Source organism: Mesorhizobium sp. B4-1-1, from assembly GCF_006439375.1.
Taxonomy (GTDB): domain Bacteria; phylum Pseudomonadota; class Alphaproteobacteria; order Rhizobiales; family Rhizobiaceae; genus Mesorhizobium.
Map to the genome: position 1 here is coordinate 112,760 of NZ_VFTH01000003.1, position 112,726 is coordinate 225,485.

110 protein-coding genes (2 of these 110 cut by a window edge) are annotated in these 112,726 nt (G+C 64.5%); 53 read left to right on the forward strand and 57 right to left on the reverse strand.

All coding sequences use genetic code 11. The features are described from left to right. On the reverse strand, window positions 1-1,286 hold the 5' portion of the coding sequence (locus FJW10_RS05300) for an acyl-CoA dehydrogenase family protein (protein WP_140898925.1). Its footprint begins 484 nt before the window's first position; only the first 1,286 of its 1,770 coding nucleotides appear in the window; it begins with the start codon at window positions 1,284-1,286; its stop codon lies off the left edge, out of view. Window positions 1,287-1,710: 424 nt separating this feature from the next. On the opposite strand from FJW10_RS05300, the gene FJW10_RS05305 reads away from it, so the two are divergent. Further along, window positions 1,711-1,947 carry a hypothetical protein gene (locus FJW10_RS05305; RefSeq protein WP_140898927.1) on the forward strand — a complete coding sequence of 79 codons (237 nt, stop codon included), beginning with the start codon at window positions 1,711-1,713 and terminating at the stop codon, window positions 1,945-1,947. An 8-nt stretch (window positions 1,948-1,955) separates the two neighbouring features. Here FJW10_RS05305 and FJW10_RS05310 read toward each other — a convergent pair whose 3' ends face one another. From FJW10_RS05310 to FJW10_RS05335, 6 genes are all read right to left on the reverse strand, one after another. Further along, window positions 1,956-3,563: an FGGY-family carbohydrate kinase gene (locus FJW10_RS05310; protein ID WP_140898928.1), complete on the reverse strand. Its 1,608-nt coding sequence runs from the start codon at window positions 3,561-3,563 to the stop codon at window positions 1,956-1,958. Window positions 3,564-3,687: 124 nt separating this feature from the next. Next, a complete protein-coding gene (locus FJW10_RS05315) occupies window positions 3,688-4,416 on the reverse strand; it encodes an SDR family oxidoreductase (protein WP_140898930.1) in 729 nt (242 codons plus the stop codon). Between the two features lie 24 nt (window positions 4,417-4,440). Then, window positions 4,441-5,697, reverse strand: a complete 1,257-nt coding sequence (locus tag FJW10_RS05320; RefSeq protein WP_140898932.1) for a sugar ABC transporter permease — start codon at window positions 5,695-5,697, stop codon at window positions 4,441-4,443. Further along, entirely contained in the window at window positions 5,694-6,530 is an 837-nt protein-coding gene (locus FJW10_RS05325) for an ATP-binding cassette domain-containing protein (protein WP_140898934.1), read from the reverse strand. The genes FJW10_RS05320 and FJW10_RS05325 overlap by 4 nt, the downstream gene beginning before the upstream one ends. Window positions 6,531-6,596: 66 nt before the next feature. Then, complete coding sequence (locus FJW10_RS05330) at window positions 6,597-7,679, reverse strand: sugar ABC transporter substrate-binding protein (protein WP_140898936.1); 1,083 nt, start codon at window positions 7,677-7,679, stop codon at window positions 6,597-6,599. Window positions 7,680-8,003: 324 nt separating this feature from the next. Then, the gene (locus FJW10_RS05335; protein WP_140705267.1) at window positions 8,004-8,888 is read right to left on the reverse strand and encodes an AraC family transcriptional regulator; all 885 of its coding nucleotides are present in this window, start codon (window positions 8,886-8,888) and stop codon (window positions 8,004-8,006) included. A gap of 312 nt (window positions 8,889-9,200) precedes the next feature. On the opposite strand from FJW10_RS05335, the gene FJW10_RS05340 reads away from it, so the two are divergent. Further along, complete coding sequence (locus FJW10_RS05340; protein ID WP_140898938.1) at window positions 9,201-10,361, forward strand: glycoside hydrolase family 25 protein; 1,161 nt, start codon at window positions 9,201-9,203, stop codon at window positions 10,359-10,361. 6 nt (window positions 10,362-10,367) lie between these two features. On the opposite strand, the gene FJW10_RS05345 is transcribed toward FJW10_RS05340, so the two are convergent. Beyond that, window positions 10,368-11,210: an AraC family transcriptional regulator gene (locus tag FJW10_RS05345; protein ID WP_140899319.1), complete on the reverse strand. Its 843-nt coding sequence runs from the start codon at window positions 11,208-11,210 to the stop codon at window positions 10,368-10,370. A gap of 247 nt (window positions 11,211-11,457) precedes the next feature. Between FJW10_RS05345 and FJW10_RS05350 the strand changes: the two genes are divergently transcribed. From FJW10_RS05350 to FJW10_RS05375, 6 genes are all read left to right on the forward strand, one after another. Beyond that, entirely contained in the window at window positions 11,458-12,924 is a 1,467-nt protein-coding gene (locus tag FJW10_RS05350; RefSeq protein ID WP_140898940.1) for an alpha-glucosidase/alpha-galactosidase, read from the forward strand. 106 nt (window positions 12,925-13,030) lie between these two features. Then, window positions 13,031-15,109, forward strand: coding sequence for an ABC transporter substrate-binding protein (locus tag FJW10_RS05355; RefSeq protein ID WP_140898942.1), 2,079 nt, complete (start codon window positions 13,031-13,033; stop codon window positions 15,107-15,109). A 111-nt stretch (window positions 15,110-15,220) separates the two neighbouring features. Continuing rightward, a complete protein-coding gene (locus tag FJW10_RS05360) occupies window positions 15,221-16,228 on the forward strand; it encodes an ABC transporter permease (RefSeq protein WP_140898944.1) in 1,008 nt (335 codons plus the stop codon). Beyond that, window positions 16,229-17,383: an ABC transporter permease gene (locus FJW10_RS05365; protein WP_140835318.1), complete on the forward strand. Its 1,155-nt coding sequence runs from the start codon at window positions 16,229-16,231 to the stop codon at window positions 17,381-17,383. It abuts the gene before it with no gap. 9 nt (window positions 17,384-17,392) lie between these two features. Beyond that, window positions 17,393-19,063, forward strand: a complete 1,671-nt coding sequence (locus tag FJW10_RS05370) for an ABC transporter ATP-binding protein (RefSeq protein WP_140898946.1) — start codon at window positions 17,393-17,395, stop codon at window positions 19,061-19,063. A gap of 21 nt (window positions 19,064-19,084) precedes the next feature. Continuing rightward, window positions 19,085-20,452 (forward strand): alpha-glucosidase/alpha-galactosidase, encoded by a 1,368-nt coding sequence (locus FJW10_RS05375; protein ID WP_140898948.1) that lies wholly within the window; start codon window positions 19,085-19,087, stop codon window positions 20,450-20,452. 63 nt (window positions 20,453-20,515) lie between these two features. Here the strand turns inward: FJW10_RS05375 and FJW10_RS05380 are convergent, their stop codons facing one another. From FJW10_RS05380 to FJW10_RS05390, 3 genes are all read right to left on the reverse strand, one after another. Continuing rightward, window positions 20,516-20,827, reverse strand: coding sequence for a hypothetical protein (locus FJW10_RS05380; protein ID WP_140898949.1), 312 nt, complete (start codon window positions 20,825-20,827; stop codon window positions 20,516-20,518). Window positions 20,828-20,889: 62 nt separating this feature from the next. Beyond that, entirely contained in the window at window positions 20,890-22,167 is a 1,278-nt protein-coding gene (gene purD, locus FJW10_RS05385; RefSeq protein WP_140898951.1) for a phosphoribosylamine--glycine ligase, read from the reverse strand. Between the two features lie 183 nt (window positions 22,168-22,350). After that, complete coding sequence (locus FJW10_RS05390; RefSeq protein ID WP_140898952.1) at window positions 22,351-23,145, reverse strand: phytanoyl-CoA dioxygenase family protein; 795 nt, start codon at window positions 23,143-23,145, stop codon at window positions 22,351-22,353. A gap of 142 nt (window positions 23,146-23,287) precedes the next feature. Here FJW10_RS05390 and FJW10_RS05395 point away from each other — a divergent pair, with 142 nt between their 5' ends. Beyond that, on the forward strand, window positions 23,288-24,199 hold the full coding sequence (locus tag FJW10_RS05395) for a LysR family transcriptional regulator (protein WP_140898954.1): 912 nt from the start codon (window positions 23,288-23,290) through the stop codon (window positions 24,197-24,199). A gap of 81 nt (window positions 24,200-24,280) precedes the next feature. Continuing rightward, the gene (ubiA, locus tag FJW10_RS05400; protein WP_140835425.1) at window positions 24,281-25,264 is read left to right on the forward strand and encodes a 4-hydroxybenzoate octaprenyltransferase; all 984 of its coding nucleotides are present in this window, start codon (window positions 24,281-24,283) and stop codon (window positions 25,262-25,264) included. A gap of 201 nt (window positions 25,265-25,465) precedes the next feature. Here the strand turns inward: ubiA and FJW10_RS05405 are convergent, their stop codons facing one another. The 3 genes from FJW10_RS05405 to FJW10_RS05415 all read right to left on the reverse strand — a co-directional run bounded on the left by FJW10_RS05405 (window position 25,466) and on the right by FJW10_RS05415 (window position 28,633). Next, window positions 25,466-26,032 carry a DUF6101 family protein gene (locus FJW10_RS05405; protein ID WP_140898956.1) on the reverse strand — a complete coding sequence of 189 codons (567 nt, stop codon included), beginning with the start codon at window positions 26,030-26,032 and terminating at the stop codon, window positions 25,466-25,468. 185 nt (window positions 26,033-26,217) lie between these two features. Beyond that, a complete protein-coding gene (locus tag FJW10_RS05410; protein ID WP_140898958.1) occupies window positions 26,218-27,651 on the reverse strand; it encodes an FAD-binding oxidoreductase in 1,434 nt (477 codons plus the stop codon). Window positions 27,652-27,670: 19 nt separating this feature from the next. Continuing rightward, on the reverse strand, window positions 27,671-28,633 hold the full coding sequence (locus tag FJW10_RS05415; RefSeq protein ID WP_181177421.1) for an L-threonylcarbamoyladenylate synthase: 963 nt from the start codon (window positions 28,631-28,633) through the stop codon (window positions 27,671-27,673). Window positions 28,634-28,807: 174 nt separating this feature from the next. On the opposite strand from FJW10_RS05415, the gene FJW10_RS05420 reads away from it, so the two are divergent. Continuing rightward, on the forward strand, window positions 28,808-29,311 hold the full coding sequence (locus tag FJW10_RS05420; RefSeq protein WP_140898962.1) for a hypothetical protein: 504 nt from the start codon (window positions 28,808-28,810) through the stop codon (window positions 29,309-29,311). Window positions 29,312-29,494: 183 nt separating this feature from the next. Next, complete coding sequence (locus FJW10_RS05425; RefSeq protein ID WP_140898964.1) at window positions 29,495-29,884, forward strand: hypothetical protein; 390 nt, start codon at window positions 29,495-29,497, stop codon at window positions 29,882-29,884. Window positions 29,885-29,998: 114 nt separating this feature from the next. On the opposite strand, the gene FJW10_RS30345 is transcribed toward FJW10_RS05425, so the two are convergent. Both FJW10_RS30345 and glyS read right to left on the reverse strand, forming a co-directional pair. Further along, the gene (locus FJW10_RS30345) at window positions 29,999-30,349 is read right to left on the reverse strand and encodes an ATPase (protein ID WP_140835307.1); all 351 of its coding nucleotides are present in this window, start codon (window positions 30,347-30,349) and stop codon (window positions 29,999-30,001) included. Between the two features lie 265 nt (window positions 30,350-30,614). Continuing rightward, complete coding sequence (gene glyS, locus FJW10_RS05435) at window positions 30,615-32,768, reverse strand: glycine--tRNA ligase subunit beta (protein ID WP_140898966.1); 2,154 nt, start codon at window positions 32,766-32,768, stop codon at window positions 30,615-30,617. 255 nt (window positions 32,769-33,023) lie between these two features. Here glyS and FJW10_RS05440 point away from each other — a divergent pair, with 255 nt between their 5' ends. Beyond that, a complete protein-coding gene (locus FJW10_RS05440; protein WP_140645047.1) occupies window positions 33,024-33,206 on the forward strand; it encodes a hypothetical protein in 183 nt (60 codons plus the stop codon). Here FJW10_RS05440 and FJW10_RS05445 read toward each other — a convergent pair. The 7 genes from FJW10_RS05445 to FJW10_RS05475 form a co-directional block, all read right to left on the reverse strand. Beyond that, the gene (locus tag FJW10_RS05445) at window positions 33,203-34,126 is read right to left on the reverse strand and encodes a glycine--tRNA ligase subunit alpha (protein WP_181177438.1); all 924 of its coding nucleotides are present in this window, start codon (window positions 34,124-34,126) and stop codon (window positions 33,203-33,205) included. The genes FJW10_RS05440 and FJW10_RS05445 overlap by 4 nt on opposite strands. A gap of 419 nt (window positions 34,127-34,545) precedes the next feature. Next, entirely contained in the window at window positions 34,546-36,321 is a 1,776-nt protein-coding gene (locus tag FJW10_RS05450) for a tetratricopeptide repeat protein (protein WP_140835304.1), read from the reverse strand. Between the two features lie 10 nt (window positions 36,322-36,331). Beyond that, on the reverse strand, window positions 36,332-36,586 hold the full coding sequence (locus FJW10_RS05455) for a hypothetical protein (protein ID WP_140898970.1): 255 nt from the start codon (window positions 36,584-36,586) through the stop codon (window positions 36,332-36,334). 42 nt (window positions 36,587-36,628) lie between these two features. Further along, a complete protein-coding gene (locus tag FJW10_RS05460; protein ID WP_140898971.1) occupies window positions 36,629-37,045 on the reverse strand; it encodes a DUF1284 domain-containing protein in 417 nt (138 codons plus the stop codon). Next, entirely contained in the window at window positions 37,042-37,650 is a 609-nt protein-coding gene (locus tag FJW10_RS05465) for a biotin transporter BioY (RefSeq protein WP_140898973.1), read from the reverse strand. Before FJW10_RS05465 ends, FJW10_RS05460 begins: the two co-directional genes overlap by 4 nt. A gap of 191 nt (window positions 37,651-37,841) precedes the next feature. Beyond that, the gene (locus FJW10_RS05470) at window positions 37,842-38,507 is read right to left on the reverse strand and encodes a GntR family transcriptional regulator (RefSeq protein ID WP_140835300.1); all 666 of its coding nucleotides are present in this window, start codon (window positions 38,505-38,507) and stop codon (window positions 37,842-37,844) included. A 107-nt stretch (window positions 38,508-38,614) separates the two neighbouring features. Beyond that, complete coding sequence (locus tag FJW10_RS05475) at window positions 38,615-39,628, reverse strand: polyprenyl synthetase family protein (RefSeq protein WP_140835299.1); 1,014 nt, start codon at window positions 39,626-39,628, stop codon at window positions 38,615-38,617. A 178-nt stretch (window positions 39,629-39,806) separates the two neighbouring features. Between FJW10_RS05475 and FJW10_RS05480 the strand changes: the two genes are divergently transcribed. From FJW10_RS05480 to FJW10_RS05510, 7 genes are all read left to right on the forward strand, one after another. Continuing rightward, complete coding sequence (locus FJW10_RS05480; RefSeq protein WP_027164594.1) at window positions 39,807-40,031, forward strand: DUF2007 domain-containing protein; 225 nt, start codon at window positions 39,807-39,809, stop codon at window positions 40,029-40,031. Next, a complete protein-coding gene (locus FJW10_RS05485; protein WP_181177422.1) occupies window positions 40,031-40,828 on the forward strand; it encodes a methyltransferase in 798 nt (265 codons plus the stop codon). The genes FJW10_RS05480 and FJW10_RS05485 overlap by 1 nt, the downstream gene beginning before the upstream one ends. Window positions 40,829-41,068: 240 nt before the next feature. After that, on the forward strand, window positions 41,069-41,926 hold the full coding sequence (locus FJW10_RS05490; protein WP_140898977.1) for a S49 family peptidase: 858 nt from the start codon (window positions 41,069-41,071) through the stop codon (window positions 41,924-41,926). 84 nt (window positions 41,927-42,010) lie between these two features. Beyond that, window positions 42,011-42,196, forward strand: a complete 186-nt coding sequence (locus FJW10_RS05495; RefSeq protein ID WP_027164591.1) for a membrane protein — start codon at window positions 42,011-42,013, stop codon at window positions 42,194-42,196. 25 nt (window positions 42,197-42,221) lie between these two features. Next, entirely contained in the window at window positions 42,222-43,115 is an 894-nt protein-coding gene (locus FJW10_RS05500) for a 4-(cytidine 5'-diphospho)-2-C-methyl-D-erythritol kinase (RefSeq protein WP_140898978.1), read from the forward strand. After that, entirely contained in the window at window positions 43,102-43,659 is a 558-nt protein-coding gene (moaB, locus tag FJW10_RS05505; RefSeq protein WP_140898980.1) for a molybdenum cofactor biosynthesis protein B, read from the forward strand. The genes FJW10_RS05500 and moaB overlap by 14 nt, the downstream gene beginning before the upstream one ends. A gap of 124 nt (window positions 43,660-43,783) precedes the next feature. Next, a complete protein-coding gene (locus FJW10_RS05510; RefSeq protein WP_140898982.1) occupies window positions 43,784-44,209 on the forward strand; it encodes an aldehyde-activating protein in 426 nt (141 codons plus the stop codon). Window positions 44,210-44,264: 55 nt separating this feature from the next. On the opposite strand, the gene FJW10_RS05515 is transcribed toward FJW10_RS05510, so the two are convergent. Then, window positions 44,265-44,768 (reverse strand): glycosyltransferase, encoded by a 504-nt coding sequence (locus tag FJW10_RS05515; RefSeq protein ID WP_140898984.1) that lies wholly within the window; start codon window positions 44,766-44,768, stop codon window positions 44,265-44,267. Between the two features lie 149 nt (window positions 44,769-44,917). Here FJW10_RS05515 and FJW10_RS05520 point away from each other — a divergent pair, with 149 nt between their 5' ends. Together FJW10_RS05520 and FJW10_RS05525 are read left to right on the forward strand one after the other, a co-directional pair. Next, the gene (locus tag FJW10_RS05520) at window positions 44,918-46,072 is read left to right on the forward strand and encodes a PA0069 family radical SAM protein (protein ID WP_140835293.1); all 1,155 of its coding nucleotides are present in this window, start codon (window positions 44,918-44,920) and stop codon (window positions 46,070-46,072) included. A gap of 194 nt (window positions 46,073-46,266) precedes the next feature. Continuing rightward, window positions 46,267-46,962 (forward strand): ribonuclease HII, encoded by a 696-nt coding sequence (locus FJW10_RS05525; protein WP_140898986.1) that lies wholly within the window; start codon window positions 46,267-46,269, stop codon window positions 46,960-46,962. Window positions 46,963-47,404: 442 nt separating this feature from the next. Here the strand turns inward: FJW10_RS05525 and FJW10_RS05530 are convergent, their stop codons facing one another. From FJW10_RS05530 to FJW10_RS05555, 6 genes are all read right to left on the reverse strand, one after another. Further along, complete coding sequence (locus FJW10_RS05530) at window positions 47,405-47,896, reverse strand: F0F1 ATP synthase subunit B (RefSeq protein WP_140898988.1); 492 nt, start codon at window positions 47,894-47,896, stop codon at window positions 47,405-47,407. Window positions 47,897-47,907: 11 nt separating this feature from the next. After that, window positions 47,908-48,489, reverse strand: a complete 582-nt coding sequence (locus tag FJW10_RS05535; RefSeq protein ID WP_140898990.1) for a F0F1 ATP synthase subunit B — start codon at window positions 48,487-48,489, stop codon at window positions 47,908-47,910. A gap of 61 nt (window positions 48,490-48,550) precedes the next feature. Beyond that, entirely contained in the window at window positions 48,551-48,775 is a 225-nt protein-coding gene (locus FJW10_RS05540) for a F0F1 ATP synthase subunit C (protein WP_027164582.1), read from the reverse strand. A gap of 75 nt (window positions 48,776-48,850) precedes the next feature. Further along, window positions 48,851-49,612, reverse strand: a complete 762-nt coding sequence (locus tag FJW10_RS05545; protein ID WP_140898992.1) for a F0F1 ATP synthase subunit A — start codon at window positions 49,610-49,612, stop codon at window positions 48,851-48,853. A gap of 66 nt (window positions 49,613-49,678) precedes the next feature. Next, complete coding sequence (locus FJW10_RS05550) at window positions 49,679-50,071, reverse strand: AtpZ/AtpI family protein (protein WP_140835288.1); 393 nt, start codon at window positions 50,069-50,071, stop codon at window positions 49,679-49,681. A 267-nt stretch (window positions 50,072-50,338) separates the two neighbouring features. Further along, window positions 50,339-51,520 (reverse strand): cell wall hydrolase, encoded by a 1,182-nt coding sequence (locus FJW10_RS05555; protein ID WP_140898994.1) that lies wholly within the window; start codon window positions 51,518-51,520, stop codon window positions 50,339-50,341. A gap of 89 nt (window positions 51,521-51,609) precedes the next feature. Here FJW10_RS05555 and FJW10_RS30715 point away from each other — a divergent pair, with 89 nt between their 5' ends. Together FJW10_RS30715 and FJW10_RS30940 are read left to right on the forward strand one after the other, a co-directional pair. Further along, a complete protein-coding gene (locus FJW10_RS30715) occupies window positions 51,610-51,777 on the forward strand; it encodes a hypothetical protein (RefSeq protein ID WP_246674118.1) in 168 nt (55 codons plus the stop codon). 95 nt (window positions 51,778-51,872) lie between these two features. Further along, window positions 51,873-51,998, forward strand: a complete 126-nt coding sequence (locus FJW10_RS30940) for a hypothetical protein (RefSeq protein WP_281405112.1) — start codon at window positions 51,873-51,875, stop codon at window positions 51,996-51,998. Window positions 51,999-52,150: 152 nt separating this feature from the next. Here the strand turns inward: FJW10_RS30940 and der are convergent, their stop codons facing one another. Continuing rightward, the gene (der, locus tag FJW10_RS05565) at window positions 52,151-53,581 is read right to left on the reverse strand and encodes a ribosome biogenesis GTPase Der (protein WP_140898996.1); all 1,431 of its coding nucleotides are present in this window, start codon (window positions 53,579-53,581) and stop codon (window positions 52,151-52,153) included. Window positions 53,582-53,587: 6 nt separating this feature from the next. Beyond that, window positions 53,588-54,253, reverse strand: a complete 666-nt coding sequence (locus FJW10_RS05570; protein ID WP_140898998.1) for a tetratricopeptide repeat protein — start codon at window positions 54,251-54,253, stop codon at window positions 53,588-53,590. A 202-nt stretch (window positions 54,254-54,455) separates the two neighbouring features. Here FJW10_RS05570 and FJW10_RS05575 point away from each other — a divergent pair, with 202 nt between their 5' ends. After that, window positions 54,456-55,466: a polysaccharide deacetylase family protein gene (locus tag FJW10_RS05575; RefSeq protein ID WP_140899000.1), complete on the forward strand. Its 1,011-nt coding sequence runs from the start codon at window positions 54,456-54,458 to the stop codon at window positions 55,464-55,466. 48 nt (window positions 55,467-55,514) lie between these two features. Here the strand turns inward: FJW10_RS05575 and sbmA are convergent, their stop codons facing one another. From sbmA to FJW10_RS05590, 3 genes are all read right to left on the reverse strand, one after another. Continuing rightward, window positions 55,515-56,774, reverse strand: coding sequence for a peptide antibiotic transporter SbmA (gene sbmA, locus FJW10_RS05580; RefSeq protein WP_140899002.1), 1,260 nt, complete (start codon window positions 56,772-56,774; stop codon window positions 55,515-55,517). A 123-nt stretch (window positions 56,775-56,897) separates the two neighbouring features. Next, the gene (locus FJW10_RS05585; protein WP_246674119.1) at window positions 56,898-58,055 is read right to left on the reverse strand and encodes a YbfB/YjiJ family MFS transporter; all 1,158 of its coding nucleotides are present in this window, start codon (window positions 58,053-58,055) and stop codon (window positions 56,898-56,900) included. Window positions 58,056-58,137: 82 nt separating this feature from the next. Continuing rightward, on the reverse strand, window positions 58,138-58,338 hold the full coding sequence (locus FJW10_RS05590) for a hypothetical protein (protein ID WP_140899004.1): 201 nt from the start codon (window positions 58,336-58,338) through the stop codon (window positions 58,138-58,140). 97 nt (window positions 58,339-58,435) lie between these two features. Here FJW10_RS05590 and FJW10_RS05595 point away from each other — a divergent pair, with 97 nt between their 5' ends. The 3 genes from FJW10_RS05595 (at window position 58,436) to FJW10_RS05605 (ending at window position 61,115) form a co-directional block, all read left to right on the forward strand. Next, window positions 58,436-59,350, forward strand: coding sequence for a LysR substrate-binding domain-containing protein (locus tag FJW10_RS05595; protein ID WP_140899006.1), 915 nt, complete (start codon window positions 58,436-58,438; stop codon window positions 59,348-59,350). A 126-nt stretch (window positions 59,351-59,476) separates the two neighbouring features. Then, entirely contained in the window at window positions 59,477-60,733 is a 1,257-nt protein-coding gene (locus FJW10_RS05600) for an aminopeptidase (RefSeq protein WP_140899008.1), read from the forward strand. A 25-nt stretch (window positions 60,734-60,758) separates the two neighbouring features. Beyond that, window positions 60,759-61,115 carry a DUF488 domain-containing protein gene (locus FJW10_RS05605; protein ID WP_140899010.1) on the forward strand — a complete coding sequence of 119 codons (357 nt, stop codon included), beginning with the start codon at window positions 60,759-60,761 and terminating at the stop codon, window positions 61,113-61,115. A gap of 25 nt (window positions 61,116-61,140) precedes the next feature. Here the strand turns inward: FJW10_RS05605 and FJW10_RS05610 are convergent, their stop codons facing one another. Continuing rightward, on the reverse strand, window positions 61,141-61,494 hold the full coding sequence (locus FJW10_RS05610; RefSeq protein WP_140899012.1) for an ArsC family reductase: 354 nt from the start codon (window positions 61,492-61,494) through the stop codon (window positions 61,141-61,143). 173 nt (window positions 61,495-61,667) lie between these two features. On the opposite strand from FJW10_RS05610, the gene FJW10_RS05615 reads away from it, so the two are divergent. Together FJW10_RS05615 and FJW10_RS05620 are read left to right on the forward strand one after the other, a co-directional pair. Further along, the gene (locus tag FJW10_RS05615; protein WP_140899014.1) at window positions 61,668-62,021 is read left to right on the forward strand and encodes a metalloregulator ArsR/SmtB family transcription factor; all 354 of its coding nucleotides are present in this window, start codon (window positions 61,668-61,670) and stop codon (window positions 62,019-62,021) included. After that, the gene (locus FJW10_RS05620; RefSeq protein WP_140899016.1) at window positions 62,018-62,497 is read left to right on the forward strand and encodes an SRPBCC family protein; all 480 of its coding nucleotides are present in this window, start codon (window positions 62,018-62,020) and stop codon (window positions 62,495-62,497) included. The genes FJW10_RS05615 and FJW10_RS05620 overlap by 4 nt, the downstream gene beginning before the upstream one ends. Before the next feature lie 95 nt (window positions 62,498-62,592). On the opposite strand, the gene FJW10_RS05625 is transcribed toward FJW10_RS05620, so the two are convergent. The 9 genes from FJW10_RS05625 to FJW10_RS05665 form a co-directional block, all read right to left on the reverse strand. Then, window positions 62,593-62,946 (reverse strand): nuclear transport factor 2 family protein, encoded by a 354-nt coding sequence (locus FJW10_RS05625; protein WP_140835276.1) that lies wholly within the window; start codon window positions 62,944-62,946, stop codon window positions 62,593-62,595. A 124-nt stretch (window positions 62,947-63,070) separates the two neighbouring features. Beyond that, the gene (locus FJW10_RS05630; RefSeq protein ID WP_140899018.1) at window positions 63,071-63,709 is read right to left on the reverse strand and encodes a 2'-5' RNA ligase family protein; all 639 of its coding nucleotides are present in this window, start codon (window positions 63,707-63,709) and stop codon (window positions 63,071-63,073) included. A 56-nt stretch (window positions 63,710-63,765) separates the two neighbouring features. Beyond that, window positions 63,766-64,752 carry a 2-dehydropantoate 2-reductase gene (locus tag FJW10_RS05635; protein ID WP_140899019.1) on the reverse strand — a complete coding sequence of 329 codons (987 nt, stop codon included), beginning with the start codon at window positions 64,750-64,752 and terminating at the stop codon, window positions 63,766-63,768. Next, the gene (locus FJW10_RS05640) at window positions 64,752-66,281 is read right to left on the reverse strand and encodes an acyl--CoA ligase (RefSeq protein WP_140899021.1); all 1,530 of its coding nucleotides are present in this window, start codon (window positions 66,279-66,281) and stop codon (window positions 64,752-64,754) included. The genes FJW10_RS05635 and FJW10_RS05640 overlap by 1 nt, the downstream gene beginning before the upstream one ends. A gap of 45 nt (window positions 66,282-66,326) precedes the next feature. Further along, window positions 66,327-67,913 (reverse strand): gamma-glutamyltransferase, encoded by a 1,587-nt coding sequence (gene ggt / locus FJW10_RS05645; RefSeq protein ID WP_140899023.1) that lies wholly within the window; start codon window positions 67,911-67,913, stop codon window positions 66,327-66,329. A gap of 21 nt (window positions 67,914-67,934) precedes the next feature. Next, window positions 67,935-68,735, reverse strand: a complete 801-nt coding sequence (locus FJW10_RS05650) for an ABC transporter permease (protein WP_140899025.1) — start codon at window positions 68,733-68,735, stop codon at window positions 67,935-67,937. Continuing rightward, window positions 68,732-69,655, reverse strand: a complete 924-nt coding sequence (locus FJW10_RS05655) for an ABC transporter permease (protein WP_140899027.1) — start codon at window positions 69,653-69,655, stop codon at window positions 68,732-68,734. Before FJW10_RS05655 ends, FJW10_RS05650 begins: the two co-directional genes overlap by 4 nt. After that, window positions 69,652-70,731: an ABC transporter ATP-binding protein gene (locus tag FJW10_RS05660; protein ID WP_140899029.1), complete on the reverse strand. Its 1,080-nt coding sequence runs from the start codon at window positions 70,729-70,731 to the stop codon at window positions 69,652-69,654. The genes FJW10_RS05655 and FJW10_RS05660 overlap by 4 nt, the downstream gene beginning before the upstream one ends. 80 nt (window positions 70,732-70,811) lie before the next feature. Next, on the reverse strand, window positions 70,812-71,864 hold the full coding sequence (locus FJW10_RS05665; protein ID WP_181177423.1) for an ABC transporter substrate-binding protein: 1,053 nt from the start codon (window positions 71,862-71,864) through the stop codon (window positions 70,812-70,814). A 234-nt stretch (window positions 71,865-72,098) separates the two neighbouring features. Between FJW10_RS05665 and FJW10_RS05670 the strand changes: the two genes are divergently transcribed. Next, on the forward strand, window positions 72,099-72,797 hold the full coding sequence (locus FJW10_RS05670; RefSeq protein WP_181177424.1) for a GntR family transcriptional regulator: 699 nt from the start codon (window positions 72,099-72,101) through the stop codon (window positions 72,795-72,797). A gap of 13 nt (window positions 72,798-72,810) precedes the next feature. Here FJW10_RS05670 and FJW10_RS05675 read toward each other — a convergent pair whose 3' ends face one another. The 6 genes from FJW10_RS05675 to FJW10_RS05705 all read right to left on the reverse strand — a co-directional run bounded on the left by FJW10_RS05675 (window position 72,811) and on the right by FJW10_RS05705 (window position 79,015). Next, on the reverse strand, window positions 72,811-73,881 hold the full coding sequence (locus tag FJW10_RS05675; RefSeq protein WP_246674120.1) for an ABC transporter ATP-binding protein: 1,071 nt from the start codon (window positions 73,879-73,881) through the stop codon (window positions 72,811-72,813). A 61-nt stretch (window positions 73,882-73,942) separates the two neighbouring features. After that, window positions 73,943-74,551: a cupin domain-containing protein gene (locus tag FJW10_RS05680; RefSeq protein ID WP_140899034.1), complete on the reverse strand. Its 609-nt coding sequence runs from the start codon at window positions 74,549-74,551 to the stop codon at window positions 73,943-73,945. Between the two features lie 283 nt (window positions 74,552-74,834). Beyond that, a complete protein-coding gene (locus tag FJW10_RS05690) occupies window positions 74,835-75,905 on the reverse strand; it encodes an ABC transporter substrate-binding protein (protein WP_140899036.1) in 1,071 nt (356 codons plus the stop codon). A 27-nt stretch (window positions 75,906-75,932) separates the two neighbouring features. Beyond that, window positions 75,933-76,751 (reverse strand): ABC transporter permease, encoded by an 819-nt coding sequence (locus FJW10_RS05695; RefSeq protein ID WP_140899038.1) that lies wholly within the window; start codon window positions 76,749-76,751, stop codon window positions 75,933-75,935. Beyond that, window positions 76,748-77,638 (reverse strand): ABC transporter permease, encoded by an 891-nt coding sequence (locus FJW10_RS05700; RefSeq protein WP_140835264.1) that lies wholly within the window; start codon window positions 77,636-77,638, stop codon window positions 76,748-76,750. The genes FJW10_RS05695 and FJW10_RS05700 overlap by 4 nt, the downstream gene beginning before the upstream one ends. 93 nt (window positions 77,639-77,731) lie before the next feature. After that, window positions 77,732-79,015 (reverse strand): FAD-dependent oxidoreductase, encoded by a 1,284-nt coding sequence (locus tag FJW10_RS05705; RefSeq protein WP_140899040.1) that lies wholly within the window; start codon window positions 79,013-79,015, stop codon window positions 77,732-77,734. Between the two features lie 194 nt (window positions 79,016-79,209). Here FJW10_RS05705 and FJW10_RS05710 point away from each other — a divergent pair, with 194 nt between their 5' ends. The 5 genes from FJW10_RS05710 (at window position 79,210) to FJW10_RS05730 (ending at window position 84,593) form a co-directional block, all read left to right on the forward strand. Then, window positions 79,210-80,367 (forward strand): fumarylacetoacetate hydrolase family protein, encoded by a 1,158-nt coding sequence (locus FJW10_RS05710; RefSeq protein WP_140899042.1) that lies wholly within the window; start codon window positions 79,210-79,212, stop codon window positions 80,365-80,367. Between the two features lie 273 nt (window positions 80,368-80,640). Then, the gene (locus FJW10_RS05715; protein ID WP_140899324.1) at window positions 80,641-81,573 is read left to right on the forward strand and encodes a substrate-binding domain-containing protein; all 933 of its coding nucleotides are present in this window, start codon (window positions 80,641-80,643) and stop codon (window positions 81,571-81,573) included. Between the two features lie 91 nt (window positions 81,574-81,664). Then, complete coding sequence (locus FJW10_RS05720; protein ID WP_140705151.1) at window positions 81,665-82,651, forward strand: ABC transporter permease; 987 nt, start codon at window positions 81,665-81,667, stop codon at window positions 82,649-82,651. A 3-nt stretch (window positions 82,652-82,654) separates the two neighbouring features. After that, window positions 82,655-83,449, forward strand: coding sequence for an ATP-binding cassette domain-containing protein (locus FJW10_RS05725; protein ID WP_140835261.1), 795 nt, complete (start codon window positions 82,655-82,657; stop codon window positions 83,447-83,449). A 121-nt stretch (window positions 83,450-83,570) separates the two neighbouring features. Then, on the forward strand, window positions 83,571-84,593 hold the full coding sequence (locus FJW10_RS05730; protein WP_140645099.1) for a LacI family DNA-binding transcriptional regulator: 1,023 nt from the start codon (window positions 83,571-83,573) through the stop codon (window positions 84,591-84,593). 409 nt (window positions 84,594-85,002) lie between these two features. On the opposite strand, the gene FJW10_RS05735 is transcribed toward FJW10_RS05730, so the two are convergent. Then, complete coding sequence (locus tag FJW10_RS05735; RefSeq protein ID WP_140899044.1) at window positions 85,003-85,584, reverse strand: TetR/AcrR family transcriptional regulator; 582 nt, start codon at window positions 85,582-85,584, stop codon at window positions 85,003-85,005. A gap of 251 nt (window positions 85,585-85,835) precedes the next feature. On the opposite strand from FJW10_RS05735, the gene FJW10_RS05740 reads away from it, so the two are divergent. The 4 genes from FJW10_RS05740 to FJW10_RS05755 all read left to right on the forward strand — a co-directional run bounded on the left by FJW10_RS05740 (window position 85,836) and on the right by FJW10_RS05755 (window position 90,984). Further along, window positions 85,836-86,075: a hypothetical protein gene (locus tag FJW10_RS05740; RefSeq protein ID WP_140835419.1), complete on the forward strand. Its 240-nt coding sequence runs from the start codon at window positions 85,836-85,838 to the stop codon at window positions 86,073-86,075. After that, window positions 86,069-89,266 (forward strand): multidrug efflux RND transporter permease subunit, encoded by a 3,198-nt coding sequence (locus FJW10_RS05745; protein ID WP_140899046.1) that lies wholly within the window; start codon window positions 86,069-86,071, stop codon window positions 89,264-89,266. The genes FJW10_RS05740 and FJW10_RS05745 overlap by 7 nt, the downstream gene beginning before the upstream one ends. Before the next feature lie 15 nt (window positions 89,267-89,281). Continuing rightward, window positions 89,282-90,430: an efflux RND transporter periplasmic adaptor subunit gene (locus tag FJW10_RS05750; protein ID WP_140899048.1), complete on the forward strand. Its 1,149-nt coding sequence runs from the start codon at window positions 89,282-89,284 to the stop codon at window positions 90,428-90,430. Window positions 90,431-90,615: 185 nt separating this feature from the next. After that, on the forward strand, window positions 90,616-90,984 hold the full coding sequence (locus FJW10_RS05755; protein ID WP_140899050.1) for a hypothetical protein: 369 nt from the start codon (window positions 90,616-90,618) through the stop codon (window positions 90,982-90,984). Between the two features lie 38 nt (window positions 90,985-91,022). Here FJW10_RS05755 and FJW10_RS05760 read toward each other — a convergent pair whose 3' ends face one another. After that, complete coding sequence (locus FJW10_RS05760) at window positions 91,023-91,925, reverse strand: LysR substrate-binding domain-containing protein (protein WP_140899052.1); 903 nt, start codon at window positions 91,923-91,925, stop codon at window positions 91,023-91,025. Between the two features lie 99 nt (window positions 91,926-92,024). On the opposite strand from FJW10_RS05760, the gene FJW10_RS05765 reads away from it, so the two are divergent. The 9 genes from FJW10_RS05765 to FJW10_RS05805 all read left to right on the forward strand — a co-directional run bounded on the left by FJW10_RS05765 (window position 92,025) and on the right by FJW10_RS05805 (window position 104,163). Further along, a complete protein-coding gene (locus tag FJW10_RS05765; protein WP_246674123.1) occupies window positions 92,025-92,816 on the forward strand; it encodes a 2OG-Fe(II) oxygenase in 792 nt (263 codons plus the stop codon). Window positions 92,817-92,913: 97 nt separating this feature from the next. Continuing rightward, window positions 92,914-93,603 carry a GntR family transcriptional regulator gene (locus FJW10_RS05770; protein WP_140899053.1) on the forward strand — a complete coding sequence of 230 codons (690 nt, stop codon included), beginning with the start codon at window positions 92,914-92,916 and terminating at the stop codon, window positions 93,601-93,603. Between the two features lie 26 nt (window positions 93,604-93,629). Next, the gene (locus tag FJW10_RS05775) at window positions 93,630-94,733 is read left to right on the forward strand and encodes a mandelate racemase/muconate lactonizing enzyme family protein (protein ID WP_140899055.1); all 1,104 of its coding nucleotides are present in this window, start codon (window positions 93,630-93,632) and stop codon (window positions 94,731-94,733) included. Window position 94,734: 1 nt separating this feature from the next. Continuing rightward, entirely contained in the window at window positions 94,735-95,919 is a 1,185-nt protein-coding gene (locus FJW10_RS05780) for a mandelate racemase/muconate lactonizing enzyme family protein (protein ID WP_140899057.1), read from the forward strand. 237 nt (window positions 95,920-96,156) lie between these two features. After that, window positions 96,157-97,818: an ABC transporter substrate-binding protein gene (locus FJW10_RS05785; protein ID WP_140899059.1), complete on the forward strand. Its 1,662-nt coding sequence runs from the start codon at window positions 96,157-96,159 to the stop codon at window positions 97,816-97,818. Between the two features lie 120 nt (window positions 97,819-97,938). After that, entirely contained in the window at window positions 97,939-100,293 is a 2,355-nt protein-coding gene (locus tag FJW10_RS05790; protein WP_140899061.1) for a molybdopterin guanine dinucleotide-containing S/N-oxide reductase, read from the forward strand. A gap of 12 nt (window positions 100,294-100,305) precedes the next feature. Next, window positions 100,306-101,259: an ABC transporter permease gene (locus FJW10_RS05795; RefSeq protein ID WP_140835249.1), complete on the forward strand. Its 954-nt coding sequence runs from the start codon at window positions 100,306-100,308 to the stop codon at window positions 101,257-101,259. After that, complete coding sequence (locus FJW10_RS05800) at window positions 101,256-102,137, forward strand: ABC transporter permease (RefSeq protein WP_140899063.1); 882 nt, start codon at window positions 101,256-101,258, stop codon at window positions 102,135-102,137. Before FJW10_RS05795 ends, FJW10_RS05800 begins: the two co-directional genes overlap by 4 nt. After that, entirely contained in the window at window positions 102,130-104,163 is a 2,034-nt protein-coding gene (locus FJW10_RS05805; RefSeq protein ID WP_140899065.1) for an ABC transporter ATP-binding protein, read from the forward strand. The genes FJW10_RS05800 and FJW10_RS05805 overlap by 8 nt, the downstream gene beginning before the upstream one ends. Here FJW10_RS05805 and FJW10_RS05810 read toward each other — a convergent pair whose 3' ends face one another. After that, complete coding sequence (locus tag FJW10_RS05810; RefSeq protein WP_140899066.1) at window positions 104,164-105,072, reverse strand: LysR family transcriptional regulator; 909 nt, start codon at window positions 105,070-105,072, stop codon at window positions 104,164-104,166. Between the two features lie 126 nt (window positions 105,073-105,198). Here FJW10_RS05810 and FJW10_RS05815 point away from each other — a divergent pair, with 126 nt between their 5' ends. The 3 genes from FJW10_RS05815 to FJW10_RS05825 all read left to right on the forward strand — a co-directional run bounded on the left by FJW10_RS05815 (window position 105,199) and on the right by FJW10_RS05825 (window position 108,432). Further along, window positions 105,199-106,857, forward strand: coding sequence for an ABC transporter substrate-binding protein (locus FJW10_RS05815; RefSeq protein WP_140899068.1), 1,659 nt, complete (start codon window positions 105,199-105,201; stop codon window positions 106,855-106,857). A gap of 2 nt (window positions 106,858-106,859) precedes the next feature. Beyond that, on the forward strand, window positions 106,860-107,750 hold the full coding sequence (locus FJW10_RS05820; RefSeq protein WP_140899326.1) for a DUF427 domain-containing protein: 891 nt from the start codon (window positions 106,860-106,862) through the stop codon (window positions 107,748-107,750). 160 nt (window positions 107,751-107,910) lie between these two features. Continuing rightward, window positions 107,911-108,432, forward strand: a complete 522-nt coding sequence (locus FJW10_RS05825; RefSeq protein WP_140899070.1) for a hypothetical protein — start codon at window positions 107,911-107,913, stop codon at window positions 108,430-108,432. A gap of 35 nt (window positions 108,433-108,467) precedes the next feature. Here the strand turns inward: FJW10_RS05825 and FJW10_RS05830 are convergent, their stop codons facing one another. Then, window positions 108,468-109,826 (reverse strand): NAD(P)/FAD-dependent oxidoreductase, encoded by a 1,359-nt coding sequence (locus FJW10_RS05830; protein WP_140899072.1) that lies wholly within the window; start codon window positions 109,824-109,826, stop codon window positions 108,468-108,470. 259 nt (window positions 109,827-110,085) lie between these two features. Here FJW10_RS05830 and FJW10_RS05835 point away from each other — a divergent pair, with 259 nt between their 5' ends. After that, window positions 110,086-110,808 carry an XRE family transcriptional regulator gene (locus FJW10_RS05835; protein WP_140835242.1) on the forward strand — a complete coding sequence of 241 codons (723 nt, stop codon included), beginning with the start codon at window positions 110,086-110,088 and terminating at the stop codon, window positions 110,806-110,808. Window positions 110,809-111,057: 249 nt separating this feature from the next. On the opposite strand, the gene FJW10_RS05840 is transcribed toward FJW10_RS05835, so the two are convergent. Together FJW10_RS05840 and FJW10_RS05845 are read right to left on the reverse strand one after the other, a co-directional pair. Continuing rightward, window positions 111,058-112,098 carry a DUF3445 domain-containing protein gene (locus tag FJW10_RS05840; protein WP_140645117.1) on the reverse strand — a complete coding sequence of 347 codons (1,041 nt, stop codon included), beginning with the start codon at window positions 112,096-112,098 and terminating at the stop codon, window positions 111,058-111,060. 9 nt (window positions 112,099-112,107) lie between these two features. Then, window positions 112,108-112,726: the 3' portion of a PDR/VanB family oxidoreductase gene (locus FJW10_RS05845; protein ID WP_140899074.1), read on the reverse strand. 347 nt of this gene lie beyond the right edge of the window; the window shows 619 of its 966 coding nt (coding positions 348-966); its start codon lies off the right edge, out of view; it ends in the stop codon at window positions 112,108-112,110.

Here is a 112,726-nt window from a genome sequence, read left to right on the forward strand (position 1 = left end):
GCGGCACCCGTCTCCTCGATGAAGCCCATGCCGCCATGCACCTGGACGCCAAGCGAGGCGACCTCGACGCCGACATCGGTCGAGAAGGCTTTGGCGAGCGGCGTCAGCAGGTTGGCGCGGTCGCGCCAATTGGCGGCGGCCTCGCCCTCGCCGAGGCGCGCGCGATCGAGCGCATGCGCGCAGGAATAGCTGATCGAGCGGGCGATCTGGGTCAGCGCCCGCATGGTGAGCAAACTGCGCTGCACATCGGGATGATGGACGATCGGCGCCATGCCGGAGCCGGAATAGTCCGAGGCCTTGCCCTGGCGGCGCTCATTGGCATAGGCGATCGCCTTCTGCGTCGCGGTCTCGGCCACCGCCACGCCCTGCATGCCGACGGCAAGGCGGGCGTTGTTCATCATGGTGAACATACAGGCCAGCCCCTTGTTCTCCTCGCCGATCAGCCAGCCGATGGCGCCGGGCTTGGCGCCCTGGAAACCGTCGCCATAGATCATGGTGCAGGTCGGCGAGGCATGGATGCCGAGCTTGTGCTCGAGGCCGGAACAGAAGACGTCGTTGCGGGCGCCGAGCGAACCATCGTCGTTGACGAAGAACTTCGGCACCAAAAACAGCGAGATGCCGCGCGTGCCCGCCGACGCGTCGGGCAGCCGCGCCAGCACCAGATGCACGATGTTGTCGGTGAAATCGTGCTCGCCATAGGTGATGAAGATCTTCTGGCCGAAGATGCGGTAGGTGCCGTCGCCGACGGGCTCGGCACGGCTGCGCAAGGCCGCGAGATCCGAGCCCGCCTGCGGCTCGGTCAGGTTCATCGTGCCCATCCACTCGCCGGAGACGAGTTTCGCGAGGTATTTGGTCTTGAGTTCCTCCGAGGCGTGCTTGTCCAGCGCCTCGACCGCGCCCATGGTGAGCGTCGGGCCGATGCCGAAGGCCATGGCGGCGGAATTCCACATTTCGAGCGCGGCGACGCCGAGCACCGTCGGCAGGCCCTGGCCGCCGAATCCTTCCGGCCCGGACAGCGCGTTCCAGCCGCCGTCGATCCAGCGCCGGTAGAGTTCCTTCCAGCCGGGCGGCGTGGTGACGGCAGCGTCCTTCAGCACCGCGCCATGCTCGTCGCCGATCTTATAGAGCGGAGCGACCTCCTCGCTGGCGAAGCGTCCCGCCTCGGCCAGGATCGCGTCGACCAAGTCCTCGCCGAGATCGCCGAAAATGCCGGCGTCGAGCGCCGGCTTCAGCCCCGCCACCTGCTTCAGCGTGAAGGCGATGTCGTCTACCGGCGCGCGATACATGTCTGATCCTCCTGCGTTCCGGCCAATCCTAGTGCATGGCCGAAGCGAAACCAGACGTCGATTTCGCGCCTTCTTTTTACGTAAACGTCAAACTTTGTCACGCGGATTTTGCAAGCGTAGGCTTCATCATCCACGGGCGGAGCGACGCGAAGCGTCGCGCAGACCCGAGGATCCATTCCGTGCCCTTGGCCATGGAGTGCAGCGGAGCAGAATTCTGGATCGTCGAAACGCCTCGACGTCACGGAATGGATCCTCGGGTCTGCGCGCGTCGCTTCGCTCCTTGCTCCGCCGCCATAGAATGACGAAATCGCGATAGTCATGGCCAATTTTTCAAGGCTGCAATTGCCGCTGAAAATTTCTACGACGAATTGCATCCGGCTGGTATGATCCGCCGATTGTAGAGCAAAGCGAACCGGAACACCTCATGCTTGCCAGACCCGACGCCTATCGCTGCATCGAATGCGGCTTGCCTTACCGGGCGCCCGGGTTCTCGTACTATCACGGCATGATCGAGGAAGGCCCCGCCTACTGGACCGATCGCGGCATATTGTGCTCTGCGCAATGCTCGCTCGCGCATCACAAGAAGCGCAAGGCGGAAGGCACGCTGCCGCAGGAGCCGGCGCCCGATCCGTTCGAAGTCCCGTCGCTGTTTAAGCGTTGATCGATCTCTCAGCGTATGCTGCGACCCACCGCCTGCAGCGCCAGAAAGGCCTCGTAGCGACGATCGTGCCACGTCCGCATGGCGTCGGTCACCGGCTTGAAAACATCACCAAGCCGGGACATGGCAGGCATGGCGGTCGAAAGGTCCCCATACCGGCCGGATGCCACCGCTCCCAGCATCGCTGCACCGAGCAGCACCGGCTCGGGCGACTGCGAGGCGGCGACCGGCAGGCCGGCGGCGTCGGCGAGCAGTTGGCGCACCAGCGGCGACTGGCCGGCGCCGCCGCTGATGACGATGGTGTCGACGGCAAGACCGGATGAGGCCATCGCCGCCACGATCTGACGCACGCCATAGCCGAGGCCGCAAAGCCCGGCGACATAAAGGCCGACGAGACTTTCGACGGAACGGTCGGTGCCGAGCCCGGCGATCAGGCCGCGCGCATCCGGATCCGCCAAGGGCGAACGATTGCCGAGGAATTCGGGTACGACATGGATGCTTCCCGCGAGCGTGGCGGCAGCCGACAGGTCGGACGAAGCCGCCGTAGCGGCCGCGGCCAGCCAATCGACCAGCGATTTGCCTTCAGCCGCGGCGCGCGCGGAAGCCTCCGCTGCGGCCGGATGGAAACGCACCAGCAGATCGATCGCCGCCCCGGCCGCCGACTGACCGCCCTCGCTCAGCCAGAACCCCGGCACCATGGCGGAATAATAGGGTCCCCATACGCCCGGCACAAAGGCCGGACCTTCGCTGCTTGCCATGGTGCAGGCCGAGGTGCCGAGCACATAGGCCACGCGCGAGGCAATGGTACCGGCATCGCCGGCAGCGCCCACCGTGCCGACGCCGCCGGCATGGGCATCGATCAGCCCGGCGGCCACGATCGTGCCCGCAACCAGTCCCAGTTCGGCCGCAGCCTTCTCCGTCAGCCCGGCGCCAAGCGCCGTGCCGGGATCGACCGCTTCGGTGCCGATGCGGGCAAAGCCCTCGTCGGCAAGCTCGCCGAGCCCGACGGCATGGAAATAGCTGTCGTCCCAGCGCCGCTCGTGGCCGAGATAGGTCCATTTGCAGGAAAGCGTGCAGACCGAACGGGCAAGGCTGCCCGTGGCGCGCCAGCTCAGGTAATCGGCAAGGTCGAAGAAATGGCTTGCCCCGGCGAACGTCGCGGGCAGGTTCTCCTTCAGCCACAAAAGCTTCGGCGTCTCCATCTCCGGCGAAATGACGCCGCCGACATAGTCGAGGACCGGATGCCGCAGGGCGTTGATGCGCCTGGTCTGGTCGAGGGCGCGATGGTCCATCCAGACGATGATGTTTCGATCGCTGTCTCCCGAACGGCCGACCGGCAAGGGCTTGCCATCGTCGCCGACCACCACCAGGGAACAGGTCGCGTCGAAGCCGATGCCGCCGATTTCCCGGGGATCGACGCCCGCCTTCCCGACCGCCTCGCGCACGCTGGCGCACACCGCCTGCCAGATGTCGCGGCTCGACTGCTCGGCGATCTCGCCGGGCTCGACGAAGAGCGCGATGTCGCGCTTGGCAGAAGCCAGCAGTTCGCCGCGCTCGTCGAAGACGCCGGCGCGCGCACTGCCGGTGCCGACATCGATGCCGAGAAAGTGGGAAGGCATTTGCGGACCTCAGAAATTAGGCAGTAGGCAGTAGGCAGTAGGCAGTAGGCAGTAGGCAGTAGAGATGGTCAGTGTTGGGTGGCCGGACGCAAGGGCCTCTTTCCCTATTCCTATTCCCTACTGCCTACAGATCATTGCTCTGCGGCAGGATCACCAGATCGCGAATGGTGATGTTTCTCGGGCGCGTGAGCATGAACAGGACAGCGTCCGCGACCTCGGTGGGTTGCATCAGCCCGCCGGCCGCCAGCTCGTCCTCGAGCTTCTGCTTCGGCCAGTCGCTGATCAGCGCCGTCACCACCGGTCCGGGCGCGACTGCGCCGACGCGGAGGCCGTGCTTGGCGACCTGCCGGCGCAGCGTGTGGACGAAGGCCTGGATGGCGTGCTTGGAGGCCGTGTAGACCGGCTCCCAGACGACTGGAACGAGGCCGGCAATGGAACTGGTGACGACGATGTCGCCGGTCTTGCGGCCGACCATGTGCGGCAGCACCGCGTGTACCGAGCGGAACACCGAGTTGATGTTGAGGTTCAGCATGCGGTCCCAGGCGTCTGGATCGCCGTTGAGGATCTCGCCGCCGACATAGGAGCCGGCATTGGCATGGAAGATGTCGAGCTGGCCGGTCTTTTCGAGGATGCCGGGCAGCATGGTCGCCACGCTGGCGGGGCTGGTGAGGTCGACCACCAGCGGGATCGCGTCGGCGCCGAGCTCGCCGACGACCTCCTTCAGCCTGTCCTGCGCGCGATCGACCAGCACGACGCGGGCGCCGGCGGCAAGCATCGCCCTGGCGCATTCGAGGCCGATGCCCGATGCCGCGCCGGTGACCGCGGCGACTTTTCCCGAAAGATCTTGAGCCATGTGTACCCTTCTCGTTTGAACTGTTCAGGCGCGGCCGTGCGAAGCACGGGAACGGCGCGCGAGGGAGTCGACGATCACGGCGATGGCCAGAACGGCACCGGTGATCATGTAGCGAAGCGACGAGGACAGATCGAGCAGCGTCAGCCCGCTGGCGATCGACTGGATGACGATGATGCCGAGCAGGGCGGAATAGGCGCTGCCGCGGCCGCCGAACAGGCTGGTTCCACCGATGACCGCGGCCGCGATGGCGTTCAGGTTGACGTCACCGGTGCCGGCCTGCTGGCTGGCTGAAGCGAGCCGGGCGGCCGCAAGCACGCCGCCCAGCGCGGCGAAGAGCGAGCACAGCGCAAAGGCGCTGAGGTAGATGGCGCGCACCTTGATGCCGGCGCGCCGCGCCGCCTCGCGGTTGCCGCCGACGGCGGTCATCGAACGCCCCCATTTGGTCCGTGTCAGCGCATAGTTCATCGCCGCGACGAGGCCGACGAACAGGCCGAACATCCAAGGGATGCCGCGCGACTGGTTGAGGTAGGCGACGATCAGCTCGAGGCCGACGGTTATGGCGCCGACGCGCAGGATGAGCCCGGCGGCGGACGGCGTCGACAGGTTAGCCGCGCGGCGGCGCGCGAAGGTGCGAAGCCCGCTGACCAGCAGCGCCAGGCCCGGGATCGCAGCCAGCAAGTGCGAGACCCATTTCGGCATCACCATCAGCTGGCCGAAATCCACCAAAGCGGAGCCATAGGGCAGGTTTATCGAGCCGGTGGAGCCGAGGATGTAGAGCTGCATGCCCAGCACCGCGAGCAGGCCGGCGAGCGTCGAAACGAAGCTCGGCATACCGAGCCGGTTGAACAGCAAAGCGTAGAGCGAGCCGATCAGGGCGCCGAAGGCCAGCGCTGCGAGGATCGCCAGCGCGACCGGCCAGCCCTGATTGACCCAGAGCGTGCCGACCATCGCCGAAGCAAAGCCGCTGATCGAGCCGACCGAGAGGTCGATCTCGCCGACCATCAGCACGCAGACGATGCCGAGCGCGATGACACCGACCGTCGAGCAGTCGAACAGGAGATTGACCAGATTGCTGCTGGAAACGAAGACCGGATTGAGACTGGTGAACACGGTCCAGATGACGACGAGGCCGACGATGACCGGCAGCGAGCCGAGATCGCCGCTGCGCACGCGGTCGAGGAAGGCGCGGACCGCTCCACTGAGGCCTGCCTCATGCTTCACGCGCGCATCGGCGCGGTCGAGCGCCATCGGCGCGGGAGCGCCTTGCTTGACGTCCGTCATGGGCGTTGCTCCCCGGCCTGTACGCTACCGGGTTGGTCGCGTTCCATGCGCAGGCGCTCGGCGCGCCGAGACACCGCGTTGTTGGACGCGCCGGTGATGGCGCTCACCAGGTCCTGGTTCGAGGCATCGGGCTCGAAGACGCCGTTGTTGCGCCCCAGCCTGAGCACCACGATACGGTCGGCGACGGCGCGGACATCTTCCATGTTGTGGCTGATCATCACGACGCCGAGGCCGCGCGCGCGGACGCGGTCGATAAGGTTGAGCACCTCCGCGGTCTGGGCAACGCCAAGTGCCGCGGTCGGCTCGTCGAGCAGGATGAGTTTCGGTTCGAGCAGCAGAGAGCGCGCGATGGCGACGGTCTGGCGCTGGCCGCCGGACAGCGAGGCCACCGCCTCGCGCACGCTCGGAATGCGCGCCGACAATTCGTTGAGCAGCGTCCAGGCGCGCATCTCCATCGCCACCTCGTCCAGCCGAAGCGGGCTGAGCTCGTTGCCCAGGAAAATGTTGGCGACGACGTCGAGGTTCTCGCAGAGTGCGAGGTCCTGGAACACCGTGGCGATGCCAAGCGTCAGCGCCGCGCGCGGATCGGGCAGCGTCACCGCCCTGCCGCGGAAATTGATCGTTCCCGAGCTCGGCTGATGCACGCCGGCAAGGATCTTGACCAGCGTCGACTTTCCGGCGCCGTTGTCGCCGACCAGCGCGACGACCTCGCCGGCATGGACGTCGAAGTCGATATCGGTCAGCGCCGAAACGGCGCCGAAATTCTTCGATATGCCGCGCAGGCTGAGCACCAGCTCGCCGACGGAAGCCGATCTTTCGGAATTCTCACTCATGCGCCGCCTTTCGTGATAGTCGTCCTCGGGCATCCGGCCGCCGACGGGCGGCCGGATGCCATATGATCAGTTGGTGATGCCGAGCTTCTTGCAGCCCTCGGCATAGCGGTCGACGCACAGCTCGGCGGCCGTGTTGATCTTCTTGTCGATGATCTCGGCCTTGAGGTTCTCCTGCGTCACCACCGCCGGCGTGAAGAGCTGCGAGGGCGTGTCGTAAAGCGTCATCTCGGCCTTCGGCGTCTCGCCCGACAACAGCTTGACGGCCACGTTGGCCGCGGCGGCCGCGACGATTTCGCTCGGCTTGGAGATGGTGTTGTACTGGTCGCCGGCGATGATCAGCTGCAAGGCCGCGATCGTCGCGTCGTTGCCGGTCACCGGCGGAACCGGATCGACGCCGGCCGCCTTGAAGGCGGCGATCGCGCCGCCGCCGGTGCCGTCATTGGCGGCAACGACGCCGAGGATCTTGGCGCCAAAGCGCGTGACCTGGCCGCTGGCCCACTGCTGGGCCTTCGGCGGCGCCCATTCCGGCGTGTCGAACTCGGCCAGGATCGGATAGCCGCTGTTGTCGAGGCCTTCGTGGATGCCCTTCTTGATCAGGCCCGCGGCGGCGTCGGTCGGCGAGCCGTTGATCTGCAGCAGGCCGCCGCCGGCCGGGTCGACCTTGAGCGCTTTCAGATGCTCGACGAGCGAATCCGCGATCGCCTTGCCGATGCCTTCATTGTTGAAGGACACATAGAAATCTGCCGGCGCAGTCGGGATCGGCCGGTCATAGGCGATGACCTTGACGCCCTGGCTCTGCGCAAGCTTGACCAGCGAGGCGGCGGCTGTCGAATCCACGGGATCGAGCACGATGGCCTTGGCGCCCTGCGAGATCACAGAATTGAACTGCTGCTGCTGGCGCGCCGCATCGGCATCGGCGTTCTGGTAGATCACCTTGCAGCCCGGGCAGAGCTTCTTCATCTCGGCGACGAAGCCGGGATAGTCGTGCTGCTCGTAGCGGGTCGATGCCTGGTCGGGCATCAGGAAGGCAATTGTGGCGTCGGTGACCGTGTCGGCGAATGCCGCCGTGGTGCCGAGCAGCGAGAGCGCGAACGCAGCCGCGATTGTCGATTTCAAGGCAAACGGCGATTTCCATGCATATCTGGTCATTCGAATGTCTCCGTTTTCAAGCAATGGTTTCATGAGGACCTGCGCGATGGCTGGCGCGTCAGGCCTTGACTGCATGTCGAACTGTTGGAAGGAGTATGACCGGCGGCGGCCAAGGATCGATCCGATCCCGGTAAGCCGCGCGAACATCCTCCTGAACGTGCTGGATTTCAGGATAAACGATCCCCAGCACAGGGTGACCTGCACCCCGCATCCTTCCTTCCCTGAATGTCTCTTTGTTTGACGCAATTCCGGACGGAGGCTACGGCAAGATCGCCGCGTTCAACCGCTTCGCAATTGCTCTAAGCTCCTCCCGCTTCCTCCCTGTTAGGCGGCAATCTCCGCGTTGATGTTCTCAGCCAGCAAGGCCCTGAAGCGCGAAGGCGACATGCCCTTCTGCGCCAGGAACTGGCGGTTGAAATTCGAGATGTTGTTGTAGCCGGCGGCGTAGCAGATTTCGGTGATCGACATCTGCGCCTCGCTCATCAGCAGCTGGCAGGCGAGGTTGATGCGCAGCCGGTTGACATACTGCACCAGCGCCATTCCGGTGTGCCGGCGGAAGCTGCGCGAGAAGGCGCTCGGGCTGCGCCCGGCAATCTCGGCCAGAGTGCCTTCGCTGAAGGGCTCGGTCAGGTGGCAGTTGATATAGGCGAGCGCCTGGTTGATGCCGGCCGACATGAAGCCGGACGGGTCGGGCAGATAGCCCGCGCTGGCCAGCGTGCGGACGTCGCCGGCGCGGTTCAAGATATCGAGCACGGCCATGAACAGCGACAGGCGGCGCACGCCCTGCGCCTCGGTAAGCTCCGCCAGCAAGGGCGCCGCGAGCTCAGCCGTCGCCGCCGAGAACAGCGCGCCGCGGCGGCTGGTTTCGAGGATGCCTGCGCAGGCGGCAAGTTCGGGCAATGCGGCGGAAGCCTCGGCGATGAATTCTTCCGAGAACTGGACGACGCGGCCGCGCAGCGGCACGGTTTCTCCCGGTGGCACGTCGCTGACCCAGTTGTGCGGCAGGTTGGGCCCGGTGAGCACCAGATTGCCCGGCTCGAACTCGCCGATGAAGTCGCCGACGAAATAGCGGCCGGTGGTGGCGACGACCAGATGCAGCTCGTATTCAGGATGGAAGTGCCAGCGCACGGTGCGGAAAGGATAGCCGTGGGCCCAGGCCTTGAACGACTCTCCCTGTCTGATCTGGACGACTTCCAGGTCCGGATTCATCTTCATTTTCCTCCCCGCGCGGGTCCGGTCTTGTGACCGGTTGCTGCGCTTCGTCAGGCAGACCCGTGTATTCCCACTGGCCGCCGTGATTGAAAGCTTAGGCGGCAATTGAAGCGCCTGCCACCACGGCTTGTCCACCCGACCGATACTTTTTTGACACTGTGGAGCGGACGTAAAACGCCTGGTGAGCACAGGGCGCGCAAGGTTGAAGCCGGGCCAGAACGTTTTGGCCATCATGCGGGCCGTGCCCCTGAAGCACTTCCTTAACCATAGCGGTTCAGGATCGTTGCCTGGTCAGTGGGGACACCCTGATTGAAAAAGCCGGCGCGCCCTCTTCGCCGCCTGGCGCTTCTCGCGGCGGCGGTTGCGCTGGGCACGGCGGCACAGGCCTCGGATTTCTCCGAGCCGTGGAAGAATGCCGACCGCCCGTTGGTGATCGACGCCTACGAATACAATTCGATCGACTGGCAGCAGCTCGTCACCGACAAGCGCGTTGCCGGCTTCATCAACAAGGCGTCCGACGGGCTGCCGCCGCCCTATTTCTGCCTCGGCGCCGAGGCCGACGTCAAACTCTGCAAGGCGCAATGGAAGCGCTACGCGGTGACACGTGAGTTGTTCCAGACGCGCAAGGTGGTGGCCAAGGCGCTCGGCCTGAAATGGGGCGCCTATCACCTCGCCCGCCCCGGCAACCCAGTCGAGCAGGCCAACAATTTCATCGATTTCGCGGAACCGGCTCCGGATGAACTGATGGCCCTCGACATCGAAGGCATCGACGCCACGCAATGGATGTCGATGGAGGACGCGGAGGAGTTCGTACGCCAGGTGCATCGCCGCCTCGGCCGCTTCCCGGTGCTCTATGTCAACGGCAAGACCGCCCAGTACATCGCCGAAAATCGCTACCAGTATAGGCTCTTGTCGCGGCTGCCGCTGTGGTACGCTCGCTACAAGCCGGACATCGACGTGCATTTCCCGATGGGCAACTGGCAAGGCTACGCACTGTGGCAATTCTCGGCGCAGGCCAATTGCGGCCGTTTCTCCTGCCCTTACCGGGTGCCCGGCACGCCCCACGACATCGACGTCAACGTCGCGCCGATGAGCGCCGACGAATTGCGCCGGCAGTGGGCCTTCGGCGGGCTGATCGACGTGCCGACCGATTACCTGGCTTCGATCCCGGTGCCGCTGTCGCGCCAGGCGGCGCTCGCCGGGAAAGTCACCATCACCTATGCCGATGTGGCGACGCCGCCGACCGTCGAGGAGATGGTCGCGGTGCTCGGCGCGCGCTGGGAGAAATTCCGCAACGGGTTCCGCATGCGGGTGGTGAAGACGGTGCCGACGCGGCTGGGTTTCGGCATCGCGCAATATGTCGCCTGGAAACGGTCCGGGCAGCGCACGCCCGAACAGATCGACGCAGCGTTTGCCGCGGCGGCCGACCCGGTGAGCACCGCCTCGACAACGCTTGAGGCCAAGCGCTGAAATGCTTCAGCGGTGGCTGCCCAGGCTGGCATACATGCCGGTGGTGCGGAACTGCGTCGGATTGATGCCGTAACAGCGGCGAAAGACCTTGGAGAAGTAGTTCGAGTCGTCGAAGCCGCACAGCACCGCGACTTCCTTGACCGGCAGGAAATCCGCCTTGGTCAGGAGTTTCGCCGCCCGCTGCAGTCGCTGCTGCAGGACGAATTCGGCCGGCGGCAGTCCTTCGCTCTCGGCGAAGCAGCGCGAGAAGTGGGCGCGGCTGAGGCCGCTGATTTCCACCAGCTCCGCCACCGGCAGCGGCTTGTCGAGATTGGCGTTGATGTGGTCGATGACGGGCTGCATGGCGCTCTGCTTTTCGGCGAAGGCGTGCGAGCCGAAGACGTCGTCATAGAGCGCCATCGCCGCCTCATAGGCGATCGCCGAGGCGGCGCCGGGCGAAGCCGCACCCTTGATCAGGCGCAGGCTGCAATCGGCAAGGTGATCGATGGTCGCCGGCTGCAGCCGGAATACCGGGCCCGAGACGCTGAGGATCGACTTGTGGATGCGCAGCGCCTCCTCGCCGTTCATCGAGATCCAGAAATATTCCCAGCGGTCGCCCTTCGCGAGCCAGTAGCGATGGTTGTGCGGCACCAGAACCAGCAGCGTGTCGTTCGCCTGCAGACGATAGTTGCGGCTCTCGTAACGCAATTGGCCGGTGCCGCTGATCGTATGCTGGAGGACCGTGAACGGGGTCTGGCCGCGCTTCCTGCCGTCCCAGTCGTAGGTCTCGTCCTCGCGCAGCTCATAGCCCGTGCTGGTGGGCATGGCATGCAGGCGCTGGCGGCCGCGCGGCAGCGAGATCGTGCGCATCAGCTTTCCGTTGGCGATCAGGTCCTGCAGCACAAAATTACCCTCGAAAGCATAATCCTTCTCTGGCCGCGCCGGCGAATAAGCGCATAATCCGGCCCTCAAGACGCGAAAGACCCGCGATCGAGGAGCGGGCGGGAGGAGAAAAGAGCCGGATTTCCGGCTTTGAGTGGCGGGCGCGCTGTTGCGTGCGGCCATATTCTCCCTTGCTGCTCCTTGCCTAGCATTCGATTGGATCGAGGTGAAGGTGATGAGTTTCAGAATCGCTATTATCGGCGCCGGCAGCGTCGGATTCACGAAGAAGCTGTTCACCGACATCCTGTGCGTGCCGGAATTCAAGGACATCGAATTCGCGCTGACCGATGTCAGCGAGCACAATCTGGCGATGATCAAGGCGATCCTCGACCGGATTGTCGAGGCGAACAGATTGCCGACCAGGGTGACGGCGACCACGAACCGCCGCGAGGCGCTGGAGGGCGCGCGCTACATCATCAGCTGCGTGCGCGTCGGTGGACTCGAAGCCTATGCCGACGACATTCGCATCCCGCTCAAATATGGCATCGACCAATGCGTCGGCGACACGATCTGCGCCGGCGGCATTCTCTACGGCCAGCGCAACATTCCGGTGATCCTCGACTTCTGCCGGGATATTCGCGAGGTCGCCGATACCAACGCCAAGTTCCTCAACTATGCCAACCCCATGGCGATGAACACATGGGCGGCGATCGAGTACGGCAAGGTCGATACGGTCGGGCTCTGCCACGGCGTCCAGCACGGCGCCGAGCAGATCGCCGAGGTGCTCGGCGCAAAATCGCCCAAGGAGCTCGACTATGTCTGTTCCGGCATCAACCACCAGACCTGGTTCATCGAGCTCAGGCTGAACGGCCGGCCGATCGGCAAGGACGAGCTGGTCGCCGCCTTCGAGGCGCATCCGGTCTATTCGAAGCAGGAAAAGCTGCGCATCGATGTGCTGAAGCGCTTCGGCGTCTACTCGACCGAAAGCAACGGCCATCTGTCGGAATATCTGCCCTGGTACCGCAAGCGCCCCGAGGAGATCACGCGCTGGATCGACATGTCCGACTGGATCCATGGCGAGACAGGCGGCTATCTGCGCTACTCGACGGAAACCCGCAACTGGTTCGAGACGGAATATCCGCAATTCCTCGAAGCGGCGTCGAAGCCGATCGATCCTGCCAAGCGCTCTAACGAACACGCCAGCCACATTCTGGAAGCGCTTGAAACCAATCGCGTCTATCGCGGCCATTTCAACGTCAAAAACGACGGCGTGATCACCAACCTGCCGCAGGACGCCATCATCGAGTCGCCCGGCTTCGTCGACCGTTTCGGCATCAACATGGCCGCCGGCATCACCTTGCCGGAAGCCTGCGCCGCCACCTGCATGGCTTCGATCAATGTCCAGCGCATGTCGGTGCGTGCCGCGATCGCCGGCGACATCGACCTTTTGAAACTCGCCGTGCTGCACGATCCGCTGGTTGGAGCCGTGTCGACGCCGGAAGAGGTCTGGCAGATGGTGGACGAGATGGTCGTCGCCCAGGCGCAGTGGCTGCCGCAATATGCGCATGCCGTTCCGGCGGCAAAGGAGCGGCTTTCGAAATCCAGGGTCAAGACCCGCGAATGGGCGGGCGCGGCGCGGCGGAGCGTGCGTTCAATCGAGGAATTGCGCGCCGAAAAGGCGGCGCTCAAACAGGCCGGCTGAAATTCCCGGCAAGCAGGCGGACGCGCAGGAGGCGCGTCCAGCGGATCAGCCGTCCAGAAAACAAGAGGCGGGCAGCAGCAGGCGTCAAAACAACTGGGAGGAGACGATGAGGACCTTACGCAGAATTGGCTTTGCCGCCGGACTGGCGATGAGCGTTGCCGTTCCGGCATACGCCTTCGCATCCGAGCCGACGATCCCGCCCGAGCCGGCGACGTTCCCGGCCGAGGGCAAGATCCACTATGTGGCGCGCGACTCCATCCTGGAGTTCAAGGCGCTGCCCGAATATCACGAGCCGGACTGGGTGACGGAGAGATACGTCAAGACCGGCAAGCTGCCGCCGGTCAAGGACCGGTTGCCCAAGGAGCCGCTGGTCTTCAAGACGGGCAACATGCCGGACGGCATCGGCGTCTATGGCGACACGATGCGCCATGTCATCGGCGGCCGGCCGGAAGGCTGGAACTACGGCGCAGGCCAGACGCAAGGTTGGGGCGGCATCGATATCGGCCTGTCCGAATGCCTGACGCGCACGGCGCCGCTGTTCCAGGTCGAAGCCAAGGACACCGAGCCGCTGCCCAACCTCGCCAAGAGCTGGGACTGGTCGAGCGACGGCCACAAGCTGACCATGCATCTGATTGAAGGCGCCAAATGGTCCGACGGCGCGCCCTTCAACGCCGACGACATCATGTTCTACTGGGACGACGAGGTCGTCGATCCGAACGTCTCGCCGCTGAACGGCGCCACGCCGGAAACCTTCGGGGTCGGCACGACGCTGAAGAAGATCGATGACTACACCGTCGAGTGGACGTTCAAAGACGCCTTCCCGCGGCAGTACCTCTACGCGATGGCCTATGGCACCTTCTGTCCCGGCCCTTCGCATATCCTCAAGCCGCAGCATCCGAAATATTCGAAGAACACCTACGACCAGTTCAAGAACGCCTTCCCGCCCGAATATATGAACATGCCGGTGATGGGCGCCTGGGCGCCGGTGGAGTACCGGCCTGACGACATCATCGTCATGCGCCGCAACCCCTATTATTGGAAGGTCGACGAGAAGGGCAACCAGCTGCCCTACCTCAACGAGCTGCAATACAAGCTCTCGACCTGGGCCGACCGCGACGTGCAGGCTGTTGCCGGCTCGGGCGACTTCTCCAATCTCGAGCAGCCGGAAAACTTCGTCGCCTCGCTGAAGCGCGCGGCCGACCCGAGCGCGCCGGCCAGGCTGGCCTTCGGTCCGCGCCTCATCGGCTACAATCTGCGCATGAATTTTTCCGCCAATGGCTGGGGCAATCCCGACGAGCGCAGTCAGGCGGTGCGTGAATTGAACCGCAACGAGGATTTCCGCAAGGCGGTGACCATGGCGCTCGACCGCAAGGCGCTGGGCAACTCGCTGGTCAAGGGTCCGTTCACCGCCATCTATCCGGGCGGCTTCTCGTCGGGCACCAGCTTCTATGACCGCAAGTCGACCGTCTACTATCCGTTCGACCTCGAGGGCGCAAAAGCCTTGCTGGCCAAGGCCGGCCTCAAGGACACCGACGGCGACGGCTTCGTGAACTTCCCGGCCGGCACCGCCGGCGGCAAGAATGCCGAGATCGTGATGCTGGTCAACAACGACTACACCACCGACAAGAGCCTTGCCGAAGGCGTGGTCGCGCAGATGGAGAAGCTCGGCCTGCGCGTCGTGCTCAACGGGCTCAACGGCACGCAGCGCGATGCCTCGCAATACTCGGGCCGCTTCGACTGGCTGATCCGACGCAACGACCAGGAACTCACCTCCGTGGTGCAGAACACCGAGCAGCTCGCGCCGGTCGGGCCGAAGACCAGCTGGAACCATCGCGCGCCGGAAAGCGGCGAGGTCGACCTGATGCCGTTCGAGAAGGACCTCGTCGACATCGTCAACAAGTTCGTCTCGACGCAGGACAACGACCAGCGCGCCAGCCTGATGCGGGATTTCCAGAAGATCTCGACCGAGCACGTCTACAATGTCGGCCTGACGGAATATCCTGGAGCGCTGATCGTCAACAAGCGCTTCTCAAACATCCCGCAGGGCACGCCGATCTTCATGTTCAACTGGGCCGAGGATTCGATCATCCGCGAACGCGTCTTCGTCGCGGCCGACAAACAGGCCAAGTATGAATTGTTCCCGCAGGAGCTTCCCGGCAAACCGGGTGACAAGGGTCCGATGTAAGGTTTACCTCCCAGACGAGAGACGTCCGGCCGCGTCGCGGCGCGGCCGGACAAACGAAACCTCCGAACGCGCCCCAGGCAGCGACCGGCCAAACAAGGAAGCGGACCGTCCATGCTGCGATTCCTGCTCATGCGCATAGCGTCGGCGCTTCCGGTCCTCGCAATCCTGAGCCTCGTCACCTTCGCCATCATCCAGGCGCCGCCCGGCGACTATGCCGATTACATCAAATCGCAGCTCATCAATCAGGGCGGTGCTTCCTACGCCGAAGCGGACGCACAGGCCCAGGCCTATCGGAAAGAACATGGCCTCGATAAGCCGCTGCCCGTCCAGTATCTCAACTGGATCGGCGGCATCGTCACGCGCGGCGATTTCGGCTACAGCCTCTATTACAACAAGCCGGTGGCCGACGTGGTGGGCGAGCGGCTGCCGCGCACACTGCTCTTGGCGCTGGTCTGCCACCTGCTCGCCTCGGTGCTCGGCATCAGCTTCGGCATATGGGCGGCGACGCGGCAGTATAGCTGGATCGACTCGACGCTTTCGGCGATCTCATTCCTCGGCATGACGGTGCCGCGCTTCCTGATGGCGCTGATCATCGTCTATCTGCTGGTCTTCCAATTCAACGTCTCCGAGATCGGCTCGTTCTTTTCGCCGCAATATGGCGGCGCGCCGTGGTCGTGGGCGAAGTTCGTCGACCTGGTCAAGCATGTCTGGCCGGTGGTGGCGATCGCGACCTTCGGCGGCCTCGCCTACAACATGCGGGTCATGCGCGGCAACCTGCTCGACACGCTCAACGCGCAATATGTCGAGACGGCCAAGGCCAAGGGCCTGACCGGCGGCGCCGTCGTCATGCGCCATGCCGTGCCCAACGCGCTGCATCCGCTGGTGATGTATCAGGGCGTGGTACTGCCCTATATGCTGACCGGCGAGATCGAGACGGCTATCATCTTCGCGCTGCCCACCGTCGGTCCGGCGATCGTCGGTTCCATGGCGGTCGGCGACGTCTATGTCACGGCCACCTTCATGATGGTGCTGTCGGCGACGCTGATCGTCGGCAATATCATCGCCGACATGCTGCTCGTCCTGCTCGACCCGCGCATCCGCCAGTTCGGGGAGCGCTAGATGCTGGCCCGCGATCCCTCACCTCCGCACCCATCCCTTACGCCCTTGCCGGCCGAAGGCGTAACCAAAGCCGAAGCCGCGCATGGCAATGAGAGCTACATCGCGCTCGTCTGGCGCCGGCTGAAGCGCTCCTGGACCGGCATGGCCGGGCTTTGGCTGGTCGTCCTGCTGCTGGTCATGGCGGTGTTCGCCGAATTCCTGGCGCCAATGGACCCCAAGGCGACCGACGTCGCCTTCGCTCCGCCGCAGGCCCTTGTTTTCCATGACAAGGACGGCAATTTCGTCGCGCGGCCGCGGGTCTATGCGCTGGCCGATTCGGCCGATCTCGATCCGGTCACCTTCCAGCCGATCGTCGGCCCCGACTACGACCATCCGCGGCTGCTCGGTTTCTTCGTTGAGGGCGCGCCCTACAAGCTCTTCGGGCTCATCCCGATGAACCGGCACTTCTTTTCCTCGATGGACGGCCAGCCGGTGCATTTCCTCGGCACCGACAAGTTCGGCCGCGACGTGCTGTCGCGCGCCATCCACGGCTCGCGCGTATCGCTGATGATCGCGCTGACGGTGGTCTTCATCATCACGGTCATCGGCACCAGCGTCGGCATGATCTCCGGCTATTTCGGCGGCCGGTTCGACGTCTGGATGCAGCGCTTCGTCGAGCTTGTGCTCGCCTTCCCGCAGCTGCCGCTCTATCTGGCCCTGACGACGCTGATCCCGGTCACGGCACCGACGAATGTCTTCCTCGCCTTCGTCATCATCGTCATGTCGGCGCTGGGCTGGGCGCAGATGTCGCGCGAGGTGCGCGGCAAGACGCTGGCGCTGGCGCGCATCGACTATGTGCGCGCCGCCATGGCGGTCGGCGCCACCGACCGGCGCATCATCATGCAGCACATCTTCCCCAATGTGATGAGCCATGTGATCGTCGCCGTGACGCTGGCGATCCCGACGGTGGTGCTGCTCGAATCCTTCCTCGGCTTCCTCGGCTTCGCGGTGAAGCCACCGCTGATCTCATGGGGCCTGATGCTGCAGGACACCGCGACCTATTCGGTCATCGGCACCTATCCGTGGATCCTGTCGCCGGTCGGCTTCGTGCTGATCACCGTCTTTGCCTTCAACGCGCTGGGCGACGGTCTGCGCGATGCCGTCGATCCCTATTGAGGTGGCCGGATGACGACGATCGCGCTCGCAGACAATTTCGCACCGGCCGTCCGGCATGATCATGGCGGTCGCCATGATCAGCCTGTGATCGACGCCCGCAACATCGAGGTCGCCTTCAAGGTCGAGCACGGCACCGTCGAGGCGGTGAAGGACGTCTCGTTCCAGCTTTATCGCGGCGAGACGATCGCGATCGTCGGCGAGTCCGGCTCCGGCAAGTCGGTGACGGCACGCACAGTCATGGGGCTGCTGTCGCGCCGCGCGACGGTGTCGCCGCGGTCGAGCGTCGACTATCTCGGGCAGAACATCCTGAAGTTCCCGGAGAGCTCGCGGCGCAAGCTGCGCGGCAACCGCATCTCGATGATCTTCCAGGAGCCGATGAGCTCGCTCAACCCGATCTACACGGTCGGCGGCCAGATCGTCGAAGCGATCCGGGCGCACCGCAAGATGAGCCGCAGGCAAGCGTGGGCGCGCGCGCTCGAACTCCTGCGGCATGTCCAGATCCCCGAGCCGGAGGCGCGGCTGAAGCAATATCCCCACCAGCTCTCCGGCGGCCAGCGCCAGCGCGTCATGATCGCCATGGCCTTGGCCAACGACCCCGACGTGCTGATCGCCGACGAGCCGACCACGGCGCTCGACGTCACCGTGCAGGCGCAGATCCTCAACCTCATTCGCAATCTTCAGAAAGAGCTGAAGATGGCGGTGATCCTGATCACCCACGACCTCACCGTGGTGCGCAAGTTCTCCGACTACGTCTATGTCATGCAGCATGGCGAGATGCGCGAGCACAACGTCACCGAGCGGCTCTTCGCCAATCCCCAGCATCCCTATACGCAGCGGCTGCTCGCCTCCGAGCCGCGCGGGCGGCCAAAGCCGCTGCCGGAGGGCAGCGGCACGATCCTCGAGGCGAACGGCGTGCGCGTCTGCTTCATGCTGCGCCACGGCTCTTTCCTCAAGCCGGACTGGCGTGAGCTGGTCGCGGTCGACGACCTCGACCTGAAGCTTTGCCGTCACGAGACGCTGGGACTGGTCGGCGAATCCGGCTCCGGCAAGACCACGTTCGGCCAGGCGCTGCTCAGGCTGCAGGACGCCAAACGCGGCGAGATCCGCTTCGACGGCCAGCCGATCGAGAAGCTGACGCGCGCCGGGATGCGGCCGCTGCGCTCGCGCATGCAGATCGTGTTCCAGGATCCTTTCTCCTCGCTCAACCCGCGCATGACGATCGGCCAGATCATCGAGGAAGGGCTGGTCGTCAACCGGTTGGGCGCGACGCGGCGCGAGCGGGTCGAGCGGGTACGCCAGGCGCTGGCCAGCGCCGGCATGCCCGGCAATATCCTGTCGCGCTTCCCGCATGAATTCTCCGGCGGCCAGCGGCAGCGCATCGCGATCGCGCGCGCCATCGCGCTGGAGCCCGAATTCATCCTGCTCGACGAGCCGACATCGGCGCTCGACCTTTCGGTGCAAGCGCAGATCATCGACCTGTTGCGCAAGCTGCAGGACGAGCGCGGCCTGAGCTACCTCTTCATCTCGCACGACCTCAAGGTGGTGCGGGCGCTGTGCCACCGCGTCATCGTCATGCAGCATGGCAAGATCGTCGAGCAGGGACCCGTCGACGAGGTCCTTTCCAATCCCAAGACCGCCTACACGGAACGGCTCGTCAGGGCCGCTTTCGACGTGGCTTAGAGAAGTGCCGGAGGCTTTAAAGTGGCAAGAAATCCCAGGATCGCGTTCATCGGCGCGGGCTCGACGGTGTTCATGAAGAACATCGTCGGCGACGTGCTGCAGCGGCCGGCGCTGTCGGGCGCCACCATCGCATTGATGGACATCAATCCGCAGCGGCTGGAAGAGAGCGCCGTCGTCGTCAACAAGCTGATCGCGACGCTCGGCGTCAAGGCGAAGGCAGAGACCTATTCGGACCAGCGCAAGGCGCTCTCCGGCGCCGACTTCGTCGTCGTCGCCTTCCAGATCGGCGGCTACGAGCCCTGCACCGTGACCGACTTCGAGGTGCCGAAGAAATACGGCCTGCGCCAGACGATCGCCGATACGCTCGGCGTCGGCGGCATCATGCGGGGCCTGAGGACCGTGCCGCATCTATGGACAATCTGCGAGGACATGCTCGCCGTCTGCCCGGCGGCGATCATGCTGCAATATGTCAACCCGATGGCGATCAACACCTGGGCGATCGCCGAGAAATATCCCCAGATCAAGCAGGTCGGGCTTTGCCACTCGGTGCAGGGCACAGCGATGGAACTGGCCCACGACCTCGACCTTCCCTATGAGGAGATCCGCTATCGCTCGGCCGGCATCAACCACATGGCGTTTTATCTCAAGTTCGAGCATCGCCAGCCCGACGGCAGCTACCGCGACCTCTATCCCGACCTCGTGCGTGCCTATCGCGAGGGCCGCGCGCCGAAGCCCGGCTGGAACCCGCGCTGCCCGAACAAGGTGCGCTACGAGATGCTGACCCGGCTCGGCTATTTCGTCACCGAAAGCTCCGAGCATTTCGCGGAGTACACGCCCTATTTCATCAAGGACGGCCGCCCCGACCTGATCGAGAAATACGGCATTCCGCTCGACGAATATCCAAAACGCTGCATCGAGCAGATCGAGCGCTGGAAAGGCCAGGCGGAAGCCTACCGCTCGGCCGACCGGATCGAAGTCGAGCAGTCCAGGGAATATGCCTCCTCGATCATGAATTCGGTCTGGACCGGCGAGCCGTCGGTAATCTACGGCAATGTGCGCAACAATGGCTGCATCACCTCGCTGCCTTTCGATTGCGCGGCGGAAGTGCCCTGCCTGGTCGATGCTTCCGGGATCCAGCCCACTTACATTGGCGATCTGCCGCCGCAACTCACGGCGCTGATCCGCACCAACATCAACGTGCAGGAACTGACGGTGCGGGCGCTGATGAGCGAGAACCGCGAGCACATCTACCATGCGGCGATGATGGACCCGCATACTGCGGCTGAGCTCGACCTCGACCAGATCTGGTCACTGGTCGACGAGTTGCTTGCCGCTCACGGCGACTGGCTGCCGGCCTGGACACGGAGAGGCAGAAGCAAGGCCGCCTAAGCTGCGAAGTTCCCGCGTTGGTGGCCGGCTCAGGCCAGTCAAAAGGTGGCCGGCTCAGGCCAGTCAAAAGTCGATGACGGTCTTGTCGTCGACCAGCTTCATCGACTTGTCTGGGCGGGCGTATATGTCGCCCTTGCCTTCCTTCGGATGCCAGTTGAGCTTGGCCGCATCACGATCCCCCCGATTGTAGAAATAGCCGTAGGTTTCAATCTTGGCATTCTCAGGATTTATCTCGAGATGATCGCTCAGGAACTTTATACGCCGATAGATCCGCCATTTCTCCTGCTTCACTTGAGGCAAGGCGTTGAACGCCCAGCAACGGTCGCCTGCGGTGCCCAGAGATCGTAGTCGATCGAGTTCCTCATCAGTAATCATCTGTGGCGTCCTTGCTCGTATGCCTGTGATTAGTGTGGGTAATCAGCGTCAGCCTTTCGCCGCTAGACACCACCAGTCTTCTCGCGCTCGACGGCGCGCCAGCCGATGTCGTGGCGGTAAAAGCCCTGCGGCCAGTCGATGCGATCGATCGCCGCGTAGGCCTTTGCCTGCGCCTCGCCGACGGTGGCGCCCAAAGCGGTGACGTTGAGCACGCGCCCGCCATTGGCGACCAGCGCGCCGCCATTGATGGCAGTGCCGGCATGGAAGACCTGGACGCCTTCCACCTTGTCGAGACCGCGGATGACGGAGCCCTTTTCCGGCGTGCCCGGATAGCCCCTTGCCGCCATCACCACGGTCAATGCCGTCTCGTCGCTCCAGCGCACCGACATATGCGCGAGCTGGCCGTCGACGGCGGCGTTGAGCAGGACGAGCAGGTCGTCCTTCAGCCGCATCATCAGCACCTGGCATTCGGGATCGCCGAAGCGGGTGTTGTACTCGATCAGCTTCGGCCCGCTGTCGGTGATCATCAGGCCGGCGAAGAGGATGCCGGCGAAGGGCGCGCCGACATTGGCCATGCCGCGCATGGTCGGCTCGATGATCTCGCGCATGGTGCGCTCGGTCATTTCCGGCGTCATCACCGGCGCCGGCGAATAGGCGCCCATGCCGCCGGTGTTCGGCCCGGTATCGCCGTCGCCGACGCGCTTGTGGTCCTGCGCGGTGCCGAAGGGCAGCGCGGTAGCGCCGTCGCAAAGGCAGAAGAAGCTCGCCTCCTCTCCGGTCAGATACTCCTCGACCACCACCTCGGCGCCGGCGGCGCCGAAAGCGCCGTCGAAACAGGCTTCCAGCGCGGCGTTCGCCTCGTCCAAAGTCATGGCGATGGTGACGCCCTTGCCGGCGGCAAGGCCGTCGGCCTTGACGACGATCGGCGCGCCGGTCTCCTCGACATAGGCCTTTGCCGAGGCGAGATCACTGAAGCGGCCATAGGCGGCGGTCGGGATGTTGAACTTCGCGCAAAGATCCTTGGTGAAGCCCTTCGAACCCTCGAGCCGCGCAGCCGCCTTGGAGGGACCGAAGACGCGGATGCCCCAGGCGCGCAGGTCGTCGGCGATGCCGGCCACCAGCGGACCTTCCGGACCGACCACGACCAGGTCGATCTTCTTCTCCTGGCAGAAGGAGGCGACGGCGGAGTGGTCGGCGACGTCGAGCTTGGCCAGCTCGGCGACACGGCCGATGCCCGGATTGCCTGGCGAGGCGTAGAGCTTCGTCAGCAGCGGCGAGGCGGCCATCTTCCAGGCGAGCGCATGTTCGCGGCCACCCGAGCCGAGAAGAAGAACATTCATGGCCACCTCTTGCTGCCGATCGTCCTCGTCGAGAGAACCCGCTATTGGTCCGCGGGCGATGGGTCAAGGCATCTTGGCATTTTGGCGGCAATTGCGCACGGGAACATCGCCCGCATCGAGGGGAATGAGGCAAGTCCCGTCGCCGGCCGGGCCGGAAAAACGACTCAAGCCCGGAAGACGATTCTAGCTCTGGAAAACGACCGGGAACCAGTCCTCGCGCAATTTCTGGCCGGGCTTCATGTCGTGGCCGGGATAGGGCGGCGAGGTGCGGCCGGGACGCTCGACATAACGCGCGTCGTCGCCGACCCAGCGCAGCGACAGCGCCCGGCGGCGTGCGGAGGTCAGGTTGCCGCGCGCGCCGTGCGCCGTGCGGAAGTCGAACAGGATGGCGTCGCCAGGTTCCATCTCCCATTCCAGAACCTTCATCGACGGGTCGTTGTCGGGGTCGGGCACCGGCCGGTAGTCGCCCTCGCCGGCATAGAAGTTGTCGTCGTTCAGCCATCGCACCGGCAGCACCATCTTTTCCCATTTGTGCGAGCCGGCGATCAGCCTCAGCGTCGCTTCCTTCACCGGATCGATCGGGATCCAGAAGCTCACCGTCTGGCTGCCGTCGACGAAGTAATAGGGAATGTCCTGGTGCCACGGCGTCGGCTTCTGCGTGCCGGGCTCCTTGACCAGGACGTGATCGTGGAAGAACTGGGCGGTGCGCGACTGCATGACCGCGGCCGCGAGCTCGGCGGCCGGCGATTCCCTGACGATCCTGACGAATTCCGGGATGCGCTCCCAATTGCAGTAGTCGTCGAAGAAGCTGCCCTTGCCGCCGGCAATGTCGGAAGCCGTGGCGCTGCGGTTCTCAATGTTGCGCTCGATGCCGTCGGCGATGACATCGACCCAGTCCTTGAAGGCACCGCGGATGCAGACAGCGCCGTCGCGCTGATAGTCGGCAATCGTCGAAGCATCGATCTGTGGGCTGGCCATGGCGCTCTCTTTGTTTGACGCAATTCCGGACGGAAAACCGCTACACTTTTCCTGGAATGCTCGTGGTTCGGTGACCCGACTATCGCAAGCGCCGGACATCGCGTAAAATAATAACTTGTCATCTAGTTTATAGTTTTTACCTATGAGACCGACCCTCACCCAGTTGCGCTATGTGGTTGCCGTCGCCCGCTATGGCAGCGTGACCGCGGCCGCCTCGGCGCTCAATGTTTCGCAGCCGTCGATTTCCGTGGCGATCGACAATGTCGAGGACGCGCTTGGCCAGAAGCTGTTCGTGCGCCAGCGCGGAAGCGGCGTTGCGCTGACATCCTTCGGCCGCAGGGCCGTGGCCAAGGCAAGGCAGGTGCTGGGCGAGGCGGACGAGCTGGCGGCGCTCGGTTCGCGCGATGCCGATGTCGGCGGCGAGCTGGTGCTCGGCTGCTTCGAGGATCTGGCGCCCTATTTCGCGCCGGCGCTGATGCGCGCCTTCGCCGAGCGCTGCCCGGCCGTCACGGTCGTCATCGGCGATGAAACCTTCGACACGCTGGGGCGGCGCCTGGCCGACAGCGCCGTCGATCTCGGCCTCACCTACGATCTCGGTCTGCCCGGGCATTTCAAGCGCATTCTCCTGCATGAATTGCGGCCGCACGCGCTTTTGCCGGCGGGCCATGAGCTTGCGGACAAGCACGCCGTCAGCCTGGCGGAACTGGCGCAGCATCCGCTGATCACCACCGATCAGCCGCACAGCTGGCAGCACATGCTGGACCTTTTCCTTAGCCGCGGCCTGTCGCCGATAGCCCGGGCGGCGACGAGCTCGTTCGAATTGCAGCGCTCCATGGTGGCCAACGGTTTCGGCGTCGCGGTCAGCTATACGAGGCCGCATGGCGACGTTAGCTATGACGGGCTGCCGCTGGTCTGCAAGCCGCTTTCCGACCCGCTGCCCATGCAGCGCATCATCCTGACCCATGACACGCGCCAGCGCCTGTCGAAGGCGGCCGTGGCCTTCATCGACGCCGCCAAGGCATGGTTTGCCAGTCACGATGTTTTCACCGCCTAGGGCTTCAACGCCCAAGTTTTCAACACTTGAGCGACAACGCGGCCGCTTGACGACGCTGCTTGCTGCTGCCACTCCAGCGTGATGGAAACCGTCCAGTCGAAAGCAGCACAGGGCCGTGTCGCCGACGCGCCGAGCGGCCATTGGGTCTACCGCGTGCTGCCGCGCTGGCTCTGGCCCTACGCGCAGCTCGCGCGCTGGGACCGGCCGATCGGCTGGCAGCTCTTGTTGTGGCCGTGCTGGTGGTCGGCGGCACTTGCGGCGGGCGCCTATCCGCGCCCGACCGACCCGCTGCTGACGCTGCTGCCGGCGCCCTGGTATCTGCTGCTGTTTTTCATCGGCGCCGTCGCCATGCGCGGCGCCGGCTGCACCTACAACGACCTCGCCGACGTGGATATCGACAACCAGGTCGAGCGGACCCGCTCGCGGCCGTTGCCGGCCGGCAAGGTCACGCGCCGCCAGGCCTGGGCTTTCGTCATCATCCAGGCACTCATCGGGCTCGCCGTGCTCTTGCAGTTCAACAGCTTCGCCATTCCGCTCGGCATCGCCTCGCTGGCGATCGTGGCCGTCTATCCCTTCATGAAGCGCATCACCAACTGGCCACAATTCGTGCTTGGGCTCGCCTTCTCCTGGGGCGCGCTGATGGGCTGGGCGGTCGAGTTCGGCGACATCGATGATCCGGCCATCATGCTCTATATCGGCTCGATCCTGTGGGTGATCGGCTACGACACGATCTATGCGCATCAGGACAAGGAAGACGACGCCATCGTCGGCGTACGCTCGACGGCGCGGCTGTTCGGCGACAACACCAAGACCTGGCTGGTCGGGCTCTATGGCGGCGCGCTGGTCTGCTTCGCCATCGCGTTCGCCTCGGCGCAGGTGCCGGTGGTGGCGCTGGCCGGGCTGATCGCCGCCGGCGCGCATATGGCGCGCCAGATCATCCGGCTCGACATCGACAATCCGGACCAATGCTTGAAGCTGTTCAAGTCGAACAACCAGGTCGGCTGGCTGATCTTCCTCGGCCTGATCGGCGGTTCGGTGTGGATATGGCTGAAGCCGCTGGTGTAGTCTTCCTTCTCCCCGTTCCACGGGGAGAAGGTGGCGGCAGCCGGATGAGGGGCAGCGCCAACCTTGGAGGTAAGGCGAAAGGCACAGCGGCGATATAGCGTGTGTTGGATCAAATTTTGAGGCGGCTGAACGCCCAGGTCGGCGCTGCCCCTCATCGCCCTGCCGGGCATTTCTCCCCGTATGGTGACGGGGAGAAGAAACCTACTCCCTGGCAATAATCTCCTGGCCGTCGATGACCAGTCTCAGGCCAAGATTGCCGGCCTTGCGGCGGGCGAGGAAGCGCGGGCGGCGGATGTTGGAGACGCGGCCCTTGCGGCGCTCCTGCGGCGGCAGCGCCTTGATGGCGGCGCCGAGCGATTCCTCCAGCGTGCGGGCAATGCCGTCGGCCTCGATCAGAAGCATCGGCAGGCGATAGGCATCGGCCCAGGCGCGCCAGTCGGCGGCGACGTCGTCGAGGTCGTCGGCGACCAGAAGCGGCACCGACAGCATCGGATCATTGTGCAGCAGTTCCAGCGTCACGGTGACATTGCCGTCCGGATCCTCCATGGCGCGCGCGGCGACGCCGCGGAACGCATTGGGGGGCAACGCGATGATCGCCGGCACGCCGCTCATCTCCAGCACACGGCGGATGACCGCGCCGCGCTGGTCGATAGTGAAGGTGACATCGCCATAGTCGTCGCGCGTGGCATAGCTCACCATTTGCGGCAGGCGAAACGGGTCGAGACGCATGTTGCGCCCGGCCCAGACTGGCTTCAGCCCAGTGTTCATCGGTGTCTTCCCTGTTATTCCTGAGGGCCGTTTTTCCGGTTCTCTCAGGGCCGGTTTTTCCGGCCTCGTTATGGGAAGAAACATTAGCGCTGGCTTCTTACCGGCGCGCTTAAGAAAGTCGGTTAAATTTTGCTGATCTCAGGGATGGTTATCGGAATGCGACCGGCCACCTGATAGGGGAAGGATCAGATAACCTTACCGGGATTCATGATGCCGGCTGGATCGAAGGCGGCCTTCACTCGCCGCATCAGGTCGATCGCCATCGGCGGCGCCGTGGCGATCAGCTCGTCGCGCTTCAACTGGCCGATGCCGTGCTCGGCCGAGATCGAGCCGTGGAAGGACCGCACGACATCGTGCACGGCGTTGTTCATGGGATGGTAGAGCTCGAGGAACGCCTCGTCCTGCCAATCCACCGGACGCGAGATGTTGTAGTGAAGATTGCCGTCGCCCATGTGGCCGAAGCAGACGACGCGCGCGCCGGGGCAAACCCCCTCAACCACGCCGGCTGCTTTTTCGATGAATGGCGGGATCGAGGCGATGGGCACCGAGATGTCGTGCTTGATCGAGGCGCCCTCAGGCTTCTGGCATTCGGGGAGCGTCTCGCGGAAATTCCAGAAGGCGTCGCCCTGGGCAAGGCTTGCCGACACCACCGCGTCGCCGACGATGCCTTGCTCGAGAGCCTCGGCCAGGATCTCCTCGATCAGCGCCCTGCCGTCCTCTTCGGAGCGGCCGGACGAAATCTGCATCAAGACATACCAGGGCCAGTCATCGGCCAGCGGCCGGGTGATGCCCTGCCCGTGCTTGAGCGTGAAGTCGTAGGGCCTTCTGGCGATCAGCTCGAAAGCGGTGAGCGAGGCGCCGGCGCGATCCATCGCCAGCGTGAACAGCGAAAGCGCGTCGTGCGGGGACGACGGCAGGCCGGCAAAGGCGACCTCCCTGCCTTTCGGCTTCGGAAAAAGCTTCAGCACCGCGGCGGTGATGATGCCGAGCGTGCCTTCGGCGCCGACGAACAAGTTCTTCAGATCGTAGCCCGTGTTGTCCTTCTTCAGCTTGCGCAGGTCGTCGAACACCTCGCCGGTCGGCAGCACGACCTCGACGCCGAGGCAGAGCTCGCGCGCATTGCCATAGGCCAGCACGCCGGTGCCGCCGGCATTGGAGGAAAGATTGCCGCCGATCTGGCAGGAGCCTTGCGCGGCGAGCGACAGCGGAAACAGCCGGTCGGCGGCGTCAGCCGCTTCCTGCAGCGTCTGCAGGATGACGCCGGCCTCGGCGGTCACCGTATTCGACAAGACATCGATCTCGCGGATGCGGTTCAGCCTGGACAGCGACAGCACGATGTCGCGGCCGGATTTGTCCGGCACCTGGGCGCCGACCAGCCCGGTGTTGCCGCTCTGCGGCACGATTGGCGTTCCGGTCTCGGTCGCAAGCCGCATGATGCGGCTCACTTCCTCGACGCTGCCGGGGCGCAGCACCAGCGATGTCCGGCCATGCCAAAGGCCACGCCGCTCGGTGATGTAAGGCGCGATGTCCGCCTGGTCGCGCAAGGCATATTTGTCGCCGACGATGGCCGCGAATCGGTCGATGACGGCGGGATCGAGATCGAAGGGCTGGTCGTTCATGAAACAAACCCTAGGGCGCTCAGGCGAGCTTGTCACGCGGCGCGGCGGCGCGGGCAAGCCGGTCGTTGATCGCCTCGCCCAAGCCCTCCAACGGGATCGGCTCGACGGCGATGGTCGCGGCGCCGACACGATCGAGTGCCTGCATGAAGGCGAACAGATTGCTGGCTGCCTCGCGCAGGTCGCCCGCTTCGGAGAGGTTGCGCAACGCAGCGGCCCGTTCCCAGCCCTCGGCGCGATTGCGGCCGAACGCAAGCAAAGCCTCGCCTTCGGCAATTTTTCCGACATTGAGCCGCATCGCGGCGCCCGGCGCGTAATGCGAGGCAAGCATGCCCGGCGCCTCGATGCCGCTCGCGCCGCGCGATAGTTTCGCGCCGGCCACCGCCTCGATCTCCTCGGCGCCGATGCCGCCGGGCCGCAGCAGCCGCAGCCTGCCGTCCTCGACCTTGACGATGGTCGATTCCAGTCCGACAGGCGTCGCGCCACCATCGACGACCAGCCCGATCCTGTCACCGAGATCGGCGGCGACCGCGCCTGCCGTCGTGCCGCTGATCTTTCCAGAGGAATTGGCGCTGGGGGCCGCAAGCGGCCGGCCGAGCCGCGCGATCAGCCCGCCGCCGAACCCGCGCGGCATGCGCAGCGCGATCGTGTCCAGCCCCGCGGTGACCAGCGGATGGATGCCGCTGTCCGCCCTGTGCGGCAGCACCAGCGTCAGCGGGCCGGGCCAGAAGGCTTCGGCCAATCTTGCCGACAGCGGATCGAAGCCGGCGATACGGTCCGCCATGGCGCGATCCGCGACATGGGCGATCAGCGGGTTGAAGCGCGGCCGGCCCTTGGCCTCGAAAATGCGCGCCACGGCAACGCCATTGGTGGCGTCGCCGGCCAGGCCGTAAACCGTCTCGGTCGGAATGGCGACGACGTCGCCGCCTTCGAGCAACGCCAAAGCCCGCTCCAGAGCCTCGCCGATCGCCAGTATCTCAGCCAAGTTCGCCACCAGTCCTGAACATGCCGGTCCCGTAATACGGCCGCTTGCATCGGGCAAGTGCGGGCATTGGCGATTTATCAATCCCTAAAATGTTAAGTTTCCAAGCAAGCCGGCTTCAATGTGCCGGCTCTAAGGTGCGGGTTCGATGCGGTTGCGGGCTTGGGAGTTCTTGTGATGCGTCTGCTCGGAGCGTTCGGTATCAGCCTTTTGGCGATGAACGGCGCGGCACATGCCTCGTCGATCGTCGTGGTCGGACCCTCGACCTCGACGCCTTCCGTCGTCAGGCTGAATGCGATCGAGCCGACCAAGCTGTCCGCGGCCTCGACGCCGTCGATGATCGCGCTTGGCGATCCTGTGCCCGCGGTCACTGACGAAAAGGTCGCGGCAATCCCCGAGAAATCCGGGCACCAGCAGGCCCCGATGATCATCCGGGGCGGTATTGTCGGCAGCGCTTTCGCAGCGCCCGCGGCGCCCGCGTCGGCCAAGCCCGCGACACCGGCAACCACACCCGCCGCCACCGCGCCGGCAAACGGCACTTCGCCGGCAACGCCCGCAAACGGCGCCGCGTCAGCTTCGAACGGCAAAACCGGCAGCCAGCCGGCCGCGACGGCCAATGCGTCAGGCGGCGCGCAGCCGCAAAACGCCCCGTCACTGCCGCGCGCCGGCAAGGCGATGTAGATCACACTGGATACCGTCTCGACGTGCTAGGCGCTGTTTGTCGGGACGCAATTCCGGACGGAAGGCTACGGCGAAGCCGCCGAACCTGACCGGTTCACACCTTTCCTGGATTGCTCTCGCCTGCCCGATCCTCGTCATCCGCATCGGGCACGTTGGCTCTGGCGTTTCAAAAAGAGGGATTTCATGACTGTTTCGAAAGCAATCGCCGTCGCCGGCCTGATGGCGGCAACCGTGCTGGGCGCGGGCACGGCGAGGGCCGATGATATGCTCGGCTCTTACGTCGCGCGGATTTCCGACCGCGACCATCGCGCCAGCGACGGCTACCCGCTCGGCAGCCCGGCGCAGATGGTGCGGCAGGACCGCGCCAACTGGCATAAGTTCCACCGGCGCGACGGCGACGACCAGGGCGATCCCTGGTTCCGCAGCGACGGCTCGCGCGCCGACCTGCAGCGCATGCTGGAACGCGGTGGCGCCATGAGCAGCTCGACCCGGCACGCGATCGTCAATGGCGAGCCGCTGATCGAGGTCGATGTCTATCCGGACAGCGTCCGGGTCAGCATCGTGGAAGATTGACCAGGTCAGCTTCTGAAGATTGACGGGTCAATCTTCCTGGAAGATTGACGAGCCTGACGAAAAAGGGCGACGCGTAACGCGCCGCCCCTCATGCTTCACACGACAGGAGACGGCTCAGGCCGCTTCTTCCTTGTCGTCATCGTCGGACTCGTCGGCGTCGTCTTCATCATCCTCGCCATCTTCATCCTCGTCGTCGGACTCATCGTCGCCCGAGGCTTTGGCTTCTTCGTCGGCGTCATCGTCATCGTCTTCGTCGTCGTCTTCATCCTCGTCTTCCGACTCGTCGTCGGCCGAGGCAGTGGCCTCCTCGCCGTCTTCGTCATCTTCCTCATCGTCCTCGGACGGATCGGCAGATTCGACCGCCGCGGCAGCGGCGTGGTCGAGGAGGTTTTCAGAAGCGGATTCGATGGCCTCGGCGGCGGCCGGGGTCTCTTCAATCAGGTCGATATCGTCAACGGAATTCATGGCATGCCTCCGTGTTTGGGGAACGTCTTGCAGCGCGCCCTGCGAAACGATTTCGGGGAACGCGCCTTAAGTCTTTGGTTGATGCATGTCGGGGCCCCAGAACCGCTCAGCGCCTCCGGACGACATGCATCCTTGTCCCATGCGGAGATCATCGCCGTGTGACTGTAAGCCGGCTCCGGCGCATTAAATTTCGGGCGCCGAATTGTCGAGGAATGTCCGTATCCTAGCGAATGCGGACAAGTTGAAAGGCGCGATTTTTGCGCCGTCAGCCGACGATCTTTGAAAAATCCGCGACTTGGTCGGTGGCGGCGCGGATGCGGGCGAGCAGCGCCAGGCGGTTGGCGCGCACGGCCTGGTCCTCATCATTCACGAGAACGCCCTCAAAGAATGAATCAACCGGTTCGCGCAACACGCTAAGCGCCAGCATGGCGGCGGAAAAATCTTCGTTTTGAATCGCTTGGCCGGCTTCCTTCTCAGCCTGATTCACCGCGGCAAAAAGCTTCTTTTCCGCTTCCTCGCGGAACAATGCCGGCTCAACAGTCTCGGCGACCAGCGTTTTCTTCTTCTCCTCGGCGGCGAGAATGTTGGCCGCGCGCTTGGTGCCGGCGAGCAGGTTCTTGCCTTCGTCGGTGTCGAGCAAGGAACCCAGCGCCTCGACGCGTCGGACGATCTGGAGCAGATCGTCGGACGCAGGCGTGATGACGGCATCGATGAGGTCGTGCCTGGCGCCCTGGTCTCGGAGGTAGACTTTCAGGCGGTCATGGAAGAAGGCGAGGAGGTCGGACGACTGATCCGCGCCGCCTTTGAAGTTTGCAAAGGCCTTGGCGAAAACAGACGCCAGCGCCAGGCGAATTCGGTTCTCGATGAGGATCCTGACCACGCCAAGCGCAGCCCGGCGGAGCGCGAACGGATCCTTCGAGCCCGTGGGCTTTTCATCGATCGCCCAGAAGCCGGTCAGCGTGTCGAGCTTGTCGGCGAGCGCCACCGCAACCGAGACCGGATCGGTCGGCACGCGGTCGGATGGGCCTTGCGGTTTGTAGTGTTCCTCGGCGGCCGCGGCCACGGATGCATGCTCGCCCTGCAGCAGCGCGTATTTGCGGCCCATGGCGCCTTGCAGTTCCGGGAACTCGCCGACCACTTCGGTCTGCAGATCGGCCTTGGCGAGCACCGACGCGCGGGCGACGAGCGCGCTGTCGGCGCCGACGACCGAGGCAAGCTGCTCAGCCAGCCGCTTGATGCGCGCGACCCGCCGACCTTGCGTGCCGAGCTTGGCGTGGAAGGTCACGTTGAGGTGGTCGAGGCGCGCCATGCGCTGGTCGAGCGGCTTCTTCAAATCCAGGTCGAACTTCGCCGCCGATTCCCCGAGTTGGTCGAGGTCGGGCAGGTCACCCTGATCGGTCTTCCAGAAATAGAGCGCGTCGGACAGACGCGCGCGCACCACCTTGCCGTTGCCGTAGGCGATCTCCTTGCCGCCATCCTTCGCCTCGATGTTGGCGACAAGAATGAAGCGGTTGGACAGATCGTCGGCCGCGCCCTGCGGCCGGGTGACAAAACACTTCTGGTTGGCCCGGATGGTGAGGCGGATGACTTCGCCCGGAATGGCGAGGAAATCCTGCTCGAACTCGCCCATCAGCACGACCGGCCATTCGACCAGGCCGGAGACTTCTTCCAGCAGGCCCTCGTCCTCGACCAGATCGAGCCCATTGGCGAAGGCGATGTTGCGGGCGTCGGCCAGGATGATCTCCTTGCGCCGGTCGGCATCGAGCACCACCTTGGCCGTCTCGAGCTTCGCCACATAGTCGTCGAAGCGGCGCACGGTGATCGGGCCCGGCGCATGGAAGCGATGGCCGTAGGTGACATTGCCGGAGCGGATGCCGTCGATCTCGAAATCGACGACGACCGGCTCCTCGGTCTCCGGGCCGAAGGTGCAGACGATCGACTGCAGCGGCCGCACCCAGCGCAACGAGCCGGGTTTTGCCGAGGCCGGTCCCCAGCGCATCGATTTCGGCCAGGGGAAGTTCCGGATGATGCCCGGCACCAGCTCGGCGATGATTTCTTCGGCCGCCCTGCCCGGCTTCGCGATGTGGGCGACGTAGAAGTCGCCCTTCTTCGGGTCGGAATGGACATGCGCCTCGGCGATCGATGACAGGCCGGCCTTGCGCAGGAAGCCCTGCACCGCCTGCTCGGGCGCCGAGGTCGACGGCCCCTTGACCTCCTCGCGGATGTCCTTCGAACGCGCGGTCAGGCCCCTTATGTCGAGCGCCAGGCGCCGCGGCGTCCAGTATTCGCGCGCCGCCTCATAGGTCAGGCCCGCCTCGACCAGACCGTCGGTCAACATCTTCCTGAGGTCGCCGGCCGCCTTGCGCTGCATGCGGGCGGGGATTTCCTCGGAGCGAAGTTCCAAGAGCAGGTCGGGCATAGTTAAGCTCCCCACCCTCCCCTCGATGGGGAGGGTCGGCGCGTAGCGCCGGGTTCACGGATGCGCGGGAAATAGCAACTCGGCCGGCCGCTGTCACCCCGCAAGCAGACCGCCTCTTCAATCGATTTCGCGGAATTTTGCCACCCGCTGTCGGGTTGGCGCCGGCCCACCCGTCCTTGGAGCAGAACTTCCCATGAACCGAACGCTGCGCTGAAGCGACAAACGCTCAGGCAGAGACCTATTGGCTGAACGACGATGAAGACGGCATCGAGAACCCTGCAGATCCTGGCGCTCAGCGCCTGCTTCGCCGCCCAGGCGCATGGCACGATCACGATGCCGGGGGTCAGGCAGGCCATGCGTACGATCGACGGCGCAACGGCACAGATCGCGTTGCCGAGCGCCGCCGCCGCCGAGACCGTGAAAGCCGTGTCGGCTTAAGCCGCCGCCAGCCCGCCCGCCCGCGTCTTCAGGAACGCTTCACCGCACGCCTTGGCCAGATTGCGCACGCGCAGGATGTAGCTTTGCCGCTCGGTGACCGAGATCACGCCGCGCGCGTCGAGCAGGTTGAAGACGTGGCTCGCCTTGATGCACTGGTCGTAGGCCGGAAAGACCATGCGGTGCATCGCCAGATTGTCGCTCGGCTTGGGCGTGCCGGCATCGAGCAGCGCCTTGCACTCGGCCTCGGCGTCCTCGAAGTGTCTCAGCAGCATTGCGGTGTTGGCGAATTCGAAATTGTGGCGCGAATATTCCTGCTCGGCCTGAAGGAAGACGTCGCCGTAAGTGACCTTCTCGACGCCTTCGCGGCCGTTGAAGTTCAGGTCGTAGACATTGTCGACGCCCTGGACATACATGGCGAGCCGCTCCAGGCCGTAAGTCAGCTCGCCCGCCACCGGCGCGCATTCGATGCCGCAGACCTGCTGGAAATAGGTGAACTGCGAGACTTCCATGCCGTCGCACCAGCATTCCCAGCCGAGCCCCCAGGCGCCCAGCGTCGGGCTTTCCCAGTCGTCCTCGACGAAGCGGATGTCATGCAGCAGCGGATCGACGCCGATCGCCTCGAGCGAGCCGAGATAGAGTTCCTGCAGGTTCGGCGGATTGGGTTTCAGGATCACCTGGTACTGGTAATAATGCTGCAGGCGGTTCGGGTTTTCGCCATAGCGGCCGTCCTTCGGCCGGCGCGAGGGTTGCACGTAAGCGGCGTTCCAGCGCAAGGGGCCCAGCGCGCGCAAGGTGGTGGCCGGATGGAAGGTGCCGGCGCCGACTTCCATGTCGTAGGGCTGCAGGATGAGGCAACCATAGTCCGCCCAGTAATTGTGCAAGGTCAGGATCAGCCCCTGGAAGGAGCGGCTGGGATGCATATGGGCGGGGATCTCGATGGTCACGGCGGCCTCGGAAAGCGCAGGATGACGCTTCCCTAGTTGCCGGGCCGGCAAGCGTCAAGGCGGCGGCTCGCGTCCCGCAAGTGGAAAGCATTGCGGCGGGCTGGCCCATTGCTGTCGAGCAGCGGCCACTGTTTGCTCCGTTGGTTCAACGACAAAGGTTTCGCCATGCAGCGGAGCAGGATTCTGCACCGCAGCAGCGCTCGGAAGTCACGGAATGGATCCTCGGGTCTGCGCGCGTCGCTTCGCTCCTTGCTCCGCCCGTGGATGACGACAGAGTGGCCGTTTCGCCAATCTCCAAAGCATGCCACCTGCCAACGCCTTAAACTCGGCAGACGCCAAGCCCAAACGAAAACGGGGCTCGACGAGCCCCGTTTTCTTGAACACTGGCGAGCGGGCTAGCCTTTCGGCGCGGGCGTCGGCTCCGGCTTCACCTTCGGGGTTTCCTGCGCGGTGTTGGATTCGATCGGCGGCAGCCCCTTGAGCAGCTTCTGCTGCAAGGTGGCAAGGACATCCGGGTCCGGCTTCAGGTCACGCGCCTGGGTCCACTGATAGGTGGCCTCGAGCTTGCGGCCGACGCGCCAGTAGGCGTCGCCGAGATGGTCGTTGAGGACCGGATCCTCCGGCTTCAACGAGACGGCGCGCTCCATCTCGCGCACGGCGTCGTCGAAGCGACCCATGCGGAAATAGGCCCAACCAAGCGAATCGACGATGTAGCCGTCATTCGGCCGCAGATCCACGGCCTTCTGGATCATCGCCAGGCCTTCCTTGAGGTTCATGTTCATGTCGACCCAGGAATAGCCGAGATAGTTCATGACCTGCGGCTGGTCGGGCTGCAGTTCCAGCGCCTTGCGGAAGTTCGGTTCCGCCTTCGGCCATTCCTTCAGCCGCTCATAAGCGATGCCGCGCTGGTAGAAGATGTTCCAGTTGGCGGCGGTCGGCGTCTTCAGCTGCTCGACCGCCTTGTCGTAGAGATTGGCGGCCGAGCGGAAATCTTCCTTCGCGCCATAGACGCCGCCAAGCGCCAGATAGGCGCGCATGTCCTCCGGATGCTTGTCGAGATAGGCCTTGAGGTGGGAAATCGCTTCGTCATGCTTGTCGAGATCGGCAAGGTTGAGACCGATCTGCAGGTCGGAGAGCTCTTTGAGCGGCGACGACGCCGGAATACGGCGGTACAGGGCGACCGCGCCTTCCCCGTCCTTGAGCTGCTCGGCAACGGCGGCAAGCTGCACCAGGGCCGCATCGCTGTCGGGCTTCAGCGCCAGCGCGTATTGCAGGTAAAGCCGCACGAAAGGTTCGCCGCCGCCGCGGTTGAGCGCGGTGGCAAGGTCGAGCAGGATTTCGGACGCGCCGTCGGCCGGGCCGGCCACCAGCGGCTCGATCTTGTCGCCCTTGGCTATGCGGTCGCGCAGCGTGGTGATTTCAAGCTTGCCCGGCGCGAAGGCCTCGGCCTTGTTCAACACCGCCAGCGCCTTCGTCTTGTCGCCCTTACGGACCAGGAACGAGGCATAGGCCTGGGCGTTGCGCATCCAGGTTTCGGGCGCGGAGCCGCCGGCCGTTGTATCGGCCATGGTGGCGGCGTAGATCTCGTCGGCCTTGTCGTTCAGGCCGGCAGCGTCGGCGATCAGCGCGCGGTGGAACGATTTGAACAGGCCGAACCAGTCCGGGCCCTTGAGCTTGTCGACGGAATCCATGGCCTCGGACGCGTTGCCGGCGCCTTCCTTGGCCCAGCCGTCCATGACGCCGGAAAGCAGCCGGTCGAGATCGGATTCGAGCGAGAGCTTCAACCAGTACTGCGCCTTGGCGTAGTCCTTCTTGTGGAAGGAATCGATGGCCAGCGCCAGGCGCGAGAAGCGCTCGACATCCGGCACTTCCTTCAGCTTGTCGGCATAGACCAGCGATTCCTCGAAGCGGCCTTGCGCGACCAGAGCCAGCATCAGGCTCTGCTGCAGATCCTTGTCGTCCGGCGCAAAGGCCAGCGCCTGCTTGTAATAGGCGATCGCGTCGTCGAGGTCGTTGTCGCTTTCAGCGATATGGGCCGCGAGATACGCGCCCGAGAAAGACGTGATCTGGAGCGGTTGGGCATCTTCCTTGGCCTGGACCGGCAGCACCCAAAGCGCCACACCGGTCAAAAATGCCAGCCTCGTCAGCCAGCGCGCACGTCCTTGCCGCATCGTATCCCTTTCAGCCAGACGCGATCCCGCCCTCGGCGGACCGCCCACAGACTCGATCTTTTCCGGTCAAAGCATGGCCTTTTTGGGGTCGGGCTTCAATCGCCAAGCGAATCACAATGCAATCATCCGGCTTAAAAAACGATGCCGCGCCACCGAAAAATCCCGCGCGGAGGCCCGGGACGCCCATATGCCGGCATCGGTCTGCCTGGATCAGGATGACGTTGCGTTGAATCGCTATCCTGATCCAGTTCTTTTGCTGGAGCATGATCTTTTCCGAAAACTGCGGCCCACTTTTCGGGATCATGCTCTAAAGACGCGTGTCGCTGAATCCGCCGGCGGCAACCCCGTCGCACAGGCCGGACCATTCGCAGCCCGAGCACGCCTGGCGCGTCAGGCCGGCGGAAAAAGCCTTGCGCATCCCTGCTAGACTGGAGGCGTCCAGCACGAAGCGGTCGCCGGCTTGTATCTGCCGGCCGAGGAAAGCCCCCACGTCGCGCGCGGCGAGCCCGTCCCGCTCAGCGGCGCTTTGGCGCAGGCAATGCGGCTCCGGTTCGCCGAGCAGCGGTGCGCAGATGTCGTCCGGACCGGAAACGATCACCACCCCCTCGCCCTCGCCCAACCGCTTCACCACCTTGTCGTAGTTGGCGGTGAAGGCCGGCGAGTAGCCCTTGCCGACATAGGTCAGCAGGCAGAGCAGGTGATGGGCGCGCAGCCTGACGGTCATCGCGTCCCGGACGAGCGGTCGCGCCGTTCTGCCCAATAGGTGGAAAAGAGCTTCAGCGTCGCCGCGCCCAGCGCCGACTTGAGCAGGCCGCCGACGATGAAGGGCAGGAAGCCGAAGGTGATGGCCTTCTCGGCGCCGATCATGGCGGCGAGCCAGGCGGTGCCGAGAACCAGGCAAAGCAAGTTGCCGATGAGCATGGCGGCGAAGGCGAGCATGACGCGGTTGCCGTTCCAGCCGCGTTCGGCCAGCCAGCCGACAACGGCGCCGACGACCGGGAAGGCGAAGAGATAGCCGCCGGTCGGACCGACGAAATGCTGAATGCCGGCCGCCCCGCCCGCCAGCACCGGAAACCCTGCCGCGCCTTCGACCAGCCAGGCGGCAATGGTGAGCGCGCCGAAGCGCCAGCCATAGAGAGCGCCGACCAGCGTCACGGCGAAGGTCTGCATGGTCACCGGCACCGGCACCATCGGCACCTCGATATAGGAGGACAGCGCCAGGAACAGCGAGCCGAGGATGACGGCGCCGATCTGCCACGCGACCGAACGGCTGTGCAGCCGAAGTGGGCTGAAGGAGGGCTTGTAGGTCGAAACGGCTGCGTTGGTCACGGTGTCTTCCTTGGCTTGCGTGAAATTATAGATAATTTTTGAACTTCATCTATTATCGAATCCATATTTTGAAACGAATGGCAAGCCCAGCCCTCGAATTCGTCATTCCAGGCGGAGCAAGGAGCGAAGCGACGCGCGTAGACCCTGGAATGACGAGGCTGAGAGGCCTCGGCCAATCGCCAATCACCGAACTACCCCACGATGGCGAAGGCGTCTCGAGTCCTGCCGGAGGCGGTCTTGACCGGCTTCTGGCCGATCCATTGCACGTGACGCCCGAGGGTCGCGGCGGCCGATTCGGTGTTGCCTTGTCTCAACGCGCTCAGGATCGCGCGGTGATCCTGGTCGGTGCGGATTTCCCACTCGGAGCGCCAGGCCGCGAACAGGAAGCGCGCGCTCGCGGCGTGCAGGTCATCGATGGTGGAGAGCAGGCGCGGCATGTTGCAGGGCGCCAGGAGCAGCCGGTGGAAGGTGCGGTTGGCCTCTTCCCAGGAGCGGACGTCACCGGATTTGTCGCCCGCCTTGGTCGCCTCCTCGGCTTTCTCGAGGATCGACGCCGTCAGATGCGGCGCGGCATGGCGCAACGCCAGCACTTCGAGCGCAGCGCGCATCTCGGCCACCTCCCTGACCTCGCCGAGATCGAAAGAAGCCACGCGCACGCCGCGGCGCGGCTCGCTGATCGCCAGGCCTTGAGCCTCGAGGCGGCGAAAGGCCTCGCGCACCGGGACATGGCTGGTGTTGAATTCCTCCGCGACATGGTCCTGGCGCAGCCGCGAGCCGGGCTCGATGGCGCCCGAAATGATGCGGTCCGCCAGTTCTTTGCTGATGCGGACGGCGATGGTGTCTTCTGTGCTGGCCATGTTTTATAGATAATTTGCAGGGCCGGCCTTTGTCGAGACGGTCGGCGCGGGATTCACAGGCACCCTGCCCGGCGGATGCCAGGCAGGTCCCGAGAAGACAGACAGGCTCAGTTGACGCGGCTGGTGCAGAAATCGATGACGTCGATCAGCGCCGATTTCTGCGGCGTCGCCTCCAGCGGCGCCAGCGCGTCGCGGGCGATCTCACCGAAATGCCGGGCGCGGCCGATCGTGTCGGCGATGGCGCCGTGGCGGGCCATCAGGCCGATCGCCTTTTCGAGCCCGGCATCGTCGGCGACGTTTTCCTCGATGGCGCGCTTCCAGAAGGTACGCTCGGCCTTGGTACCGCGCCGGTAGGCGAGGATTACCGGCAGCGTCACCTTGCCCTCGCGGAAATCGTCGCCGACATTCTTGCCGAGATCCTTGCTCGAGCCGCCATAATCCAGCGCGTCGTCGATGAGCTGGAAGGCCAGGCCCAGATTCATCCCGTACGAGCGAAGCGCGGCGCGATCGGTGCGCGACGCCTGGGCGATGACCGGCCCGACTTCCGCGGCGGCCGAAAACAGCGCCGCGGTCTTGGCCTTGATGACGGCGAAATGCTCATCCTCGGTGGTCTCGAGGTTCTTCGCGGCGGCAAGCTGCATGACCTCGCCCTCCGCGATGATGGAGGCCGCGGCCGACAGGATGTCCAGCGCCTCCAGCGAACCGACCTCGACCATCATGCGGAACGCCTGGCCGAGCAGGAAATCGCCGACGAGCACGCTCGCCTGGTTGCCCCAGATCATGCGTGCCGTCTTCTTGCCGCGGCGCAGCGCGCTCTCGTCGACCACGTCGTCATGCAGAAGCGTCGCCGTGTGCATGAACTCGACCGCCGTGGCGAGCTTGACATGGCCTTCGCCGGAATAGCCGAACATCTGCGCGGCGGCGAGGGTGAGCATGGGCCGCAGCCGCTTGCCGCCGGACGAGATCAGGTGGTTGGCGATCTCCGGGATCATCTCGACGTCGGAGCCGGCCTTGGACAGGATCAGCTCGTTGACCCGCCCCATGTCGGCCGCCGTCAGATCGATCAAATCCTTGATGGAAGCGGGTTCCCGCTTGCCTTCGATGTTGAGAACGACACCCACCACGACAACTCCCGTCTCTTTAACGCGCACGAGTTAACGCGCACGACGGCACCCTTAATCCCGCTCCGACTCTAGGGCGGCACAACCGGGCACGGCAAGAGGCGAATTGGCGCGGCTCTGCCGACGGTGTGTCCACCCGCACGTTTACAGGAACGCCGCAACCTGCGATTTTCGTTCCATGATCGAGCTTGTCCGCACCAATGACGCCGTCGTCATCTCCTTTGTCGAATCGCTGATGCGCGACGCCGGCATCGCCTGTTTCGTCGCCGACCAGAATATGAGCGTGCTCGACGGCTCGCTCGGCATCCTGCCAAGGCGGGTGATGGTCGATGCCGAGAAGGTCGATGCGGCGCGCCGCATCCTCAAGGATGCCGGCATCGAGAACGAGATCCGCAAAAAATAATGGCAGCCAGCACCGCCCCCGTCCCGGATACGCCGGCGCACACGGTCGATGCCTTCCATCGCGGGCGCTTCTGGCTGGTGCAGCCGAGCCGGGGCGGTCATCGCGCCGGGATGGACGCCATGATGCTGGCGGCCGCCGTGCCGTCCGGCTTTTCCGGCCGGCTCGCCGATTTCGGCGCGGGCGCGGGCGCGGCGGCCCTTGCCGTGCTGTCGCGCTGCCCGGCGGCGCAGGCAGTGCTCGTCGAACGCTCGGCCGAAATGGCCGGGTTCGCCGCCGCCACGCTTTCGCATCCGGGCAATGCGCATCTCGGCGACCGCGCTTCGGTGCTGGCGGCCGACGTCACGCTGGCCGGCCGGGCGCGTGCTGAAGCCGGCCTTGCCGACAACCAGTTCGATTTCGTCATCATGAACCCGCCATTCAACGCCGCCGAGGATCGCGCCACCCCCAACGCGCTGCGCAGGGAGGCGCATGTCGTCGAGGACGGGCTGTTCGAGCGCTGGATCAGGAGCGCCGCCGCCGTCGCCAGGCCGCCCGGCGGGCTCGCCGTCATCGCCCGGCCCGAGCAATTGGTCGCCATCCTCGACGCGATCGAGGGGCGCTTCGGCGATGCCGAGATGCTGTGCGTGCATCCGCGGCCGGACGCCGCGGCGATCCGCATCGTCGTCAGGGCGGCGCTCGGCGCGCGCGGAAAACTGTCGATCCGCCCGCCGCTCACCTTGCACGGACCTTCGGGCAACGCACCGGCGGAGCGGACGGAAATGATCAATAACGGTCTGGCATCGCTGTTCGGCGATTGATCCTTGAAGCGCGTCGCGTTGAAATGAATTCTAGCGAGGCGCTTCAAGTTTTTGTTTTATGCATGTCTTTTTCGCAAAACCGCTGCACACTTTTGCGCGACATGCACTGGCTGGCGATGCGGCATTGCCGTTGGCCAGCGAATTCCTACATGCCCAAAGCAAGCTGACGCCGCCCGTGAAACAGACCAACCGACCTGATCTCATCTTGCTGCTTTGCAAATCGACCGGAGACATTCCTTCGTGAAACGCCTCTTCAACCGCCTGCTGCCGAAATCCTGGCGCTCGACAGCCGTCACCATTCCGGTCATCCGGCTGCAAGGCGCCATCATGGCGGGCGGCGGCCAATTCCGGCCTAGCCTGTCGCTCGCCTCGACGGCCGGCCTCATCGAAAAGGCATTCAGCTTCGATGCGCCGGCGGTTGCCATCTCGATCAATTCGCCGGGCGGCTCGCCGGTGCAGTCACGGCTGATCTTCAAGCGCATCCGCGACCTGGCGGTGGAAAAGAACAAGAAGGTGCTGGTCTTCGTCGAGGATGTGGCGGCTTCCGGCGGCTACATGATCGCGATCGCCGGCGACGAGATCTTCGCCGACCCGTCGTCGATCGTCGGCTCGATCGGCGTGGTCTCGGCCTCGTTCGGTTTCCCCGAGTTGATGAAGAAGATCGGCGTAGAGCGACGTGTCCACACCGCCGGGCAGAACAAGGCCGTGCTCGATCCGTTCAAGCCGGAGAAGAAGGAAGACGTCGAGCGGCTGAAGGCACTGCAGCTCGAAGTGCACGAGACCTTCATCGACCTCGTCAAGGAACGGCGCGGCAGCAAGCTCAAGGACGACCCGGACCTGTTCACCGGCCTGTTCTGGACCGCCAAGCGAGGCCTCGAGCTCGGCCTTGTCGATGCGCTGGGCGATATGCGCGGTGTGCTCCGGACGCGTTTCGGCGACAAGACGCAGCTCAAGTTGATCACCGCGCCGCGCGGGCTTTTCGGCCGATTTGGCCTGTTCGGCTCGCGTGTTTCGGGGCCGGATATCGCGGCGGCCGCCGCCAGCGGCGTCCTCGATGCGGCGGAAGAGCGCGCGCTATGGGCGCGCTTCGGGCTTTGAAAAAGCCATGAATGCGGCTACCATGGCCGCTTGACCGACCCATTCGGCCGGCCTTGCCGCGAGGACGCGGGAGGAGTTTTAGAGATGCCGCAGATCATTTTCTTCGCCGTTGTCGGCGCCGCCGCTTACTTTGGCTACCGCGCTTTCGTGCGCGAGGCCGAACGCGTGACGGCCAAGATCCGGCGGACCGAGAAACAGGCGGCGAACGGCACGATGGGCACGCTGGTCAAGGATCCCAAGACCGGCGAATACCGCCTCGCCAAGGACTGATCCCATCTCGCCAGCAGCCGATATTCTGGAGCCCGGCACAGAGGTCCGGACGTGGCTTGCGGCCGCCAAGATCAACCTGGCGCTGCATGTCACCGGACGGCGCGCCGACGGCTACCATCTCATCGACAGCCTTGCCGTCTTCACCCGCTTCGGCGACCGGCTCGAGATCGAGCCGGCGGAACAGGATGAATTCTCGGTATCCGGCCGTTATGCCGCCGGCCTGCCGCTCGACGGCGACAATCTGGTAGTCAGAGCGCGCGATGCCTTGCGCCGGGAAGCCGGCATGCAACAGGGATCGCCCGTCGCCATCCGACTGGAGAAGAACCTGCCGATCGCTTCCGGCGTCGGCGGCGGCTCGAGCGACGCGGCGGCCGTGCTCAACGCTCTGGCACGGCTCTGGAAGCTCGATATCGACGACAATTCGCTGGCCCGGATCGGGCTTTCGCTCGGTGCCGACCTGCCGATGTGCCTCAAGGGCAAGCCACTGGTCGCGCGCGGCATTGGCGATGACGTATCGCTGCTCTGCGCTTTTCCGGCGCTTGGCCTCGTTCTGGTCAATCCGGGCGTTGCCGTCTCGACGCCCGACGTGTTCAAGGCGCTGTCCCGGCGCGACAGCGAGGCGCTGCCGCCCCTGCCGAAGCGCCTCGATTTCCACGCCGTCCGCAACTGGCTCGAGACGACGCGCAACGACCTCGAACCTGCCGCCCGCTCGATTCAGCCGGCGGTCGGCGAGGCGCTCAAGGCGCTCAAGCGCGCCGACGCAGCTTTCGTGCGCATGTCCGGCTCGGGCGCCACGTGTTTCGGCCTGTTCGAGACCGGCAATGTCGCCAAGCGCGCGGCGATCGAGATCCGCGGCCGCCATCCCGACTGGTTCGTCGCCGCGACGCGCAGCATGGAGGCGACCGATGGCGAAGCTTGACGAGAGCCGGCCCTTCATTCCGGTGCGCATCGCGGTGCTGGCGGTTTCCGATACGCGCAGCCTTGCCGACGACAAGTCCGGCCAGACGCTGGCCGACCGCATCACGGAGGCCGGCCATACGCTTGCCGTGCGGGACATCGTGACCGACGACCGCGAGAAGATCCGCGACAAGGTTCTCGGCTGGTCGAAGGACGAAAACATCGATGTCGTCATCACCACCGGCGGCACCGGCTTCACCGGTCGCGACGTGACGCCGGAGGCGCTGGAGCCGATCTTCGAAAAACGCATGGACGGCTTTTCGGAAGTCTTCCACCGCATCTCCTACGACAAGATCGGCACCTCGACGATCCAGAGCCGGGCGACCGGCGGCGTCGTCAACGCCACCTTCGTGTTCGTGCTGCCGGGCTCGCCCGGCGCCTGCAAGGATGCCTGGGACGGCATCATCAAGGCGCAGCTCGACTACCGGCACATGCCCTGCAACTTCGTCGAGATCATGCCGCGGCTGGACGAGCATCTCAGGCGCCGCGGCAAGACTGGTGCATAACTAAAGGCAAAACATCCGGACCGGCGTCCGGTTCGCAGGCGGAATGGCGCTCTCGCCTACGAGCAGCCATTTCGAAGTCGCGACCGGCAAAGTACCTTGTGCTGCGAACAAGGGACAATCTGCCATGGCCGTTCACAGCGGCGGATGCCATTGCGGCAACATCCGCCTGAGCTTCTCCACCGCGCTCGATCCGGCCGGACTGGAAATTCGCGCCTGCCAGTGCTCGTTCTGCACCCGGCATGGCTCGCGCGCGGCCGCCGATCCGAACGGACGCCTGAGCATCTCAGTCGAAGACAAGGCACGGCTGCAGGTCTACCGCTTCGGCCTGCGCACCGCCGACTATCTCGTCTGCCGCGAGTGCGGCGTCTATGTCGCGGCAATCGCCGGAGACGGTGACGACGCCACGGCGGTCGTCATTGTCAACGCGCTTGACGATCACGAGTTGTTCTCCCGCCAGCCGGTCGCCGTTCGGTTCGATGCCGAAACGCGCGAGCAGCGTGTCGCCAGGCGCCGCAGGGCCTGGATGCCCGTCGAAATCAGAGGGACCTGACTGGGCAGGGACAGCGCTTCTTCCTTCTCCCACAAGGGCAGAAGGGGAGCCTGCATCACTTCGGCGGAGCCACCCAGATTTCGGCGTTCAGCCTTCTGGCGGCAAGGCCGCGCGCCAGGGCCTCGGCCCCTCGCGCGCTCTTTGCCAGGGCCGAGGCCTGACGCTTGCTGATGACAAGACCCTCGGCCAGCGCGCGGTTGCCCGAAAAGACGCGGGCCAGGAAAGGCGCGCGGTCGGCCCGGGCACGTGAAAACCGCGCCGGCATGGTTTGCTTCGCCGCGTGCGCCACCACCTCGTCGATCCATCCCTCGGCAAGCCGCGCGCCGGGTTCCAGAAAAAGCAGCCAATCGCCCTTGGCCTGGCCGATGCCGGCGCCGATGCCGCCGGTCACATAATGGCAGCCGGCATGTTCGGCCACCCGATGCGTCTGGTCGGTCGAGCCCTGATCGCAGACGATCACGTCGCGCACCACGCCCTCGACCGCGCCGCCGACCAGCGACGCCAGCGTACGGGCAAGACCCTCTTCGTCGTTGCGGGTTTCGATGAGAACGCTGAGCATTCTTAGCCGAATAGCGGAAAGCCGCGACTTGCGCCAGTTACGGCTTTTCGCCGAAAAAGTTCTTGCTTTGTTCTGCCCGGTAAAATAGGAATAGTTTCATGAACAGAGCGATTCGACAGCCTGCCGACAGTCCCTGGGAGAGGGCGAAAATGGAACAGATCGTGCGCGCCGACATTGCTGCTTTCGGAGCAGGAAGGGCCGAGATGGCGAACGCGATGATCGAACAGAGCGGCATGCGCGTGCGGCCTGACCGCAATCGCGGCCGCTCGGCCGGCATCAACCCGTCCGGCCGGTTCGAGCCGGTCAGCCGTCATGTGTTCGACGACGGCTGGAACTCGCTGGAGGAACTGCCGCCGTTCAAGACGGAAGTACAGGTCGAGAAGCCGCGCACGATCATCACCCGCAACGAGTCGCCGGACATCTCCTTCGACCGTTCGATCAACCCCTATCGCGGCTGCGAGCATGGCTGCGTCTACTGCTTCGCCAGGCCGACGCATGCCTTCATGGGCCTGTCGCCGGGGCTCGATTTCGAATCGAAGCTGTTCGCCAAGCCGGATGCCGCGCGCATGCTGGACAGGGAATTGTCGAAACCGGGCTACCAGCCGCGCACGATCGCCATCGGCACCAACACCGATCCCTACCAGCCGATCGAGAAGCAATACCGCATCATGCGCGAGATCCTGGAAGTGCTGGAGGCGCGCGGCCATCCGGTCGGCATCGTCACCAAGTCGGCGCTGGTGACGCGCGACATCGACATCCTGTCGCGCATGGCCGAGCGCGGCCTCGCAAAGGTGGCGCTGTCGGTGACGACGATGGACCGCATGCTGGCGAGAACCATGGAGCCCCGCGCGTCGACGCCGACGAAACGGCTGGAGGCGATCAGGCAGCTTTCGGATGCCGGCATTCCGGCATCGGTGATGGTGGCGCCGATCATCCCCGGCCTCACCGATCCGGAGATGGAACGCATCCTCGATTCGGCCAGAGCCGCCGGTGCAAGGGAAGCGGGATACGTCATCCTGCGCCTGCCGCTCGAAGTGGCGCCGATCTTCAAGGATTGGCTGCTGCGCCACTATCCTGACCGCTACCGGCATGTGATGTCGCTTATCCGCTCGATGCGCGACGGCAAGGACTACGATTCCGAATGGGGCAAGCGCATGAAGGGCGCCGGTCCCTATGCCTGGCAGATCGGCAGGCGCTTCGAGATCGCCGCCAAGCGGCTCGGCCTCAATGTCGAGCGGCGGCAGCTCCGCACCGACCAATTCGTCGCAGGCTCCGGCGCCAGCGAGCAGTTGATGCTGCTTTGACACCTGCGCCGGCCGTGACGGTCGGCGCTAAGCAATTCCAGGCAAAGCGATTTCCCGTCCGGAATTGTCGTCCTTTCAAGAATCCCGTCCGGCCACTGTCCCCCGGCCGCGAGACGGTGCCTTCCCGGTCCGACGCCCCATCCGACCCGGAAGGACTTGCGGAGAATCGGAGCCGATGCGAACCTCGCCGCACCATGGCTCGCGCGCGTTCCGATTCTCCGCTTCTCTTTGAAATGGTCGAGGAGCCCGACTTCTCGATCGAGACGAAGGCGATGGCCGACGGGCTTTGGCCTGTCGCCGGCATGGACGAGGCAGGCCGCGGTCCTCTCGCCGGACCGGTGGTGGCCGCCGCGGTGGTGCTCAACCCCGCGAATATCCCGGAAGGCCTCGACGATTCCAAGCGCCTCACCCATTTGCAGCGCGAGGCGCTGTTCCTCAAGATTCTGGGCTCGGCGCTCAGCGTCTCGATGGCCTCGATCAGCGCCGAAGGCATCGATAGCAGCAACATCCTGAAAGCCAGCCTCGAAGCGATGCGCCGCGCCGCCGCCGGCCTGTCGTTGCAGCCGAAGCTCGCTTTGGCCGATGGCCGCGACATTCCGCCAGGTCTCGCCTGCGAGGGCCGGGCGCTCATCAAGGGCGACCAGCGCTCGCAATCGATCGCCGCCGCCTCGATCGTCGCCAAGGTTATGCGCGACCGCATGATGTGCGGCTGCGGCGGCCATCACGAGCACTACGGCTTCGAAGTGCATATGGGTTATGCGACGGTCAGGCATCGGACCGCGATCGAAGCGCATGGACCGGTGGCGAGATTGCACCGCGCGTCGTTCGCGCCGTTCCGGTTGGGTGGCGCGGAGGTGGTTGAGGAAGAGAGCTTGGCCGGGCTGGAGTAGTTAGCCAATCTCCCTCAATGTGGTTACGGCTTGCAGACATCCTCTGTCACTGGCGTGACTGATCGGCCCAGGCTTGATTGCCAGGTGGTTCCCCGTCGCTGCTTCGCAGCGCCACCTTTCCCCCCTCCGGAGGAAAGGAAGGGCGCCTTGCTGGACGACCGTTAACCGCAAAAAGCTTAGCGCCTTTCCTCTACCCCGTCGATCGGGGGAGAGGTGGGTCGGCGAAGCCGAGACGGAGTTGGGGGTCGACCAGCGCTACATTAAACAATGCATGCGCCAAGCTGCCATGCACGCTATCGCCAAAGACCAGTTGCTCGGAAATGTGTGCATAGCGTAGCCCCTTGTGGGAGATTAGCAGCTTCGGCGCCACGCTCCCTTTCAAACAACAAAAAAGCCGCCGGGTTGACCAGGCGGCCTTTGACTTCGAAACTTCGATACAAGCTCAGTTCAGCTTGGCCTTGACGTCATCCAGCGCCGACTTGAACAGGTCCGCGCCTGCCTTGACGTCGACCTTGGCGGCGAGCAGCGCGCGGGCGGCCTCGACGGCGATGTCGACGGCGCTGGCGCGCACTTCGCTGACGGCCTCGCGCTCGGCCTGGCTGATCTTCTGCTCGGCAAGCGCGGTACGCCGGGCGACATAGTCCTCGGTCTTCTTGGCCGCTTCGGAAGCAAGCAGCTCAGCCTCGCGCTTGGCGGCGGCGACGATGTCGGCAGCCTCCTTCTCGGCTTCCTTGCGCTTCTGCTGATACTGACCGAGCAGTTGCTGGGCCTCTTCACGAAGCTTGCGCGCTTCCTCGAGCTCAGCGCCGATCTTGGCAGCGCGGGCGTCGAGCGACTTGGTCAGCATGCCCGGCACCTTCAGATAGATGACGGCGCCGAGGAAGATGATCAGGGCGATGGTGGCCCAGAGCGTGGCAAGTGATGTGGCGTCCATGATCCCGCTCCTCACCGACTCGCGGATTTGACCGCGGCCGCGATCTCGGACTTGTCGGCCTTGCCGCCGACAAGCGCCTCGACGATGGCCGACGTGGTGTCCTCGGCGATCGTGCCGACTTCCTTCATCGCCTTGGCCTTGATCGAGGCGATGCTCGCCTCGGCCTCGCCAAGTTTCTTCTCAAGCTCGGCCTCGAGCTTCTTGCGTGTGCCCTCGGCTTGCGCCTTGGCGGCATCGTTTGCCTGCTGGCCGATCTTGTTGGCGTTGACCTTGGCTTCCGCCAGTTCCTGCTCATAGGCGGCAACGGCGGCGTCCGCCTCGCCCTTCAGCCTTGCGGCATGGTCGATATCCTGGGTGATGCGGTCGCTGCGGACATCGATGATGCCGCCAAGGCGCGGCATCACCACCCGCTTCAGGAACAGGTAGAAGAGCCCGAAAGTGATGACCAGCCACAGAATCTGCGACGGGAAGGTCTTGGCGTCGAATGGCGGGAACGCTTCATGCTCCGCGGCCGGCACGGCAGTGCCCGCATGCGTATCGCCCTCGGCCGCGGCCGGCGCTGTTTCTTGCGCGTAGGCAGATGTCACGAACATCTCATTCCCCTGTCCATGGAACGGGGCCGCACCATGCGGCCCCTTTCGTCAGCTCTGGCTCTTACTTGAAGACCAGGAGCAGAGCGATCAGGAGCGAGAAGATGCCCAGAGCTTCGGTCACGGCGAAGCCGAAGATCAGGCGGCCGAACTGGCCGTCGGCTGCCGAGGGGTTGCGGAGCGCGCCCGAGAGATAGCTGCCGAAGATGTTGCCGAGGCCGATGCCGGCGCCGCCCATGCCGATGCAGGCGATACCAGCGCCGATAGCAGCTGCTGCAGTTGCGTCCATTTCAAAACTCCTGTGGTTTGCTTGTTCGTTGCAGTTGATACGTTGGGTATGCTGGCGCCGGGGCGCCGGTAAAAATCAGTGGCTCGGGTGCAGGGCGTCGTTCAGATACATGCAGGTCAGCACCGCAAAGACGTAGGCCTGCAGGAAAGCGACAAGCAGTTCGAGAGCGGTCAGCGCGACGGCCATGGCTAAAGGCAGGACCGAACCGGCGATGCCGACGGCGCCAAACGCGCTCAGGCTGACGACGAAGCCCGAGAACACTTTCAGCGTGATGTGGCCGGCCAGCATGTTGGCGAAAAGACGAACCGAGAGGCTGACAGGGCGAGAGACGAAGGAAATGACTTCGATCGCCACCACCAGCGGCAGAAGAAGGCCTGGCACGCCCTGCGGAACGAACAGCTTGAGGAAACCGAAACCGTGCTTGGCGAAGCCGTAGACGACGACCGTGCCGATGACCAGGATCGCCAGCGTGAAGGTGACGATGATGTGGCTGGTGACGGTAAAGAAATAGGGGAACAGGCCGATCAGATTGGCGACCAGCACGAACATGAACAGCGAAAACACCAGCGGGAAGAACTGCATGCCCTGCTTGCCGGCGGCGTCGCGCAGCATGTTGCCGACGAATTCGTAGGCCATTTCGGACATCGACTGCAGCCGGCCCGGAATGAGCGCGCGGCTGGCCGTGCTCATGTAGAGAAAGGCCGACGCCAGCACGATCGTCACGACCATGAACAGGGAAGAGTTGGTGAAAGAGACGTCGTAGCCGCCGATATGCAGCGGGATGATCGGATGGATCTGGAACTGGTGGATCGGATCGACCTTGTCAGCAGCAGCCACTTTTAATCCCCGTCAAAGCCACAACCGGCTTTTTAAGTTCACTTCAGCGCCCTGCGGCGCCCCACTTCATTCTTTCGGCTCGCGCGGCTTGCCGCCCTGGCCGAATTCGGATGCCAGTCCCGCCGAGCGCAGGACATTGAGTATACCAGCGCCAAAGCCCAGCAACAGGCCGACGATCAGACCCCAGGGCGCTGTTCCCGCCAGACGGTCGATGATCCAGCCCAAGCCGACACCGACCACCACTCCGGCGATGAACTCGCTGGACAGCTTCAGCGCCTGACCGTAACCGGTCGCAGCTCTCGCTTCGTCTTTCCCCTCGAACCGGTCCGTGCGTCTCGTCGCAAGCGATGCTTCAAGATCGCGCCGGCGGCGCTCAAGTTCGTCGTCGCGGATGGTGGCTTCTGGCTGCCTGCCGCGGCCGGTTTCTCCGGTTCCGTCTGGCCCGGTTTTGTCGGCCATCGCAACCCCCCTGCCCGGGCAGACGATTGCCGTCCGTCCGCTTCTAAAGTCGCCGGCAACATAGTTAGAGGGTCCGCCCCCGTCAAGCCACGGATCGAACTTCCAAGCGATGTATTTTTGGCAGTTAAATCAACGGTTTATCGAGGTGCGACATCGTGCCCTTCACGGCCGCGTGAGGACTTGGTGCGAATCCGCGCAACAAGGCGCGTCCGCCGAGGCATTGCCGGGCGTCGAAGGAAGGATGGCCGGGGCGGTGATTTAAGCGGCTCAGCTCCAGCCGCCGCCATAGGTGCGGTAGAAGATATGCAGGCCGATCCTGGTCATCTTGTGCATGGCTCGCGCCCAGCCCGGATGGACGTAATTGGCGTAGTAATGCGTCGATGAGCCGACCTCGGGAATGAAGATCTTGCCGGCGGTCACCGCCATGGCGACCTCCTGGGCGGTCTTGTAGGAAGCCTGGTCGGTGATGGTCTTCTTCCTGCCGTCGCAGGCGAAGGAGAACTGGCAGCGGTTGAACCAGTCGTCGTTCTGATAGACGACGCCGCAGATCGTCTTGGGGTAGGCGGGGTTGCGGACGCGGTTGAGGATCACCTGCGCGACCGCCGCCTGGCCGCGCACGGGCTCGCTGCGCGCTTCGAAATAGATGCCCTTGGCGAGGCACGCCTGTTCCGGCTGGGAGAAGACGCTTGCCGGCAGCGGGTTCTGGATCCACGAATGGTCGCCCTTACCCATCGGCGGGATGAAGCGGCCATCGTTCGGATCGTCCTGCAGCAGCGCCTCGAAGGGCGAGGCCTTGGCATAGTCGGGCGCGGACTGGGCATAGGCGGTGGCGAGGATATCCGGCTTGTCGTTGTTGACGAGGGCGACAAGTGCCGCCGGCAGCGACGGATCCGGCTTCTTGTCCTCGCGAAGATGGAAGGCCTGAGCGATCTGGACTTCCTTGCCCGCGATGCCCGGCTTGGCGAAGGTGAGCTTCAGCCCGCTGTCCATGCTGGGGCGAAGCAGCGAAGAGGTGCGCTCGAAGATCGAGCCGGCGCTGAAGTTCTTGGGCGGCGCGACCGGCGCCACCTTGACCAGGCGACCCTTCTTGTCGGCGCGTATGACGCGGTCTTCGTCGGGCGTGGCGCCGGCGACATTGCCCTTGCCGCGAAAGGCCACCGTGCCGACGCCCGGCAGGTCGACGCCGGAACCGGAAAGCGAGCCGGTGGTGAGGGAATCGACAAACGGCATTTCGGCGGCATGCACCGAGCCGGCGGCGGATTTCTCGATATAGGCGTTCCAGCGGGTGTTGGACGATTCCAGACCGGAGATCAGGCTTGCCATATCCTGATAGGCGACGGCCGACGGAAAGCCGATCCAAATGCCGAGCCCGAGCACCAGAGGAGGAAGAAAGGAACGTTTTTTCGCAACGGCGGCGGCGGCAAGCCGCAATGAAACGCGTCGATGCACGGAACTCTCCAGAACGCTACTGACCCCGGAGAGTCAAAATGAAGCATTAACCTTGATGCGGGGTTAACGACATCGATCGTGTTCTTTTCATGTTTGAGGAAAGCCGGCTTGCCGTTTCCGCGGCAACCCGGCTGCCCTACAGCCGGCATGTCGCCGACGTGCAGGCGCGCTGGATCGGTCCGGCAAAGCCGATCGAGACCGGTCCGCGCAAGGGCGAGCCGCTGCCGCTGGTGGTGTTCGAGGCGCCGTGCCTCTAGCGCACCGTGGCGACCGAAACGCTCGACCGCGCCGGCATGCCCTGGCGCATGGCCTTCTCGAGCCCCAGCCTGGGCGGCGGCGGGGGCTTGACCTGATGATCCGCACCGAAATCGGCCTGCCGATGATGGCGCTGCATCTCCACCAGAAGGACGCCGATCTCGACCCGCTGGCGGCGCGGCTAGCGGAGATATTGCTGCAGGGCGATGGAGACGTTGCCTGAGGGGGCGCGAACCCGTGATGGGTTGCGAGAGGTCGCTTAAGGTCTTGGCCGACCCCTTTCGACTTCGTCATTCTAGGGCGGAGCAAGGAGCGAAGCGCCGCGCGTAGACCCGAGGATGACGAGGGATCAGCGTCGGCGCTTTTCCCCAGAAGTCACCGCTTCTTCGCTCTGCCCGCAAACGGATTGTCCGAGGTGCGCAGCGCCATGCGGATCGGCACGCCCGGCATGTCGAAGGCCTCGCGCAGGCTGTTGGTCAGATAGCGGACGTAGGATTGCGGCATCGCGTCCGGGCGCGAACAGGAGACGACGAAGCCCGGCGGGCGGGTCTTGGCCTGGGTGACATATTTGATCTTCAGGCGGCGGCCGGCGACGGCGGGCGGCGGGTGATGGGCGAGGATGCCTTCCAGCCAGCGGTTGAGCTTGCCGGTCGAGACGCGGCTGTTCCACACCTTATGCGTCTTGATGACGCTTTCCATCAGCTTGTCGAGGCCGCGCCCGGTCTCGGCCGAGACCGTCACCGCCTGGATGCCGCGCGCCTGCGGCAAGAGCCGCTCGGTCTTTTCGCGCAACTCGGCCAGCAATTCCTGCGGATTGTCGATCAGGTCCCATTTGTTGAAGGCGATCACCGGCGCCCTGCCCTCGCGGGTGATCAGGTCCGCGATCTGCAGGTCCTGCTTCTCGAAGGGAATCGTGGCGTCGAGGACGATGATGACGATCTCGGCAAAACGGATGGCGCGCAAGCCGTCCTGCACCGAGAGCACTTCCAGCTTTTCATGGATCCTGGACTTGCGGCGCATGCCGGCGGTGTCGAACAGCTTTATACGGCGGCCGCGCCAGTCCCAGTCGACCGAGATCGAATCGCGCGTGATGCCGGCCTCCGGGCCGGTCAGCAGCCGCTCCTCGCCGATCAGCGCATTGATCAGCGTCGACTTGCCGGCGTTCGGGCGGCCGACGACGGCGATGCGCAGCGGCTTGGTGTCGTCATAGGATGCCTCAGCGTCCGGGTCGGCGATATCCTCGCCGATCAGCACTTCGCTCGCGGCGATCTCGTCGCTGCCGTCTTCCTCGTCCTCGCCGAAGGCGCGCTCCTCGCCAAGCGCGGCAATCACCGCGTCGCGCAGGTCGGGCATGCCCTGGCCGTGCTCGGCCGAAACCGGGATCGGTTCGCCGAGGCCGAGTTCCCAAGCCTCCAGCATGCCCCCTTGAGCGCCGCGCGCCTCGGCCTTGTTGGCGACGAGCACGACCGGCTTGCCCGATTTGCGCACGACATCGGCGAAGGTGCGGTCGTCGGGCAACAGGCCGGACTTGGCATCGATGGTGAAGAAGATGAGGTCGGCCTCGCGGATGGCGATCTCGGTCTGCTGACGCATGCGGCCGGGCAGCGTCGAGGCGGCGGCATCCTCGAAGCCGGCGGTATCGATGACGTCGAAGTGAAGGTCGTAGAGCTTGGCGGCGTGGACGCGGCGGTCGCGCGTGACGCCCGGCGTGTCGTCGACAAGCGCCAGCTTCTTTCCGACCAGCCGATTGAAAAGAGTCGATTTGCCGACGTTAGGCCGGCCGATGATGGCGACTTTGAAGCCCATCCAGGATCACGACGCGTTGCCCGACCCGCGGATCAGCTCGGACATCAGCTGCGCCCGCTGGCGCACATTGCGCGGGGCGGCTTCATCCGAAGAGATCTGGTCGAACAGTTTGAGCGCGTCCGCCGACTTGCCGTCCTTCCAGGCGGCAAGGCCAAGCGCCTCGCGCGCCGAGTGGCGCAGCGGATTGGTGTCGGCGGTCAGCGCCTCGATGCGGCTGGAGACATCGGCGTAGGAACCATGGTCGACGAGCAGCAGCGCCGCCCTCAGCCGCGCGATGTCGCGGATGCCGGCCGGAATGGCGTTGTCGGCGGCGACCTCGTCGAAATCCTTGACCGCGCCGTCGACGTCGCCCTTGTCGGCCTTGACGGTCGCGGCGCGCATGCGGGCGAGCAGCGGATAGGCGCCGTAGCCGTCCTTCTCCAACTGGTCGAGCGCAGCGATCGCCTCGTCGTCCTTGCCATCATTGGCGAGCTTGAGGGCCTGCGAAAAGGCGTCGCCCGAGCGGTTGGCGCGGGTTTCGTCCCAGTAACGGTAGCCAACGACCGCGGCGGTCCCCAGCACGATCAGGATGGCGATGCCGAGAATGGCCGGGCCAAAACGGTCCCATAGTTTCTGCGCCTGCTCGCGACGAATCTCTTCGTTGACCTCGCGGATAAAACTGTCGTCCGACATCAATCAAAACCATTGCTGCCCCGGAAGGGGGCGCCTCTTGAGCCCGCGTTTTAGCGAAATTTTGTCGGCATGGAAGGGGGCGGACCGGAAAATCGGCGCGGAGCCCTCCGGTGCCCGCGGCGCCTGCCCGAACGCAACCGCGCCACATTTGCGCGATAGCCGGCTTCCGATCATCCGGAGACGTTCCCGCCAGAGGTTGCCAATGCTTCGTTTGTACCGCGTCCTTGCATTCAGTCTCGCCCCGCTCGCCTGGAGCAATGCAGCCTTCGCCGATCCGCCGAAATCGCCGGCCGCTTCGCCGGCCGGACCCAAGCAGGTCGTGCTGATCTCGTTCGACGCCGCGCGCGATATCTCGCAGTGGCAACGCAGCCGGGCGCTGGCAAAGCGCACGGGCGCGCATTTCACCTATTTCCTGTCCTGCGTGTTCCTGCTCTCGCCGGAGACGCGCCAGGACTATGCCGGCCCCGGCAAGGCACCCGGCAAATCCAATGTCGGCTTCGGCGCGTCGAAACAGGACGTGGCCGACCGGCTGGAGCAGGTCCGGCTGGCCGCGGCCGAGGGCCACGACATCGGCAGCCATGCCTGCGGCCATTTCGACGGCAAGGCGTGGAGCAAGGCGGACTGGCTGACCGAATTCGCCTCCGTCCGGCGCATCTTCGAGAACGCCTATGCGATCAACGGCATCCAGGAGCCGGCCGACTGGCACGATTTCGCGCATCATGCGCTGGTCGGGTTCCGCGCGCCCTATCTCTCGACCGGCAAGGCGCTTTACGAAGCCCTGCCCGAGGCCGGCTTCCAGTATGACGCCAGCGGCGTCTCGAAAGGCCCGACCGTTCCGCCGACCCTGAATGGCACAACCCGTTTTGCCCTGCCGCTTATCCCGGAAGGACCGAAGGCGAAGCCGGTGGTCGCCATGGATTACAATCTCTATGTCCGCCACTCGGACGGCACCGAGAAGCCGGCCATGGCGGACGCATTCACCGAGCGAGCCTACCAGGCGTTCCACGCCGCTTTCGAGGCACAGTACAACGGCAAGCGCCTGCCGCTGGAGCTCGGCTTCCACTTCACGCTGATGAACGACGGCGCCTACTGGAACGCGCTGGAACGCTTCGCCGGGGAGGTCTGCGTGATGCAGCAAGTCGAGTGCGTCAGTTTCCGCGACTATGTCGCGCGCCAGCGCGCCGGCCAGGCACAGGCGACTGCGGGCGGCTGAGCCGCCCGCAGGATCGCTTGCCTTTAGGCTCTCCCGGGCTGCTCCAGATCAGGCCGGGTCCTCAGCGCCCTGCCGAGCCAGATAGCGCCGGTCGATATCTGGCAGCGGCTCGCCTTGGAGCGTCGCCTCGAAGGCGCGCAGGCGCTTATGGACCGACTGCAGTTCGACGATGGTCGACCAGGAATTCAGCAGGAACTGGAGCGAATTCGTCACCTTGCCGAAGGCATTCGAAATCTGGTTGAGCGCGCCGAAGGTGATCTTATGGGCGACCAGCGATGGGCCGAGGATCAGCAGCGAGAAGATGTTGTCCGCCTGCAGGTACGTGTACCGGACGACGTTGAAATAGATGTAGTGGAAATAGAGCCTGAAGTAGTTGCGGCGCACATTGGTGAACAGCTCCGCCGTCGTCGCTGGCTGCGCCCGATCGGAATGATCCTCACCGTAGACAAGTTCCTTGCGGTAAGCCGCCTCGACGCGCTGATTGCGGAACTGGAGGCCCGGCAGCTTGATGCCTGCGAGCATTACCGAGGCCGTGCCGAACAGGCACCAGCCCAGAGCCGCAACGACCAGAGGCTGCGGCACCGCGCCGATGATCGGCAGCTCGGTGATGTGCGCCTGAAGCTGGATCATCACCGGCAGGAAGGCGATCAAGGTCATGATCGACTGGACGAAGCTGGAGCCCAGGTCCTCCATGATCTGCGAGAAACGCATCGTGTCCTCCTGGATACGCTGCGAAGCGCCCTCGATATGGCGCAGCCGGCTCCAGTTGGCGACGAAGTAATTGTTCATCGCGGTTCGCCAGCGGAATATCCAATGGCTGACGATGAAAGCGTTGATCACCTGCACGTTCATGCCGACCAGCGCCAGCCAGGAGAAGTCGGCCAATCCCTTGTAGAATTCCGTGTCGGTCGAGGCTGTCGTTCCCGACATCAAGCCCTGAACGTAGTCGAAGAAAGGACCATACCAGTTGTTGACCGCGACGGAGACCTGCACGTTGAAATAGATGAAGAACAGGATGACGGCGGTCATAAGGATCGACCAGTTCTGCCACGGATGCGGCGCATACCAGCTCCAGAACGCATAGAAGATCACCACGCAGGCCGCGAAGTAGACGTAGAACCACAGGAAGGGCTTCGACCACAGCACCGCGATACCGATGATGGGCGGCGCGCCGGCCGCAGCGGGAGGGAAGCCTAAGACGGCTCCCAGTTGCTCGCCGCCGAAAAACCAGAACAGAATCGCCGCAAGGCTCCAGACGGCGGCCGAGGTGAAGAAGAGCTTCGGCTGCGGGAAAAAAGATACGAACACTGTGGCGGGTTTCCTCGGTCTGACCGCAAATCAGCGGCGTTGCTGTTCGGCGGGCATAAGGTCACACATTAGGGGGAAAGAAAATGCCCGTGCCCGATGCCCGGCTTCGAACAAGGCCGCAAATCATGGCGATTTTGGCGCAGCCGACCAGGCAATGACGCCGGAGAGCAGCAAGGCGGCCGCCGCCATGATCGAGGCAAGCACGTAATTGCCCGATGCTTGAGCAAGCAGGCCGGCGGCGATCGGGCCGACGATCTGGCCAAGGCCGAAGGCTGCCGTCATCACCGCGAAGATGCGGCGCGGCGCCCGCGGCGCGAGCTGCCTGCCCATCTGTATGCCCAGCGCCGTGAGGGCGATGAAGGTGCCGCCGAGCAGGACGCCGGCAATCAGCGGCCCGGCGGCGCCCTTGACGACGACGCTGGCGGTGACGCCGACCACCTCGACCAGGCAGCTCGCGGCATAAGCGGCATAGAGCCCGATCCGGCCGGCGAGCTTCTGCCACGCCCAAGTCGAGGGAAAGCCGGCAAGTCCGGCGACCATCCAGACGGTGGCCTCGAAGACGCGCCCGCCGCCGCCCTGGCGCACGATGGCGACCAGGAAGGTGGCCGTCACCACATAGCCGAAGCCGAACAGCCCGTAGGCGACGATCATCTTCACCAGGGACCCGTCTTTCGGCAGCCCCGGCTCGCGCCCGTCGGTGACATTGGCTGGCGTGGTCGAGCCGGCGAGCAACATGACGACGAGCAGGCCGACCGCCGAAAGCGCTCCGGACCAGAGCCAGCCGGCCGCCCAGCCCGCATGTTCGGAGACGAGGATCGCCAGCAGCGCCGAGGACGTGGCTATGCCGAGGCCGACGCCGCCGAAATGCAGCGCCTGCAAATCGCCGCGGCCGGCCTCAGCCAGATGGCTGAAGACGATCGAGGCCATGAACACCATGACGAACGCGCTGGCGAGGCCGGCGAGGAAGCGGATGACGAGGAAGGCCGCCATGGTCTCATTGAGCCCCATGAGGGCCGCTAGCGCGGCGCTGGCGGCGAGGCCGGCGAACATCAGCATGCGCTCGCGGTCATGCGCCCAGCCGCCGGCCGCGGCGAGCGCGCCGATGAGGTAGCCGAGATAATTGGCGGAAGCGATCCAGCCGGCATCGGCCGGCGTCAGGTGCAGTCCCTCCATCATGCCGGGCAGGATCGGCGTGTAGACGAAGCGGCCGATGCCTTGGGCGACGGCGAGCGCAACCATGCCGGCAAGGGCAAGACGCAGTGGAGATGGCGAGGCGTTCATTGCGGCGCACAATAAGAATGCGCGTCCGCGAAACAATGTGCTTGCGTTGGGCCAGCGCTGCCTGCAACCGGGCCGAACGGCGTCAGAAACAGGTCGTTCCCGCGGTCTCGTATGCGGTGCGGCGGGCGGTCAGCCGGAACGGCATGTCGCCGAGCTCGCGCTCCGACATGGTGTCGAGCACCGGATGGGACAGCGGATCGGTGATCCAGCGAGCGATTTCACTGTCGTCAGACGGCCTCGCCTCGGCGCCGGAAAGCCCTTTCAGCAAGGATAAAATCTTCATGGGGCCGCCTCATGCTTCAAAGCTGTTCCAGGTAAATTCTGGCGTTTCTCATCGGGTTTCAATTGAGATTTCGGTTCGTTCACTTTAGAAAAACTGAATGGCTATGCTCAATCGCGTCCATCTCAACGGCCTGCGCGCCGTGGAAACCGTCGCCCGGCTGGGCTCGCTGGCGGCAGCGGCCACGGAGCTGAACGTCTCGGTCAGCGCCGTGAGCCAACAGATCAAACGCACCGAGAAGCAGTTGGGGCAGGCGCTGTTCGAACGGACACCGGGCGGGCTCGTGCCGACCGAATTCGGCGCCGCCTTCACGGTGCGGCTCAGCGCCGGGTTCCGCGAGCTTGCGCAAGCGGTGGCGCTGGCCGACGAGGCCAACGAGTGCACGCTGGTCGTCTCGGTGGCGCCGGTCTTCGCCTCGAAATGGCTGCTGCCCCGGCTGTCGCGGCATTTCTCCCGACACCCGAATGTGCTGTTGCGCATCGACGCCTCGGCCAGGGTCGCCGATCTCGACCGCTCGGACATCGATATCGCCATCCGGCTTGGCGACGGCAAATGGCCGGGCGACCGCGCCGAGCTCCTGCTTGCCCAGGAAGTGTTTCCGGTCTGCTCGCCATCGATCGCGGCCAGACTGAAGTCGATCGGCGATCTGGCGCAGACCTGCGCCATCACCGACGAGCGGGCGATGTTCAGCTGGGACGGCTGGTTCGAGGCGGCCGGCGTCGAGCCGGTCACCTTCCAGAAGGGAGCGCGTTTCACCGATCCGATGCTGTGCCTGGAATCGGCGATCGCCGGCCATGGCGTGATGCTTGCCTGGCAGTTGCTCACAGCCGACGCGCTGGCCGACGGTCGGCTGGTCGCGCCCTTCGGCGTGCGGGCCGAGAGCGGGCTGGGCTACTGGCTGGTGACCTCGGCCACCAAGAGCGAAAGCCGCAAGGTGCGCGACTTCAAGGCCTGGATCCGCGAGGAGATCGAGGCGACCATGGCGCAGTTCCGGGCACTCGACAGCGCCGCATAACCGCTGCGCACTTTCGACAACGCGATCCGTCATGCTTGAGACCAGGCCCAGTCGATCGCGGTGGAAAGGTCAATCGCAGCGGTCTATGTAAGGATGAGAACCCCAACATAGCGGCAGGCAGGACTCATGACCACACATTCGCGCGGCGTTTCAGCAAGCATCGACCCGGTGAAGCTCGACAGGCTGGCGGAAGTCGCCATCAAGGTCGGGTTGCAGTTGCAGCCCGGCCAGGACCTGGTGCTGACCTCGTCGATCGCGGCGCTGCCGCTGGCCCGCCGCATCGTCGAGCACGCCTACAAGGCGGGCGCCGGGCTGGTGACGCCGATCTTCAACGACGATGAGATCACGCTGGCGCGTTTCCGCTATGGGGCGGATGCCGGTTTCGACCGCGCCGCCGGCTGGCTCTACGAAGGCATGGCGAAGGCCTTCTCGAACAACGCGGCGCGGCTGGCGGTGCGCGGCGAGGATCCGTCGCTGCTTTCTTCGCAGGATCCGGCCAAGGTGGCGCGCGCCAACAAGGCGAACTCAATGGCCTACCAGCCGGCGCTGGAAAAAATCACCGGCTTCGACATCAACTGGAACATCGTCGCCTATCCCGACCTTGCCTGGGCTCGCCAAGTATTTCCGGGCGAGGCGGACGACGTCGCGGTGGTCAAGCTCGCCGACGCCATCTTCTCGGCCTCGCGGGTCGACGTCGAGGACCCGATCGGCAACTGGAAGGCGCACAACGCCGCCTTGGCCGAGCGCACGAAGTGGCTGAACGGGCATAATTTCCACGCGCTGCATTTCACCGGTCCAGGCACCGACCTGACCGTCGGGCTGGCGGACGGCCATGAATGGATGGGCGGCGCCTCGACGGCGAAGAACGGCATCACCTGCAACCCGAACATCCCGACCGAGGAGGTCTTCACCACGCCGCATGCAAGGCGCGTCGAGGGCCACGTCTCCTCGACCAAGCCGCTCTCCTACCAGGGCACGCTGATCGACGAGATCTCGGTGCGCTTCGAAGGTGGGCGGATCGTCGAGGCCAAGGCTTCGAAGGGCGAGGACGTGCTGAAGAAAGTGCTCGACACCGACGAGGGCGCGCGGCGTCTCGGCGAGGTGGCGCTGGTGCCGCATTCCTCGCCGATCTCGAAAAGCGGGCTGTTGTTCTTCAACACGCTGTTCGACGAGAACGCCGCCTGCCACATCGCGCTCGGGCAGTGCTATTCGAAATGCTTCGTCGACGGCGCGTCGCTCAGCCAGGAGGAGATTGCGGCGCGCGGCGGCAACAAGAGTTTCATCCATATCGACTGGATGATCGGCTCGGACAAGATCGATATCGACGGCGTCGCCAAGGACGGCGGCCGCGTGCCGGTGATGCGCAAGGGCGAGTGGGCGTAACAGCTCTCCCGCCAACGGAGATAAGATGGCCTTCGACATAGCGGTGAAGCGCGTCTATGAGCCGCCGGCGAAAGCCGACGGCCAGCGGGTGCTGGTCGATCGCCTCTGGCCGCGCGGCATTGCCAAGAAGGACGCGGCGCTGACGCTGTGGCTGAAGGAGATCGCGCCGAGCGACGAGTTGCGCAAATGGTTCGGACACGAGCCGGAGCGCTGGCCCGAGTTTCAGAAGCGGTACCGGGCCGAACTTGATGGGAATGGCGACGCGGTGACAGAGCTGCGTGCGCTACTCGGCAGGGGCAAGGTGACGCTGCTCTACGGTGCGCATGACGAGGCGCACAACAATGCCGTGGCGCTGGCGGGGTATTTGGAAGCCCATGCATAGTTATTGAGACGTCGAGTGGTCGAGCCTATTTCCTGCCAACCGCCTCCTCATAGACCTCCGGCTTGAACCCCACCAAAATCCGCTCCCCGACCTCCAGCACCGGGCGCTTGATCATCGTCGGCTTGGCGAGCATCAGCTTCTTCGCCTTCTTCTCGTCCAGCCCGGCCTTGTCCGCCTCCGGCAGCTCACGAAAAGTGGTGCTGCCCTTGTTGAGCAGTTTTTCCCAGCCGACCTTGCCGGCCCAGCCGCTCAATTTGTCGGCCTCGATCCCCTCTGCCCGGTAGTCATGAAAGCGATACGGCACGTCATGGCTCTCCAGCCAGACGCGCGCCTTCTTGATCGTGTCGCAGGTGGTGATGCCATACATGGTGATCGTCAAGGCGGGCCTCTGTCAGATGGATTTTCGAATCCGGCAGAAGCCTAGGCCGGACCTATGAGCTTTGCCAGCGCTTTGCGCCGGTGCGATTTCGGCCCTTGCCAATACTAAGGTTTTTTCCTAAGTATTTCCTGCAAAGATCACCTGACTGCCAGGCGGTCTCGGAAGGAACAGCTATGAGCCTGCGGACCGTCAGCCAGAGCCCGCCGCCCATCGACGGCATTTTTCGCGCGCTTGCCGATCCGACGCGCCGGGGTGTCGTGGAGCGGCTGAACAGAAGCCCGGCCTCGGTCAGCGAACTGGCGGAGCCGTTCGAGATGGCCCTGCCCTCCTTCGTCGAGCACCTCAAGGTGCTGGAGGGCTGCGGGCTGGTGCAGTCGCAAAAGACCGGCCGCGTCAGGACCTACAGCCTTTCGCCCGAGCCGCTGCAGCTTGCGGAAAACTGGCTTGCCGAACAGCGCGCGCTGTGGGAGCGCCGGCTCGACCAGTTCGATGCCTATGTGATGAACCTCAAGGAGAGTGAAAAGTGAGCTATCCGTTCAAGCCCGACCCGAAGCTGGACCTGGCGCTGGAGCGCTTCCTCGACGCGCCGCGCGAGTTGCTGTGGCGCGCCTGGACGTCGCCGGAGCATGTCAAGCAGTGGTTCACGCCGAAGCCGTGGGTCATCACCGACTGCGAGATCGATCTGAGGCCCGGCGGCTTGTTCCGCACGCGCATGCAGTCGCCCGACGGCAGGCAAGTCAGCGACCGTCATTGCTGCTATCTCGAGATCATGCCGAACGAACGGCTGGTGTGGACCGACGCCCTGCTGCCGGGCTACCGGCCGTCCGGCGAGCCCTTCATCACCGCCGTCATCGCGCTCACGCCCGAGGGCAAAGGCACGCGCTACACCGCCACCGCCATCCACCGCGACGAGGCGACGCGGAACAGCCACGAGGAGATGGGTTTCTTCGACGGCTGGGGCACGGTGGCCGACCAACTGGCTCAGTATGTGAAGACGATTTGAGATGCTGGCATGGCGACCGGAAGATCAGCCCGGTCGCCATCTCTGATTTCAAGTTTACGCGGCGAAAGAAGCGAGACGCCTCAGGGCGATCGGCCTCAATAGTAAAAACGCTCTTCGCTGATCTTGCCGTCCTTGACCGTGTAGAGGCCGACCTCGTCCATTTTGACGCGTTCGCCGGTAGATTTGGGCGTAATGTCGAAGCTGAAGCGCAAGGCGAACTGGTCACCATTGACATAGGGACCCTCGACCGAGCCACCATGAACCTCATGGTTCGCTTCCCACCACTCGCCCTTCTGCTTGACGGCTTCCTTGCCGTTGCACACGGCCATCGGGCCTTCCATGGCTTCGTAGCTGACGATGTCGTCGGCATTGTACTTTGCGGCAGCGCTGTGGCTGTCGCCCCGCTTGAGGAGTTCGGTGAAATCCTTGGCGATTTCGGCAGTGGTCATGATTTCCTCCCGGTTTGGATCAGACATCAAGTAGGAACCGATTGCGCGCCTACCACGTCTCAGTCGCTCCACAGGTGACAATTCCTGTCAGCATGGCGTTCACGATAAGGATGATTTGAGATGCTCACATGACAGCATGCGCGTCGTCCTGACAGTTCAATTGCCAGATACCGGGGAATTCGTACTTCCCGCCATGGCTGTGGATCAGCGCGAAACTTCGCACAGTCCATCTGACGGGCTCGACGAGCCGTTCTTGGATCCCTGGCACGCGGCCTCTGTCGCGAAGCAAGGTCACATGCGGCTCTAACCTATTGGTCACGAAATCCTGCAGCGGGCTGTCGTGCACGATCGCCGAAAGTTTGCGCCAGAAGTGTTGTAGCGCTGGGGAATGATCGCTGCTTCGAAGCACTAGCGCACCGCCACCAAAGGCAGACAAGCGGTCGAAGCAAACGTCGAAGGGTTTTGCCTGCATCAGGCCGCCGATGCGGCAGGCGGTATCGACAGCATCTTCGGATTTACCATCGCCAAGGCCAATGAATGTTATGTGCATCTGTTCGGCTGGCGTCAGCCACGCCCGGAGCAGCCGATACTCCCGACAGTAAATTTCGCCTTTACGTGCTAGCAGGTCATTGGTGGGCTTTTCGACCAGAGCTCCATAAAACAGATGCGGTCCATTCGCCCACCTCTGTTCTGGGATCGAATCGCCAAAGCTGAAAAAGGCTTGGCCCTTGTTGTCGATCCCATATCGCGGTTCTCCACTCATGGCTGATCCTTTCGGATATCGTTCAAAGGGTCAGACTAGAACAAATCAGGAACAAACTACAAGGGCGAATAACACCCGCGCTCGATCGCAAGCCGCCGCACCAGCGCCAGCACGGTGTCGATGGTCGGCGTCGGCCGGCCGGTCAGGCGGCCTAGTTCCTGCACGGCCGTGACCAGTGCGTCGATCTCCATCGGGCGACCGCGTTCGAGGTCCTGCAGCATCGAGGTCTTGTGCTCGCCGACATCGCCGGCGCCCTTGATGCGGCGGTCGACCGGGATGAGGAAGCGCACGGCGAGGCTCTCGCCGATCGCCTGCGCCTCCAGCATCATGGCGCGGGCGACGCCACGGGTGCCTTCGTCTGCAACGATGGCCGCAAGCGTGCTGCCGGTCAGCGCCGAGATCGGGTTGAAGGAAAGATTGCCCCAAAGCTTCACCCAGATCTCCGACCGGATGTCCTCGCGCACCGGCGCCTGCAGCCCGGCCTTGACCATTTCGCGGGCAAGCGCGGTAACTCGCTCGCTCTTCTCGCCAGACGGCTCGCCCAGCGAAAAGCGCGTGCCTTCGATATGGCGGATCAGGCCGGGCGCGTCGACCTCGACGGCCGGATAAATGACGGAGCCGATGACGCGCTGCGGCCCGATGCGATCCCAGATCGCACCGCCTGGATCGACCGCGTCGAGCCGCGTGCCTTCGAGCGCGCCGCCGGCCTTATGGAAATACCACCAGGGCACGCCGTTCTGCATGGTGACGACGGCTGTTCCCTCGCCCAGCAGCGGCGCGATCTGATCGAGCGCCGGAGCCAGCGAATGCGCCTTCAGCGCCAGCACGACATAGTCCTGCACGCCGAACTCCTCGGCGTGTGCCGCCGCTTTCACCTGCACCACGGCTTCCTTGCCGTCCTCGATCAGGCGAAGGCCGTCGGCCTCGATCGCCTCCAGATGCGCGCCGCGGGCCACGATCGACAGATCGACAGAACCGGAGATCGCCAGCTTGGCGGCGAGGTAGCCGCCGATCGCGCCGGCGCCAAAGACTGTAAGGCGCATCAGCCGAGCCCGAGCTTGGCCGCCAGCCCGATGCGCTGCAGCTTGCCTGTCGCGCCCTTCGGGATCTCGTCGAGGATCAGCACCTTGCGCGGCACCTTGAAATCGGCGAGCCGCGTCGAGGCAAAACCGCGAATGTCCGCCTCGCTGGCGCTCTGGCCTTCGCGCAGCACGACAGCGGACGCGACTTCCTCGCCGAGCTTGTCATGCGGCATGGCGAAGGTGACGACCTGCGCCACCGCCGGATGATCCATCAGCACCTCGTCGACCTCGAGCGGCGAAATCTTTTCGCCACCGCGATTGATGATTTCCTTCAGCCGGCCGGTGACGCGCAGGTAGCTGTCCTCGTCGAGCACGCCCTGGTCGCCGGTGTGGAACCAGCCATGCGCGAAGGCGCTGGCATTGGCGTCCGGGTTCTTCTCATAGCCGGCGGTGACGTTGGGGCCGCGAATGACGATCTCGCCGATCTCGCCGGGTTTGAGCAGCCGCCCGTCCGGCGCCATGACGGCGACTTCCGGTCCCGCCGACGCGCCGACGCTGCCGGGCTTGCGCAATCCGGGCGGCAGGCGGTTGGACGCCATCTGGTGCGCGGCCTCGGTCATGCCGTAGGCCTCGACCACCGGACAGCCGAAGGTGGATTCGAGCTCGGCCATCACTTGCGCCGGGAGCGAAGCCGATGACGAGCGGATGAAGCGCAGCTTCGCCTCGGCGAGTTGTTCGGGATTGCGCGCGGCGCGCGGCAGGATCGCCTGGTGCATGGTCGGCACGGCGGTGTACCAGTTGGGCTTGGCTTCGGAGAGCCACTGGAAGAAACGCAGCGCGTTGAAACCCGGCGTGCAGAAAACGCTGCCGCCGGCGGCGAGCGAGGACAGCACGGCGGCGATCAGCCCATGGATGTGGAACAACGGCATGATGTTGAGGCAGCGGTCGGCTGGCGTCAGGCCGAGCGTCGCACCGATATGCTTTGCCGACGCCGCGAGGTTGGCGTGGCTGAGCGGCACCAGTTTCGGGCGCGACGTGGTGCCGGAGGTGTGCAGAAGGAGCGCGACATCGCCATCGGCGGCCAGGCTCGAGGCGACCGGCGGCCCGGCGGGATCGCCCTCGATCGTGAACACGCCAGACGGCGCACCTTCCGGCGCCGCCAGCCGCAGCACCGGGATGCCGAGGCGCCCGGCGACTTCGACGGAAGGGCCCTGCTCGTCCCTGCCGACGAGGATCGCCTTGACGCCGATGTCGCTCAGATAGAAATCGAGCTCGTCGGCGCGGTAGGCCGGATTGAGCGGCGCGGTGGACGCGGCCGCCGCCACGGCGATGAAGGCCGTGGCCATTTCCGGACCGTTCGGCAGCACGATGGCGACACGGTCGCCGCGCCCGATGCCCAGCGCGTTGAGCCGCGCCACGATATCGCCGATCAGGCGGCGCAGTCCGCCATGCGAGAGGGCCGTCCGTTCGGGCGCGGCGATGGCCGGCGCGTCATCGGCGCCTGGTGCAAGGCGATAGGCGAGATCGATGGCGTTTTCGCTGTTTGTCATGGTTCCAGACTATGTTTCGAACGATCGGCCGATGTCCAGCGCCGCTCAATATCCAAGCGCCAGGCCGTCCTTGCGTGGATCGGACGCGCCGGTCAGCGTGCCCTTTTCCCAATCGATCAGCACCGCCTGCCCGCCGCCCAGCGGATGATCGGGCTCGGCCACCTTGTGGCCAAGCCGGCGCAGGCCTTCGATCGTCTCGGCGCGCACGCTTCGCTCGGCCTCGACGACGTCGTGGTTGTAGAACACCCGCGCGGCATCGATCGCCTGCTGCGGGTCCATGCCGAAGTCGATCATGTTGGTCAGCACATGAACATGGCCGAAGGGCTGATAGCCGCCGCCCATCACGCCGAAGGGCATCATGGCGCGGCCGTTCCTCGTCATCATGCCCGGCATGATCGTGTGCATCGGCCGCTTCCCCGGCGCGATCGCGTTCGGGTGCTTCGGATCGAGGCGGAAGCTGGAACCGCGGTTCTGCAGCACGACCCCGGTCTTCGGGCCGACAACGCCGCTGCCGAAGGAATAATAGGTCGAGTTGATGAAGCTGACCGCATTGCGGTCGCGATCGACGACGCTGATATAGACCGTGTCGCTGCCCGGCAGGTCGAGACGCGGCAGATCGGTCATGGCGCGCTCGGGATCGATCGCGGCGCGCAGGCGATCGGCATAGGCGCCGGAAAGCAGCGCCTTGACCGGCACGTCGACATGATCCTGATCGGCGAAAAACGCATCGCGGTCCTGGTAGGCGAGCCGGCCCGCCTCGATCTCGAGGTGCAGGCGCGCGGCGCCGTCCGGATCGAGCTTGCCCAGCTCAAAGCCCGAGAGCAGGTTCAGCATCAGAAGCGCGGTGAGGCCCTGGTTGTTGGGCGGCATCTGGTGGATGTCGTAGCCGCGATAGGAGGTGCTGACCGGGGTCCGGTAGTCGCCCTTGGTGGCGGCGAAATCGTCGAGCGTATGCAGGCCGCCGAGCGCGCGAAGCCGGCCGACCAGATCGTCCGCGACCGCGTCCTCGTAGAAACCGGCGCGGCCTTTCCTTGCGATGACGCGCAGCGTCTCAGCCAACTCCGGCTGGCGATGGACGTCACCCGCCTTCGGCGGCTTGCCGCCAGGCAGGAAGATGCGCGTCGCCACCTCGTCGGCCGACAGGTCGGTCTCGGGATCCTCCCAGTCGAAGGCGACGCGGTCGTGCACGACATAGCCTTCTTCCGCGTAACGAATGGCCGGAGCGAGCGCGTCGGCCAAACCCTTGCGGCCGTGATCCTCCAGCAGCCGGCACCAGGCGTCGACGGCGCCAGGGATGGTGACCGCGTGCGGGCCTTGTTTCGGCAGTTCGTTGAACCCCTTGTCCAGATACCAGCCGACCGTCGCGGCCCCGGGCGCCCGGCCCGAGCCGTTGAAGGCAAGCACGTTTCCGTCGCCCTTCGGGCAATAGAGGACAAAGCAGTCGCCACCGATGCCGGTCGATTGCGGCTCGACCACGGCCTGCACCGCGGCCGCGCAGACCGCGGCGTCCATCGCGTTGCCGCCGGAGCGCAGCATGTCGATCGCCGCAAGCGTCGCCAACGGATGCGAGGTCGCGGCCATCGCCTCGGTGGCGCGGACCGGCGAGCGGCCGGGAAACTGGAAGTCACGCATGCTGTTCAAGGTATCCCTGTATCAACGTCCGCGGCCGAAAAGCTGGGCGGCGGACAACAAGATGATCGATAGAACGATCAGGCAAGTGGAAATGGCGGCGATCGTCGGGTCGATCTGGTCGCGCAGCGCATTGAACATGCGCCGCGTCAGCGTCGTGGTCTCGCCGCCGGAGATGAACAGCGACACCACCACCTCGTCGAACGAGGTGATGAAGGCAAACAGCGCGCCCGAGACGATCGAGAAGCGTATCTGCGGCATCGTCACCTGGAAGAAGGCGGAGAAGCGGCCGGCGCCGAGACTGCGCGCGACCTTCTCCTGGTTCATGTCATAGGAACGCAAGCCCGAAAGGACGGTCAACACGACCAGCGGCAGCGCCTGCACGGTGTGCGCGATGACGAGGCCGGTCAGCGTGTTGTTGAGGCCGATGCGGGCATAAAGGAAAAAGGTGCCGATGCCGATCAGGATGACCGGGATGATCAGCGAGGCGGTGAGGAGCGCGTTGATGGCGCCGGTCACCCGCAGGGTGCGCGCGTTGATGGCGTAGGCCGCGGCGGTGCCGAGCAGCGTCGCGACGATCGCCGTCATCACCGCCACCTTGACCGAGACGATGGTGGCGTCGCGCCATTCGACCGAGCCGAAATAGCTTTCATACCAACGCAGCGACCATTCCTGCGGCGGAAACTGCAGCAGGCTCGAGCCGGAAAAGGACATGATGACGATGATCACCGACGGGGCGATCAGAAACAGCATGACAAGCCCGCCGAGCGCGTAGAGCCAGAGGCGTTGCCGGTGCGAGATGGGCAGGGCGTTTTCCATGCTCATCGCTCACTCCAGACCCCGGTGGCGCGGGCGCCGAGCAGCCACTGGAAGAGGCCGAGCAGCGCCAGCGTGACGCCAAGCAACACGACGCCGAGCGCTGCGCCCGCGCCCCAGTTGGAATAGAGGCTCGTGGTCTGCTCCATGCGCATCGCCCACATGATCACCTTGCCGCCACCCATCAGCGCCGGGGTGACGAAGAAGCCGAGGCACAGCACGAAGACGATGACCACGCCCGAGGCGAGACCGGGCAGCGACAGCGGCAGGAAAATCTGCCGGAAAGTGGCGGCCGGACTGGCGCCGAGATTCATGCCGGCGCGCAGGCAGTCGGTGTCGATGCTCTTCATCGAGGCGTAGAGCGGCAGCACCAGAAAGGGCAGCATGATGTGGGTCATGCCGATGACGACGCCGGCGAAATTGTTGGCTAGCGGCAGCGGCTGGCCGATGACGCCAAGATCGATCAGCCAGCTGTTGACCAGGCCCTTGCGCTGCAGGATGACCAGCCAGGCATAGGTGCGCACCAGCACCGAGGTCCAGAACGGCAGGATGACGAAGACCAGGCAGACGCCGGCGGCGCGGCGCGGCAGCTGCGACAGCATATAGGCCAGTGGATAACCGAACAGCACGCAGGCGCCGGTAACGACGAAGGCCACCTTGAAGGTAGTGACGAAGGTCTTGATGTAGGAGGCCTGCTCGAAGAAGCGCGCGTAATTGGCGGCGCTGAGCTGGCCGGCCTCGTCGAACAGCGACAGCCAGAACAGCCAGCCGATCGGCACGATGATGACGGCGAAGACCAGAAGCAGCCCGGGCGACAGAAGCGCGAGCAGGCCACGCGCCTCCCGTCGCGCGTCGGCGTTGAGCGCATCGGCATTGAGCGCGCGATCAGACCTGCCGACATGGTCGAAACCGGCGGATGCGAGGCTCATTGGTCGGCCACCAGCACGACGTCCTGCGCGTCGATGCCGAGCGTTATCGGCTCGCCCGGCGCCGGCAGTTTCGCCAGCACGTCGGAGCGACAATAGTCGCGCAACGTCACCTGTCGCCCGTCCCTGAGCGTCGCGTAGCAGACGAAGCTGTCGCCCTGATAGATGACATCGCCGACAATTGCCGGCAGCGCATTGGCGTCGCCTGCAGGTTCGCCGGCGATCACGCGCAGCCTTTCCGGCCGCACCACCATCAGGTGCCGGCCGGGGGACGGCATCGGATCCTTCATGCGCAGCTTGCTGCCTTCATGCCAGATGCCGCCATTGCGGCATTCGACCGGAATGAAGCTGGATTCGCCGATGAAGCCGGCAACGAACTTCGTTTTCGGCCTGGCGTAGAGAACTTCCGGCTGATCGATCTGCTCGATGCGTCCGGCATTCATGACGGCGACGCGGTCAGACATGGTGATCGCCTCACGCTGGTCGTGCGTAACGTAGACCGTCGTCATGCCGAGCCTTCGATGCAGGCTGCGCAGCTCGATCTGCATATGCTCGCGCAGGCTCTTGTCGAGCGCCGACAGCGGTTCGTCCATCAAAACGATGCGCGGCTCGAAGACAATGGCGCGGGCCAAGGCCACACGTTGCCGCTGGCCGCCGGAGAGCTGGTCGACGCGGCGCTCGCCGAGGCCTTTCAGCTGCACGAGGTCCAGCGCCCTCTCGACACGCTCGGCCGTTTCGGCCGTCGACACGCGTCGCTGCTTCAGCGGAAAGGCGATGTTGTGGAAGACGTTCATATGCGGGAACAGCGCATAGTTCTGGAACACCATGCCGATGTTGCGCTTGTGCGGCGGCATGGTGATGATCTCCTCGCCGCCGACCTTGATGGAGCCGGCATTGGCCCGCACGAAACCGGCCATGATCATCAAGAGCGTCGTCTTTCCCGAGCCGGACGGCCCGAGCAACGTCAGGAATTCGCCGGCGGCGACGTTCAGGCCGAGATCATGCAGCACCGACAGGCCGCCGAAGCGCTTCTCGATACCGCTGATGCCGATGGGAAGCGCGGTCTGCGCGAGAGACAAGAGCATCTCCTTCAACTCCGGATCATTTTTCGCGAAACGATGCGGAGCGGCGCCTCGCCGACGCCGCTCCGACAGGATCGCTATTGCTGGATCAGGTTGTTGAACTTCTCGGTCGCCTCGACGAGGGTGTCGCGCCAGAACTCGGGATCCTGCAGCACCTGCTTCTTGACGTTCTCAGGCGCGGAATTGATGTCCTTGATGCGCTCCGGCGGGATCTTGCCGGTCTCGAAGGCCTTCTGGTTGGCGGGGCCATTGTCGACATAGAGTGGCAAATTGGCCTGCAACTCGGGGCTGACGAATCTGGCCAGCGCCTTCATCGCGATGTCCTTGTTCTTCGAGCCCTTCGGGATGACCATGCAATCGGCGGTGAGCACTCCCTGGTCGAAGGAGAAGCTCACGGGCGCGCCTTCCTTCTTCAAGGTGCCGGCGCGGCCGTTCCAGATGCTCGCCATGTCGACCTCGCCGTCCTTGACGAGTTGCATGGCCTGCGCGCCGGATGTCCACCAGGCATCGATGTGACCGCGGATCTTGTCCACCGACTGCAGCGCGCCGTCGATGTCGACGGGATAGACCTTGTCGATCGGAATGCCCTTGGCCAAAGCGGCGACGCTCAGCGTTTCGGTCGACTGGCTGCCGGAAAGCGCGCGGCGGCCGGGGAATTTTTCGACGTCCCAGAAATCGGCCCAGGTCTTGGGGCCTTTGTCGCCGAAGACATCGGTGCGATAGATCAGCACCACGGAGGTGTAGGAGATGCCGACCCAGTCGCCGTGGACAAGCTTCGGGTTGATGCCGCTCTTGTCTATGACGTTGTAGTCGAGTTTTTCGAACAGACCTTCCTTGGAGCCGCGCGCGCATTCGTCGGCGCCAAGCTCGGTGATGTCCCATTTGACGGCATTGCCGGTGACCTGCAGGCGCACGTCGTCGAGGCCGTTGGTGGTGTCCTGCTTGATGGTGATGCCGAGTTCCTTGGCCGTCGGATCGAAGAACGCCTTGGTCTGCGCTTCCTGATAGGTGCCGCCCCATGAGGCGACGGTGATGGTGTCGGCGGCCGACGCCGGAACGGCGACCGTGGCCAGCAGGCCGGCGATGGCCATCCCGTGAATGCCCATGCCATGAGTACAAAGTCTCTTCATTTTCGCTTCTCCAACCGGTGTTCCCGTTATCGTTGATTTGGTATGCGAATTTGTATACAATTTTGAGTGTAATTTTTCGGAAGCCGATGTCAACTCGGGTTTTCGCGTTTTTGGTTGCAGGGGGAGGACGGCCATTCCGCAGGGCAATTGCCTCCGCCGAAATGCTCCTGTTCAAGCAGACCCTAAAACGAACTAAGCTCGCGAATCCGTGACGCAACGTTGGAGGCGGAACGCTTGAAGGAGAGAAAGAACACGCTGCGCGACTCGGTGTTCGAGAAGCTGAAGGCGTTGATCATCACCGGCCAGATCCCGCCGGGCGGTCGCGTGACGGAAAATGAGATCGCCGAGCGCCTGAAGGTGAGCCGCACGCCAGTGCGAGAGGCCTTCAACCGTCTGGAGCGCGACGGCCTGGTAATCGGGCGCCCGCGCCAGGGCTATGTGGTGGCCGAGTTCAACCTGACCATGTTCCGCGAGGCTTTCGACATCCGCGAACTGCTCGACGGGCGCGCGACCGAACTGGCGGCAGCCAACGCGACCGCCGCCGACAAGGCGAAACTGCGCGACATGCTCGCCGAATGCGAACGGCTGGCCGCGATCCCCGACCGCAGCACCAGGGAAAAATTCGAGGAGCTGCAGGTCGGCATCGACCTGCACCGGGTGATCGCGGAGATCAGCGGCAACGAGATGCTCCACGGCATGCTTTGCGGCATCCTCGACAAATGCCAGCAATATGTCTGGACCGAGCTTCTGTGGCTGGACGAATGGAAGCTCACCCGCGAGGAACATGCCGGCATCGTCGACGCGATCTGCGCCGGCGATGTCGCGCTGGCCGGCGAGCGCGCCCGTTCGCATGTGCGCGGCTCGCGCGAGAACATCCTTCGCCTGCTGCAGGCCAAGTCCGACTATCAGGGATTCTTCGCCAAGGCGTCATGAGGGCGCTATCGCATCAGTTGCAAAGCATCGGGCAATTAGCGCCGCGCCGCAGGCTGACATGCGCCACATCGCCGACGCTGAATTGAAAACCGTCGGCGCGGCGCGGGGCATCGATGACGATCGCGGTCCCCTCACCCAGCTCGGCGTGAAGGCGCAGCGTGCGGCCGTGGAAGACGACGCCGCTGACCCGCGCCGGCGCGGTGCCTTCGCCGGCTTCACCGGCAGCCAGAAGATCCTCCGGGCGCACGCCGATGGTCCGCGTGTCGCCGGCGGCCGGCGTCTCGCCGCTGTCGGATGTAGCCTCCAGCGGCAACTCACCTGCGGCGAAGCGCAGCCGCTCGCCCTCTCGACCGAGGAAACGTGACTGCAGCAAGTTCATCGTGCCGATGAAGGAAGCAACGAAGCGCGTCGCCGGCCGGTCGTAGAGCGTCGCCGGCGCAGCAGTCTGCTCGATGCGGCCCTTGTTCATGACGACGATGCGGTCGGAGATCGACAGCGCCTCGGTCTGGTCGTGTGTGACCATGACGAAGGTGGTGCCGAGCCGCGACTGCAGCCGCTTCAATTCGACCTGCATTTGCTCGCGCAGATGCGCGTCGAGCGCCGACAGCGGTTCGTCGAGCAGCAGCACGCGCGGCTCGCAGACGATGGCGCGGGCCAAAGCGACGCGTTGGCGCTGGCCGCCGGAAAGCTCCGAGACGCGGGCGCGCAGTTTGTCGGCGAGGCCTACCATATCGAGCGCGTCGCGAACCCGTTTTGCCTGCTCGGCGCTGGGGAGCTTGCGCAGCGACAGGCCGAAGCCGACATTGGCCGCGACATCCATATGCGGGAACAGCGCATAGTCCTGGAAGACGGTGTTGACCGGTCGGTCGAAGGGCCGCAACCCGGTGATGTCGCGACCTTCGAGCAGGACGTTGCCGCTCGACGGACTCTCGAAGCCGGCGATGACGCGCAGGCTGGTCGTCTTGCCGCAACCGGACGGACCGAGCAGGGTCAGGAACTCGCCGGTGGCGATATCCAGATCGACGGCATCGAGGCCGACCACGCCACCCGGAAAGACTTTCGAGACTTTCTGCAGCCGAACCAATGGTTCTCGCAATTCCGGACGGAAAACCGCTTCACACTTGTCCTGGAATTGCTCTGAGGCGTCACGCGCCATCGCGCACCTCTGACGGTTTTGTCGTGTTGACCCACAGGATCTGGCAGCGCTCGGCGCCGGGATTGCGGAAGGCATGCAGCAGCGTGCTCTTGAAGGCAAAACTGTCGCCGGCTTTCAGCACATAGGTCGTGGCGTCCACCACCAGTTCGACCTCGCCCGCCATCACGAAGCCGAATTCATGGCCGGCATGGGCATAGGCTTCCGCCGTGCCGCCGCCGGCCTCGACCGTGACCAGCATGCCGGTGAGCGTCGCGGCAGGTGGCGACAGCAGCGCCTTGGCGATGCCTTCGGACTTCACCGGGATCTGCCGCCGCTTGTCGGCGCGCACGCAATAAAGATCGTTGACCGCTTCGTTGCCGTCGGCGATCAGCGCCGAAGGCTCGATGTCGAGCGCGGCGGCGAGCGGCCAGATCACCTTGACGCGCAGCGAGGACATGCCGCGCTCGATCTGGCTGAGCGCGCCGATGGAGATGCCGGCCTTGGCCGCGAGTTCGGCCAGCGACAGCTTGCGCTCGAGTCTGAGCGCCCGGACGCGCCGGCCGACGCGGACGTCGGCATCGTCTTTCGGCTTTGCCGCCGCTTCATCAAGAACATCCATGCAATGGTCCTCGTTGCAGTCAATTAGGCCGGCAATTGACCAAGCCGGCCTCATTATTAAGTTTCTTATCCTGCCGGACGCTGGCACTGCCCCTCATCGCCCTGCCGGGCACTTCTCCCCGTATGGTGACGGGGAGAAGGAACTGGCCGCAACGCTGGCGCCAGTGCTGCGACGAGGTGATTGGCGAAACCGCCGGCGACAGCGCCCCTCTCCCCGTCACTATACGGGGAGAGGATGCCGGCAGGCAGGTGAGGGGCAGCGCAAAACTTCGGCAATTAATCGCTCAGCCCCCTGCCTTCACCTTTTCGAACATCTTCGCCACGTCGTCATTCTGCTTCATCGGCCCCGTGAAGATGGTGCTCTTCAGCATCACGTCCGGGTCCGCCGGCAGTTGCAGCTTGACGAGCTCCTCCTTCGACACACCGGCGAAGGCGGTCAAGAGCGAGCTGCCATAGCCGTAAGACTGGATCAGGAACTTACCGGAGTCGGCGTCGAGCCGGCTGTTGATGAAGTCATAGGCGAGATCGGTGTTCTTGGCGTCCTTCAGCATGACGAAGCCGCAGGCCCAGGTGAGCATGCCTTCCTTCGGCTTCATGAATTCGACAGGCACGCCCTGCTTCTTCAGCGAGGTGGCCGAGGCATTCCAGGTCATGGCGGCGACCAGCTGGCCGCTTGCCAAAGCCTGCTCGACCGAGGTCATGTCGGTGGTGTAGCTCGACAGCAGCGGCCGCTGCTCGCGCAGCTTTTCGGCCACCTTGTCCATCTGGTCCGGCGTCATGTCGAAAGGGTTCACGCCGGCCAGCAGCGCGGCGACGATCGGCGTGTCGTGGACGGCATCGATGGTCGCCATGCGTCCGGCATACTGCTTGTCCCACAGCAGCTTCCAGCTCGCCTCGGGATTCTTCACCAGGTCGGTGCGGTAGAGGATCGAAGTGTTGCCCCAGTCCCACGGCACCATCCAGACCTTGCCGTCGCCGGCCTGCAGGTCGGGCAGGTTCTTGAACACCGGGAAGATCGAATCCCAGTTCTTGATGCGCTTGGTGTCGATCGGCTGCAGAAGGCCTTCCTTGTTCCAGCGCGCCACCTTGTCGTAGCAGGGGTGCGCGATGTCGGGCCTGAAGCCGGCCTTGACCTTGGTAAAGGCGTCGTCGTCATCGCCGAAGATCGTCGCCTCGACGCCATCGGGATGCGCGGCAAGGAAGCTCTTGTTGAAGTCGGGCAATTCGTAGCCCGACCAGGTGAAATATTGCAGCTTGTCGGCGGCAAGAGCGACCGTCGACGACAGCGCGAGCGCCAGTGCGGCAAGGCCGACCCGGGCTTTGTGTCCGGCGATCGATTTCAGGTGGAATGTCATTTTCGTTCTCCTCTTCTTTGTTGTGGTTCAGGCTGGATTGCGGCGCGCAGTTCCAAGACCGCGATGGCGAAGGATTTCGGCGGTGCCGGCGATGATGAAGGAGACAGTGAGGATCACCGTTCCCAGCGCCATCACGGTCGGCAGCGAGCGCGGGAAGCGCAGCTGGCTCCAGATGTAGAGCGGCAGCGTCGGCTCGGTGCCGGCGAGGAAAAAGACGACGATGAACTCGTCGAAGGAAACCAGGAAGGAGAGCATGAAAGCCGACAGCACGGCTGGCAGGCTGAGCGGCAGCATGACGCGCCGGAACGTCGTCCAGTCGGAAGCGCCGAGGTCGAGCGCCGCTTCACGGATCGTCTTCGGGATGGCGGCGAAGCGGCTGCGCATCACCACCACCGTAGTGGGCAGCGCGACGAGGATATGGCCGAGCACGATGGAAACGCGCGATGGTCCAAGGCCGATGAGGTTGACCAGGATCAACAGCGAAATGCCGACGATGACCCCCGGGATCAGGATCGGCAGCCGGGCGATGGCGCTGATCGTGGCGGCGAGCGGCGAGCGGCCGTAGAGGTCCATATAGGATACGGTGATGCCGCACAGCGTCGCGCCGGAGGCGGCGATGACGCCGATGACCAGGCTGTTGGCCAAAGCGCCGGAAAGCGCCGGATTGCCATAGAGCGTGCGGTACCAGTCGAGCGTGAAACCCTGCAGCGGGAACGCCGCCTGGATCGAGTTGTTGAAGGAAAACAGCGGGATCAAAAGGACCGGCAGATAGAGGAAGACGAGATAGCCGAACACATAGAGGCCGAGCCAGCGGCCGTCGCTGTTGGTGTCAGCCCGGGCGCTCATGTGCGGCTACCGAATCTGCGGTCGGCGCCGCGCGCCACCAGGACGACGCAAAGGATGACCAGCATGACGCAGACCGAGAGGGCCGCCCCGAACGGCCAGTCATTGGCCTTGCCGAACTGCGACTGGATCAGCGTGCCGATCATGGTGCTGGCCGGACCGCCGACCATGGCTGGCGTGACATAGTCGCCGACCGTCGGCACGAAGACGACGAGTGCCGCCGCCAGCACGCCCGGCATGGAGTTGGGAAGCACGACGCGGCGGAAGCAGGTGAAGGGCCGCGCGCCGAGATCGGATGCGGCTTCGAGCAGCGATTTCGGGATGGTGTCCAGCGCAACATAGATCGGCAGAATGGCGAAGGGCGCGTAGGCATGGGCGAGCGTCACCACCACCGCTGCCGGCGTGTTGAGGAAGGCGAGTGTCGGCTCGGACCAGAGGCCGGTCTCGATGAAGGCCGAGTTGAGCACGCCGTTATAGGCAAGCACGATCTTCCAGGCGAAGACGCGCAGCAGATAGCTGGTCCAGAACGGCAGCGTGACCAGGAAAAGCAGCAGGTTGCGGCGGCGACCGGCGTGGAAGGCGAGGTAGTAGGCGACGGGATAGGCGGTGGCGACGGTGGCGAGCGTCACCAGGCCGGCGATGACCAGCGAGCGCAGCGTCACCATCCAGTAGAGCGGATCGGTAGCGACGGTGACGAAATTCTCCGCCGTCAGGCCGACGCCGAGCAGCGAGCCGTCATTGCCCCTGAAGGCGAGGAAGACCACTAGGCCAAGCGCGAACAGGATCAGGAAGAAGGTGACCAGTCCGCCCGGCAGCAGCATGGCGAAGCGGAACACCGGCGAGATGCGGTTTTCCGGCAATGGCCGTGCTGCGGCGATGGTCGACGACATCGAACTGTCCATCGAATTCTGAAATCGCCCAATGCTTTTTCATATTTGTGAAACTGTCAAGCTGAATCGCTTGTGCGCCGCACGCGTTCGGGGTCAGCGCTCGAACGTGTCGAGCATCCGGTACCACGTGATCGCCGCGGCGACGCCGACCTGGCGGAAAGCATGGAACGGGATCGGCCGGATCGGCGACAGCGGGAACGGCAATTGCCTGGCATCGCCGCTCGCGAGGTAATTCGCCATCCGCTTGCCCAGCGCGCTCATCAGGCCGACGCCCCTGCCTTGGCAGCCGACGACCGCGAGCAGGCCTTTTTCCGGCTCATGCAGATGCGGCAGATGATCCGGTGTCAGCGCCACGCGACCGAACCAGCGCTTTTCGATGGCGACGCCCGCGAGCGCCGGATAGAGGCGGATGAGCGCGCGTTCGCAATGCGCCCAGTCCGCGGGACTGGAGGGCAGCGCCATGCGGCCGCGGCCGCCCAGCACCATCCGGCCATCGGAGCTCTTGCGATAGTAGACCAGGATGCGGCGGGAATCTGAAACGGCCTGCCCGCCCGGCAGGATGCCGGCTGCAAGGTCCGCCGGCAGCGGCGCGGTGGCGATCTGGAAGGAATGCAGCGGCACGATCGTCTGTGCGAGGCCAGGCAGCAGGCCATCCGTATAGGCGTTGGTGGCGAGCACGACCGACTTGGCGCGCAATTCGGCGCCGCCTTGCGTCGAAACGCGCCAGACGCCGGCCTCCTTAGCGAGTTTCACCACCCTTTGCTGCCCGGCGATCTTCACGCCGGCGGCCGAGGCGACGCGGGCGAGTTCAAGCGTGTAGGATAGCGGATCGATGACGCCGGCGCGGCGGTCGAGCCAGCCGCCGAGATAGCCCCTGGCGCCGGTCATCGCCGCGATCCCTGCCTTGTCGAGCAGCTCGACGTCGGCGCCGCGCGAACGCCATTGACGGTCCCGGTTCGCCGCCGCCCTCAGCGCGGTCTCGGTGTGCGCGGCCTGGATCCAGCCGTTGCGCGTGAACGGCACGGTCAGCTTCTCGTCGCGGATCACATCGAACACGGCGTCGGCCGTCGAAGCGGCGAATTCCACCAGGGCTTCGCCGCGCTCCTTGCCGAAATGCCTCAGCAGCCATTCCGGATCGTATTTGAGGCCTGGAATGACCTGGCCGCCATTGAGGCCCGAAGCGCCCTGCCCGATCGCGCCGGCGTCAAGCACCTGAATGGAAAGCCCCGCGCGCGCCGCATGCAGCGCCGTCGATAGTCCCATGATGCCGCCGCCGACGATGACCGCGTCGAGCGTGCCGCCGGCCGATAAGTCCGACTGAAATGCCGGGGCAGCCTGCGGCTTTTGCCAAATCGGATCGGAAAAGGCTGCGGACAAAGATCACCTCGGCGCTGAAGCTTCGTGAAAATCCTATTGTTGATTTCATGAATTTGAAAGCGTGTTTCGATGGGCCAGCCGGCTACGCTTTTGATGATAGGGACAACTGGCCCACGAACCAGACTGCAAACGGCATGGACGTTTGACCCAAATCCGGGGAAAGTGCCGCGCGACAGTTGAGAGGAAGCATCACCATGACCGATCCGACCCGCCTGCCTGCCGACGGCCTCTTCGTCGGCCGCGCCAGGACAAGCGAAGCTACTCATCCGCTGGTGGTGACGGTGCGGGACGGCCAGGTCATCGACATCACCTCGAGCGCGGCGCCCACGGTGCGCGATGTCTGCGAACTGAAGGATCCGGCCGGCTATCTGCGCTCGGCCAAGGGCAAGGCAATCGGCGCGCTGGAAGACATCGCGGCGAACAGCTTCGAAGACAAACGCGATGCGAAGAAGCCGATCCTGCTTTCTCCCGTCGACCTGCAGGCGGTGAAGGCTTCCGGCGTCACCTTCGTCGTCAGCCTGCTCGAGCGCGTCATCGAGGAACAGGCGCGTGGTTCGGCCGAAAAAGCCGACGCCATCCGCGCCGACATCGCCGGGCTGATCGGCCATGACCTGTCGAAACTGAAGCCCGGCTCGCCGGAAGCGATGGAGATCAAGGCCAAGCTGATTTCGCGCGGCGCCTGGTCGCAATATCTGGAGGTGGGCATCGGCCCCGATGCCGAGATCTTCACCAAATGCCAGCCCATGGCCTCGGTCGGCTTCGGCGCCGATGTCGGCCTGCATCCGGTCTCCACCTGGAACAATCCGGAGCCGGAGATCGCCATGATCGCCGACAGTTCGGGGCGCATCGTCGGCGCCACGCTCGGCAACGACGTCAATCTGCGCGACGTCGAGGGGCGCTCGGCGCTGCTGCTCGGCAAGGCCAAGGACAACAATGCTTCCGCTTCGCTCGGCCCCTTCATCCGGCTGTTCGACGAGACGTTTTCCATCGCCGACGTAAAGCGCGCCACGGTGCGGCTCAGCGTCGAGGGCGAGGACGGCTTTGCGCTGGAGGGCGCGAGTTCGATGGCGGAAATCAGCCGCTCGCCGGAAGAGCTGGTCAAGGCCGCGATGGGGCCGCATCACCAGTATCCGGACGGGTTGGCGCTTTATCTCGGCACCATGTTCGTGCCGTCGAAGGATCGCGGCGAGAAGGGCAAGGGCTTTACCCATAAGGTCGGCGACATCGTCACCATCTCGTCGGAAAAGCTCGGCGCGCTCACCAACCGCGTGCGCCTGTCGCCGGACTGCCCGCACTGGACCTACGGCGCCAGCCACCTGATGCGCGATCTGGCCAAGGCGGGTCTGATCTAACGCCGCACCAGAAGGGCGGTTGCTTGGAGGCCAATCCGTGCAGCGGATGGTCGATGGTGCCGCTTGCCCAACGAATATCACCGTTGCTGATGCAATCTGATGGGATTGGTGATGGCGTGCGCGCCTGTGCCAACATCCACTGGCGATGGAGGCTTGCCACCGCCCGAAAAAGAGAATGCTCTGGACGTTCCGGTCGGCGCTGGCAGGAGATGCGGGTTCCAAGATCGCATCGCGCTGATCCGGGAGGAGAGTTTCAACATGGGAGGAAATCGAATGCTTTCGCGGCTAAGACTACTCGTGCTTGGCTTGATCGCGGCACTCGCCATTCCGGTGATGGCCGAGGCCAAGACGTTCTACTGGATTTCGCATGGCGGCCCGGCCGATCCGGTCTGGACCTACTTCCTGGCCGGGGCCAAGCAATGGGCCAAGGACACGGGCAACACCGTCAACACCTCGTTCCACAATGGCGACGTCGCGTCCCAGCAGGAAGCCGTGCGCGCCGCGATCGCGGCCAAGGCCGACGGCATCGCCACCACCAGCCCCGATCCGGGCAGCCTGGTCGAGATCGTCAAGGAGGCCCGCGCGGCCAACATCCCGATCATCAACTTCAACACGCCCGATCCGAAGGCCAATTTCAACGCCTATGTCGGCGGCGACAACGTCACGTTCGGCAAGCACTGGGCGCAGTATCTGGTCGACAAGGGCCTGGTGAAGAAGGGCGACTTCGTCTGGATGCCGGTCGAGATCCCCGGCGCCACCTATGGCGTGCAGGAAGAGGAAGGCATCAAGAGCGTGTTCGAGCCGGCCGGCATCACCTATGAGGTGACCGAGGCGACGCTCGACCAGGCCGAAGCGATCAACCGCATGGTCGACTACCTCACCGCGCACAAGGGCAAGGTGAAGGCGATCATCGGCCTGGGCGACCTCGTCACCGGCTCGATCAAGCGCGTGTTCGACCAGGCCGGCGTGAAGCCGGGCGAAATCCCGGTCGTCGGCTGGGGCAACTCGCTCGACACCACGCAGGAAGTGCTGAACGGCTACGTCAATGCCGGACAGTGGCAGGACCCGCAAGCGACCAGCTATATCGCGCTGTCGATGGCCAACATGGCCGCCAGCGGCATCCCTCCGGGCTTCAATGTCATCACCGGCGCGCTCTATGAGAAGGACACCGCCGGCGTCTACGACAAGATCCTGTCCGGCAAATAATCCTCAAGCAAACGGTCGCGACGCTGTCGCGGCCGTTTTTCCTTCTCCCCGCGCCGTCCCATCGGACGGCCGCGCTTACGTCGCGGGTTCAATGGAAAACCATTCCTTCGTCCAACGCCTTGTCGCGCGGCCGGAATTCGGTCCGCTGGTGCTGCTCGTCGTCGAGCTCGTCGTCTTCTGGGGCATCAATCCCGACTTCCTGTCGCCGCAGAACATTTCGAACATCCTGGCCTTCACAGTCGAGCTCGGCCTGATCGCGCTGGCAATGACCTTGCTAATGACATCCGGAGAATTCGACCTCTCGGTCGGCTCGCTGTTCGGCTTCTCGCCGGTGCTGATGTGGACGCTCTTCAACAGCGGCGTCACTTCGCTGGAGATGGGCCTGCTGATCGCGCTGATCGTGGCTGCCCTGGTCGGGCTGGTGAATGGCTGGTTTGTCACCCAGCTCAAGATCCCGTCCTTCCTCGTGACGCTCGGAATGCTGCTGGTCGTGCGCGGCACCGCTTTGTTCATCACCGACGGTTTCCCGCAGCGCACCTGGAGCGCGGAAGGCAGCTGGCTGGCGAACATCCTGGTCGGCGACTTCTATGTCGGCCCGTTCCGAATCTATGCCTCGCTGTTCTGGTTCATCGGCGCCGCGATCGTGCTCGGCTATGTGCTGACGCAGAGCCGCACCGGCAACTGGATCCAGGCCGCCGGCGGCAATCCGAACGCGGCCCGCGCGCGCGGCGTCAACGTCAACCGCGTCAAGGTCGGCCTGTTCATCCTGTCGGCGGTGATGGCCTCGCTTGCCGGCGTCATCTCGTCGCTGCGCACGTCCGCCGCCAACCCCAATAGCGGCACCGGCTACGAGCTCGAGGTCATCGCCATGGTGGTGATCGGCGGCACGGCGCTGACCGGCGGGCGCGGCACCATCATCGGCACGGTGCTCGGCATCCTGATCCTGCGTGTCATGCGCAACGGCATCGTGCTGATCGGCGTGCCGGGGCTCGCCTACAACATCTTCATCGGCGCGATCATCCTCGGCATGATGGCGCTGCACTCCTGGCTCGAACGCCGGCACCAGGCAGGGACCTGAACCATGGCCGAACCGCTCATCCGCATGGAAAACATCCGCAAGTCCTACGGGCGCGTGCAGGCGCTGGTGGACGCCAATTTCCACGTCAACGAAAAGGAGATCGTCGGCCTGCTCGGCGACAACGGCGCGGGCAAGTCGACGCTGATCAAGGTGCTGTCGGGCGCCGTGCCGCTGACCAGCGGCGACATCTTCATCCGCGGCAAGAAGGTCACGCTGCGCAGCACCAGCGACGCCATCGCCCACGGCATCGAGACGATCTACCAGGACTCGGCTCTCGTCACGCAGTTGTCGATCGCGCGCAACCTGTTCCTCGGGCGCGAGCCGATCAGGGCGCCGCGCTTCCTGAACCGCATGGACCAGGACGCAATGAACGCGGTGGCGCGCGACCTGCTCAGGCAGGTCGGCATCACCAAGAATATCCCGCCGACGACACCGATCGGCTCGCTGTCGGGCGGCGAGCGGCAGGCCGTCGCGATCGCGCGCGCCATGCATTTCGACAGCGATCTCATCATCCTCGACGAACCGACCAACAATCTCGGCGTCGCCGAGACGCAAGGAGTGCTGAGCTTCGTGCGCAGCGCCCGCGATTCAGGGCACTCCTGCATCTTCATCGCGCACAACATCCATCACGTCTTCCAGGTGGTCGACCGTATCGTGGTGATGCGCCGGGGCAAGGTGGTGGCCGACGACATCGATCCGAAAAAGACAACGGTCGCCGAGGTCGAGCGCGTCATCACCGGCATGTCGGACAAGGAGATACGGGACGCGATTTCCGACGGCCCGCAGCAGCATGGCTGACGGTCTTCCGTCGATTTGGCCCGGCGTCGATTTGGCCCGACGTCGATTTGGCCCGGCGTCGGTTTGGCCTGACGTTGAATTGTCCTGACAGGGGCTCGCTTCCCATCCTATGACTGGACTCATGAAAGCCACGGTAGCCGACATCGCCAGAAGCTGCGGCCTGTCGACCGCGACCGTCGACAGGGTGCTCAACAACCGGCCGGGGGCAAGCGCTGCCAACCGGCAGCGGGTGATGGAGGCGGCCAAGCAGCTCGGCTATCTGCCGACGCTCGATCAGGTGGTTTTGCCGTCGAAGCCGGCGCACCTGGAATTCTTCCTGCCGATTGGGTCCAATGGCTTCATGGCCGATCTTGCGCATCACATCGAGGATTATGCGGCACGCCTGCCGCTGGTCGCCTCCTGCCGCATCCACAACCTTGCCGGTATTTCGCCGGGCGCGCTGCAAGGCGCGGTGGAGAATCTGTCGCTCAAGGCCAACGGTGTCGGCGTCATCGCCGTCGACCACCCGCGCACGCGCAACATCCTGCGCGAGCTGGTCGATGCCGGGATCAGGCTGGTCACGCTGATCTCGGATGTGCCGGCGGCACCGCGCTCGGCCTATGTCGGCATCGACAACCGGGTGGCGGGCCGCACCGCGGCGCTACTGATGGGCCGCTTCCTCGGCGGCCGTACAGGACATCTGGCGATGGTGGTCGGCTCGCGCTCCTATCGCGGCCACGAGGAGCGCGAGATGGGTTTTCGTTCGGTGCTGAGCGAAGAGTTTCCCAACCTCACGGTCTCAAGCGCCGCCGAGAGCAATGACGACCCGGACGCCAGCTACCGCGCGACCATCAAGGCGCTGCACAACGAACCGGACCTGCTCGGCATCTATTGCGTCGGCGCCGGACGGTCAGGCGTGGCCAAGGCCTTGCTCGAGGTCAAGCCGCGCAAGAAGCCGGTCTTCATCTGCCACGACCTGACCAAGGAAACACGCCGCTATCTCGTCGACGATCTCGCCGACGTCGTGATCGACCAGAATGCGCGGCTGATCGCCGAGCAGTCGGTGATCCGCCTGCTCGGCTCCATCGCGTCGTCGGCGCCGTATCTGACGAAAAAGTTTATCGAGCCGCGGCTGATCTTCAAGGAAAACGTGCCGGTGCAATAAACCGGCAGGTGGGCGCGCGAAGGCGTGCTTAGCATTTGTCTGACGATTGATCCCGCAATTCTGCACAGCAGCTATGCAGGTTTCGCAATTGCCGAATCGTTAGGCATCCCGTACTTCTCTGGGTGTCGGCCGTCTCCTCCTCCCAGATGTGATGCCGACGCTGAGTACGGTACACCTCCTCCCGTGCCGTATTCGAAATCGAAGCCCGCTGCCACCTCCTCCCGGCAGCGGGCTTTTTCTTTGCCCGCAATGACGCGGAACGCCCCTCACCCGGATTGCCAAATCGAATTGCAAAGGCAATCGGGCAATCCGACCTCTCCCGAGGGGAGAGGAGCCGCCGGCGCCGACGCTACCTCTTCTCCCGCGAGGAGAAAGTGGCCGCGAAGCGGCCGGATGTGGGAAGTCCCGTTCAGCGCGCCCGGAACGAGGCGATCAGGCTTTCGGCCATGCGCACGAACTGCGCGCTCGGGCCTTCGGCGCCGACGCTCTGCATCGAGACGCGCGCGCCTTCGAGCAGCAGCGACAGCGTGTCGGCGAGCAGCTCGGCCTGGCCGATGCCGGCATCGCGGCAAAGCGCCACTAGCTTCTCGCGCTGGGCTTCCTTCAGTTCCTTGATGACGCGCCGTGCCGGATGATCGGTCTCGGTAAGCTCGACGGCGGCATTGGCCATGTCGCAGCCGCGGCTGTCGGCGCTCAGCAGTTCCGAAGCCTTGCGGACCCAGGCATGAAGCTGGGCGAGCTTGTCGCCGGGATGCTGCGCCTCGAACTCGTCCCATATCCTTGAAGCCTTCGCCGCCGTGGCGCGCAGGCACTCGATGATCAGCTCGTCCTTCGACTCGAAGTGACGGTAAAGCGTCATCTTGTTCGTGCCGGCAGCCTCGGTGATGGCGTCGACGCCAACACCCTTGATGCCGTGCTTGTGGAACATGTCCTGCGCCGTCTCCAGGATTCGATCCCGGGGGCGGGAACGCTCCGCGACGCCGTCAGTCATCATGATCTCCTTTCGTCGTTTCCAAAAAAACCGTCGTCACCTCTTGACTAGGGTGTTACCGGTCTGTAACTTCCAGCATGTTACTTACTGGTAACACCTATATCGCTCGCCGTCAAACGACAAGGCCTCCGATAGCCCTGCCAGAGTGAGATAGGACGCAAAACCTGCCTGTCATGCGGCTTCGGCCGGTGAAGAACGAGAAAAAAGCGGTCCGTGATCAATCGATGCGGGCCGAGCAAGGAGCCGCTCCTATGCAAAAGCGCAAAGACCTGACGATCGACGAAGCCATCCGGGATCCGATGATCCGGCTGGTGATGAAGGCGGACGGGATCGACCCAAAAGCCTTCGAACGGATGCTGCGCTCGCGCGCAGCGGAACAGGCGCCGGGTGACGATGTCCCGCCTTCCTTCCTGGCGGATTCCGGTTCCGGCCGGGCCCGGCGCCTGCGCCATTTCGCAAAACCGTTCGGCGAGGCGTCCGCATCATGGTGAACTTCTTCATCCACCGCCCGATCTTCGCGTCGGCGATCGCCATCATCATGGTGCTCGCCGGTGCGATCGCGTATTTCCTGTTGCCGGTCTCGCAGTTCCCCGACATCACCCCTCCGCAAGTCGTGGTCAGCGCCCATTATCCGGGCGCCAGCGCGCAGGTCGTGGCCGATACGGTCACCACGCCGCTCGAGCAGCAGATCAACGGCGTGCAGGGCATGACCTACATGTCGTCGACGAGTTCGAATGACGGCTCCTCGACCATCACCATCACCTTCGACGTCGGCTACCCGCTGAGCACGGCGGCCGTCGACGTGCAGAATCGTGTCTCGCAAGCGGCATCCTCCCTGCCGGCCATCGTCAACCAGGGCGGCGTGACGATCAAGAAGCAAAACCCCAATTTCGTGCTGATTGTCGACCTCACCTCGCCGGACGGCTCGGTCGATCCGGTGGCGCTGAGCAACCTCGCCTATCTGCAGGTGGTCGATCCGCTGAAGCGCCTGCCCGGCGTCGGCGACGTGCAGATCTTCGGCGAGCGCCGCTATTCGATGCGCGTCTGGCTCGACCCGGACAAGCTTGCCAATCTCGGCATCACCGCCGTCGACGTGCAGAACGCGATCGCCGAGCAGAACGTGCAGGTGGCGGCCGGCAAGATCGGCCAGTCGCCGGCGCCCGCCGGCACCGCCTTCGAGATGCAGGTCAACGCGGTGGGCCGCCTCAGCGACCCGAAGGAATTCGGCGACATCGTCGTGCGCGCCAATTCGCAGAACGGCTCGCTGGTGCGCCTGCGCGACGTTGCCCGCATCGAGCTCGGCGCGCTGCAATATTCGTCATCCGCCTTCTTCGGCAAGGACCCGACCGTGGTTTTGGCCGTCTACCAGATGCCGGGCTCCAACGCCCTCGACCTGCAGCAGCGGGTCAAGGACAAGATGCAGGAGCTGTCGCAGCGTTTTCCCAAGGGCGTCCACTACGCCATGCATTACGACACGACGCGCTTCGTGTCGGCCTCGATGCATGACGTGTTGATCACGCTCGGCGAAGCGCTGGTGCTGGTCGTGGCGGTGGTATTCGTCTTCCTACAGAGCTGGCGCACCACCATCATCCCGACCATCGCCATTCCCGTCTCGCTGATCGCGACATTGGCGATCATGTATATGCTGGGCTTCTCGCTCAACATGCTCTCGCTGCTCGGCATGGTGCTGGCGATCGGTCTTGTCGTCGACGATGCGATCGTCGTGGTCGAGAATGTCGAGCGACAGCTGGAGGCCGGGCTGAAGCCGCTTGCCGCGACGCGCGCGGCGATGGCCGAGGTGACCGGCCCGATCATCGCCACGACGGCGGTGCTCATGGCGGTATTCGTTCCCGTCGCCTTCATCCCCGGCGTCTCCGGCCGGCTCTACAATCAGTTCGCGTTGACAGTCGCGATCTCCGTCGGCATTTCCGCCTTCAACTCGCTGACGCTGTCGCCTGCGCTGAGCGCCGCCTTCCTGCGCCATCGCGGCGAGACCCAGTTCGTGCTGTTCCGCTGGTTCAACGCCGGCTTCGACTGGCTGTCGCATGCCTATGCGCATGGCGTGCGCATCCTGATCAAGCTGCGCTGGGCGATGCTCGTCCTGTTCGCGGCCGGCCTGGTCGCCACCTATTTCGTCTGGCAGAAACTGCCCTCGACCTTCCTGCCCGTCGAAGACCAGGGCTATTTCTTCGTCGTCATCCAGCTGCCGGACGGCGCTTCGCTCGAACGCACGGATGCGGTGGCGCAGAAGGCGCGCGACATCCTGCAGAACACGCCCGGCGTCGACATCGTCGGCTCGATCAGCGGCCTGAACTTCCTCACCAGCGCCGCACAGTCGAACTCCGCGGTGGAATTCGCCATCCTGAAACCCTGGGACGAACGCGGACCCGACCAGAGTGCGTCGAAACTCGTCGAACAGGTGCGTGGCAAGCTGCTGCAGATGCCGGATGCGTTCGCGCTGTCCTTCGACCCACCCTCGATCCCCGGCATAGGCACCACCGGCGGCTTCGAGTTCCAGGTGGAGGATCTCTCCGGGCGCGGCAGTGCGGCGCTGAACGACGTCACGCAGGCGCTGATCGCAGAAGCGCGCAAGCAGCCGGAGCTCAATCCGCAACAGCTGTTCTCGTCCTTCTCGACCTCGACGCCGCAGTTCAACTACGACCTCGACCGCAGCAAGGCGAAGCTGCTCGGCCTCAACTTGCCGGACGTGTTCAACACGCTGCAGATCTATCTCGGCTCGCTCTACGTCAACGACTTCAACCTGTTCGGCCGCACCTTCCGTGTGACCATCCAGGCCGACAAGGACGCGCGCGCCGACGCCACCGACATCTCGCGGCTCTATGTGCGCAATGCGTCGGGCGGCATGGTGCCGCTAAGCACGCTGGGCAGACTGGTGCCGATCGTCGGTCCGGAGACCGTGCCGCACTACAACAACAATGCGTCCGCCCTGATCAATGGCGGCGCCGCCCCCGGCTTCTCGTCCGGGCAGGCGGTGGCGGCCATGGAGCGGGCGGCGGCGAACGTGCTGCCGCGTGACTTCGGTTACGAGTGGACCGGCATCACCTATCAGGAGCTCAAGGCCGGGTCGATCGCTTCGGTGGTGTTCGGGCTGGCGATCGTCTTCGTCTTCCTGATCCTGGCGGCGCAGTATGAAAGCTGGGCGATGCCTTTCATGGTGCTGCTCGCCGTGCCGCTCGCCCTGTTCGGCGCCTTCGCGGTGCTGATGCTGCGCGGCATGCAGATCGACGTCTACTCGCAGATCGGCTTCGTCATGCTGATCGGCCTGGCGGCCAAGAACGCGATCCTGATCGTCGAGTTCGCCAGACGCCGGCGCGAGGAAGGGCTCACCATCGTCGAAGCGGCGATGGAAGCCGCGAGGCTTCGCCTGCGGCCGATCCTGATGACGGCCTTCGCCTTCATCCTCGGCGTGCTGCCGCTGATGTTCGCGACAGGCGCCGGTGCGGCAAGCCGTCAGTCGATCGGCACCACCGTCTTCGGCGGCATGGTGGCGGCGACGATACTGTCGCTGGTCTTCGTGCCGGTCTTCTACGCGGTGATCGAGCAGCTGCGCGAACGCAGCGAAAAGGAAACGGCCAAGGGCCACCACGACGCCCCTCGGCCAGAAGAAATTGAACCGATCGCCGAGCCGGCGCTTCAGCCGCTGGCCCAGGCGGCTGAATAAGGATTGGAGATCAAAATGCGTAGATGGAAAATCGCTTTGGGGACGGCCGTCGCGTTGGGCGCGATCTCGGTGGCAAGTGTCCACCTGCTCGACATGGGCAATCTCAGCGGAGGCACGGCGGGCGCCGCGCCCGCGCCGGCAGCTTTCGTCATGCCGGTGCCGGTGGTGAATGTCGTGAAAAGGACGCTGCCGATCTATCTCGACTACGCCGCGCGGGTCGAGTCGATCCGCAGCATCACGCTGCAGGCGCGCGTGCCGGGCTATCTGCAGGAGCAGACCGCGGCCGACGGCGGCGACGTCAAGCAGGGCGACATGCTCTACCGCATCGCGCCCGATGACTATCAGGCCGCGCTGGACCAGGCGAAGGCACAAGTGCAGCGCGATACCGCGACGCTCGACTATGCGAAATCCAATCTCGGCCGCGGCACCGATCTTGCCAAGGCCGGTTACCTCGACAAGGACAGTTTCGACCAGCGCACAAGCAATCTGCGCACGGCGCAAGCCGCCCTTGCCGTCGACCAGGCGGCGGTGCGCACAGCCGAGCTCAATCTCGGCTATGCCGAGATCAAGGCGCCGTTCTCGGGACGCATCGGCCGCAACCAGGCTTCGGTCGGCACGCTGGTCAGCGTCGCCGGCACGGTGCTCAACACGCTGGTGCAGCTCGACCCGATCTATGTGACCTTCAATCCGAGCGAGAGCGACCTCGTCCAGATCGAGCAGGCGAAGGCCGCCGGTCCGATCGCCGTCGACGTGCTCCTGCCTGGCGAGACCCAGCCGAGCCAGAAGGGCGAGCTCACCTTCATCGACAACACGATCGACCACTCGACCGGCACGATCACGGCGCGCGCCACGATCGGCAACGCCAAGTTCACGCTGCTGCCGGGACAGTATGTGCGGGTGCGCCTGCATGTGAAGGAACAGCCCAACACGCTGATGGTGCCGCAGGTGGCGCTGGGTTCCAGCCAACTCGGCAAGTACCTCTATGTCATCGGCAAGGGCAACACCGTCGACCAGAAGCTGGTGTCGCTTGGGCCCACCGATGGCGACCTGATTTCCGTGACCTCCGGAATCTCCGAGTCCGATCAGGTGATCACGGGCAATCTGCAGAAAATCGGACCCGGAATGCCGGTCTCTCCCTTGCCGCAACCGAAACCGGCCAGCTGATAACCCCCATCAGTTTCCGGTCCGACGGCGCCCTCGACACCCACGTCGAGGGCGCCGTTTTTGTTGAGTGGCAGTGAGTTCGCAATACCCAGCCTGGCAATAGCACCACTAGCTTGCGCGGTATTCATAGCGATAGGATCGTCGGGACAATACGTCAGCACAGGCACCGTGGCGGAAGACATCTCATGACAGTAAACACCATGGCTTTGTACATCGATTGCACCGGCCTAACTGTCTATATGACACGCGATGCTTTGCAAAAGTTGGCCGCTGAGTTGTCAAGGATAAGCGAGGCGCCACCTCAAGAATTTTTTGAGATACATGTGCGCAGCGCATTTTCGCACTTCGATGAGAATGACAATCATTCGAGCCCTGCGTTTAAGTCTCGTAACGGCTTGGCTGCCTTGATTGAAGCAATGCATGCCGCTGTCATCAAAGACGCAATCCAAAGAGGCGAAGAATCGGCTGATGCCCTGCCGTCTCCCTTCGAGCTGACTTTCATGCATGTCAGTCCAGAAGTAGTCGAGAAAGTAGCAACACAGCCTGATGACTAGGCGGTTGCCGATCGAAGCACACCGGCAAAGGCGGGAGGTTACGGTGATGTTTTGCCAAGCAGTTGGACTAGTCCCGCAACATCCGCGCGCTCGGCCTTGGCCGGCAGCATAAAGGCGCAATAAGGCTGGCCCAGGCGGACGGACACTGAAGACAGGGCGATCAATCGGCCCGCCTCAAGATCGGCATTCGCCATCATTCTTTGTCCCAGGGCTATCCCCAGCCCCAGCCGCGCGGCGCCGATCGCCAGGCTGGACAGACCGACGCGGCGGCCATGGGACGGGTCCGGCGCGCGGCTGCCGCCGGCGGCCGTGAACCAGTCCGCCCAACTCGGGTGCGAGGCATAGTTCGGTCCCCAATTGGTGTGGATGAAGTGGCTCTCGTGCACGTCCGCCAAGCTGGCGGCCCCGTTGCCGTGACGCTGCCAGAACTCGGGCGACGCGACCGGCAGGACCTCGTCATGAACGAGCCGGACCATTTTCAGCGCCGGATAGTGATAATCGCCATAGGAGATGCGCAGGTCGATGTTCTGGCGCACCACGTCGACGGGATCGTCCTCGACCCGCACATCGATCGGCATCCGCGGAAAACTGCCGAGCAGCACGCCAAGCCTCGGCGCCAGCCATAGCTCGGCAAGCGAGAACGGCACGCTCACCACGAGGCGCGTGCGCAAACCGCCTTCCAGCATGCGCCGGCCCACCGCCGCGATCTCGCCCAACGCATGCGCCGTCTGCGGATAGATGGCGTGGCCGGCATCGGTCAGCGCGATACGATTGCCGTTGCGCATAAAGAGCTGCTTGCCGAACCAGTCTTCCAGGTTGCGGATCTGCTGGCTGACCGCGGCCGACGAGACGCCGAGCTCGCTTGCTGCGAGCGTGAAGCTGCCGGCGCGGGCGGCGACCTCGAAAGTCCTCATCGCATTCAATGGCGGAAGCTTGTCCACGTTTCCCTCGAAAGTTTTTCTTGAGAAAGCCTAACAATTTTCCGCGTTGCGGCAAAGATTTCCTTACCGTGTAGTAGGCCTCAGATTTCGGAGGACGCTATGATCGAAAACATTCTCGACCTGGACCGCTACCCGCTGAATCGCGAAGGCAGCGCCGAATGGCAGCGGCTGGTGGACGAGTCCAAGGCCGCGCTGGCGGCTAACGGCATGTTCAACCTGGAAGGTTTTCTGCGCCCGGGCATTGCCGAAAAGGCGGTCGCAGAGATCCGGCCGGTGATGGATACGCACTCGCATGTCCACAAGCGCATGCACAATATCTATTTCAAGCCGTCGATCCCGGAGCTTTCGCCGGACCATCCGGCGCTGCGCAAGGTCGAGACGATCAGCCATACGGTCTGCGCCGACCAGATCCCGGGCAGCACCGTCCTTTCAATCTACGAATACGCGCCGCTGGCGCGGTTCCTGGCGGCAACGATGGACAAGCCGCAGTTGCATGTCATGCAGGATCCTCTGGCCCGCGCCAACGTCATGGGCTACCGCGCCGGCGAAGCGCTCAACTGGCATTTCGACCGCTCGGAATTCACCACGACGTTGTTGCTGCAAGCCCCGGAGGTCGGCGGCGACTTCGAATACCGCACCGACCTGCGCTCGGACGACAACCCGAACTATGACGGCGTGGCCAAGCTGCTCGAGGGACGCGATCCCGATGCCAAGATCCTGCGCATCAATGCCGGCACGCTCAACGTCTTCCGCGGCAAGAACACCGCGCACCGCGTGACCACCGTCGAGGGCGATCGCGAGCGCATGATCGCGGTGTTTTCCTACTACGAACGTCCTGGCGTCATGTTCACCGAAGAGGAGCGGATCGGCTTCTACGGGCGAGCGGCTTGATGCTGCCGGTTCAAAATCCGGAATTCGTGGAAATCGGCTCTTGTTAGATTGTCGACAATCTGCTTGTCTTGCAGAAATTCCTCGCGGGAGTCGACACATGGCAAAGCCGGATTTCAGTCCGATCGCGGATACGACGCGCAGGGCGGAGATCGTCGCCCTGCTGAGGCGCGCCATCCTGACCGGTCAGCTGGAACCGGGACAAAAGCTCAACGAGCTCAGGATTTCCGAACAGATGCGGGTGAGCCGCGCGCCGTTGCGCGAGGCGATGCGCGAGCTGGTGCAGGAGGGCATCCTGACCAGCATCCCCTATGCCGGAACCTTCGTCATCGAGGTCACCGCCAAGGATATCGTCGACGCCTATTCCCTGAACCAGGTGCTGGACGAGTTCGCCATCGAGAAGACCTGGCCGCAGCGCGACCAGCGCTTCTTCGACGAGCTCGACCGCCGCCATGAAGCGGTGAAGCAGGCGACGCGGGCGAAGGACACCACGCGCCAGATCGAGACGGCGCTGCAACTGCACGGGCTGATCTACGAATGGGCCGACAATTCGGTGCTGCTGGAGACCTGGCAGCGGCTGACCAGCCGGCTGCGGATGTATTTCGCCCTGCACCAGCGCGCCCGCAACGAGCCGGTGCCGGCCGAGGATGTGCACGAAACCTATGTCGCCCTGCTCAAGGGCTCGGACATGCGCGCCGCCCAGCGCCATGCGCGCGAGCATATCGGCCTCGATTTCGAGGAACTTCTTGCCTATGCGCGCGGCCTCGAAAAGCGCGCATCGAAGAACTGAAAGACGTGCGGACAACGGATACGAACGTGAAAATCAAGAGCATCAAAGCCTATCATGTCGTCCAGCCCTTCGTGGACGGTCCCTACCGCATGTCCAAGGGGCGGGTCGCCGACTGCTTCGACGCGGTGATCGTCGCCATCACATCGGACAGCGGCGTGACCGGATGGGGCGAGATGGCGCCGCTCGGCAATTTCTATTCGGCCGCGTTTCCGGCGGGAACACGCGCGGGCGTGCCGGAGATCGCGCCGCATCTGATCGGCCAGGATCCGCGCGGGTTTGCCGGCATCGGCCGGCTGATGGACACGGTGTTCAAGGGCCATCCCTACATCAAGTCCGCGCTGGACATGGCGTGCTGGGATCTCTCCGCCCGCGCGGCCGCCGTGCCGCTGGTGACGATGCTCGGCGGGCGCGAGAGCGACATGGCGGAGACCTACCGGGTCGTCACCCACGGCACGCTCGACCAGATGGCGACTTTGGCCAAGCGGATCATCGCCGAAGGGTGTCGGCGCCTGCAGGTCAAGGTCGGCGGCAATGTGCGCGACGACATCGAGCGAGTGAGCGCGGTCGCCTCGGCGGTGCCGAAAGGCACAGTGATCTTCTGCGACGCCAATGCCGGCTGGACGCCCTACCAGGCGCGGCAGTTCGCCGACGCGACCTGCGGCATCGATTACACGTTCGAGCAGCCCTGCACGACCATCGAGGAGAACATGTCGGTGCGCCGCATGCTCGACAAGCCGATGGTGCTTGACGAATCCGTCACTTCGCTGGGCGAGATGCTGGAGATCCACCGCAGGGGTGCTGCCGACGGCTTGACGCTGAAGATTTCGCGCTTGGGCGGCGTGACGCAGACAAGGCTGATCCGCGACGTCGCCGTCGATCTCGGCTTCATGATCACGGTCGAGGATACGGGCGGCGCCGAGATCGACACCGCGGCCATGGCGCATCTGTCGCTGTCGACGCCGCAAGAGCGCCGGCTGCACGCCATCGCATTTCACGAATGGGTGACGGTGCGCACGGCCACCAACGCACCGCCGGTGACCGGCAGCCATATGGGCATTCCCGACGGCCCCGGCCTTGGCATCGACGTGGACCCGGGCCTGCTCGGCAAACCCTTCTTCGAGATCGGCTGAAATGAAGATCAGGGGCGTCAAGGCAACACCGATCAATTACAGGCTGGAGGCCCCTTATGTCTGGGTCTTCGGCGAGCTCGACGGCTTCTCGCCGACCATCGTCGAGGTCGAGACAGAGGACGGGCTTGTCGGCATCGGCGAGGCGCCGACGCCAGGCGCGGCCGCCATCATCAACGACGTGCTGGCGCCGAGGCTTGCCGGGCGCGACGCCTTCGACATCGCCGGAGCGGAGGAAGTCTGCCTGCCCTTCTGGAGCGGCGTGCAGTCGATCAACGACCGCACCCGCATCATGGCTTTCGGCGCCATCGAGATGGCGCTGTGGGACCTGCGCGGCAAAGCATGGAAGCAGCCGCTCTACCAGCTGCTCGGCGGCGCGGTGCGCAAGGAAATTCCCTTCACCGACTATTTCTCTCTGCGCGGCGACGGAGCCACGGTCAAAGGCGAGAGGACGCCGGAAGAAGTCGCCGACTACTGCGTCGAACTCAACGAGCGCCACGGCACGACCTTCTTCGAGGGCAAGTTCTCGACGCACGATCCGAAAGTTTCGCTGAAGATGGTCGAGCTCATCCGCAAGAAGCTTGGCGACGATGCGATGATCCGCATCGATTCCAACCAGGCCTATTCGCTGGCGACCGCCAGGCAATTGGCGCGGCCGCTGGAAGAGCTCGGCGTGCGCAACTGGGAGGATCCGGTGGCGACCATCGAGGAGATGCGCGAGCTTCGCCGCCACACCTCGATCCCGTTTTCGACCCACAACATCGACATTGCCCGCGCCATGGAGCTGAAGGTTCCGGACGCCTTCGTCGGCAACCCGACGGCGCATGGCGGCATCAACCGGATGCTGCGCTTCGTCGGCGCCTGCGAGCACACCGGCATCGATTACTGGTGCTACAGCGGCGACACCGGCATCGGCAGCGCCTGCTACCTGCATCTGTGCGCCGCACTCGGCTGGATCAGGGAGCCCAACCAGTCGCTGTTTCGCATGCAGCCGATGGACATCATCGAGGAAGGCCCGTTCGCGCCGAAAAACAACGTCGTACGGGTGCCTGAAGGCCACGGCCTCGGGGTCACCCTGTCGCGGGAAAGGCTTGCCGCCTGCCATCGCGACTTCGTCGAAAACGGCCCCTGCAACAAATATCACGACCCGGAAAAGCCCGGGACCTACCGCAGATTGCCGCTGAATTAGGAGGATGTCGAAAAGCAAACAGGACTTATCGGGAATAAGGCGACCATGGGCCGCCTGGCCGACAGACAATCCATCAAGAAAATCTGACTTTTCCGTCCCAAGGAGCGGATGGACCGGTCGGAACCGCATGCTACTGTACATCGACCGATACTGAGCGCCTGGACCGGAGAACTCCACGGAACTCGTCTACCGGAATGCACCCGCCAACCACAACAACTGGGGAAAGGGCTTAGACCCATGAGCAAGAACTATCGCATTCTCGATCTCATCCGGCGCAGCCGGACGCCACTCGAAAACCACCTCATCGACGGCCTGATCGACGGCCGTATCAGCCGTCGCGAATTCGTGCGCCACGGCAGCCTGCTCGGCCTGTCGCTGCCGCTGCTCGGCCGCATCGGCATGGCCGCCGGCTTCGGTGCAGCACCCTCGCTCGCTCGCGCCGGCGCGCCCGGCGCCACCATCCGCGTCGGCAGCAGCGTGCCGGCAGCGGCGATCGACCCGGTCACCATCGCCGACGCCGGTGGCCTGCTCGTCATGCAACAGGTCGCGGAATTCCTCTGCGTCGACGGTCCGGACCTCGTTCTGAAGCCGGCGCTGGCGGAAAGCTGGTCGCCGAACACCGACGGCACAGTGTGGACCTTCAAGCTGCGCAAGGGCGTGAAATTCCACTCGGGCGGCGAGATGAAGGCCGACGACGTGGTGGCCAGCATCGACCGGCTCGCCGATCCGGCAAACTCGTCCAACGCACTGTCGGTATTCACCGGCATCCTGCAGAAGGGCGCCTCGAAGAAGGTCGATGACTACACCGTCGAATTCCACCTCGATGCGCCGAACGGCAACTTCCCCTACATGCTGTCCTCCGACAACTACAACGCCGTCATCATCCCGGCGAGCTACAAGGGCGGCTACGAACAGAGCTTCGACGGCACCGGGCCGTTCAAGCTCGAAAAATACACGCCCAAGGTCGGCGCCTCCTTCGTGCGCAACGACGATTACTGGGGCGAAAAGGCTCTGCCGGACCGCACCGAATTCACCTTCTTCACCGACATCCAGCCGCAGATCCTGGCGCTGCAGGGCGGCCAGATCGACATCATCAACCAGATGCCGGTGCTGGCGGGCGTCGCCGTGCTCAACGACCCCAATGTCGACATCGTCAGCCTGAAGTCGTCCGCGCATCAGCAGCTGCATATGCATTGCGACGAAGGCCCGACGAAAGATGCCCGCGTGCGCCGCGCCATCGCGCTCTGCCTCGACCGCGAGAAACTCGCCGCCGGCCTGATGAAGGGACGCTCGGCGCTCGGCAACGACAGCCCGTTCGCCGCCGTCTACCCCTCGACCGACACCAGCGTGCCGCAGCGCAAGCAGGATATCGCCCAGGCCAAGCAGCTGATGGAAGCGGCCGGCGTCGGCCAGGGCTTCAAGATGACGCTCACCACCGAGCGCTATCTGGAGATCCCGGAATACGCCCAGCTCATCCAGAACTGGGTCAAGGAAATCGGCATCGAGCTCGAGCTCAATATCCTCGAACAGAGCGCCTATTATGGCGATGCCGTGTTCGGCAAATCGAACTGGCTGGATTCGGCGATGGGCATCACCGACTACGGCCACCGCGGCGTGCCCAACGTCTATCTGGCGGCGCCTTTGAAGAGCGACGGCACCTGGAATGCCGCCCACTTCAAGAACAAGGACTACGACCAGATGGCGGCGAGCTATATCGCGGCCCTCGACCTCGAAGCGCAGAAGGCCACGGCCAGCAAGATCCAGAAGCTGCTGCTCGAGGAAACGCCGGTCATCTTCGGCTATTTCTACGACTACCTGACGGCGACGGCGAAGGGCGTGGCGGGCGTGCAGCCCACCGCCATGTCGCAGCTGTTTCTCGAGAAGGCGTCGAAAGGCTGAGCATGAGGCAAGCATAGATCCCGCACCGCCAGCCTCGAAGGGGGCTGGCGATTCGCGGCCGGTCGGAGCATGGCGACAAGGCGCCCTGCCCTCAACCGTCGCGGCGGGACGATGCATCCCATGGGAACCGCAACCCTGCTCACCACCATGCATTGGGGGACGTACGAGGTCCGCGCCGAGAACGGCCGGCTCGTCGGCGTCGAGCCGTGGAGCGGCGATCCCGACCCGTCGCCGATCGGCCGGTCGCTGCTCGGCACAGTGCAAGGCGAGCTGCGCGTCGCCCGCCCGGCCATCAGGCGCGGCTGGCTGGAGGGAGACAGGTCCAGCCCGGCAAGCAGGCGCGGCGACGAGCCCTTCGTCGAAGTGTCCTGGGAGATCGCGCTGGATATCGTGGCGGCTGAACTGGAGCGCGTTCGCTCGACGCATGGCAACAGCGCGATCTATGCGGGCTCGTATGGATGGGCGAGCGCCGGGCGCTTCCACCATGCGCAGGGCCAGGTCCATCGCTTCCTCAACACGATCGGCGGCTACACCGGCTCGGTGCTGAGCTATTCCTATGGCGCGGCCGAGATCATCCTGCCGCATGTGCTGGGCAGCACCGATGCGCTGACCGGCAACCACACCACCTGGGACGGGATCGAACGGCACGCCAAGCTTATTGTCGCCTTCGGCGGGCTGCCATGGCGCAACGCGCAGGTGCAAGGCGGCGGCTCGGCGCGGCACGAGGCGTCGGCGGCTTTGCGCAACGCCGTCGCCAATGGCGCACGGTTGATCAATGTCTCGCCGGTGCGCGACGACGCGCCGCGTGGCGTCGACACCGAATGGTTGCCGCTCAAGCCGAACAGCGACACCGCCGTGATGCTGGCGCTCTGCCATGTGCTGATCAGCAAGGGCCTTCACGACGAGGCGTTCCTCACACGCTATTGCACTGGCTTCGACATCGTGCGCGCCTATCTCATGGGCGACAGCGACGGCCAGCCGAAGGATCCGGAATGGGCGGCGAAACTCAGCGGTGTCGACGCGGCAACGATCGATGCACTGGCCGAGGAGATGGCCGCCAAGCGCACCATGCTGATGGTCAGCTGGTCGCTGCAGCGCGCCGACCATGGCGAGCAGCCCTACTGGGCGGCGATCACGCTGGCCGCGTTGCTCGGCCAGATCGGGCTGCCGGGCGGCGGCATCGGCTTCGGCTATTCCTCGACCAACGGCGCCGGCAGGCCGGAGATGGGATTCCGCTGGCCTTCGGTGCCGCAGGGCAGGAACGCGGTGGCGCATTTCATCCCTGTCGCGCGCGTGGCCGATATGCTGCTCAATCCAGGCGGATCGTTCGACTTCAACGGCGCTGCGCTGACCTATCCCGACATCAGGCTCGTCTACTGGGCCGGCGGCAATCCGTTCCATCACCACCAGGATCTCAACCGTCTGGTCGAGGCCTGGCAGCGGCCTGAAACGGTGATCGTCAACGAGCAATTCTGGACGGCGACGGCGCGTCACGCCGACATTGTGCTGCCGGTGACGACAGCGCTGGAGCGCAACGACCTCGGCTTCTCGAACCGTGAAAACCTGATCGTCGCCATGAAGCAGGCGATCGAGCCGTTCGAAGAGGCGCGCGACGATTTTGCCATCTTCGCCGAGCTGGCAGTGCGGCTCGGCACGAGCGATGCCTTCACCGAAGGGCGCGGCGCCGACGAATGGATCCGGCATCTCTACGGCCAGGCGGTGGAGAATGCCGGCGCGGCCGGCGTGGAGATGCCGCCGTTCGACCGGTTCTGGCAAGACGGCCATGCCGAGCTTGCGCGCTCGGTGACGTCGCAGACCTTCCTTGGCGCCTTCCGGACCGATCCGGAGCGGCATCCCTTGGCGACGCCGTCCGGGCGAATCGAGTTGTTCTCTGCAACGGTCGAGTCGTTCGGCTATTACGACTGCCCCGGCCACGCCGTATGGCGCGAGCCGCGGGAGTGGCTGGGCAATGCCGGCCTGGCGGAGAATTTTCCGCTGCATCTGTTGTCGCCGCAGCCGGCCGACAAGCTGCACAGCCAGTACGACCATGGGTCGGTCAGCCGGGCGGCCAAGGTCGCGGGCCGCGCGCCGCTGCTGATCAATCGCGAGGACGCGACGGCGCGCGGCATCGTGGACGGCGCGGCGGTCAAGGTTTTCAATGATCGCGGATCATGCCTCGCCGGCGCCGTCCTGACCGACAGCCTGATCCCCGGCGTCGTGCAGCTGCCGACCGGCGCCTGGTTCGACCCGGCCCGGCCGGGCGAGCCGGAGGGCCTCGAAAAGCACGGCAATCCGAATGTGCTGACGCCCGATCGCGGCACGTCGCGGCTTGCGCAGTCGCCGACCTGCAATTCGACGCTGGTTCAGGTGTCCCGGTTTACGGGGCCTGTTCCGCCCGTGACAGCCTTCGATCCGCCTGCCACTATGAGCTTGTCCGATGCGTCCGGCTTGGCTGGGCGCAAAGGTCCTTCGTAAGGAGACGCTGCCATTCTAGCTTTCCTCGTCCGGCGCCTGGCATTGTCGCTCGTCACGCTGTTCCTGCTCAGCGTCATGGTGTTCCTTGGCGGCCAGGTGCTGCCCGGCAATGTCGGGCGGGCCATTCTGGGGCCGTTCGCCGACCAGCGCGCGGTGGATGCGCTGAACCATTCGCTCGGCGTCGACCGGCCGCTGCTCGTCCAATATGGCAGCTGGATCTGGAATTTTCTCCACGGCGACATGGGAACCTCCTATGTCTTCCGCGCGCCGGTGGCGCCGTTCGTCATCGATGCCTTGGGCAATTCGATGAAGCTGGCGTTGGTCGCCTTCGTGCTGGTGGTGCCGATCGGCATCCTGGGCGGGGTGATCGCCGCGCTCAATTTCAACCGGCCGCTCGACCGCATCATCAGCCTCGGCGGCCTGTCGGTCACGGTGCTGCCGGAATTCGTCACCGGCATCATCCTGATCCTGATCTTCGGGGTGTGGCTGCGCTGGCTGCCGATCGCCGCCGCCTGGCCGAAGGGCGCCGGCGTCCTCACCCAGCTCTATTATCTCATCCTGCCCTCGTTGCCGCTTTTCCTGGTGCTGTTCGGCTATATCGCGCGCATGGCGCGCTCCGGCATGATCGAGGCGCTCGATTCCGACTATACGCGCACCGCCGTGCTGAAGGGCCTGCCCTGGCGAACGGTGATCTGGCGCCATGTGCTGCGCAACGCGCTGTTGCCGACCATCACCGTGATCGCCACCCAGACCGGCTATCTCATCGGCGGCCTGGTCGTGATCGAGACGCTGTTCCGCTACCAGGGCATCGGCTCGCTGATCTTCACCGCCGCGCGCGGCAAGGACTTTCCGATGCTCGAAGCCGGTATCCTCACCATCGGCATCGTCTATGCGGTGGCGACCTTGATCGCCGACTTCCTCTATTCCGTGCTCAATCCGCGTATCCGGCTGGGAGCAGAGCAATGAGCGCGACAGACACCCCCGCCAGCCTGCCGGCGCCCGATACCGCACAGCGCAGCCCCTGGGGCGAAGTGCTGCATTCGCTCTCCAGGTCCGGCACGTTCCTCACCGGGCTTTTCATCCTGTTGTTCTGGGTCGTCTGCGCGCTGTTCGGCCAGCACTTCGTCCCCTACGACCCGCTGGCAAGCGACATCATCAACGCCCTTACGCCGCCGGCGGGCGATCACTGGTTCGGCACCGACCAGCTCGGCCGCGACGTGTTCTCGCGCGTCATCGTCGGCTCGCGCGACATCCTGACCGTGGCGCCGCTGGCCACCATCCTTGCGACCATCGCCGGCACGGCGCTCGGCCTCGTCATCGGCTATTTCCGCGGCATCGTCGACGACATCGTCAGCCGCGTGCTGGAAGCCTTCATGGCGATCCCGGTGGTCATCATCGCGCTGCTCGCCATCGTCGCCCTCGGCACGTCCAAGATCACCGTCATCGTCGTCATCGGCTTGAGCTTCGCGCCGATCATCGCGCGCACCGTGCGCTCGGCGGTGCTGGCCGAACGCGAACTCGACTATGTGGCCGCTGCGAAGCTGCGCCACGAAGGCGCGCTGCACACGATGTTCGTCGAGATCCTGCCCAACGTCATCCCGCCGATCCTGGTCGAGACGACGGTGCGGCTGGGCTACGCCATCTTCGCGGTGGCCACGCTCTCCTTCATGGGCTTCGGCATCCAGCCGCCCTCGCCCGACTGGGGCCTGTCGATTTCCTCCAATTACGGCATGATCGGCGGCGGCTTCTGGTGGACGGTGCTGTTCGATGCCCTGGCCATCGCCTCGCTGGTGATCGGCGTCAACCTGGTGGCCGACGGCGTGCATGGAGCGTTCAATGACTGAGCCTAGCCAAGCCGCCAATGCGCTCGAGCTAAAGGACCTCTCGGTCGCCTATCGCGTCGGCCGCCGCAACCGGGCGGTGCTGCGCAACGTCAACCTGACCATCAGGGCCGGCGAAGCCTACGGGCTGGTCGGCGAATCCGGCTGCGGCAAATCCACCGTGGCGCTGTCGGTGGTGCGCTACCTGCCGCGCAACGGGTCGATCACAGGCGGTTCGATCGCGCTCGACGGCAAGGATGTCATGAAGCTCGACAGCGAAGCGCTCAGGCGGGCCCGCGCCGACAGCGTGTCGATGGTCTATCAGGACCCCGGCAAGGCGCTGAACCCGTCGCTGCGCATCGGCCGCCAACTGACCGAGATCTTCGAGCTGGCAGGCATCACCGGACAGGCAGCTGAAGACAAGGCGCTCGCCATGCTGAACCGGGTGCGCATATCCGATCCGGCGAGCGTCATGCAGCGCTATCCGCACCAGCTTTCCGGCGGCATGCAGCAGCGCGTGGCGATCGCCATGGCCTTGGCCAACGACCCCTCGATGCTGATCCTCGACGAGCCGACGACCGGCCTCGACGCCACGGTCGAAGCGGAAGTGCTCGACCTGATCGGGCAGTTGCGGCGCGAGCTGTCGGCCTCGATCCTGTTCATCAGCCACAACCTCGCCGTCGTCTCCAACATGTGCGACCGCGTCGGCGTGCTCTATGCCGGCATGCTGGTCGAGGAAGGCTCGACCAAGGACGTCTTCAACGATCCGCGCCATCCTTATACGGTCGCGCTGCTGCGCTGCCTGCCGCGCGGCGGCCAGCGCAAGGACCAGGGCCGGCTCGACACCATTCCGGGCTTCCTGCCCGGCATCGGCGCCACCATCACCGGCTGCGCCTTCGCCGACCGCTGCGCCTTGGCCACCGAACGCTGCCGCGCAGAGCCGCCGCCGCTCTACGAGCTCGGCGATGGCCGCCTGTCGCGCTGCCATTATCACGACCAGGCGCAGTCGCTGCCGCGCGCCACGCCCGCCGAGATCGCCGCCGTCCCGCCGAAGCAGGCGCCGCCGGTGCTGCAGGTCGAGGGACTGAACAAGACCTATGCCAGCCACGGCCGCCCGCTGCGGGCGGTGAAGGACGTCTCGGTCAGCCTGAGGCCCGGCGAGACTCTTGGCCTGGTCGGCGAATCCGGCAGCGGCAAGACCACCTTCGCGCGGCTCCTGCTCGGCCTCGTCGCACCGGACGACGGCGGCTCGATCGAACTCGAGGGCAAGCAGTTGGCGCCACGGCTCGCCAGCCGCTCGGAAGACCAGGTCAAGGCAGTGCAGATCGTCTTCCAGAATCCGGACTCGGCGCTCAACCGCTCGCATTCGATCCGGCATATATTGAGCCGAGCCTTGAAGCGGCTGGGCGGGCTCAGCGGCAAGACGCTGGATACACGCCTGGAAGAGCTCGTCCGCTCGGTGCGGCTCACCGACCGGCATCTCGCGGTCAAGCCGCGGCAGCTGTCGGGCGGGCTGAAGCAGCGCGTGGCGATCGCGCGCGCCTTCGCCGGCGATCCGCGCATCGTCGTGTGCGACGAGCCGACCTCGGCGCTCGACGTCTCGGTGCAGGCGGCGATCCTCAACCTTCTGGCCGACCTGCAGTCGAGGCAGGATGTCAGCTATATCTTCATCTCGCACGACCTTGGCGTGGTGCGCTATCTCTCCGACAAGATCGCCGTGCTCTATCTTGGCCGCATCATGGAGTTCGGACCGTCGGAAGCGGTGTTTTCCGGCCCGCACCATCCCTACACCGAAGCGCTGCTGTCGGCGGTTCCAAAGCTCGACCGCACCGAGAGCTCGCGCATCCGTCTCGACGGCGAGATACCAAGCGCCGCCAACCCGCCGAGCGGCTGCGTCTTCCACACGCGCTGCCCGCGCAAGATCGGCGCCATCTGCGAGACGCAGGAGCCGGAACTCACCGAGGCGCAGCCGGGACATACCATCCGATGCCATATCCCCTACGACGAATTGGCAAGGCTGCAAAAGCCGAAGGCCGTGGAGCCGGCGTGATCAGAATGCCGCCGCGCCTGCCATGCTGAAAGCGCGGTCGCTCTCCGCGAAAGCCTGATCGCCGGACAGATTCCTGGCGAGCGTACGCAGGCCCGTGAGCGCAACGTCGAGAGCATCGGAAGATACAGGGTTCTCCGGATAGGCAAGATAGATCGGGCGCTGGAATACCGGCGTATCCTCGACGCGCTTCAGCTCGCCGCGCTCGATATGGGCGCTGACCGCGCTCAGCGGCAGATAGGCGGCCGCCTTCTGCGACAGGACGTGCTGCAAGCCGATGAACACCAGCCCGGCCGATATCGCCGGCTTCACCATTCCGGCAAAGGCCCGGTCGTGCTCGACGCGGAACTCCAGCCCCCAATCCATCAGGATGTAATTCTCGGTCCATGATCCGGGCTGTCCGACGTGCTGGACGAGAACCACCTGGTCGACGGCCAAGGTCTCATAGACGATGCCCGGATGCGGCTTCGGCAGATAGAGTATGCAGATGTCGAGCAAGCCCTCGGCGATCTGGTCGACCGCCAGATCCGGGAAACTGCCTTCCAGCCTGAGCGCCACATTCGGCCGCTTCGCCCGCATCCATTCGATCCAGGGCGAAGTGATGCTATCCCAAAGATAGGCGGGCGCGGTCAGTCTCAGCAGCGTTTCGTAACCATCGGGAACGGCGATGTCCTGGCGCGACTGCTCCCAGGTGCGGGTGATCGTCGAGGCATGCGGCAGGAACTGCCGGCCGGCCGGCGTCAGCGTGATGCCATCACTATCGCGGACGAACAGCTTGCGCCCCAACTGTTCCTCGAGGCCGCGAATGCGCGCGCTGACGGTGGACTGGGCGAGGTTCAACCGATGAGCGGCGACGGTAAAGCTGCCTTGCGCCGCGACCTCTAGGAAACTGCGCAGAGTCTCGGTGTCCATGGTTCCTCGCCTTTCAGTGGATCCCATCGAAAATTCCGATGGCTGCAATCAAAAAATATCGCTTTCCGGTCGCGGTCAACAGTGGCCTACATGCCAAAGCCCCCGCGACAAACAAGGAATGCCGCCATGCCGAAGCATTTCAGGACGATCGACGCCGCTCGCAAAACCCTCGGCGCAATCGAAAATTCCTCTGTCGACGAATTGCTCGCCGGCAGGATCGGCCGGCGCGAATTCCTGCGCCATGGCAGCGTGCTCGGCCTGTCGCTGCCCTTCCTCGGAGGCATCGCCTCGGCGGTCGGCCTCGGCGCGCCGCAGGCACGCGCCGAAGGCAAGCCGGGCGGCACGGTGCGCGCCGGCGTCGCCGTGCCGGGCGGTGCCATCGATCCCGTCACCTTCTATGACAGCGGCAGCTATCAGCTGGTTTTCCAGACTGCCGAGTTCCTCTGCGTGACGCAGCCGGACCTGACGCTGAAGCCGGTGCTGGCCGAAAGCTGGTCGCCCAACGCTGACGGCAGCGTGTGGACCTTCAAGCTGCGCAAGGGCGTGAAATTCCACAATGGCGAGAATTTCAAAGCCGACGACGTCGTGGCAACCTTCGATCGCCTTGCCGACCCGAACGGCACGTCCAACGCTCTCTCGGTGTTCAAGGGCCTGCTGTCGAAGGGCGGCACGCGCAAGGTCGACGACCACACCGTCGAATTCCATCTCGACGCGCCGAACGGCAGCTTCCCCTATTCGGTGTCGATCGACAATTACAACGCCGTCATCCTGCCGGCGAGCTACAAGGGCGACTACGAGAAGACCTTCGAAGGCACCGGTCCGTTCCGGCTCGAAAGCTACACGCCGAAGGTCGGCGCGAGCTTCGTGCGCAATCCCGACTATTGGGGCGAGAAGGCCTTGCCTGACCGGCTCGAGTTCAAATTCTACGGCGACGTGCAGCCTCGCATCCTGGCGCTGCAGGCGGGCGAGGTCGACGTTCTCGACGCGATCCCGCTCGACGTCAGCCAGGTGGTGCTGGGCAATCCCGACATCACCGTGCTGCGCGTCGCCTCGACCGCGCATCGCCAGTTCCATATGCGCTGCGACATGGCGCCGTTCACCGACAAGCGCGTGCGCCAGGCGCTGGCCTTGTGCATCGACCGCTCCCAACTGGTCGACGGTCTCTGCCGCGGCATGGCGGCTACCGGCAATGACAGCCCGTTCGCGCCGGCTTTCCCGGTCACCGACAAGTCGGTAACGCAACGCACGCAGGACATCGCCAAGGCCAAGCAACTGATGGAAGCGGCGGGGCTCGCCAACGGCTTCGACATGACGCTGACGACGCTGCGCTATTCCGACATTCCCGGCTACGCGCAACTGTTCCAGAACTTCGCCAAGGAGATCGGCGCCCGCATCTCGCTCAACATCGAGGACCAGGACAAATATTACGGCAAGGCGGTGTTCGGCCAGTCGGACTGGCTGGACAGCCCGCTCGGCATCACCGACTACGCGCATCGCAGCGTGCCGAACGTCTTCCTCAAGAGCCCGTTGGTCAGCGATGGCCCGTGGAACGCGGCGCATTTCAAGAACGCGACCTATGACGGCATGGTCGCCAGCTATTTGAAGGCGCTCGACCTCGACGCGCAGCGCAAGGCCGCTTCCGACATCCAGAAGCTGCTGCTCGACGAGACGCCGGTGATCTTCAGCTATTTCCCGGACCTCCTGGTGCCGGTGCGCAAGAATGTCAGCGGCCTGCCGCCGATCGCCGCCGGCCTGCTGCTCGATCGTGTATCGGTGGCGTCATGACCATGGTTGCGCGAAAGAACCCGGCCGCAGGCGACGAGAAGAGGACGACGACCATTCGCAAGCCCCATCTGCGCGGCCGCGGGCCGCATTTCCCGGTGCTCGACAACATCGTGCAGTACGAGTTCGAACCGGGCTATGTCGCCTTCACCATGCCCTCGCCCAAGCGGCTGCGCGTGCAGGTCGGGTCGATGATCGTCGCCGATACCACCAAGGCGCTGGTGTTCCAGGAGAGCGACCATCTGCCCGTATACTACTTCCCGATGAGCGACGTGCGCGAGGAGTTCCTGCTGCCGAGCCGGACGACGACCGAAGACCCGTTCAAGGGTGTCGCCACGCATTACTCCCTGAACACCGGCATCACGCTGGTCGAGGACGGCGCCTGGCGCTACCTCGACCCCGTCAAGGGCTGTCCACCGATCGGTGACTACATCTCCTTCTATTGGCCGAAGATGACCCATTGGTATGAAGAGGACGAAGAGATCTTCGTGCATGCCCGCGATCCGTTCCGCCGCGTCGACTGCCTGCCTTCATCGCGGCGCGTGCAGGTGATCCTCGACGGCGAGCAGGTGGCCGATTCGCGGCGCGGCGTGTTCCTGTTCGAGACCGGACATCCGGTACGGCATTATCTGCCGATCTCGGACACGCGGCTCGATATGTTTTCGCCGAGCCGCTACATCTCGCGCTGCCCCTACAAGGGCATCTCCAATTATTATCATGTGACGACGCCGAAGAAGCGGCACGAGAACCTGGTCTGGTACTATCCAGAGCCGGTGCACGAGGCCGAGCGGATCAAGGGGCTGGTCTGCTTCCACCATGAACTGGTCGACAAGATCCTGGTCGACGGAGTGGAAATCCCGAAGGAAGCGACGGCGGCGTCGGACGGCTATTTCTGAACTTCATGCTCGACCGGCCAGGACCTGGCTCAGCTGAGTTTCGCTTTTTGCGTCCGCCCCGCGGCGGTGCTATTTTGCGGCGCGCGGCGGACGTCTCCTTATGAGGAAAGCATTCCATCATGCGGTTTGGCCCTGGCTTGTCGTCCTGGCGGCGACGCCGATGCCAGCGTTTGCCGAAAATGCTCCCGGTCTCGAACTGAAGCTCGACATCGACCAGGATGGCAAGACCGACCGGGCGGTCGTGGTGCAGGAGGCCGGCGGTCCCGCCGATCTCTACATCTATCTGGGCGAGGAGAAGCCCGATCCCGCGCGCCAGCCGGATTTCGTCAGGAAAGGGCTGACAGACGACCGGGTCATCGGCCTCGAAAGCAAGGGCAAGGGATCGCTGGCAGTCACGTCATGCTTCGGCTGCGGCGCCGGCAAATCGACGGAAGAGACGCTGACGATCGTCAATCGCCACGGCAAGTTTCTGGTCGGCGGCTATAGCCGCAACTGGGACTGGAACCAGCAGACGTCAGGCGGCGTCGAGACGACGCTTGGCGATTGCGACATCAACTATCTCACCGGCAGGGCCACCGCCTCCAAGGATCTGGACGAGGGCAAACCGATCAAGGGCAAATTCAGGCCGGTGCCGTTGAAGGACTGGTCCGCCGTCAAGCGCCCCAAGGCCTGCGAGTTTTGAGGGCCACGGCGTCATGGCGCTGCCGACCCTCGCCTTTACTCCGCCGCCACGCCTTTCACCTCGAGATAGCTCTCCATGGAATCGTCCAGCGCCTGCAGCCAGGGCGTATGGTGGATCGGCGCCATGGTGCCGGTCATCAGCGAGCGGTAGGCGTTGTCGCGGAAGGTCATGATGTTTTCCATCTTGTGGTGCTCCCACTCCATGAAGGTGTGGTTGACCGCCTCGACGTCGAAGCCTGGATAGTCGGTCTGGTCCATCAGTTCCTTGGTGTAGTCGCCCTGGAACCAGATCATCTGCTCGGCGTCTTCCAGCGTCTCCTCGCGTGCGCGCCATTTGGCGCCGTGCTCGGCCATCGCCTGGGCCGACGGCAGCTTGATGCGGCCTATGATGACATCGCGCGCGAACCAGGCCTGCGCGTCGAACATGTTGAAGGTGTAGAACTGGTCCTGCATGCCGATGTAGAAAAGCTGCGGATTCTTCTCCCAGACGACGCCTTCGTAGAGATCGAGCGGCCACATCCGGTTGGCGGTCTTGAGCTTCAGATCGTCGGTGAGGAAAGGGAAGGAATGCAGATAGCCGGTGCACAGGATGATGGCATCGACGTCCTTTGTGGTGCCGTCCTTGAAATGCGCCGTCTTGCCGACGACTTTCTGTAAGAGCGGCACCTCCTTCCAGTTCTCCGGCCACTTGAAGCCCATCGGCTTCGAGCGATAGCTGGAGGTGATCGACTTGGCGCCGTATTTGTAGCATTGCGAGCCGATGTCCTCGGCCGAATAGGAGCGGCCGATGATCAGGATATCCTTGCCCTTGAATTCCATAGCGTCGCGGAAATCGTGGCTGTGCAGGATGCGGCCGTTGAATGTCGAAAAACCCTCGAAATAGGGCACGTTGGGCACGGAGAAATGCCCTGAGGCGACGACGACATTGTCGAACTCTTCGGAGTAGGTGACGTCGTTGCCGCGGTCATGCGCGGTGACGGTGAACTTTTTGGTCTCGTCCGAAAACGTCACCATGCGCACCGGGCTGTTGAAACGCACCCAGTCGCGCAGGCCTGATTTCTCGACGCGGCCCTTGATATAATCCCACAGTACGGCGCGCGGCGGATAGGAGCCGATCGGCCTGCCGAAATGCTCCTCGAACGTGTAGTCGGCGAATTCGAGGCATTCCTTCGGGCCGTTCGACCAGAGATAGCGGTACATCGAGCCATGCACCGGATCGCCATGCTCGTCGAGGCCGGTGCGCCAGGTGTAATTCCACAGGCCGCCCCAGTCGCTCTGCTTTTCGAAACAGACGATTTCCGGGATCTCGGCGCCCTTGTCGGCTGCCGACTTGAAGGCCCTTAGCTGCGCCAGGCCCGACGGTCCGGCTCCGATGACGGCAACACGAGTTTTCATTGCGGGCCTCCTCTTTTTGATTTCCCCAGCGAAACAAATTTCACTCACAGTGACAGTAATTGGGCCTTCGGTGCTGTCAACAGACATCTGCGGCAACGGCGTTTGCGTGAACGGTTTTTGTGCGCAAAAGCCGTGGCATTCGCGTCGCAGCCATCGGTCCCCAGCGATACTTGTCGGCTTGCTGTCGCGGTTGCGCTCTTGTATCGCCACCGCATATGTTCACCTTGAGTGAAATAAATCCGCGAGAGTCGGGGGCGATATGGCGAACAAGAATTCCGGCACCAGGTCCACCGATGCGGCAGCGAAGGGCAACGCGCCGCCGAAGCGCGTTTCGGCGAACGGGCGCACGATCCGCACGCCATTGACGCAGAATCCTCACGCCATCCGCGACACGCGCGAGAAAGTGTTGGAAGTGGCGATCGGCCATGAGGTGCGCGCGTTCCGCAAGAAGCTCGGCATCACCGTCGCCGATCTCGCCACCGCCACCGACATTTCACTTGGCATGCTGTCGAAGATCGAGAACGGCATCACCTCGCCGTCGCTGACGACGCTGCAGGCGCTGTCACGGGCGCTGGGCGTTCCGGTGACCGCGTTCTTCCGCCGTTTCGAGGAAGAGCACAGCGCCGTTTTCGTCAAGGCCGGCCAAGGTGTCGACGTCGAGCGGCGCGGCACGCGCGCCGGCCACCAGTATAATCTGCTCGGACATATCGGCGCCAACACCAGCGGCGTCGTCGTCGAACCCTATCTCATCACGCTGACCGAGAATTCGGACGTGTTCCCGACCTTCCAGCATGCCGGCATGGAGTTCCTCTACATGCTCGAAGGCGAGGTCGTTTATCGGCACGGCAACAATCTCTATGCGATGAAGCCGGGCGACAGCCTGTTCTTCGACGCCGACGCCCCGCACGGACCGGAAGAGCTGACGCAACTGCCGATGCGCTATCTGTCGATTATCTGCTATCCGCAAAACAGCGCTGGGTGATTGGCTGATCCGGCCCTTACCGCGCTCGTTATTCTAGGGCGAAGCAAGGAGCGACGCGACGCGCGCAGACCCTAGAATCCATGCCGCGACGCTAAAGCGTTGCAACGGTTTCAGAATTCCGCGCCCTTGCACCCTGCACCCAAGGTCACGGCATGGATACTCGGGTCAAGCCCGAGTATGACGACGTCATGGAGGTTTCGGCCAATCTCCAACGTCGGCGCCGAGGCGCCCAAGGCGGAGATCAGCGGTTCAATCCGGCCCGAATCCCGGTGACGTCGGGCTGCCGTCGTCGAGCTTCGAGAGCCAGTCGACCAGCGTCGGCCGATACCGCGTCAGGCCCTTGTAGGTGGCGAGCTCTTCCGGCAGGTCGCGGATGACGCGGTGCAGGCGCCGCGCCCATTTCGGCTGCGTGACCAGCTCGTCCATCTTGATCAGGTAGCAGCGGATCGGGAAGACGATGCCGTTGGAGCGCGGCAGACGCCAGAAGCTCTGCAATTCGACGCGCAGATGCACCTTGTCGCCGACATTCTCCGGCGTGACCGTGGCGCGGTCCGGACCCCATTTGTGATAATTCTCGGGGCTGGTGTCGAGGCGCGGATTGATGGTCATCGTCCAGTTGAGGCGCCTGGCCGGCTTGCCCTGCTGGATGTTGGTGAGGAATTTCAGCGCGCGGGTGAAAATGCCCTTCTCATGCGCCAACGGCACCGGCGCGTGCCATTCGAAGAAGTTCATGCCGATGTCGAAGTCGAGCGACCAGTCGGCCTGCGTGGTGACCATGCCGGCATCCATCCACAGATTGCCGTCGCGCTGGTCGAGGATGCAGAAGTCGCCCTGGCTCTGGCGGGTGATGTATTCCATCGGCCCGTAGGGCAGCGTCGAGGTGTCGCCGAAAGTGAAGGTATCGTCGATGCCGAGCGGCCGGTTGATCCAGCGCCAGCGGTCGCCGTTTCGCTCCAGCGTGAAATGCTCGGGATATCCCAGCGCCTGCTGCTCCATCAGGAGCTCGAGCAGGTCCCAGCCGGCGAGCGTCATGTGCGGCAGCGACTGGCAGCGCAGCGGATCCTCAGCCAGCACCAGCGCGCGGTCCTGCATCTCGGCGACATAGTGCTCGTCGACGTCGATCAGGTTTTCGAGAACGCTGCCCTTCGGCCCCACGACATGCGGCTCGATGTTGACCGCGTACATGTAGGCGTCTTCGTTGAACGGGAACGGAAAGCGCCTGATGTGCTCCGGGCTGTTCTTGAAGGTGAAGTCGTCGCGAAAAGTTTCCTTGCGAAAGGTGATGCCCATTGACGCCTCCTATCTTTCCAGGACCAGCAACTTGCCCTCGAAGCGCGAGACGCAAGGCATGATCTTGCAGCCTGAACGGTGATCTTCCTCGCTCAGCCAGTGATCGTTGTGGATGAACTTGCCGTTGGAAGAGATCACATTGGTCTCGCATTGGCCGCAGACGCCGCCACGGCACAGGTAGGGCGGGTCGACGCCGGCGGCTTCGATGGCTTCGAGCAGGCTCTGCTGCTCGCCGACGCGGATCGTCTTGCCGCTGACAGCCAACTCGACGTCGAACGGCGCGCCGGGTTGCGGAGCCGCGAAATGCTCGAAATGCACGGTCTCGGGCGGCCAGCCCAGGCTTGCTGCCCGATCGCGCACCCAGTTGATCATGCCGGCCGGGCCGCAGACATAGACATGCGTGCCGAGCGGCTGCGAGGACAAGAGCCGATCGAGATCGATGCGCTCCTCGCGGTCGTCGTGATAGAGCCTGACCCGGTTGCCGTAGCGCTCTCGGAGCACATCGGCATAGGTGCCGAGCGAAGCGGTGCGGCAGGTGTAGTGCAACTCGAAATTGCCGCCGGCCCCTGCCAGTTGCGCGGTCTGCGCCATGAAGGGCGTGATGCCGATGCCGCCAGCCAGCATCAGG

Coding starts and splice junctions, on each gene's coding strand:
- FJW10_RS05305 (WP_140898927.1), top strand. CDS start 1,711: ATGCTTGCCAGACCCGACGCCTATCGCTGCATCGAATGCGGCTTGCCT.
- FJW10_RS05310 (WP_140898928.1), bottom strand. CDS start 3,563: ATGCCTTCCCACTTTCTCGGCATCGATGTCGGCACCGGCAGTGCGCGC.
- FJW10_RS05315 (WP_140898930.1), bottom strand. CDS start 4,416: ATGGCTCAAGATCTTTCGGGAAAAGTCGCCGCGGTCACCGGCGCGGCA.
- FJW10_RS05320 (WP_140898932.1), bottom strand. CDS start 5,697: ATGACGGACGTCAAGCAAGGCGCTCCCGCGCCGATGGCGCTCGACCGC.
- FJW10_RS05325 (WP_140898934.1), bottom strand. CDS start 6,530: ATGAGTGAGAATTCCGAAAGATCGGCTTCCGTCGGCGAGCTGGTGCTC.
- FJW10_RS05330 (WP_140898936.1), bottom strand. CDS start 7,679: ATGACCAGATATGCATGGAAATCGCCGTTTGCCTTGAAATCGACAATC.
- FJW10_RS05335 (WP_140705267.1), bottom strand. CDS start 8,888: ATGAATCCGGACCTGGAAGTCGTCCAGATCAGACAGGGAGAGTCGTTC.
- FJW10_RS05345 (WP_140899319.1), bottom strand. CDS start 11,210: ATGCGCACGATCTCGCTGCCGCGCGGCCGCCAGCGCCTGCATGCCATG.
- FJW10_RS05350 (WP_140898940.1), top strand. CDS start 11,458: ATGAGTTTCAGAATCGCTATTATCGGCGCCGGCAGCGTCGGATTCACG.
- FJW10_RS05355 (WP_140898942.1), top strand. CDS start 13,031: ATGAGGACCTTACGCAGAATTGGCTTTGCCGCCGGACTGGCGATGAGC.
- FJW10_RS05360 (WP_140898944.1), top strand. CDS start 15,221: ATGCTGCGATTCCTGCTCATGCGCATAGCGTCGGCGCTTCCGGTCCTC.
- FJW10_RS05365 (WP_140835318.1), top strand. CDS start 16,229: ATGCTGGCCCGCGATCCCTCACCTCCGCACCCATCCCTTACGCCCTTG.
- FJW10_RS05370 (WP_140898946.1), top strand. CDS start 17,393: ATGACGACGATCGCGCTCGCAGACAATTTCGCACCGGCCGTCCGGCAT.
- FJW10_RS05380 (WP_140898949.1), bottom strand. CDS start 20,827: ATGATTACTGATGAGGAACTCGATCGACTACGATCTCTGGGCACCGCA.
- purD (WP_140898951.1), bottom strand. CDS start 22,167: ATGAATGTTCTTCTTCTCGGCTCGGGTGGCCGCGAACATGCGCTCGCC.
- FJW10_RS05390 (WP_140898952.1), bottom strand. CDS start 23,145: ATGGCCAGCCCACAGATCGATGCTTCGACGATTGCCGACTATCAGCGC.
- FJW10_RS05395 (WP_140898954.1), top strand. CDS start 23,288: ATGAGACCGACCCTCACCCAGTTGCGCTATGTGGTTGCCGTCGCCCGC.
- ubiA (WP_140835425.1), top strand. CDS start 24,281: ATGGAAACCGTCCAGTCGAAAGCAGCACAGGGCCGTGTCGCCGACGCG.
- FJW10_RS05405 (WP_140898956.1), bottom strand. CDS start 26,032: ATGAACACTGGGCTGAAGCCAGTCTGGGCCGGGCGCAACATGCGTCTC.
- FJW10_RS05410 (WP_140898958.1), bottom strand. CDS start 27,651: ATGAACGACCAGCCCTTCGATCTCGATCCCGCCGTCATCGACCGATTC.
- FJW10_RS05420 (WP_140898962.1), top strand. CDS start 28,808: ATGCGTCTGCTCGGAGCGTTCGGTATCAGCCTTTTGGCGATGAACGGC.
- FJW10_RS05425 (WP_140898964.1), top strand. CDS start 29,495: ATGACTGTTTCGAAAGCAATCGCCGTCGCCGGCCTGATGGCGGCAACC.
- FJW10_RS30345 (WP_140835307.1), bottom strand. CDS start 30,349: ATGAATTCCGTTGACGATATCGACCTGATTGAAGAGACCCCGGCCGCC.
- glyS (WP_140898966.1), bottom strand. CDS start 32,768: ATGCCCGACCTGCTCTTGGAACTTCGCTCCGAGGAAATCCCCGCCCGC.
- FJW10_RS05440 (WP_140645047.1), top strand. CDS start 33,024: ATGAAGACGGCATCGAGAACCCTGCAGATCCTGGCGCTCAGCGCCTGC.
- FJW10_RS05445 (WP_181177438.1), bottom strand. CDS start 34,126: ATGCATCCCAGCCGCTCCTTCCAGGGGCTGATCCTGACCTTGCACAAT.
- FJW10_RS05450 (WP_140835304.1), bottom strand. CDS start 36,321: ATGCGGCAAGGACGTGCGCGCTGGCTGACGAGGCTGGCATTTTTGACC.
- FJW10_RS05455 (WP_140898970.1), bottom strand. CDS start 36,586: ATGCTCCAGCAAAAGAACTGGATCAGGATAGCGATTCAACGCAACGTC.
- FJW10_RS05460 (WP_140898971.1), bottom strand. CDS start 37,045: ATGACCGTCAGGCTGCGCGCCCATCACCTGCTCTGCCTGCTGACCTAT.
- FJW10_RS05470 (WP_140835300.1), bottom strand. CDS start 38,507: ATGGCCAGCACAGAAGACACCATCGCCGTCCGCATCAGCAAAGAACTG.
- FJW10_RS05480 (WP_027164594.1), top strand. CDS start 39,807: ATGATCGAGCTTGTCCGCACCAATGACGCCGTCGTCATCTCCTTTGTC.
- FJW10_RS05485 (WP_181177422.1), top strand. CDS start 40,031: ATGGCAGCCAGCACCGCCCCCGTCCCGGATACGCCGGCGCACACGGTC.
- FJW10_RS05495 (WP_027164591.1), top strand. CDS start 42,011: ATGCCGCAGATCATTTTCTTCGCCGTTGTCGGCGCCGCCGCTTACTTT.
- moaB (WP_140898980.1), top strand. CDS start 43,102: ATGGCGAAGCTTGACGAGAGCCGGCCCTTCATTCCGGTGCGCATCGCG.
- FJW10_RS05510 (WP_140898982.1), top strand. CDS start 43,784: ATGGCCGTTCACAGCGGCGGATGCCATTGCGGCAACATCCGCCTGAGC.
- FJW10_RS05515 (WP_140898984.1), bottom strand. CDS start 44,768: ATGCTCAGCGTTCTCATCGAAACCCGCAACGACGAAGAGGGTCTTGCC.
- FJW10_RS05520 (WP_140835293.1), top strand. CDS start 44,918: ATGGAACAGATCGTGCGCGCCGACATTGCTGCTTTCGGAGCAGGAAGG.
- FJW10_RS05525 (WP_140898986.1), top strand. CDS start 46,267: ATGGCTCGCGCGCGTTCCGATTCTCCGCTTCTCTTTGAAATGGTCGAG.
- FJW10_RS05530 (WP_140898988.1), bottom strand. CDS start 47,896: ATGGACGCCACATCACTTGCCACGCTCTGGGCCACCATCGCCCTGATC.
- FJW10_RS05535 (WP_140898990.1), bottom strand. CDS start 48,489: ATGTTCGTGACATCTGCCTACGCGCAAGAAACAGCGCCGGCCGCGGCC.
- FJW10_RS05540 (WP_027164582.1), bottom strand. CDS start 48,775: ATGGACGCAACTGCAGCAGCTGCTATCGGCGCTGGTATCGCCTGCATC.
- FJW10_RS05550 (WP_140835288.1), bottom strand. CDS start 50,071: ATGGCCGACAAAACCGGGCCAGACGGAACCGGAGAAACCGGCCGCGGC.
- FJW10_RS30715 (WP_246674118.1), top strand. CDS start 51,610: ATGTTTGAGGAAAGCCGGCTTGCCGTTTCCGCGGCAACCCGGCTGCCC.
- FJW10_RS30940 (WP_281405112.1), top strand. CDS start 51,873: ATGATCCGCACCGAAATCGGCCTGCCGATGATGGCGCTGCATCTCCAC.
- der (WP_140898996.1), bottom strand. CDS start 53,581: ATGGGCTTCAAAGTCGCCATCATCGGCCGGCCTAACGTCGGCAAATCG.
- FJW10_RS05570 (WP_140898998.1), bottom strand. CDS start 54,253: ATGTCGGACGACAGTTTTATCCGCGAGGTCAACGAAGAGATTCGTCGC.
- FJW10_RS05575 (WP_140899000.1), top strand. CDS start 54,456: ATGCTTCGTTTGTACCGCGTCCTTGCATTCAGTCTCGCCCCGCTCGCC.
- FJW10_RS05585 (WP_246674119.1), bottom strand. CDS start 58,055: ATGAACGCCTCGCCATCTCCACTGCGTCTTGCCCTTGCCGGCATGGTT.
- FJW10_RS05590 (WP_140899004.1), bottom strand. CDS start 58,338: ATGAAGATTTTATCCTTGCTGAAAGGGCTTTCCGGCGCCGAGGCGAGG.
- FJW10_RS05595 (WP_140899006.1), top strand. CDS start 58,436: ATGGCTATGCTCAATCGCGTCCATCTCAACGGCCTGCGCGCCGTGGAA.
- FJW10_RS05600 (WP_140899008.1), top strand. CDS start 59,477: ATGACCACACATTCGCGCGGCGTTTCAGCAAGCATCGACCCGGTGAAG.
- FJW10_RS05605 (WP_140899010.1), top strand. CDS start 60,759: ATGGCCTTCGACATAGCGGTGAAGCGCGTCTATGAGCCGCCGGCGAAA.
- FJW10_RS05615 (WP_140899014.1), top strand. CDS start 61,668: ATGAGCCTGCGGACCGTCAGCCAGAGCCCGCCGCCCATCGACGGCATT.
- FJW10_RS05625 (WP_140835276.1), bottom strand. CDS start 62,946: ATGACCACTGCCGAAATCGCCAAGGATTTCACCGAACTCCTCAAGCGG.
- FJW10_RS05630 (WP_140899018.1), bottom strand. CDS start 63,709: ATGAGTGGAGAACCGCGATATGGGATCGACAACAAGGGCCAAGCCTTT.
- FJW10_RS05635 (WP_140899019.1), bottom strand. CDS start 64,752: ATGCGCCTTACAGTCTTTGGCGCCGGCGCGATCGGCGGCTACCTCGCC.
- FJW10_RS05640 (WP_140899021.1), bottom strand. CDS start 66,281: ATGACAAACAGCGAAAACGCCATCGATCTCGCCTATCGCCTTGCACCA.
- ggt (WP_140899023.1), bottom strand. CDS start 67,913: ATGCGTGACTTCCAGTTTCCCGGCCGCTCGCCGGTCCGCGCCACCGAG.
- FJW10_RS05650 (WP_140899025.1), bottom strand. CDS start 68,735: ATGAGCATGGAAAACGCCCTGCCCATCTCGCACCGGCAACGCCTCTGG.
- FJW10_RS05655 (WP_140899027.1), bottom strand. CDS start 69,655: ATGAGCCTCGCATCCGCCGGTTTCGACCATGTCGGCAGGTCTGATCGC.
- FJW10_RS05665 (WP_181177423.1), bottom strand. CDS start 71,864: ATGAAGAGACTTTGTACTCATGGCATGGGCATTCACGGGATGGCCATC.
- FJW10_RS05680 (WP_140899034.1), bottom strand. CDS start 74,551: ATGGATGTTCTTGATGAAGCGGCGGCAAAGCCGAAAGACGATGCCGAC.
- FJW10_RS05690 (WP_140899036.1), bottom strand. CDS start 75,905: ATGACATTCCACCTGAAATCGATCGCCGGACACAAAGCCCGGGTCGGC.
- FJW10_RS05695 (WP_140899038.1), bottom strand. CDS start 76,751: ATGAGCGCCCGGGCTGACACCAACAGCGACGGCCGCTGGCTCGGCCTC.
- FJW10_RS05700 (WP_140835264.1), bottom strand. CDS start 77,638: ATGTCGTCGACCATCGCCGCAGCACGGCCATTGCCGGAAAACCGCATC.
- FJW10_RS05710 (WP_140899042.1), top strand. CDS start 79,210: ATGACCGATCCGACCCGCCTGCCTGCCGACGGCCTCTTCGTCGGCCGC.
- FJW10_RS05715 (WP_140899324.1), top strand. CDS start 80,641: ATGCTTTCGCGGCTAAGACTACTCGTGCTTGGCTTGATCGCGGCACTC.
- FJW10_RS05720 (WP_140705151.1), top strand. CDS start 81,665: ATGGAAAACCATTCCTTCGTCCAACGCCTTGTCGCGCGGCCGGAATTC.
- FJW10_RS05725 (WP_140835261.1), top strand. CDS start 82,655: ATGGCCGAACCGCTCATCCGCATGGAAAACATCCGCAAGTCCTACGGG.
- FJW10_RS05730 (WP_140645099.1), top strand. CDS start 83,571: ATGAAAGCCACGGTAGCCGACATCGCCAGAAGCTGCGGCCTGTCGACC.
- FJW10_RS05735 (WP_140899044.1), bottom strand. CDS start 85,584: ATGACTGACGGCGTCGCGGAGCGTTCCCGCCCCCGGGATCGAATCCTG.
- FJW10_RS05740 (WP_140835419.1), top strand. CDS start 85,836: ATGCAAAAGCGCAAAGACCTGACGATCGACGAAGCCATCCGGGATCCG.
- FJW10_RS05745 (WP_140899046.1), top strand. CDS start 86,069: ATGGTGAACTTCTTCATCCACCGCCCGATCTTCGCGTCGGCGATCGCC.
- FJW10_RS05750 (WP_140899048.1), top strand. CDS start 89,282: ATGCGTAGATGGAAAATCGCTTTGGGGACGGCCGTCGCGTTGGGCGCG.
- FJW10_RS05755 (WP_140899050.1), top strand. CDS start 90,616: ATGACAGTAAACACCATGGCTTTGTACATCGATTGCACCGGCCTAACT.
- FJW10_RS05765 (WP_246674123.1), top strand. CDS start 92,025: ATGATCGAAAACATTCTCGACCTGGACCGCTACCCGCTGAATCGCGAA.
- FJW10_RS05770 (WP_140899053.1), top strand. CDS start 92,914: ATGGCAAAGCCGGATTTCAGTCCGATCGCGGATACGACGCGCAGGGCG.
- FJW10_RS05780 (WP_140899057.1), top strand. CDS start 94,735: ATGAAGATCAGGGGCGTCAAGGCAACACCGATCAATTACAGGCTGGAG.
- FJW10_RS05785 (WP_140899059.1), top strand. CDS start 96,157: ATGAGCAAGAACTATCGCATTCTCGATCTCATCCGGCGCAGCCGGACG.
- FJW10_RS05790 (WP_140899061.1), top strand. CDS start 97,939: ATGGGAACCGCAACCCTGCTCACCACCATGCATTGGGGGACGTACGAG.
- FJW10_RS05800 (WP_140899063.1), top strand. CDS start 101,256: ATGAGCGCGACAGACACCCCCGCCAGCCTGCCGGCGCCCGATACCGCA.
- FJW10_RS05805 (WP_140899065.1), top strand. CDS start 102,130: ATGACTGAGCCTAGCCAAGCCGCCAATGCGCTCGAGCTAAAGGACCTC.
- FJW10_RS05810 (WP_140899066.1), bottom strand. CDS start 105,072: ATGGACACCGAGACTCTGCGCAGTTTCCTAGAGGTCGCGGCGCAAGGC.
- FJW10_RS05815 (WP_140899068.1), top strand. CDS start 105,199: ATGCCGAAGCATTTCAGGACGATCGACGCCGCTCGCAAAACCCTCGGC.
- FJW10_RS05820 (WP_140899326.1), top strand. CDS start 106,860: ATGGTTGCGCGAAAGAACCCGGCCGCAGGCGACGAGAAGAGGACGACG.
- FJW10_RS05825 (WP_140899070.1), top strand. CDS start 107,911: ATGCCAGCGTTTGCCGAAAATGCTCCCGGTCTCGAACTGAAGCTCGAC.
- FJW10_RS05830 (WP_140899072.1), bottom strand. CDS start 109,826: ATGAAAACTCGTGTTGCCGTCATCGGAGCCGGACCGTCGGGCCTGGCG.
- FJW10_RS05835 (WP_140835242.1), top strand. CDS start 110,086: ATGGCGAACAAGAATTCCGGCACCAGGTCCACCGATGCGGCAGCGAAG.
- FJW10_RS05840 (WP_140645117.1), bottom strand. CDS start 112,098: ATGGGCATCACCTTTCGCAAGGAAACTTTTCGCGACGACTTCACCTTC.